Source organism: Euzebyella saccharophila (assembly GCF_014855495.1).
Taxonomy (GTDB): Bacteria; Bacteroidota; Bacteroidia; order Flavobacteriales; family Flavobacteriaceae; genus Euzebyella; species Euzebyella saccharophila.
Window position 1 is genome coordinate 1,211,097 of sequence record NZ_JACYFJ010000001.1, and the last position, 115,343, is coordinate 1,326,439.

The window sequence follows — 115,343 nt, forward strand, 5'->3', positions numbered from 1 at the left end:
CGGCCATAATTGAATAGTTATCAAATAATCCGATATATTTACCCCTCTTAATCAACTCTTACTACTTTAATGATTGGAATTCTCTCTTTTTTAGGTTTTACAATTTTGGTTGCCGTTATAGCATATGTGGCAACCCGTTCTACGGACGAAAAATCATCTGACGGTTATTTTTTAGGCGGAAGAAGTTTAACGGCGGGTGTGATCGCGGGATCGTTACTTTTGACCAATCTCTCTACAGAGCAAATAGTAGGTCTGAATGGTAGTGCCTACAAGGATGGCCTATCGGTCATGGCTTGGGAAACCTTGGCGGCAATGGCCATGGTGGTTACGGCCATTTATTTATTGCCGAGATATCTAAAAGGAGGATTGACCACCGTGCCCCAGTTTTTGGCATCGAGGTTTGATACTTCTACTAAAACCATTACTTCCGTACTGTTTTTAACAGGTTATGTGGTAGTGCTTTTACCTGTAATTCTATATTCTGGGTCGGTGGCAATAAGCGGTATGTTCAATGTGCCAGGCCTTTTGAATGTTTCAGATGGTACTGCATTGGTCATTTGTATTTGGGGTATTGGTATTATCGGTTCCATATATGCTGTTTTTGGTGGACTAAAGGCGGTGGCGGTATCGGACAGTATCAATGCCGTAGGATTGATTATCGGGGGGATTTTAATCCCAGTATTCGGTTTGATGGCTATTGGCGATGGAAGTGTATTTAATGGGTTGGATATTTTAATGGAGGCCAATCCTGAGCGATTTGATTCTACCGGGGAACCCGGTCAGGAGGTACCTTTTTCTACCATTTTTACGGGAATGATGCTGGTGCAGTTGTTCTATTGGGGTACCAATCAGCAGATTATTCAAAGGGCATTGGGTGCCAAGAATTTGGCAGAGGGCCAAAAAGGACTTTTGCTTGCTGCATTTTTAAAAATATTAGGGCCCTTAATTTTAGTGTTGCCAGGGATGATTGCCTATCATTATTTTAATGGAGGGTTGGAATCCAGTGATTTGGCATATCCAGAACTGGTTAGGGCAGTTTTGCCAAAACCTATGGTTGGATTCTTTGCCGCCGTTTTGTTCGGAGCAATTTTGAGTTCTTTTAATAGTGTGCTCAATAGTTCTGTAACCTTATTTGGTATTGATATTTATAAACAACACATTAATCCCAGTGCACCTGAACAAACCATTGTAAAATACGGGAAAATTTTTGGAGTCTGTTTGGCATTGGCAGCAATGTTCATAGCCCCTTTAATTGCAGATGCCGGAAGTTTGTTCAATTACCTTCAAAAAATCAATGGCATATACAGCATTCCCATATTTACGATTATTGCAATAGGGTATTTAACTAAAAGAGTGCCTGCTATTGCCGCTAAAATAGGAATTGTTTCCGGTTCTGTTCTGTATATAATCAGTGAGTTTTTGGTTAGTCCGAATCTAAGGGAGAAGGCGGTAGAGACTGCCAAGGCTTCCGGTGTTACCGATCCGGATGCCCTTAGGCTCATTGAGGCAGATGCCTACCCTCACTATTTGCATGTTATGGCCATTCTATTTGTTGCCAATATGATTATAATGTTGATTATCGGGAGGTTTTTCCCAAGGGAGAAACCATTTGAACTTGAATATACCAAGCAGGTATCCATTGAGCCCTTTAAATATGTAAAACAAGTAGGCTTACTTATTAGTTTGATTGTTATTGGTATCTACATTTATTTTGCGAAATAGAGGAAAAAGGAAATTATCGATATAAGAAAGCCCCGCAATTGCGGGGCTTTTCTATATAGTTAAAGTGAAAACTAGATGTTCTGGCTTATAATGTTCTCGAACAACTCTTGTTTACCACTCTGTAATTCCAATTCGCCATTTTCAAGGGCAATATCGTATAAGTCCTTGAAGGAAAGTTTACCTTCTTCAAAGTCTTTGCCTTTACCGGAATCAAAGGAGCTGTATCTTTTGGTTCTCATTTCATCGTAGGGAGAGGATGTGATAATTTTATCGGCCGTAACTAAAGCTCTTGCAAAAATATCCATTCCCCCAATATGGGCATGGAACACGTCTTCCAAATCCGTTGAGTTCCTTCTGATTTTAGCATCAAAATTGATACCGCCGCCCTGTAGACCACCAGCTTTTAAGAAAGTGATCATAGCTTCGGTAACTTCGGTAATGTTATTTGGGAATTGGTCTGTATCCCATCCGTTTTGATAATCGCCCCGGTTGGCATCCAAACTACCTAACATACCGTGAGCTGCGGCTACTTCCATTTCATGCTGCATGGTGTGATTGGCCAAGGTAGCGTGATTGAATTCCAGATTTAGTTTAAAATCATCTTGTAGGCCGTGTTCATTCAGAAAACCAACTACGGTAGCTGAATCAAAATCATACTGATGTTTCATAGGCTCCATAGGCTTGGGTTCGATAAAGAAATTACCTTTGAACCCTTGACTTCTTGCATAATCACGTGCCATACCCAAAAATCTGCCCATATGGTCCAATTCTCTTTTGATATCGGTATTCAATAAGGACATGTAGCCTTCACGACCACCCCAGAATACATAATTTTCACCACCAAGTTCTATCGTAGCGTCCAACGCCAACTTTATTTGTCCCCCGGCTCTTGCCAAAACGTTGAAATCAGGATTGGTAGAGGCTCCGTTCATGTATCTTGGATTGGAAAAACAGTTGGCCGTACCCCAAAGCAATTTTACACCCGAGTCTTTTTGCTTTTCTTTAAGGTAGTCTACAATGGTAGCTAATCTTTTTTCTGATTCGGCGAAGGTGTCGGCCTCTTGAATTAAATCGAAATCATGAAAACAGAAGTAATCCACTCCCATTTTGGTGATAAATTCAAAAGCGGCATCCGCTTTAGCTTTTGCAGCTTCTACAGGGTCGCTAGGTGTGTCCCAAGGAAAATTTTGGGTTCCAGGTCCAAATGGGTCAGAGCCCTGCCCACAGAAAGTGTGCCAATAGGCTATGGCGAATTTAAAATGCTCGCTCATAGTTTTACCGGCAACCACTTGGTCTGGGTTATACCATTTATAGGCAAGCGGATTGTCCGATTCCTTGCCTTCAAATTTAATTTCTCCTATTCCTTTAAAGTATTCCTTATCTCCTAATAATGCCATTTTTTAATGTTTAAAAGTTGAAGTTGTTCTTCTTAGAGTTTATAATTGATTTTAGTTTTAAATTTTTGGGGCTGGAAGCCTAACTGTTTTGCAACATAGTTTCCAGTTCTTTTTTCCATTTTTGATACGCTTCTTTATAAGCGGATGCATCGTCTGAAGGTCTGAATTTCATGACGAAATCGTTATCGATAATGCGTTTGCCAAAAGTCTCAAAATCGCCTTTATGGAGTTCACAAGCACGGGCAGCACCAATGGCCCCGGTGGTGTTGTAAATTTCTATTTCTTGCCCAATGAGGGTAGAAATAGTGTTCGAAAAAATATCGGCACGGAACAAATTGTCATTACCGGCTCTTACCACCTGAGGCTCAATGCCATCAGATTTCATGATTTCCATTCCGTATACGAATGAAAATGCAATACCTTCCAAAGCGGCCCTGCATAAATGGGCCTTGGTGTGATTGTTAAGATTGATATTGGCCATTTTGGTACCCAAGGTTTTGTTGTTGAGTACACGTTCCGCACCATTGCCAAATGGGTGAATGGTTACGCCGTCTGAACCAATTGGAACACTTTCCGCCAGTTCATTCATCTCTTGGTAAGATTCCACATCAAGATTGTTCATTAACCAACGGTACATGATTCCCGCACCGTTGATACAGGCCATTTTTCCAATTCTGGTATTATCGGTCGTATAATTTACGTGGGCAAAATTGTTGACCCTGGCACTTTCTTTAACGGAAAGGCTATCCGTAATAGCATACATGACTCCCGAAGTACCACCGGTAGCGGCTACTTCACCTGGGTTAAACACATTTAAAGACAGCGCATTGTTGGGCTGGTCTCCCGCTCTATACAAAATGGGCGTACCTTCTGCCAAACCGGATTCTTGGCTCCCTTGAGCGGATACCTTACCCTGATTGGTAAAGGTGCCTACCAATTCCGGTACCAAATCTTTCGCAAAGCCGTAGTGTTCCATCAACCAATCTGCCGTGCCGTTGTTTTTGAAATCCCAAAAAATTCCTTCTGAGAGTCCAGAAATTGTGGTTTTTACATCATTACTTAATTTGTAAGCAATATAATCGCCCGGAAGCATGAACTTATCGATTTTGGCGTATAGTTCCGGTTCATTCTCCTTTACCCATTTTAATTTAGAGGCCGTAAAATTGGCAGGGGAGTTCAAAAGATTTTCGGCACATTTATCATTGCCCAATTCGTCAAAAGCTTTTTGACCAATAGAAACGGCCCTACTGTCACACCAAATAATGGAATTTCTAAGAGGTTCCCCTTCTTTATCTATGACTACCAACCCGTGCATTTGGTAAGAAATACCTATTCCCGAAATATCTTTAGGGTCAATGGCATTCTCGTTAATAAGCCTTTTTGTGGCCGTGCACACATGCTGCCACCAGTCATTGGGGTGTTGTTCCGCCCATCCGTTTTTAAGGGCGATCATTCCCATTTCAACGGAGGGTTCGTTAATTACTGAAACAGATTTCCCCGTTGCAGTTTCAATCAAAGCAGCCTTTATGGAAGAGCTGCCAATATCATATCCTATGGAATACATGGTTAAATTTTAGCAGGTGGTAAGATATTGCTTTAGCTACTTTGTTACAAGAAAGAGATGTGTTAAATGCTGTAAAATATGTTGCAAAAATGTATCAATTTTGTGCTAGTCTTGGAGCATCATACAAGATCTTGTCCAAAAGTGAACCAAATGTGGTTTGTGTCTTTAAAAAACGCTATTGAATAAGATAGGCTTTGTCATTATTGGAAATCACTAAAAACTGCCCGTTATCAAGTTTAATAATTCTCCGTGAATTTAAATCATGTGGCAAGTTTAGCTTTTGATGATCTACAAATTTTCCGTTTTCAAGTTTTAAAGAACCACCAGAATTGGCAGTGCTTTGTCCCATTTCATTTGTATAATCTTTAAAATTACCAACGTAACGAATCATTTTGTCATCAATCTGGATGTCTTCTATACTGCTCATTTGAGCAGGCACTGGAAGTGCTTGACCTAAAAAGCCTTCTTCTTTGTTCCAATAAACCATGGATCTGAGTTCACTAATTTTTTTAATTTCTAGAATATCCTCTTCTTTTTTTTCAAATAAATCTGTAATACCGGTTGTTCTGGAGAAGTCTGAGTAACTTAAGAATTTCTTTTTCAAGGTGGGCAGTTGTCCTGTAAGTTGGTCTTTGGAGGCAAATGGAACATACTTACCAAAAAAATCATAGTAGATAATAGGGTCTGCTTGTCCGTTATCATCAAAATCATCTAAATAGAGTTTTACCGGACGGTCTTTGGAAGCTTTCCATTTAAAGTTCATGCCTGCATTCCCAGCTACAATATCCACTCTGCCATCTGAATCTAAATCAGTTAGAGCAACCGAATTCCACATGCCTTGAGTGTCTTCTAAACCAAATTCCTTTGTTTTATTTAAAAAACTTGAATCTCCTTGGTTAATAAGTACGGTAATAGGCATATAGTCGCCAACAATAACTAAATCTACATGTCCGTCATCGTTTATATCCGCCCATTTACTATCGGTGACCATCCCTAATCTACCTTTTTGAGCCATCATAAATTCTCCCTTACCGTTGTTAGTGAGCATATAGCTAAAAGGGGAAAGGCCATAACCACCTGGAATTGAACGGTTGCCAATAAACAGATCGTCATATCCATCACCATTAAAATCAATGGAAGATACACTACCCCCATTGGTTCTGATCAATGTAGTTTCTAACCGTGTAAAATTGGCTTTACCATCATTGACGTAAATTCGATCCTCCAATTGAGGGTCTTCTTCAAATTTATCATTACCCCCGCTCATGACATACAAATCTAGGTCGCCATCATTTTCAAGGTCAAAGGCGGTGGCGGATACATCTTCATAGATAATATCCTTACTCAAAACACTTTCTTTTCGTGTTAGATATTCGCCATCTTTTTGTTGTATGAAGAGCTGTGAGGATTGGTATTTGGCACCGCCAATAAAAATATCGTTTAGACCGTCTCCATTAAAATCTGCTTGAACCACCGCTGGTCCTTCAGAGGATAGTTTTTCAGGCATTAAAGGCTCCCGTTCATAATCAAGAAAGTTGTTCTCTATATGTACATATGGGAAAGTAGTGTATTGATGTTCGGTTTCTATTGGATAGCTATATTCTTCCAAATCCTTTTTACGAACAATTTTAGTCAAGGTGTTGGCTTTTATAGATTTTTCAACCTGTAATTTGCCATCGGGCCAGCGAATACTTAGGGAATCTACTTGCTCCATATCACCTAATCCAAAATGTAATTTGTGGGTTGAGGAGGATTGAAAACCCTTGGTTGTCGTTAACTCTTTGTAGAAAGTTTTCTCACCAACATGGACATAAATTTTTGAGCCAGTTTTTGGTTCGTGTATTTCATTGCCCTCTAAGGATACGGTCAAATAGTTATGGTCATGTTCTATAATATTCTCAAGTATAAAGGCCTCTTCATTGATATTGTTGATAATTAGGTCTAAGTCGCCATCGTTATCAAGGTCACTATAAGCGGCTCCATTTGAATATGAAGCATTTGGCGTTGCACCTTCTAGTCTATCATACGTTAAATTTCCTTGATTCAAGAAAAACACATTTTTAAGTTGTACTGTGGGCATCTCTTCAATGAGTTTTCTTTTTGCTTCGTTCTGTTGATTTTGGTTAAAATTGGCGAAATCTGTACTGCTGAGGTAATTGATATAATCCAAGTCATTAGGGCGTTTATAAATGCCGTTGGTTATATAAATGTCATTTCGGCTATCATTATTAAAATCCTGTAAAAGTACACTCCAACTCCAATCTGTAGCGTAAGTGTTTGTTTGCAACGAGATATCTTTGAAGTGGTCTGAGTTATTAAGTTGAAAAGTGTTTCTAGCGTACTGGGGCCCGTACCCAAAATTGTCCTTAATTTTTTTCACTTTGTCTGAATCCTCGCCGCCTGATTTCATAAAAATTTCAGAATCAAAGGGCATCATGTCCAAAGTAAAAATATCCGGTAGTCTATCCCCGTTCATATCTGCTATATCAACACCCATGGTGAACCTAGCGGTATGGTCCAATAATATTTCTCCTTTTTCCTTGAATGTTTTATCTCCTTGGTTGATATAAACATAATCGTTCTCGTGAAAATCGTTCCCCACGTAAATATCAACAAGTCCATCTAAATTGATATCCGAAGTAATTAAAGCCAATCCGTACCCCAAAGCGCTGCTATAGATACCAGATTGATCGGTAACATCAACGAAATTTAGACTTCCGGAATCTAGTTGATTTTCAAATAAACGGTCTCCGGAAATGGAATCTTTAGAAGCCCTTTGTGTAATGTTCCCATAACTTCTAGGGGTGTGAATGGAGTGGTTCATGAGATACACATCCATATCTCCATCATTGTCATAATCAAAAAAGGAGGCTTGTGTTGAAAGACCGGAAAAACCCAGCCCTAAATCTCTTGCCTTTTCAGTAAAGGTATTATCCCCATTATTTATGTACAAAAGGTTTTGCGCCCTAAGGTTTTTGTACTTTCCTACTTTACAAACATAAATATCCAAGTAACCATCATTATTTATATCTTCCATCGTAACCCCGGTAGACCAAGTTGAGTCCATCATAAGGCCGGCAGATTGAGTAATGTCCTTGAACTTTAAATTTCCCTGGTTTAAATATAATTTATCTATGGATTGGTTGGCACCAAAATATATGTCGTCCAATCCATCATTGTTAATGTCGCCAACAGCTACGCCACCTCCGTTATAGTAATATAAATATTCTATAATATTTAGGTCATCTGAATAGTGGAGGTCATTTGAAAATTTAATTCCACTACTATCTGAGTCTATCTGCTTAAAGAACTCTGACATTTCCCTAACTTCCTGCGTATTTTGCTGTGAACAGGAGACCAGGGCCCAAATCAATAAAACAGGAAGAAAACGTTTATATCCCATCTTTAAAACTTAAATATGCCCAGTGAGTCATTATTTCTGGTGGCAATTATTGTATTTTGAGTGATAAATAAATCCCTAATTTCACCGTTTAGATGGAAACCATTTCCATCAGGGTGGGCTTTGAAGTTCATAGTTCCCATATTTTCTAAATAAGTACCATAGCTGGCATCATACCTGCCCATTTCAGGCTTCACCCCAAAAAGGTTACCTCCAAGAATTAAATCCATATCACCATCTGAATCAAAATCATGGGCTGAAATAGCATAGGTAGTACTGTATTGAGCTTCAATTGGTAATTCTTGAACCTTAAATTTATTTTTACCTTCATTTATAATTATGATGGATGCGAAGGTGTTGGCTTGAACAATAGTTGTGCCCGCTAATTCTTCTGGAGAAAAAATAGTGGTAATATCGGCATTTTTAAATGATTCATAGCTTGGAAATTTTTTGGTAAGCTTTTTTATTTGTGCGGTTAAATCATGCCGTAAGGCGTAGGGGTAATCTTTACCATTATCTGCCTTAAAGGCTAGAATTGGGTCTGTAAAGCCATTACCATCAAAATCATTGGAATATAGTGTGACCGGTTTTTCTGATGTAGCCTTAAATCTACTATTGAGACCTAAATTACCCACAATAAAATCTTGGTCACCATCTCCATCTAAATCTGCTTTTTCAATAGTATTCCACCAGCCACGAAGTTTTTTTAAGTCAGGGTTGTCTAAGGGAGTGAATTTTCCATTATTGTTTTCAAGTATTTCAATAGGCATAAACTCTCCAACAACTATCAAATCCTGGTCTCCATCCTGATCAAAATCCTCAAAAACGGCATCTGTAATCATGCCAATGTTTTGAAGGTAGGGGGCAATTTCAGCGGTGATATCCGTAAACTGCCCGTTACCGTCATTTTTTAAGATGAATCCGGAACAAGCGGTCCCATATTTAAGAGGAACAACCCGCTCGCCTACAAATAAATCCAAGTCACCATCAGCATCTATATCTGCGGCCTCAACCGTAGAAGTGCTATGGACACCGATCTTTGTAGGTAGTCTTTGATCAGAAAGAGTAAAATTACCCTGACCATCATTAAAATATAATCTATCCATAAAAGAAGGGGAGCTTTGTGAGAATTCAATTCCTCCGCTACAGACGTATAAATCCAAGTCCCCATCGTTATCCGCATCAAAGAAAATGCTACCTGCATCTTCTGAGCCCTTATTTTTTTCAAAGCCTGGTTGATTTTTGTTTTCAAAACCCTCTTTTGTGCCCATTAGAATTGTAGGTAAGTATCCCTTTGAGCCCCCGATAAAAAGGTCTTTAATACCATCACTATTTACATCGCCCATGCTTCCTTTGGGACCCTCGGTACTGCACATATGTGAAAGCAATCGTTCCCTGTCAAAATCACTGAATCTATTCTCTTCATGGAGATAGTCAATAGTGTTGTTTTGTATTGCGAAAATTTTCTTTTGATTTCCAGAAATACGGTCCTCAAGGGTGGCATTCTTTTCGAATAAAGTGTATGTGGAGTCTACGGCAATGTTAGATAAGTTGGTAATTTTACCTGAAGGCCAAGTTATTTTTGCATCAATTAGATCATTGTTCTTCAAACCAATGTTCGGTCGTATATCTATGCTTGATTGAAAGCCTCTTACTGGTTGGTTTTCAACAATGATTTTTAGGTTTTTAATTTCTATTTTAGAACCGATTGCAAAAGTATTTTTTCCTTCTCCTTTCAAATCAAATTTAATATAGTGCCCTGCTTGTTGTTCATGGGTATTATTGCGGTAAACGAATGATTCCATATTGAGATTGTTGACCACTAAATCCAAGTCACCATCATTATCAAGGTCGCCATATGCAGCACCATTGGAAAAACTTTCGGTCTGAAGCCCCGATGCCTTATAATCCTCAAAACTTAGATTTCCCTTATTTCTATAAGCATGGTTTTTAAGGGGATTGCTAGGAATGATTTCAATGAGTTTGGAATAATTGACTGTATCATTTGCTATCATGGACCTAAGAATTTCTTCACTTGAAATATATTGTAAATAGTCCTGGTCTGTAAGATCTTTATAAGCTCCATTGGCTATAAATAGATCTTTGAGACCATCGTTATCCATATCAAAGATAAGGGCTCCCCAACTCCAATCCGAAGCCTCTACACCACTAAGGCGGCCAACTTCACTAAAGGAATTATTGGAGTTGTTAAGTTGAAGGGTATTTCTAGTAAACTGATGGTAATATCCCGTGCTCAACTTAAGTTGATATTTGTTCCAATCTTCAAAGGTAGTAACGCTTTTAAGTCTTTGGTAGTCAGATGGAAGCATTTCTGTGATAAAAATATCATTGAATCCGTCATTGTTGATATCTGCCATATCTGCCCCCATTGAAGCTCCACTAGTAGCCGTAATCTGCTCTTCTAGTGATTCTTTAAAAGTTCCGTTCTGCTGGTTGATATATAGATAATCTCGCTCAAAAAAGTCATTTGAGACATAAATATCCTCCCAACCATCGTTATTTACATCTCCTACAGTCACTCCCAGGCCAAACCCTATGACGCTTCCATAAATTCCTGCTTTTTCACTAACGTCATAGAATTTACCATCTTGGTTTTCCATAAGTTTGTCCCCTCCCAGTTTATCTCTTTTATTTCTTTCATTGAGTTTGAGGTCAAAGCCACCAATAGCTTTGTATGAATTGTTTAATATATAGGCGTCTAAGTCACCATCCTTATCGTAATCAAAAAAAGAAGCATGGGTAGAAAAGCCTTTGTCATCTAGGTTGTATTCCGCAGCAGCTTCCGTAAAGGTTAAGTCTCCATTATTGATGAAAAGCTCATTTTGTTTGTTTTCCCCTTTTAAATCTCCGGAATTACAAACATAAATATCAAGCAAGCCATCTGCGTTAATATCTACCATCGCCACCCCAGTAGACCACGGTTTATTACCCATAGTGCCACTAGATTCGCTAATATCCTTAAAATTAAAATTCCCTTGGTTAAGGTAAAGTCTATTACCTTCTTGATTTGCGGTAAAATAGATATCCTGAAGTCCATCATTGTTGATGTCTCCTATAGCAACACCCCCGCCATTGTAATAGTTGCGATAGGTGTATACATTGAAAGCATTGTCATAAGATAGGGTGTTGGTAAAATCAATTCCTGTTTCGTTAGCTTTTAAAAGGCTAAAAACCAATCCTTTTTCTTGATTGGTTTCTGTCTTTGTTTCATGACAAGAGCCTGTTATAAGGCAAATAAAGAGGATTATTAAAAATCTGTGCATATTTTTATTCTCTATAATGTCTTAAATCATCAATTCTGGCCTTTACAATTCTTGGGTCGTCTAGGGGTTTGATGATAATACGTCTATTTCCATCAATCTTAATCAATGATTCAACGGTGTCCTTTGGAAGGGTGATCGCCCTAAAATCATTGCCGGGATACCATTTAGTCAATGAGTCTTTTACAGAATGAACCAACTGATCTGATTGTAAGTCTTTGTTCCACAATGACCATGCGGTATGATAAAATTGAAAGTTCATTCCGGTCATTAAATTTCCATTATCAAAAATACCATAGAACAACATGTTAACAGCATCTTTTAAGTTCTGATTATTCTTTAATGGTAATTTGTACTCTACAAATTTGTTATTGGGGCCTTGTTTAATGATTCCTTTTTTATTGAGTTTCCAGCAAGTTTCAAAAAACTCCTTTTTAGTTTGGCCCAATTTAAGATTAAAAACCAACGAGTCATGAATCACACCACTTGCAAGTTCTTGTTCAGCCCATTCCTTATATTCTGATTTAGGTGAGGAACAACAAAATGAAGTTAAGATTAAAACGACTAATAAAAATCTAGTAATCTTTGTTAAATCGATAGAATTTGGTACTGTCATTGTTTATGGTTGCAATTAGGATGTTTTCATTGTTTTTTTTAGTGAAATCCAAAGATCGTATTTGACCTGGGATGTATAAGGGAATAACTTTCCTTTTTTCAATCGGAATATTTTTATTTCCTATTATGCCCCAGCCGGATGAAGCATCGTATCTGCCAAATTGTGGCTTCACAATGTATTGGTTTCCACCAAAGAAAAGTTCATCTATTCCATCTTCATTGACGTCTTTTGAAATGATGGAGTAAATAGGGGAATACTGTAATTCAGCAGGTAATATTTTAACTGAAAATTTTCCATTTTCATTAATAAGAACTACACTTTCAATGATGTCAAGATTCAACTGAAAGCTTTCAGATATTATGTTTTCATCAAAAAGGGTTGTCATATCGGCCGTGGCGTAATCTTTATAATATAAAAGCTTTTTTTTCAAAGATGGAATTTGGGCAATTAATTCGTCCTTGTCAACAATGGGATAATAGTTGCCATTTTTGGAATTGCAAACTATTTGTTCTTTAAATCCATTTTGGTCAAAATCATTTATATACATTCTCATACCGGGTTGCATATAGGTATTCAATCCTAAATTACCCGCTATAATGTCTTTATCACCATCTCCATCTACATCAGTAGTAAAAATAGAAGTCCACAAGCCACTCAAATCCTTGAGGCCTAATTTTTCAGAAGCATCTAAAAGTTTTCCATCATTATTGGCAAAGGCTTTGATGGGCATCCATTCCCCAATAACTATCAGTTCTTCTTTTTGGTCGTTGTCAATATCTACCCATGTAGCACTGGTAATCATGCCTAGGTCTTTCAATTCTTGCCGCAAAGCGAAATTTCCGGAGCCATCATTTTCAAAAATAAAACCGGAACCTGGCAATCCATAGGTGTTGGTTTGGTATCGTTCACCTATGAAAAGATCTAAATCACCATCTAAATCAATATCATTTGAAATTACGACTGAGGAGCTAATACTTTTAGGAAAGTTTAGGGCCTTATTTACCTTTTCAAAAGAGCCATTTACATTTTTGTAAAAAGTGTCATGCAAGTCTGGGGAGTAGGGGGAGAATGCTCTTCCGCCATGCGCTACATACAAATCTAAATCACCATCATTATCAGCATCAAAGAAGATGGCATCGGAGTCTTCAGAATTAGTTTCATTTACAAAAGGTTCGATTACTTCTTTATGGCCGCTTTGTGAAGAGATATACAAACGCCCATTTTGACCTTTTGCTCCTCCAACAAAATAATCATCTATTCCATCTTGGTTGATATCTTGCTTGGCAAAGGCTGGTCCCTCATTGCTATAGGCTTGAGTTAAAAGCCTTTCATTATTGAAATCTGTATATCTATTTTCTTGATGTCTAAAATGAAAAAGATGCTCTGAGGGGGTTAAAAATCTTGATTTTTTTCCGATGTTTTCTGCCTGGGGTTCTGCTGTGTCCTCCGGATGGTTGATGGTATGGGTTTTATTGGTTTCTAAATGACTAAGTTTTTGAAGGGTGCCATCTGGCCATTCAATAATAAGGGTATCCACCGTTTTAGCCTTTCCAATTCCAAAATGGATTTTAGAGGAAACACTGCTCTGAAATCCTCTGGATACAAAATTCTCTGCCATGGCTTTTGTGCCATTATTTTGCAACAGCTTTATTTTTGCACCAATGGCATTTCTGTTCCCTTTTTTTTGGAGAAGTTGAAGTTGCAAGCTTCTGTTTTTTGTAGTGTCCGTTTGGTTTTCATACACAAATGATGGCATATTTACATTGTTCAAAACCAGGTCTAAATCTCCATCATTATCTAAATCTGCATAGGCACTACCATTGCTAAAGGAAGGAGAATCAAGGCCCCAGTCTTTGGCCTTGTTCTCAAATTTAAAACTCCCTACGTTTTTAAACGTACCATTTGCCACTGCTTGTGAGGGCATGCCGTCAATAAGTTTTGTGATTACGTTTTTCTCTTTTTGGTTTAATTTATTTCGGATGGTTTCGTCATTTGCCTCAAAATTGAGGTAGTCTCGGTCCAAAAGATCCTTGTAGATTCCATTACTTATAAAAATGTCACGTAGACCATCATTATCCATATCAAATAAAAGAGCGGCCCAACTCCATTCCGTTGCTGAAATTTGAGCTTGCCGCCCAATTTCCGAAAATGATGAACCTCCCAGGTTTCTTTGAAGTACATTTCTTGGGTATTGATAAAAATATCCCTTGCTTACGGCCATTTCATGTTTGTCCCAAGATTCAAAAACTGTTTTGGTTTTCTTTCGTTCATCTGTTTCGGGTAGCATTTCCGTTACGATCAAGTCCGGAAGTAAATCATTATTAAGGTCTGCAAGGTCCGCGCCCATAGAGCCCATGGAAATGGAGCTAAAATAGCTTTCAAGGTCTTCTTTAAATTTTCCGTTTCCAAGATTAATATAGAGGTAGTCTCTCTCAAAAAAATCATTGGAAATAAAAACATCTGTCCAGCTGTCGTCATTAAAATCCCCGAGGGTTATCCCAAGGCCAAAACCAATTGCACTTGAAAAAATACCAACATCCTGCGTGGCGTCTACAAATGTTCCTCCCTCGTTTTTAAGAAATTTATTTCCATTACCCTGCTCATCAGGGATTAATCTCTGATCTTTAATGAGATCAAAACCACCAATAGATTTTAATGAATTGTTGAGAATATAAGCGTCCAGGTCGCCGTCTTTGTCGTAATCAAAAAAAGCGGCGTGGACCGAAAGTCCCATTATGTCCAATCCGTACTTCTTTGACTCTTCAGTAAAAGTTAGGTCTCCATTATTAATAAATAACTCATTATGTCTATTGCTTCCTTCTGGTTTTCCGGATTTACAAACATATAAATCTAAAAAACCATCGTTATTAATATCTGCAAAGGTGGCACCAGTGGACCAAACATTAGGGCAGCTTACGCCTGCCGAAAGAGCGATTTCCTCAAATTTCCAATTTCCTTTGTTTAAATAGAGTTTATTGTCCACCATATTCCCAGTAAAGTAGATGTCTTCTAAGCCATCATTATTTACATCCCCAATGGCAATACCTCCGCCGTTATAAAAATTTCTATATAAGTAAGGGTTAAAAGTTTCAGTGTATGTTAGATTGTTTTCAAAATTTATTCCGGTTTCGGAAGGTTTTTTAAGTGTAAAAAGTGAGGTTGCTTTGGAGTTTTCGGAAACCTCTGGAGTACAGGAAAAAGCGAGAATCCCAAAAATTAAAAAGTAAAACCTCATCATATTTTGTTTTTGCATAAAAAAAGGGTTGTTCCTTGGAACAACCCTTGCAATTTATAAAACCATTGGATTTAATAGCCTGGGTTTTGTGTTAAAGAACCGTTAGAAGCATCAATTTGAGCTTGTGGAATTGGGAAGATTCTTTTATTTGGATCAGAGTCTGTTTTCTCCCACCATGTATCTTCATATTTCCCGAATCTTATCAGGTCGATTCTTCTGCTTGATTCTTGGAACATTTCTTTTCCTCTTTCAGCCAAGAAACTGTCTGCGGTCAAAGAAGCCAATGGGTCCAAACCGGCACGATCTCTTAGCGCATTCACATCGGGTAAAGCCATGTTCCAATCTGCTTGCGCCCTGGCCATTGCTTCCGCTCTAATTAAATGAACATCTCCCAGACGAACAATGGGGTAATCATTGTTCATATCCTGTCTTTGGAAAAGAGCAAAACTGAATTTTTTCATTCTTACACCACCATCTCTCCAAGCATTAGGTTCCAATTCGTTAATATTTGGCTTATAGTCTATCACCAAATCACCATCATCTGCAGCATAATCCAATAATGGGTCTCCGTTAAAGTCGGTTTGAGGTCCTTGAAGGAAGTTAGCTTCTTTTCTAAGGTCATCGTCCTCAAAACTATTATAGAATTCTTCCAGAACAACAAAACCGTTCCAAGGCTGTACATCTAACCCCCAAGTTAATTGACTGGGCCCGTGTAAAGTCATCATGTTAAAGTTCATACCTCCGGCACCTGTTTGGTCATATTCAGCAGCCCAAATAATTTCAGGGTTGTTTTCGTTATTTGGAGCAAAAACCGCTGCATAACCCTCCAATGTTTCCGGATCACTAGCAACGCTAGGTCTTTTTGCCTGGTTAGGTACGGAGCAACCGTCTGCACATAGTTGATATGGACTGTTATCTAGAACGTATTCTGCTGCCCATTGAGCTTCTTCCCATCTAGGTGTACCGGTATAAACTTCGGCATTTAGATAAAGTTTAGCCAATATTCCTAAAGCGGCATATTGATTGATTCTGTAATTGCTTATCTCCGTATTCAAATCACTTCCAGAAAGATTCATGCTAGCTGTTACGGCTGAAATTCCTAATACATCTAACAATTCACTTTCAATAAAATCAAAAACTTCTTGACGACTGGACTGAGGCGCATCAGCACCCGGAGATGTAATTATTTTAACCCTTCCAAATCCATCCATCAGCCTCCAGTAAAAATAGGCCCGAAGAGCCCTTACTTGAGCCGTTTGATTGGCATTTAGTGAATTGGATAATGAGGTGTTACATTCCCCTATACCAGCATAGGCATCGTTCCAAAGTTCATTGACACGGTCATGAGTAGAACCGTAGGTGTGTCTATGTAATTGTATCCAGATTCCACCGTCAAACCAGTCACCACCTTTTTGGGTAACTGCAACGTCATCACCAGTTACGGTATTAGTTGCGAAGAAACCAGTGTTTCCAGCGGTTCCTGCCCTAAGTCTAGCAAAAGGTGCCAGAAGGGCTCCACCACCACCGTCACCGCCACCAACGGAAACTCCATTATTGGAGAACTGCTGGTCTTCTGTGAAGGAATCTTCCAATTCATCTTCCAAATCAGTACATGAAAATGCTATGAGCATGGTACTGAGACATGTTATTTTAAATAATTGTTTCATAGTATTTTTTTAAAAGTTAATGTTAAGCCCTAAGGTAAAAGTTCTTTGGGTGAAGTAGCTATTTCTTCTATCAATACCTGGAGCTAAAGGGTTGGCCGTACCTGTATCAACTGCACCATCTGTAATAACGATTTCACCATTCGCGGAATTGTTATCACCAAAATCTTGTAGTACTGGTTCAGGATCTGTACCGGAATAGCCTGTTATTGTGAACAAGTTTTGACCACTCAAGGAAAGACGTATGTCTTTAACATGGTCGCTATCAATGTTCCAATTGTAACCCACAGATAGGTTGTCCAATCTAAAAAAGTCTGCTTTTTCAACATAGTACGAGCTAAACTGAGCCGTTTTAATGTCTGAGCGTGCATATTTGGTGTTCATGAAATTATAGGAAGACTGAGATCCTATAATGGGTTCGTAAAATGCCCTAAAGGTGTTTACCAAACTATGTCCAAAGGCTCCTCTAAAGAAGGCATTAACATCCCAATTACCAAACGTTATTTGGTTAGTCCACCCCAATTCAAAATCAGGAAGACCTTTACCTAGAACGGCAAAATCTACATCATCATCCAAGGCTTTACCTTGGTCCGTTACCACAGTACCATCTCCATTTACATCTTCTAATTGAGGAGTACCGGCTTCATTAACCTCTCCAGTAAATACAGGACCCCAAATTTGACCAACCTCTTCGCCTTCCCTTACCAAAATAACACTGGTGTTGTTCTGTCCAGGAGCTCCTAAGTTGGCAATAACTTGATCACCTTGAGGGTTTTTCTCTAATGTTGTTTTATATGTGGAGAAAATAAGTCCTGTGTTATAGCTGAACTTGTCATTTTTAACGGCATCATAGTTAGCAGTGAACTCAAGACCGTTGGTTTTCAATTGTCCGGCATTTTCATATCGTTGGCTAATACCTCCAAATAAAGCGGCATCTACGTTTACCAAGCTAATGAAATCATCAATATTTCTGGTGTACAAATCTAAAGTTGCAGAAAGTCTCTCAGTGGCAAATTCAATACCGAAGTTAAGCTCTGCTTTTTCTTCCCATTTTAAATCTGCATTGGGAGCACGATTTCCTTGACCTGTACTTGAACCGTCTTGTCCGCTTGTTCCGGGGTTTAATGCATAGGTTGTGGCAAAAAGTCCCACCTCTGGCGGTATAGCACCTGTAACACCGTAACCCAATCTAGCTTTCAAAAGGTTTACATTATTTAAATCCAAATACTTATTTAAATCTGCACCGACCGCTACTGCAGGGAAAAGACCCCATTGGTTTTCAGAACCAAAGCGACTGGAACCTTCACGCCTTAAGGAAGCGTTTAGATAAATGGCATCGTCAAAAGTAGCATTTAATCTACCAAAGAAAGCCACAATTCTATCTCCATCTCTTCGGTCACTGTTTGCAACAATACGACCCGCTTCGGTCAAGTCTTGAGAACTTTCTATGTTGTTTCTGAAATCAAATTGAATCCCTGGGGGGAAGTCACCTAACTGAAAGAAAACATTGTTAAAATCAGTCTCTTGAAAGGAGTAACCACCTGTTAATGTAAAGGATATATTGTCTCCAATTGTATTGTTATAGGTTGCGAATCCTTCAAAAAGATCAAATTTAGTCTCTTGGGTCAGGAAATTAGCCAAACCTCGTGTTGTAGGGCTCACCGCATTTCCTAAGTAGAGAGCTGTGGTAGGATAGTACTGAGACCTGTTGTTCTTAATGTTTTGAGTCGCAAAATTAACATTGGCCGCCAAATTGTCCGTCAATCTATAGTTAAAGTTCATACTATAATTGATGGTATTGGTGGTTCCATCATTTTCACTTTGTCTTGCAATAGAGGCAGGGTTAAAACTGTCAAATAAACCTAAGGTTTCAAAGAAACCTCCATATTGTCCGGAAGAGAAAGGAAAAGGTGCATCCTTTCCAAAGACTGGAGCAGTTGGATTATAAGTAATAGCATATCTTAAGGCTTCATTAAGACCGTATTTACTATCTCTTCTAGTCAAAGCAGAATTGAAATCAATTTTCAATTTGTCATCAAAAAGTCTGGCAGTAAGATTGGTTCTGGCATTAAGTTGCTTGAATCCTGTATTGTAAAGTATACCGTCTAATTTTCTAAAGTTACCAGAAACACGATAAGAAACATCATTGGTACCCCCAACAGCTGCAATATTATGTACATGGGAATAACCGGTTTGGGTAACTTCGTCAATCCAATCAGTGTCACTACCCAAATCATTACCTCCTGCAGCTAAAAACTCATCGGCATTCATAATGTCTATTTGATTCGCTATCGATGAAGTCGCAAATTGACCATTATAAGTCAACTGCATAGGCTGGCCTACTTTACCTGATTTGGTAGTTATCAAAATAACACCAGCAGAACCTCGTGTACCATAGATAGCTGCCGCAGAACCGTCCTTTAGAACGGTTATGTTTTCAATATCATTAGGGTCCACGTTATTTAAGGACCCGCCAAGTACCCCATCAATTACTACCAATGGCTCTTGGTTACCTCCAATCGTAGATATACCTCTTAAGCGTACAGTACCGTTGGTGTTTGGGTCGCCACCTTTATTCACAATGGTCAAACCAGCTACTTTACCTTGTAAAAGTTGAGTAGGGTCATTTACGGTACCTTGGTTAAAGTCTTCAGAGCTAACACTAGTTACCGCGGTTGTAATTTCCTTTTTCTGTTGACTACCATATCCTACGATTACAACTTCTTCCAATGCTTGGGCATCTTCCTCAAGTACCACATCAATAGTACTTTGACCGGAAACTGTTACATCTTGACCTTTATAGCCAATGTAACTAAAGGAAAGGATATCACCGTCCTGAACATCAGATAATGTATAATTACCGTCAAAATCTGTTTGGGTACCATTCGTAGTTCCTTTTATGACAACACTGGCTCCTGGTAGGGGGCCACTGGCATCGGAAACTGTTCCTGATACCTCTTGTGCCTGTATAATACCAAAGCATAGGAATGCTCCAAGCATTAAGAGGTTCTTTAAAAATGTAATTTTCATAAAGAATGATTTAAGTTGAGTTATAATTTCAGTTCAAAAGTTAAAAATATGTAAAAAGCTAGTTAAAAAAGGGGGCTGGGTAAAATAGTTAGTATCGAAAACGGTTTCGTGTTAATAACTTTTTCAAATTTACGATGAAATCAAAGAAATTCAATGTTTTTAAGGGATTTCATGTTTTCGTCTTTGAAAAATAGGTATTTCGGATTATAAAACAAATATAAAAATTTTCTTTTTTGTAGGAAAAATACGTTTAAATCTATTTGTGTCCATTTTTTGTTAAAAATCAAACGTTTTCGGGCATTTTGGCTTTTTAACATTATTTTCACTGACACAAAACTAGGTAATGAAACAAAAGATAACTCTCAAGCATATTGCTCGTGAATTGGAAGTTTCCATTTCTACAGTCTCAAAAGCACTAAAGAATAGTGATGAGATCAGCGAGGATACCAAGGAAAAGATTCAGGCGTTTGCCAAGCTATATAATTACAAGCCTAACAATATTGCAGTAAGCCTTAAAAATAAGCGTACCAAAAATATTGGGGTGGTCATTCCGGATATTGTGCACCATTTTTTTACAACGGTATTTCGTGGTATTGAAAAATATGCTAACGAACAGGGATATAATGTAATTATATGTGTTTCTGACGAGACTTTTGATAAGGAGGTTATCAATATGGAAATGTTGAATAATGGTAGTATTGATGGCTTTATTATGTCACTTTCCGCTGAAACGCAACAAAAAAATGATATTACTCACCTTAAACAAGTTTTAGATCAAGGTACGCCTTTAGTCCTTTTTGATCGAGTTACGGATGATTTAGATTGCGATAAGGTTATTTTAAACGATGAGGAAATTGCCTTTGAGGCTACTAAAAAACTTTTAAAAGAAGGCCGTAAAAGAATTGCGCTAGCTACAACTGAAAGTTATTTTAATGTTAGTGAAAAACGTGCAGAAGGTTATAAACGAGCGCTCAATGAATATGGTATAGAGGTAGATAATGATCTGGTTTTAGTGATACCTTATGATGATATTCAAGAAAGTATGATAGACGCTTTTTTTGATACTACCGATGTTGACGCCGTACTTAGCGTTAATGAAATTTTTGCTATACAATGTATGGGCGTAGCCAAAAAACGAGGAATGAAAATACCCAAGGATATTTCTTTCATTGGTTTTACAGATGGTTTACTTTCAAGATATTCCAACCCAACCCTTACCGTTGTTGCCCAACATGGTATTCAAATGGGTGAAATGGCAGCAAAATTGCTCATTGATCGAGTAGAGCGGGAAGATGAAGGGGAGGAAGAAGAAAGTTTTAAGACCGAAATCGTTAAAGCAAGTATTATCAATAGAGAATCTACCTTAAATTAACTTTCAGTTTTATTTCTTGTTATAACTTACAGGCTTTAATTTAAAATTCTATGTATGGGAATTAAGGCCTTTATCTTTGATTTGGATGGCGTCATAGTTGATACCGCTAAATATCACTACCTCGCTTGGAAAAAGTTGGCCAATGAACTTGGCTTTGAATTTACCTTGGAACAAAATGAATTGTTCAAGGGGGTGAGCAGAAAAAGATGTCTTGAGATTTTGTTGGATATTGGCAACGTGACCGCTACGCAAGAGCAGTTTGATACTTGGATGGTAGAGAAAAATGAGGATTACCTAGCCTACATCGACGAAATGGATAGCTCTGAAATTCTACCAGATGTGCCGCGGGTGCTTAATTACCTAAAAGGAAAAAATATTCCCATGGCATTAGGGTCTGCCAGTAAGAACGCAAGGGCAATTCTTGAAAAAGTAGGTCTTATCTCCTATTTTGAGTATTTGGTAGATGGAACCAACGTTACCAAGGCCAAACCGGACCCGGAGGTTTTTCTTATTGGAGCCAACAAGTTGGGTGTGTCTCCTGAAGCCTGTGTGGTCTTTGAAGATGCAGTAGCAGGTATACAAGCAGCAAACAATGCCGGTATGACCAGTATTGGAATTGGGGATGAAAGTATTCTTTCAGAAGCGCAATATAACTTTAAAGATTTTACGGAAATCAGCAATGATTTTCTGGGTCAATTAATTTCCTAGAAGCATAATTTTTTTATTGTTTTTAATCCCAACTTTACGGTTAGGGCTACTTATATATTTCTAATTTTGAATTGCAAGTAATTAAGTTGTTATGAATCAAGAATATTTAAAAGCTACTCCTTGGTCCATTATTGAGGAAGGTTTTGATAAGGAGTTAGTTCAATCTTCGGAAAGTATCTTCAGTTTAGGTAATGGTGCCATGGGGCAGCGAGCCAATTTTGAGGAAACCTATACCGGAGAAACTTTTCAGGGAAGTTACATCGCTGGGGTTTATTATCCGGATAAGACCAGAGTAGGTTGGTGGAAGAATGGGTATCCTGAATATTTTGCCAAGGTACTCAACGCTCCGAATTGGATAGGTATCAATATTTGGGTCAATGGGGAAGCTCTAGATTTAAATACCTGTAAGGAAGTAAATGGGTACTCCCGCGAACTTAATATGAAAGAAGGTTGGTATAGGCGTACGTTTGAAGCGGTTCTGCCAAACGATAGAAAAATTCAGGTGGAAGCAATTCGTTTTCTCAGTCTACATTTAGATGAAGTTGGGGCTATTCAGTATAATGTAACCGCCATTGATTCCGATTTAGAGGTGAAATTTCAGCCGTACTTGGATAGTGGTATCACCAATGAAGATTCTAACTGGGACGATAAATTCTGGAATACTACCAATATCGATGTTCATGGTAATCAAGGTTTCATTGAAGCCTATACCATGAAGACCCAATTCAAGACTTGTACGTTCATGCAATCGCAATTGTTGTTGAATGGGGAAATACTGAAGAAAGAACCCAAATCAACTTCGAAAGACTTGTGGGTGGGGCATGAATATTCCCAAAAGATAAGCAAGGGAGATACACTGTCGCTTCAAAAATTTGGGGGATATACCGTTGAAAGAAACCACCAAGGAAAGAATTTGGTGGATATTTCTAAAGAGGTGTTGAAAAAGGCTGAAGATTTGGGATTTGAGACACTTTTAGATAAACAAAAGCAATCATGGGCAGAGATTTGGGAAATGAGCGATATAACCATTGAGGGCGATGTAAAAGCACAACAAGGTATCCGCTTTAATATTTTTCAGTTGAACCAGACCTACTTAGGAAGGGATTCCAGATTGAATATCGGCCCAAAGGGATTTACTGGTGAGAAATACGGGGGAAGTACCTATTGGGATACCGAAGCCTATTGCATTCCGTTCTATATGGCTACCAAAAATCAACAGGTTGCCAGAAATTTATTGAAATACCGCTACAATCACCTTCAAAAAGCTATTGAGAACGCCCAAAAGTTAGGTTTTACAAACGGGGCGGCACTATACCCCATGGTCACCATGAACGGTGAAGAATGTCACAATGAGTGGGAAATTACCTTTGAGGAAATTCATCGAAACGGCGCTATAGCATTTGCTATTTACAATTATTACCGATTTACGGGAGACTATTCCTATATTCCAGAAATGGGTCTGGAAGTGCTTATTGGTATTGCCCGTTTTTGGCATCAAAGAGCCAGTTTTTCAGAACAGAAACAGAAATATGTCATTCTTGGAGTAACCGGGCCCAATGAGTATGAAAATAACGTAAATAATAACTGGTACACCAACTATTTGGCCCAATGGTGCATCAATTTTACTGTGGAGCAATTGCAAAGGGTTCACGATGGTTTTGAAGATGATTATAGAAGAATTGTAGGGAAGACCAAGCTGACCGATGGAGAGGTTGCCCATTGGAAAAAAGTGGCGGACAAAATGTACTTTCCGTATTCCGAGGAAAAACAGGTGTTCCTGCAGCAAGATGGATTTTTGGATAAAGAATTGATCACCGTAAAAGATTTACCATCGGCACAGAGACCGATCAATCAAAAATGGAGTTGGGACCGTATTTTACGCTCGCCTTATATCAAGCAGGCAGATGTACTTCAGGGTTTTTACTTCTTTGAAGATCACTTTTCTAAAGAAGAACTCAAGAGACACTTTGATTTCTATGAGCCCTTTACGGTTCATGAATCATCGCTTTCACCCTGTGTTCATAGTATTCAGGCGGCGAAACTTAACCAAATGGAGCAGGCTTATAAATTTTACCTAAGAACCTCTCGCTTGGATTTGGATGATTACAATAAAGAGGTGGAAGAAGGTTTGCACATCACCTCAATGGCGGGTACGTGGATGAGTATCGTTGAAGGTTTTGGGGGCATGCGTGTGGCTGACGACCAATTGTTGTTCAACCCTAGGATTCCTGAAAAATGGGATTCCTATTCGTTTAAAATTAATTTTAGGGGAAGTGTGGTGAAAGTATCCGTGAAACAGAAAGAAACGGAGTTTTCAATTTCCGGGGATGATTCCATTACTATAAGGTGCAATCAGAAAGAAGTAGAATTGAAGCCCGGTAGGGATATTTCGGTACCTCATTAAAGTTGAGGTCTCTGAGGTATATAAGTAATTGGAGATAATGGCAAAGCAAAAGGAGGTAGTTTATCAGGTTTTTACAAGGCTATTCGGTAATTCCAATACCAACAACAAGCCATGGGGTACTGTAGAGGAAAACGGTGTGGGCAAATTTGCTGATTTTACCCCCAAGGCGCTTAGGGAAATTAAAGATTTGGGCTGTACTTATATTTGGTACACAGGAGTCGTACACCACGCCCTGATCAATGATTATTCTGCCTTCGGAATTTCAAATGATTCACCGGAAGTAGTAAAGGGAAGGGCCGGTTCACCTTATGCTGTAAAGGATTATTACAATGTGAATCCGGATTTGGCCAAAAATCCGGAAAAGCGACTTCAAGAGTTTGTAAGCCTCATTAAAAGAACGCATAAAGCAGGTTTAAAGGTCATTATCGATATTGTGCCCAATCACGTAGCACGTAGCTATGAAGGGGCTTCCACCCCCAAGGGTTCTCGGCCTTTTGGGGCTGATGATGATACTTCGGTGGAATATACCCGGGACAATGATTTTTACTACATTCCTCAACATGAATTTCAAGTACCTAATTGGCGAGAAGGTTATCAGCCTTTAGGAGGAGAAGATTTAGCGCCATATCCTGATTTTGAGGAAAACCCTGCGAAATGGACAGGTAACGGTAGCCGTTCTGCCCAACCTGATTTTAATGATTGGTATGAAACCGTTAAAATCAACTACGGGGTCAAACCCGATGGTTCGTACGATTTTGATATACTTCCTGATGAGTTTGCACATAAATCTTTTGAGGAACATTTTCATTTTTGGAATGACCGATCTGTTCCTGGGGCGTGGGTAAAGTTTAAGGATATTGCCTTGTATTGGTTAAAAAAGGGAGTGGACGGTTTCCGGTATGATATGGCGGAAATGGTTCCAGTAGAATTTTGGAGCTATATGAACTCGCATATAAAAATGCAGAACCCCAATGCATTTTTAATGGCCGAAGTGTACAATCCCCATGAATACCGAAATTTCATTTTTAAAGGAAAAATGGACTATCTGTACGATAAGGTGGAAATGTATGATTCCCTTAAACATATCATGCAAGGCCATGGGTGGACGGACCATATTTCGGTGGTGAAAAAAGGAACCCAAGATATTGAACATCATTTATTACATTTTCTTGAAAATCACGACGAGCAACGAATTGCTTCCCCAGATTTTGCTGGTGATGCGTTAAAGGGAAAACCGGCCATGGTGGTGTCCGCAACCATGACTACCGCTTCAATAATGATTTATTTCGGTCAGGAAGTAGGGGAGCCTGCTGCGGAACACGCTGGTTTTGGCAGCCCTACCAGAACCTCAATTTTTGACTATATCGGGGTGCCACATCACCAGAGATGGGTGAACGATAAAAAATTTGATGGGGGCCAATTGTCAGATGAAGAAACTGCTCTACGGGAATTCTACAAAAGGTTGCTCAATTTTACCATTAACAGCAATGCTTTGACCGGGCAGTACCAAGACATCCATTTTTATAATAGAGATCATACGGAGTATTACAATCACCATGTGCTATCTTATGTGCGTTGGTCAGATGATGAAAAACTGGTAGTAGTGAGCAATTTTCACGCCTATGATTGGTTTGGTTTTCACTTGCAGCTTCCGCCTGATATCATTGAAAAATGGAATTTGATGGATGGGGAGTACCTTTTGGAGGATATGCTGTACGGTCATAAAGAAACTTTATTTGTTAACGAGGGGAGCGCCAAGGTGCGGGTAGATGTACATCCTTTGGAATCCTTTATTTTTAAACTACATACCAAATGAAAGGTAGAAGCCCATTCATAGTACTTTTTCTAATTCTAACATTCTCTTCTTGTATGAGTGTAAATAAACCAATTGTCATAGGCCATAGAGGTGCCATGGGTCACGAAACTGAAAATACATTGGCTTCAATTCAGAAGGCTATTGAACTGAAGGTTGATATGATCGAGATTGATATTTTTAAAATTAGAACAGGGGAGATTATGGTCTTCCATGATGATGAGGTGGACCGGTTGACCAACGGAAGCGGCTTTATTGAAGACTATTCTTTTGATCAATTGCGGGCATTGGTCGTTGAGGGCGGTCATAAAGTTCCCACCTTGCAAGAAGTTTTGGATGAAATGGCTGCTAAAGTTGATTTAAATATCGAATTAAAAGGAGCGGACACGGCAGAGGAGGTGAACAGGATTGTTGAGGAGAATATTGAAAATGGACCATGGAAATTGAATAATTTCATTATTTCCAGTTTTAAGTGGGAAGAGTTAAGAGATATGCGTGCCTCCAATTCTGAAATACCGATTGCTGTTTTAACGGGTAAGGATCCACTAAATGCAATTGAAATAGCGAAGGAATTAAATGCCGAAGCTGTAAATCCCCATTTTGAGCAACTTAATGCGGAAAACAATGTGGCCTTAAAGGAAGCGGGATTAAAAATTTACCCTTGGACGGTTAATGATGAGCAGGATATCATGGGAATGAAAAGATTGGGGGTAGACGGTATCATTACCAATTATCCTGAAAGAGTCAAGTAATGTTTGATGTTATTATTGTTGGAGGAGGTGCTGCCGGTTTTTTTACGGCCATTCAACTGGCAAAGACGAAACCAACTCTTAAAATAGCAATTCTCGAAAGGGGGAAAGAAGTGCTGGGAAAAGTAAAAATTTCCGGCGGAGGAAGGTGTAATGTTACCCATGCAGAATTTGACCCTAACATGTTGGTTAAGAATTATCCCCGAGGGGAAAAAGAACTCCTTGGGCCTTATCACACCTTTGCTAGCGGAGATACCATGGCATTTTTTGAAGAACATGGGGTTTCTTTAAAGATAGAGGAGGACGGACGTATTTTTCCGGTATCGGATTCTTCACAGACCATAATCGATTGTTTTTTGAATCTTACCCAAAAATTAGGTGTAAAGGTATTAAAACATAGTGCAGTAACCCATTTTGAAAATACAGCAAAGGGGTGGCAAATCAAAACCATCAAGCACTCCTATGAATGTAAAAAACTTGTGCTGGCAACGGGTAGCAATCCTAAAATTTGGAATATACTAAAGCAACTGGGCCATACTATTGAGACTGCTGTACCGTCCTTATTCACCTTTAATTGTAAGGATACGCGAATAGCCGGAATTCCAGGGGTGGCTACCAATGCCAGTGTTGAGATTTTTGAGAACAATTTGCTTGAAAGTAAGATTACCGTAAGACTTAAAAGTAAAAAGACTAGAACACCAATTTTGTATGCTGATGGTCCCGTACTCATTACGCATTGGGGACTCAGCGGTCCCGCCATCTTAAAATTGTCGGCTTGGGGTGCTCGTTTATTACACGACTATAAGTACAACTTTAAAGTTGTGGTCAATTGGATGCCGGACTATAATTATGAGGGGCTCTTGGGCTATTTACGGGAAGTGAAAGAAGTGGAAGGAAGAAAAACTGTTTTGCGGACCAAAGCTATTGAGGTTCCTAGAAGGTTATGGACCAATTTGGTAAAGGCATCCGGAATAAATAAAGCCGATAAGTGGGCGGATATCAACAAACAACAATTGGAAAATTTGGCAGCGCAATTAACAGAGTGTGAACTCAAGATTGAGGGTAAATCTACTTTTAAGGAAGAGTTTGTTACCGCTGGAGGTGTAGATTTAAAGGAAGTTGACTTCAGGACTTATAAAAGCAAACTTTTACCTGATTTATATTTTGCCGGAGAGATCTTAAATGTGGATGCTATAACAGGAGGATTCAATTTTCAGAATGCTTGGACCGGCGGTTATATGGTAGCCAAAGCAATTACTAATACCTTGTAAATGACTGTATATATTGCGTTTTTGCGGGGTATCAACGTAAGCGGAACCAAAAAAGTTCCTATGGCACAATTGCGTTCGTTGTTGGAGGAAAATGGCTTGGATAAGGTTACTACCTACATACAAAGTGGAAACGTGGTATTCTCTTCGCTTGAAGAGGACAAAAGTGTTTTGGAAAATAAAATACAGGAAACAATTGAGAAAGAGTTTGGTTTTCAGGTGCCTGTTTTGGTCATTACAAAGACTGGTTTGGATACGATTCTTACAAGTAATCCATTTGAAAAAAACCTCGAGAAGGATAACGGTAAAATTTACTATGTTCTGTTAAAAAATAAGCCAGATTCCATGTTGGTAAAACATTTAGAGGAAGAAGTCTATGAAAATGAAGAATTTTACGTGACGGATACTTGTGTTTATCTACAATGTAATACTGGATATGGGAAAGCCAAACTTAACAACAATCTCATAGAACGAAAATTAAAAGTGGAAGCTACGACCCGAAACCATAGAACCATGGAAAAGTTGGGCCAAATGGCAGCCAATCTTAATTGAGCTCCCAAATTCTATAGGTGAGAACGGTAGCAAAACAAACCCAAATAAAGTAGGGAACAAGTAACCAAGCCGCGATTTTGCTTACCACCTTGAACCATCTGATAGTAAAAATTAAAAGTATCAACAAGGATACAATGACTATCAAGGCCCAAAAAAGCTCCTTAAGCCCAAAAAATACAATGCTCCATGAAGCGTTCAACAAAAGTTGAAACACAAAATGGTAAAGAGCCGTTTTTACCCATAAATGGTAAAACCCTTTGGTCCATACAATGCCGGCAGCGATTCCCATCATAATGTAAAGCATGGTCCATACAGGAGCAAAAATCCAAGCGGGAGGCGTAAAACTAGGTTTGTTTAGGGTAAGGTACCAGTCGTTAACCGAAGTTTGGGTTACAAAGCTTCCCAATAACCCAATAATCAGGCAAATGCCCACGGCATAGCTTATATGAAGTATTTTGCTTTTCAAGTGGGTGGTTTTCAAGCCTAAGTTAACAAATTATTTCTTTGAGCTTAGATGAGCGGGTTAAAAAGTATATTTGCACAAAATTGTGCTTATGACCGAGTCCCGTTTTATACCCAATTCATATAAGAATTTGCCAGCATCAGGCAAATCATCTTGGAGGTCGCCCAGTAATATTGCATTGGTTAAGTATTGGGGCAAAAGGGAAAACCAAATTCCGGCTAATCCATCCATTAGTTTTACATTGAATTCTTGCTTTACTACAACTACGGTCAGTTACGAAAAATTGAAGGAAAAGCAGCATCAGTTTTCTTTCGATTTCCTGTTTGAGGGAAGCCCCAAAGAAGAATTTAAACCCAAAATCCAGACCTTTTTAACCAGGATACAGGCATATCTACCCTTTCTAACGGAATATCATTTGGTAATTGAGAGTTCCAACTCCTTTCCCCATAGCAGTGGAATTGCATCTTCGGCAAGTGGAATGTCTGCTTTGGCCTTGTGTCTAATGGATATGGAAAAAGAACTGAACCCTACCATTCATCTTGATTTTTTTAATCAAAAAGCCTCTTTTCTGGCGCGCTTAGGTTCTGGAAGTGCATGTAGAAGTGTTGAAGGACCTTTGGTTCAATGGGGAAGTTATAGGGGAATTGAAAATAGTAGTGATTTGTACGGAGTTCCGTATCCATATATAACGCATGCAGTGTTCCAAGATTTTTGTGATACCGTACTTTTGGTCGATAAGGGGGAAAAAACAGTTAGTAGTACCGTGGGTCATGGACTTATGCACCATCATCCTTTTGCAGAACAACGTTTTCAACAAGCACATTCTAATTTGGATAAGTTAAAAACCATTTTCGAAACGGGTGATTTGGAGGGCTTTATACAGGTGGTAGAAAGTGAGGCGCTCACGTTACATGCCATGATGTTGACCAGTAGCCCTTATTTTATTTTAATGAAACCCAATACCTTAACGATTATCAATAAAATATGGGCTTTTAGGGGGGAATCAAATAGCCATCTTTGCTTCACTTTGGATGCAGGTGCCAATGTACACGTATTATACCCTGCGGAGGAGAAAACAGTGGTGCTCAAGTTCATAAAAGAAGAGCTGGCCCCACTTTGCCAAAACGGGCAATTTATTGAGGATCAAGTAGGAACTGGTGCCATTAAATTGATTTAAAGTCCTTTCAGCTATTTTTTTACGTATAATAAAATACTAAAAGCAAGTAATTTGGGTTGTAAAAAGCGGAAATGCGCTCGAACGAAGATTTTGATAGCGTATTCAAGTTGTTTAGCACCAATTGAATAGAACACAATAGTTTATTTCTTATTTTTGCAGTATCCTTATCGACCATACAATGAAGGGACCATTATTTTATTCTAAGATTCTTCTTTTTGGAGAGTACGGTATCATAAAAGATTCCAAAGGGTTGTCCATACCCTACAACTTCTTTAAAGGCGCTCTGAAATCAGATGATAATCTGTCTGATACCGCTAAAAGTTCCAATAGAAGTTTAAGGGAGTTTGCCGGTTACTTGGAAATGATACACAAAAACGATCCAAAATTAGTTTCCTTTGATTTTGAATCGCTAAAGGCAGATGTTGCCGGCGGAATGTATTTTGATAGTTCCATTCCTCAGGGTTATGGAGTAGGGAGCAGCGGAGCGCTTGTTGCCGCTATTTATGATAAGTATGCCTTGGATAAGATAACTATTCTTGAAAATCTTACGCGAGAAAAGTTACTTAGGTTAAAACAGATTTTTGGTAAGATGGAATCCTTCTTTCACGGAAAATCTTCCGGTCTTGATCCATTGAACAGTTATTTAAGTTTGCCTATACTCATCAATTCCCAAGATAATATAGAGTCCACCAGCATTCCCGCTCAGAATTTGGAAGGTAAAGGAGCTGTATTTTTATTGGATAGTGGTTCTACAGGAGAAACAGCCCCTATGGTCCAAATCTTTATGGAAAAAATGAAACAAGAAGGATTTAGGAGCATGCTAAAGAACCAATTCATAAAACATACCGATGCTTGTGTAGAAGACTTTGTAAAAGGCGATGTAAAATCGCTCTTTGGAAATTTAAAGCAACTTTCTCACGTAGTGCTTGATAACTTTAAGCCCATGATTCCGGCAAAATTTCATGAACTGTGGCAAAAAGGAATCGAAACCAATGAATACTATCTTAAACTTTGTGGTTCTGGAGGTGGAGGCTACATTTTAGGTTTTACCCAAGATATTGACAAGGCCAAAAAGTCCTTGCAGGGTTACAATTTGGAGGTAGTCTATAACTTCTAAGTCGCTACTTTTCGAGCTTTTTAGAAACCAATCAAAATACATATAGATGTTCAGTCGAAAAAACAAGCTCCTGCTTTTAAAGTTGTTGAGCTTATTTTCGGTTGTAAGGGGTTACAATGTATTCGTAATAGCCTTGGCTCAGTACTTGGCCTCCATTTACATTCTTGCCCCAGAGCTTCCGCTTAGGGAGGTGCTTTTTGATTTTAATTTATTCGTGATTGTTTTATCCTCTACTTTGGTCATTGCTGGGGGTTATATCATCAACAATTTTTACGATGCTGAAAAGGATTTGATCAATAAGCCCAGAAAGAGTATGTTGGATAAACTGGTGAGTCAGCAGTTTAAGTTGATAACTTATTTTGTACTTAACTTTTTGGCAACCTTTGCCGCAAGCTACGTCTCGTTTAAAGCTGTTCTATTTTTTTCGGCATATATTTTTGGAATCTGGTTCTATTCCCACAAGCTTAAAAAAATACCGTTCATAGGTAATTTTGTTTCTGCCACCTTGGCGATCACCCCGTTTTTTGCAGTGTTCGTTTACTACAAAAATTTTGATACCGTCATCTTTGTACACGCCTTGTTCCTATTTACTCTAATTTTGAGTAGGGAAATGATAAAGGATTTGGAGAATATCGCAGGTGATATGGCACAGAATTATAAAACGGTACCTATACTCTATGGTCAAAAGTTTTCTAAGATTTGTATTAGTCTATTACTGTTGTTGGCTTTGCTCCCTGCCTTTTTGCTTACAGAATATTTTGATGTAGGGCATATGCATTTCTACTTTTTGGGTTGCATAGTCATGCTAGTAGTCGTGACGGTCATGATGTGGAAAGCCCGCACGAAGCTTCATTACGTAGGGCTTCATAATATGATCAAACTTATTATAGTTGCCGGGGTTTTTAGTATTCTATTGATTGATATTGATTTAGTACTCAACCGAATACTCTAAAGGTATCTTGATCAATTGATTTGTAGGAGTTTGTTGGAGTTTAAAGATTAAACTTACCTTTGCAGAAAATAAGAAGGCTATGAGCAGATCGGAATCTAATGATGGAAGAAGGGCGTCCGGAAGACAGGGTGGCAAATTTAGAAAGAAAAGTTTTTCTAGGGGAAATGCACCTATAAAGAAACAAAATAGTGGTACTCCGGCACCCATTTCCAATTTGGTAAGGCTCAATAAGTATGTTGCCAATTCCGGTGTATGCTCCAGAAGGGAAGCAGATGTATTAATTGCGGCGGGGAATGTTACTGTCAATGGAAAGCCTATTACCGAAATGGGTTATAAGGTTAAATTGGAAGATGAGGTTCGTTTTGACGGAAAATTGCTTAATCCAGTTAAGAGGGAATATGTGCTTTTGAACAAGCCCAAAGGATTTACCGCTACAGGGAGGTCTAACATTAGTCAGCGCAGTGCGCAAAGTTTGGTCGCCAAGGCTTCCAAATCTGAATTAAAACCGGTAGGTAAGATAGGAAAGGAAGCAACAGGTCTGGTTCTCTTTACCAATGATGGTGAAATGAGCAAACGACTTAACAGTCCCAAAAATGGACTTAGGAAGATATTTCATATAGAATTGGAGAAACCGCTTCGTAGCGCTGATCTAAAGCGGATTCAAGAAGGTTTGGCCGTAGATAGCAAAGTGGTTAAGGTACAAGACGTGAGTTTTGTAGATAATGCGCCCAAGAACCAAGTGGGTATGGAAATTTATAGCAGCCGCAACAATATAGTTCAGCGAATTTTTGATACCCTAGGTTATGAGGTAGTGAAAATGGACCGTGTGGTGTACGCCGGTCTTACCAAGAAAGATTTGCCCCGTGGCCACTGGCGTTACCTCACGGAGCAGGAAATTGCCAACCTTAGAATGATTAATTAGACATCATCATCAATCTATCTGGTACCCATCCCCAAAGAGGTAACTTAGAGCTAGCCCATGGGTGTTCCCAAAAGGGGATTCTTTAAGGGCAATATTATAGTTATAAATAAAACGCAGGTTTTTTAAAAAATAAACTCCGGCCAAAAGGTTAATTGAAGAACTGGTCCTGTAACCAGCTCCTACCTCTATTTTATTTTTGAAACTTGCCGCGATATTCAGGTCAGCTTGTAATGGTGCACCATCTTCATACTTAAGAAGTACGTTGGGCTTGATCATAATCTCTTCAAACATGCTAGTAAAAAAACGGTAACCAAAATAACCATAAACGGGATTCGATAAGTTGAGGTCATCTCTTGAGGCCAATTTGTCTCCAAGTACATTTGGTGCCGAAATGCCTGCGAAGAACTGCGCATGGTTGAAAAGAAAACTAATACCTACCGTTGGAATAGTAGCATTGATATTCTCAGAGAAATTGGGGTCATCCATAATTCCCAGTGACAAAAGATCTTCTTTGAATTGCTGTAATCCTGCAGTAATTCCAAAGGAAAGAACTCCAGGTTGATAGAGTTGCCAATAGGGTCTGTTGGATTCAAAATCAAAAAAAATCTTATAGGAGTAAGCCGCAAAAAAAGTACTGTTTTTGCTAACACCTACCTCGTCTTGCAGAAAGCCCGCTCCCAGACCAACCTTTCCATCCCTAAGGGGAGAATTTACGGTTAATGAAAGGGTTCTTGGACTTCCAGTTACCTCACTAATAAATCCGGAATGGGTAGCACTAAGCTCGGTGCTTGAAAGCATTCCCGCGTATGCGGAATTGATCAAAAATGGATTGTAGTTGTATTCGGAGAAAACAGCGGTCTGTTGGGCTCTTAGGTTTCCTACTACGCAAACAACAAAAGTCAAAATTAAATAGGTTAGTTTTTTGGTCATGGGTATTTATCTTTTAATAACTACAAATCCTTGGGTAGCTTTTAAATTGTGGTTTTCCGGTAAAGTGATGTTAAAGAAATAGGTGCCTGCTGGTAGTTCACCGGCCCCGATTTTCGTTTTCTGGTTGGCCTCTCCTTTAAAAACATTGGTATTATTGTCATAGCCGGAAATAAAGAATACCAAATCTCCCCATCTGTTAAAAATGCTCACCGTATTTTCCGGGTAGTTTTCAATTCCGTTTATGGACCAAACATCATTTATGAGATCTCCATTTGGAGAAAAACCATAAAGTGTCTCCAGCTTTTCATCCTCGGGTTCTTCCTGTGTGGTAAAGCTACTTTGCGTACATCCAACGGCACTTCCTTGGGCGTTATATGCTACAATAGAAACAAAAATTTCTTGATTAAAAGGTAATGGCTGACCTAGGGTATATGATGTTAAAATACCCACGTCTTCCCTATCTAAAATGTCATTGCTTCCGGCACTGGAGCCCAAACTAAGGTAGTAGCCATCGGCATTTGATACGGAGTCCCAAACAAACTCAGTGTCAACAGGTAAATTAATCTGGTCGCTTTCAGGAACGATAATAGATGTACAACCGGGAATAGTCTCAACAATTTCTGTAGTGAAAGATTCCTCAAGACATCCTAATGCACTGCCCCTACCATTAAAAGGAACGATGGATACAAATATCTCAATACCTTCAGGTAAATCATCGGTTAATGTAAGGGTATTTGTGGTTACAGATTCATTGTTCAATATATCCGTGCTACCGGCAGAAGTACCCACATTAACATAATATCCATCAGCATTAGTCACTGAAGACCATGTTAAATCGGTCAAAATTGAAACGCTGCTTTCCCCATTTGCGGGACTGGTTAACGTTGTACAGGAAGGTGTGGCTGCCATGACCTCGGTAGTAAACGATTCTTCAGTACAACCTCTTGCATTACCTACACCGTTATAAGGTACAATCGCCACGAATATTTCGGTATTCTCCGGTAAATCGGCTGCTAGGTCAAAAGTAGTCCCAGACACGTCCTCATTATCCAAAATATCATTACCACCAGAGGTGGTACCCACGGTTAAGTAGTACCCATCCGCATTTGCAATGGTATTCCAACTAAGGTCGGTTGAAATGGAAGTTTCCGTCGCCCCGTTTAAGGGATTACTCAATTGGGTACATGCAGGTACGGTAGGTAAAGTTTCCGTTGTAAAGAATTCTTCGGTACATCCTGTAGCATCTCCTACAGCATTGTACGGAACTAGGGTCACGAATATCCGTGTGTTTTCAGGTAAATCGTTGGGTAGGTCAAAAGTAGAGCCTGTCACATCTTCATTATCTAAAATGTCATTTCCTCCAGAGGTGGTGCCTACAGTTACGTAATAGCCGTCAGCATTGCCCACAACATTCCAACTTAAATCGGTAGCAATTGAAACGTCGGTCGCTGCATTGGCAGGCGTGCTTAAATTTGTGCAACTAGGTACTGTTGGCAGGGTTTCGGTGGTAAAGGATTCCTCGGTGCATCCGGTAGTGCTTCCGAAGGAATTATATGGTACTATTGTCACGAATATTTCAGTATTCTCCGGCAAATCGTTGGGCAGGTCAAAAGTAGTGCCGGTGACATCTTCGTTACCCAAAATATCATTACCTCCAGAAGTAGTGCCTACAGTAAGGTAGTAGCCATCTGCATTGGCTGCAGCATTCCAACTGATATTGGTACCTATAGCTACGTCTGTGGCAGCGTTTAATGGCTCGCTCAATGACGTACAGTTTGGTGGGTCAGATAAAGTTCCGGCTCCTGTAGTAAATGATTCTTCCGAACACCCTGTGGCATCTCCTACAGCATTGTATGGGATAATACGAACGTAATGCATTCTGTTTGCTTGCAGGTCTGAACCAAAGGCGTATGTGGTGGTATTGCCAACATCTATATTATTTACTACTTCTATACCTCCGGCGGTGGTGCCTACACTAACTAAATATCCGGTAGCGTTTGTAACTGCATTCCAGCTTAAATCTGTATCAATAGGTACATTTAAAGCCCCGTTGCTTGGACTGGAAATTGTAGTACATGATGGGGGAACTGGAATAAATTCCGTTCTAAAAGACTCTTCGGTACAACCAATAGCTGGCCCAACGTCATTGTAAGGGGTAATGGTTACATAAATTAAAGTGTCTTCTGGTAAATTCGCAGAAAAATCATATTCGGTTACATTACCTACATCTTCATTGTTAACTAAATCCGTGCCTCCAGAGGTCGTACCTACATTGATTCTATATCCATCTGCATTGCTTACAATAGTCCAATTTAAATCGCTATCAAAAGAAACATCGGTAGCGTTATTCAGTGGTAAGGTCAGGTTGGTGCAATCTGGTGCAGTTGGTGGATTGTTCGTAACGGTAAAACTCTCCTCTGTACAAGGTCCAACCGCATCGTCATTTTCATTGGATGGGATTATGGTGACATAAACCGTAACACCTGGGTTAAAATCCGTGGCAAATTCAAAGGAGGTGTTATTCACCACCACTTCGTTATTTAAGATATCTGTTCCTCCTGGTGAGGTGCCAACAAATAATTTGTATTCCCGAGCAAATTGAACCGCTTCCCAGGTGATGTTCGTATTAACAGGAACATCTGTGGCGCCATTCAAAGGTGCAACCAGTTGGGTACAATCGGGAATAGGACAATCGAGAACATCACCAGAAAAAGTCCATCCAAAATTGTCTATCATAGATTGGCGTTCTTCAACTGCATCACAATAGGGTAGCGTATTGGCTCCAAGGTTAATACCAGGGGTAGGGTTTTGTTCAGACCAAGAGATTAAGGTGTTGTCATAATTTTCTCTTGATAGGGCCGTATCATCCAACATGCCTTGCATGTTTGTTACATTTTCTATATTCCAATCGCCTAAATATTGATTAAACGAAGTGGCATCGTGAAACATTTCTCTCATAGAAACGGTGCCAATTAACCATTGGTCAAAAGATTGATCAAGAGCCGTTGCATTTCTGAACATCCTCTCCATATTGGTTACTCCGTTTACCCGCCAGTTGTTTAAACTCTGGTTGTAACTACTGGCGCCATTGAACATATCTTGCATGGTAGTTACTGCCCTAACATTCCAATCGTTTATGGAGTTATTAAAGGAAGTTGCTTCTTGGAACATGCCACGCATAGTAGTTACAGATGCCACGTTCCATGCGTTTAAAGATTGGTTATAAGCACTAGCTTCTCTAAACATTTCTTGCATAGTAGTTACAAAGGAAGTATTCCAACTAGCAATATCTTGGTCAAAAACAATGGCACCATAGAACATTTCTGCCATATTTTGAGCCTCACCGGTATCCCAAGTATTAAGGGGTTGGTTAAAAGCCTCTGCCTCTTTGAACATGGAATCGAAATTGGTTACTACTCCTACGTTCCAATTGTTCAAGGGTTGGTTAAATGCTAAAGCTGATTCGAACATGGATGGCATTAGGGTTACCGAACTTACATTCCACGTGTTGATTGGTTGATTAAATACTTCGGCATGCTCAAACATAGCGCTCATATTGGCAACAGCACTTACATCCCAATTATCTAAGGGTTGGTTAAATACTTGGGCGCCCCTGAACATACCGCTCATGTTTACAACAGAGTTCACATCCCAATTGTTCATTGGTTGGTTGTAAGAGATGGCATAGTTAAACATGTTGCTCATGTTGGTTACGTTAGTTACGTTCCAGCTATCAATATTTTGATTAAAAGCCTCTGCTCTAGAAAACATGGAGTTCATGGTGGTAACAGCACCAACATTCCAATTATTCAGTGGTTGGTCAAATGCTGTTGCGTCGTAGAACATTTGGCTCATATCTGTAACAGACGATACATCCCAACTATTGATGTTCTGGTTAAACAATTCTGCATCATAGAACATGGCAGACATGTCTATGACGTTCCCAGTATTCCAGTTATTTAAAGGTTGATTAAATACTTCTGCTCTTTGGAACATTTCTGACATATCTGTTACCTGACTTACATTCCAACTGTTTATAGGTTGGTCAAAAGCCTGTGAGCTTTGAAACATACGTCCCATATTTGTAACACTACCAGTATCCCAACTACTTAAATCTTGGTTAAAATCCTGTGTTTGGGCGAACATAAAATTCATGTTGGTCACTTGGCTAACATCCCAATTGTCCAAAGGTTGGTTAAATAATTGAGCAGCCCCAAACATTCCATACATATTGGTAACATTGCTTGTATCCCAACTGTTTAATGGCTGATTAAAAATTCGTGCAGAAATAAACATGCTCTGCATGTTGGTAATATTGCTTACATCCCAATTGTCTATTGCACCATCAAATAGGTAACAACCGGAAAACATGTTGGAGGCTATCTCTACTTGCGAAAGGTTGGGGACATCTGTAGCGTTGTATTCCATATTTTCGCAACCATAAAATGCATAATTCATAGATTGCCAAACTTGGGTGCCCCATTGATCAATAGAAATAAGTTTAATATGATCAGAATTACTTACATAATGATAAGGAGCCGGAAAATCTCCAATAATAGCTACTGTATAAACACCTGGTGTTAAGTATGTATGTGTAATTTCACCGGTAACATTATTATTATATTGCCCATCTCCCCAATCAATAGAATAGTTATAGGTTAGATAATCTGGATACCCGGTGTTTGCTTCAATTTTTAACTGATTGGCAGGTGTTGAGCCAGATTCTGTTATGCTAGTATCATAAGTTAATTTAAAGGCATCTGGGCTATTTACCCAACTTTCAACCACGGTAAACGAAAGTTCTTGGCAGCCCGTTGCAGGACCATCAGCATTATAAGGAACCACTGTTACGTAAACCGTATCACCGGCTTGAAATTCATTGGAAAAACTCAAACCAACGACATTACCTACATCATAGTTATTTAATGTATTTCCGTTTAAAGAAGCGTAATTTCTATTACCACCACGCTCAATTTCTAAGGTAATTCTGTACCCATCCGCATTCGGAGCTGGGTTCCATCTAATATCACTATTGGCAGGTGTCATAGTATCTCCAGCGGCCGGCATTGTAATTTCCGTGCAGAGCACATAAGAGCAGTTTACACTGTCTCCAGTAATGGTCCAACCGTTGGTGTCTATTAATCCTTGTCTTTGAGTCAATGCATCACAGTATTGAAGTCCAGTTGCTCCTAGGCTAACTCCGTTCTGAATAGCTTGTCCTGCCCAGCCAATTAAGGTGTTATCATAATTTTCTTGTGATAGGCCACTGTTGGAAAGCATATTACTCATTTGAGTGGCGTTGGCAATATTCCAATTGGCTAGATTTTGATTAAAGGAACTCGCATTTAAAAACATAGCGGTAAATCGTGTTACATTGGAAACGTTCCACGAACTAATGTCCTGATTAAAATCTGTTGCTAAGCGGAACATATCCCTAAGGCTTGTAATACTGGATATATTCCAATTGTTTAAAGGTTGGTTAAAAACCGTTGCACCAAAGAACATACCTTCAATTTCTGTAACACCACTTATATTCCATGAGTTTAAAGGTTGATTAAAGGCGGTAGCTTCATTAAACATATGACTCATGTTTGTAACATTGCTTACGTCCCAATTGTCAATGTTTTGATTAAAAGCAGGGTTTTCTTCGAACATACCTCGCATGTTGGTTACCCCACTAACGTTCCACATACTTATGTCTTGATTAAATGCAGAATTATCCCTAAACATGTATTCCATGTCTGTTACGTTACTCACATCCCAATTATCTAAGGGGTGGTTGAAGACTGCTCCCCATATCCAACCATCAAACATCTCGGACATGTCCGTAACGTTGCTTACGTTCCAATTGTTTATGGGTTGGTCAAATGTTCGGTTTCTATGAAACATTTGAGACATATTGGTTACAGTACTCACATCCCATAGGTTTAAAGGCTGGTTGAATTGTGATTCCCTAAAAGTAGCTTCCATAGTAACCACATTACTTACGTTCCAGTTGTTTATTGGTCTATTGAATGCAGAGCCTTGAAATGTACCCGTAAGGTCGGTAATATTACTTACGTCCCAATTGTCTAAGGGCTGATTAAAATTGCCTGTATATCTAAACGTTCCAATTAAATTGGTGAGATTTGAGATGTTCCAATTGTTGATATTTTGGTTAAAGGAAGATGCTTCCGATAAGAAAAACTCCATATCAGTGACAGCTGCAACATTCCAATTATCCAGAGGTTCATTAAAAGCCCTTGCTCTGTGAAAGGTGTAAGACATATCGGTAATGTTAGCCGTGTTCCACAGATCCAATGGCCTATTAAAAATGGTACATTCCTGAAACATTCCTGATATATTGGTTATAGTGCTAACATCCCAATTGTTAACAATACCATTGAAGGCCTCGCAGCCATTAAACATATTTTGTAGTGTGGTAACCTGAGAGAGGTCAGGTGAATCAATAGCATCAAAATTTAAGTTTTCGCAGCCAAAAAAGGCATTTTCCATAGTTTGCCATTGTAGGGTACCCCATGCCAATATTTCTATGATTTTTAGTTTGTCGCTTGCGTTTTCATCGTTAAAATAGATAGATGAAAAGGTGCCGCTAATTGCTATAGTATACGTGCCAGCAGTTGCATAGGTGTGGGTTATGTTTCCGGTAACACCCGTATCTATGTTGCCGTCTCCCCAATCAACATCATAGTTATAGGTAGTGTAGGCTGGGTTAGTAGGTATGGTAACTTGGTTATTTGCAGAAGACCCTGATTCTATATTGTTTGTATTCCATATGGATTCAAAAGACTGGGATTGCCCAATAAATGAAACCAAAAGCGTTAGTAGGAGTATACTAATTGTAAAACTTGAAGTTAAAGAGCTTTTTCTTGATAGAGGATTAATCTGCTCTTGTGAAAAAGGAAGACCTTTAGTGGGATGCGACATTTTTTCCATTTTTTTGGAAAGATTTGGTTAAAAAGAAGAGGTGGTTATAAATTTGGATGAAAGAGAAAATCTATTGCTCGTTTACAATGATATCGGCCAATACGGCTTCTGCTTCCGTTTCAGTTAGACCTTCCTGAAGTCTATCATGGTATGCATAACGAATAATACTTAATTCTTCTGGCAGAAAATCATTATCCGTACTTATTTGCGAACAAAGGAAACTATTTTCATTTTGGCATTTGTTTGAGTGGCCAAAGCCTAGAGCATGACCAAGTTCGTGTTTAAACAAGACGGCAGCTGGGTTTGAGATCCAAATTCTAGAATTGCTCAATTGATGGGCATTGGATGGTGTTATGGCATAACCACTATACCCACCATCTTTCACAATTTCATACATATCTGGCCAAACATTTTCCAACTCAGCTTCACTACCATAGAAAACGGTGGCATTGGACTCACTTTCATTCTCCTCGGTTACTATATTGAAACCATCCTTGAAAATTTCATTGTATTCTGTCATAACATCCTCCACGGTTGCGGCAAATTCGTTTGAAATGGTCCCTTGTAAATAAATTTTCATAGTAGTTGCCCACTTTTGATTTCTTTCTACCGGGGTGTTGGCATGACCTTTCCAGTATACAAGGTGCTGAAAATAGCTTATAAGGTCTGTTTCTTCGGGGGTGAGTAGTGCTGTTTCATCAATATCCTCTACAATTAATTCAAAATTTTCTTCGGTAATGGTCGCTCCATCAAACACTGATACCATGAACTCTATGCTGGGCATGGTTTCAAAATCAAGTTGTAAATCAGGACCTACCGAAAGCTCTCCTGTGGTTTCATTGATTTCTATGTCCACTTCTGAGGATATGCTATAAGTTATTTCATCTCCCTCAGCATCATTCGCTTGTATAAAACCTATAGAGGTGGCCGGAGATGCATGTTCGTTAATAAGATATGTTTCTAAGTTAAGAACAGGTGCCGTATTCTGATCTTGAGGTTCGGTTTCTGGATTCTCTTCTGTTTCTTCAGGAGTCAACTCAGAATCGGTATTTTCAAGAACGGTGTCATTGAACGAATTAGTAGAATCTGTACTACAAGATGCAATAAAGAATAGAAGTAGGGGGTAAAAAATTTTTTTCATGCGTAGGTAGGTGAATTGTAATGAATTAGAATTACACCTTAAAAATATGGGCGTGTCCTACGCTGTTAAAATTTTTGTTGTGAACTACATGGAAATCATGGTGTGTTAAGATAAAGATGAAGATAAATGTTAACGTCTTAGGTATTTTGTCTTTCAAAAATGGCTCTTTGACGATAATCCTTTAAACCTCAATTACTGTGACCACCGGAAAGTGATCAGATCCTTTTTTAAGTGCATCTTTTAATTCTTGGCTCAAATTGGATTTGTGAGGTTCGGAATATGGGTTGAGTACCGTGCCAGATTCAATTTTAATATCTTGGCTAACCAAAATATGGTCTATGAGTACTGTGAACCAATTTTTGGTAATGGTATCCGTAAAAGAACTAGAACTGGGCGACCACCCGTATTTTCCTAATTTAGGTTTACCCAAGGCACTTTTTAAGATAAGTTCAGGCTCATAAACACTTCCTAATAATATTTCGATTGCACTTTTGCCAAATCGGTTTTCGTAGAAGTCGCTTCCCATTCCATCATTGATATCTCCGGTTACCAGAACCTTATCACCTTCGTTTATCCATTGGTCAATGCGCTCACGCATGTGCATGCATTCTGCATACAATTTTCTTCGGTTGAGGTTGGATAAATACTCGTATCTGGCATAATCTACATGGTCAAAAATACCTTTCGATTTGGCGTGGGCAATAATCATTTTAAAGAGTTTGCCCGGGCTTGCCTTATCTTTCACGGTGAGTTCTACAGGAGGCCTAAAGTGCTCATATTGTTCTTTAATACTTTGTTCCAACGTATCGGCCAAAAAAGGTTCGTCGAAACTATTTTTACCTTCCGGGGTATGCTCCAGAATAAGTTTGTCAGCATCGTAAATGGCACATAGTTCTTGCTGGCCGCGAGAAGTATGGCCCTGAACTACTTTGTAATTTCTTTGGGTAAGGCCAAAGGTGGTCATCCAAAGTTCAAGTTGTGCCTTGGCTGTTTTGGTTCCATTGGCAAGGGTATCCGGTCCTTCGACAACGGCAATTATATCGGCGTCTAAATGGGAGAGAACGGAAATCAATCGCTGACTTTTCATGGTCAATCGTTCTTGCTCGTTCCAATCGCTTTCCGGTTTTCCTGCAGGAGGAGGAACGTTAACAGGAGTTCCGTTAACGAACAGATTTTTCATCCATTCCATATTGTATTCTGCGACCTTCAGTTTCATATTGATGCTGTTTTGAAAGGGAACACTTTGGACTAAAAATAGGGAATAATTCTTACAAAAAGTTTAACCCATTGTAAAATCAAATTAAACTGCTGGATAGAAAAATTACTTGCTCTTATCTTCGAATAGTAACCAAGTATCAGGATCAAGAACAACGGAATCGGGCTTCGCATCGGTTTTGATGGAAAAATTCGCCTTCGAATCCGTTACTTCAACAGTGTGGATGGTGGTCTTGCCATTTACTGTTATACCAATTTCAAGCGGGAAAGAATAGGTATGATGTTTTTGGAGCTGGTCAATGGATAAACTTAATTTTTTTCCTTTATAGTTCCATTTCCATTTGAGTTCGGGATATCCTTTGGTGAAAATCCATTGTTCGAAAAAAGCATTCAAGTCTTTGCCGGAAACCGATTCCATAACTTCCCTGAAATCTTCGGTCATGGCATTGCTGTTTCTGTATTTTTCGTAGTAGGTTTTAATCCCTTTCCAGAAAACTTCATCCCCCAATTTGTTGCGTAACATATTGAGTACCCAGCCCGCTTTCTGATACGTGTTTACGCTTAAAACCTTTAAGGGGTCTTTGATACTAGGGTCAACTATGGGTGAAGGGTTTTTTTGATAGTAATCGATAATTTGTTGACGGTCAAGTTGCAATTCTTCTTTTCTCTTTTCGTTTCCGTAAACGTTTTCCTGGTATAGAATAGCAAAATAGGTAGCGAAGCCTTCACTAAGCCATACATGGTTCCAATCATTTTCTGAGGCGGAATTTCCGAACCACTGGTGGGCAATTTCATGGGCAATCAAGCCCTCCACCTCATTTTTTCCGGTGACCGAATTTTCAAAATAGGCAATAGTACCTGCATTTTCAAGTCCGCCCCACTGCGTTTTTGCCTGCATGTTGGCCAGTTTTGCGTAGGAATACGGACCAATTTGGTCGATGAAGTATTTCAAGACCTTGCTGGCCACATGGTAATCTGAAAAACCATCCAACCTATTTTCTGGATACACCCAGGCAGACACGGGAATGTCATACACCTCACCCAAAAGTGTACTGGCGAATTTAGTTACCCCAATAGTCACCACTTTCATGGCAACGGGTGCTGGTTCTTTATAGGTTGTTAATTTTATACCGTTACCTAGATTGCTCTCTTCTATTTTTTCTCCAGTGGCGACCACATCGTAATGAGCGGGTGCGGTAATTCTAAATTCTATGCTTGCCTTGTCATAAGGGTGATCTACAGATGGAAGCCAGTGCCTAGCCAAATTAGGCCAGTTGTCACCAAAAAAAGAACGCTGCCCAAATTTGGTAGTGTCGATTACAAGTCCTCTTTCAGGAAAACCCTCATAAATAACTTTGTAGGTTCTGTTTTTTTCTTCGGAAGTGCCCGGAGTTATTTCAATTTTATGATTATTGTAGGTGTATTTGGCAGGGGTTTCATCTTCAAGGACTTGGCTAATGGTCATACCATATTCACCATTTTTTTCAATCAAGTCCAATGAAAACGGACCAACTTCTCGGGTGAAGTCGATGTTGATTTCGGTTTCTCCTTTAATAAGGTTCGATTCGTCGGAAAGAGTTAACCCGAAAATATAGCTTTGAACATCGGCAGAGTTATTGCGCTGGTAGATGTCCTGGGAGTACAGCAGGCTTAATGAGAAAAACAAAAGGAAAGCAAAAAAATAGGATTTGGTAATAATGTTCATTTACGGAGTTTTTTTAATCCGCAGCTAATTTAAGAAAGCTTGTCTTTTATTTTTCCTTCGTTTGCGAATAAGGTAGTTAGCAGTATATAATTTAGTAAGTTTTCACTTCAATCCCGTTGGCCTCTGCGTAAGGTAGCGCGACTTCCCATAATTCTTCTCGAAGAACTAAAAACCTTGTAAGTGTTACACTGTTCATTAGTGACAGAGCTTCATTAATTTCATCTACCTCTTTACCATTGTCCATCATATTTGCAATGGTTAAATACTCTGTTTCATAAATGTTCTTGACATAATTGAAAAGGCGTAGACTTTTGACAATCATTTCTTCGGTTTCTTCCGTAGACTTTAATTCTTTAATCTGTTCAATGTTTTTTTCAATATCTGGAATGATGTAGGTGGTGATATGTTCCGAAATTTTATCGGTCTTTTCCATTTCACCATTGGTAAGTTTAAAAAGTTGACCTGTTTCTTGAAGCTGTGTGTATCTATCGAAGTCAACACTGCCAAAACCTACAAGTTTATTACTGTTTAAGGTGGTTCGGTCAAAATAGTTTTCGGCAGATGGTTGGTTGCAAGACACCAATAAAAAGAGAATACCTAAGGATACAAAAATAGATTTCATGTGATCGATTTATTATGATGAGACAAACATACTTCCCTCAACCTATTCTCGTATCCCTGATTCTAGGGAAACTGAAATTATTAGAATAATAACTCCATTTTTTTCTTGATCTCATCCAAGCATAAATTGCCCAAACTGCCCTCATGGGTATGGTGAATATCCCTTTTGGGTTCAAAAGTACCTTCTTGAATTTCCATTCCCATTTTTTTATAGGCATCCCTGAAAGGCATTCCGTTTTGTACCAGTTCGTTCAAGGTATCAACGCTAAAGAGATAATCGTATTTAGGATCGCTTAGAATGTCATCGTTCACTTTCGCCTCTTTCAAACTAAAGGTCAAAATTTCTAAACAGGCCTTCATATCTTGAATCGCGGGAACAATAATTTCTTTCACCAATTGTAAATCACGATGGTATCCACTAGGTAAATTGTTGATGACCAAGGTCAATTGATTCGGTATGCTTTGTAGCTTATTACATTTACCACGAACCAATTCAAAAACATCGGGGTTTTTCTTGTGCGGCATGATGCTGCTGCCCGTTGTTAATTCATCCGGAAATGAGATAAAATTGAAGTTTTGGCTCATATAGAGGCAAACGTCCATAGAGAGTTTGGATAAAGTGGCTGCAATATTGGCCATGCCGAAAGCGGTAGCCTTTTCTACTTTTCCACGTCCCATTTGGGCTGCCACCACATTGTATTTAAGGGTTTCAAAACCCATTTCTTGGGTGGTGAAGCTTCGGTCTATTGGAAAGGAGCTTCCGTAACCAGCAGCGCTCCCTAACGGATTTTGGTCGGCAACCTTGTAAGCGGCATCAATGAAAAAGAGGTCATCAATCAAACTTTCGGCATAAGCGGAAAACCATAGCCCAAAAGAGGATGGCATGGCAATCTGCAAGTGGGTATAGCCTGGGAGAAGCACGTTTTTAAATTTCTCGGCCAATTGCAGTAACAGGTCAAAGAGCTCTTTTGTCTGACTTTTTATTTCCGATAGTTCATGTTTTAAATACAGGTGCATGGCCACCAGAACTTGATCGTTTCTTGATCGTGCTGTATGGATTTTTTTACCGGTGTCGCCCAATTTTTCAGTGAGTACGTATTCAATTTTGGAATGCATATCCTCAAAAGAATTTTCAATAGTAAACTCTCCCTTTTCAATGGTTTCCGCAATGGCATCCAATTCCGTGATAAGGGATTGTGTTTCTTCTTGGGTCAACAAGCCTATTTTTCCTAGCATTTTAGCATGCGCTTTAGAGGCGATCACATCATATTTGGCAAGCAATAAGTCGAGCTCGCGGTCATTGCCCACGGTAAAATGGTCTATTTTTTTATCAGTACTGAATCCTTTATCCCAGAGTTTCATGTTTAGTCAGTTTACAATTATCAGTTAGCAATGAACAATGCTTATTGGTAATTGGTTATTGTTAATTGTTATTTAAAAGAAATCCCTTCAACAATTTAATATACAAATCTACCCCGTCTTCAATTTCTTTAACGTAGATGTATTCATCTGCCGAATGTGAACGCGTGCTGTCCCCAGGGCCTAATTTTAATGATTGGCAAGTTAATGCCGCCTGGTCGGATAGGGTGGGGGAGCCATAGGTTTTTCTGCCCAAGGCAATACCTGATTTCACCAAGGGGTGGTCTTTGTCAATGGCCGAAGAATTAAGTTTTAGCGAACGTTCTTGAAGTTCACAAGGAGCTTCTTTCTTCAGAATTTCCGCTATTTCGGCATTGGTATATTTATCGTTGACTCGAACGTCAACTACCAACTCTACCTCCGCCGGCACCACATTGTGTTGTGAACCTCCATTGATTTGGGTAACCGTCAATTTTACGGGGCCTAGCACTTCTGATACTTTTGGAAACGAGAAATTCTTGAACCACTCCAACACTTCAATGGTGTTGTAAATAGAATTATTATCGTTAGGATGAGCCGCATGCGAAGGAGTGCCTTTCACTTTGGCGTCAAAAACTACCAAACCTTTTTCGGCTATGGCCAAATCCAATAAAGTAGGTTCGCCCACAATGGCCACATCAATATGGGGAAGTCTGGGTAAAAGTCCTCGTAGGCTATTGGGTCCTGAACTTTCCTCTTCCATCGACGCTACCATTAAAATATTATGGTTCAGGTTTTCCTCTGCATAGTAATGCGTGAACGTAGCAATTAGTGAAACTAGCGCTCCGCCGGCATCATTACTTCCCAAACCATATAATTTTCCATCTTCAATATGCGGATGAAAAGGGTCTTTGGTATAGGCCGAATTGGGTTTTACGGTATCGTGATGCGAGTTTAAAAGCAAGGTAGGCTTACTTTCGACAAAATGCTTGTTCACTGCCCACACATTGTTCAAATGACGTTGAAACGGAATGTTGAACGACTTGAACCAATTTTCAATGGCATCAGCGGTCTTATCTTCTTCCGAAGAAAAAGATTGTATAGAAATAAGTTCTTTTAAGAGCTCGATAGCTTTTTCGGTCAGTTCTTTTTGCTGCATTGTTAAAGGGTAAGAGTGGTGAATAAATTTGCATTGGGGTGTAGCATTTCTATATCGCCTATGCGTACCTGATGAACATTTTTTTTCAGGGCATGAAAGCAGTTGTGCATTTTGGGCAACATGCCATCTGCTATTACTTTTTTCTCTAAAAGGGTTTGGTATGACAAACTGTCGATATGTTTTATAACCGATTGGTCATCATTGACATCCATCAAAACACCTTTCTTTTCGAAGCAATAATACAAAGTGGTCTCGTAGACTCCGCTCATGCCAATCGCCAATTCCGAGGCGATAGTATCTGCGTTGGTGTTGAGCAGCTGCCCCTTTCCATCATGTGTCATCGCGCAAAAAACAGGGGTTAAATCAGCCTCCAATAGTTTTTTGATGGTGGTTGAACTCACGCCGTCCACGTCACCGGCAAAACCATAATCAATGTCTTTCACGGGACGTTTATGCGCTTGTATAGTATCACCATCGGCACCGCTAAACCCAATAGCATTGCAGTTGAGCGATTGCAGTTCGGCTACAATATTTTTGTTGACTAGTCCGCCATAGACCATGGTAATGAGCTCAAGACTTTTATCATCGGTAATACGGCGACCTCCGATCATTTTAGATTCGATTCCTAGTTTTTTGCCCAATTGAGTGGCCAACTTTCCGCCTCCATGAACCAGAATTTTAGGTCCTTTTAATAGCGCAAAATTATTCAGGAATTTAGTAAGCTCGGCTTTATTTTCGATGACGTTGCCGCCAATTTTAACTATGGATAGTTTTTTCATGTTATGCGTTTAATATTCCACCATCAATGGTCATGGCCGTTCCGGTAATCCAAGAGGCTTCTTGGGAAACCAAAAATAAGGCTAGGTTGGCGATATCTGTCGGTTGCCCCAATCTTTTTAGCAAAGTTGTTTTTTCTGCATCGGCTACGGCCTCTTTCGGGTTTTCGAAAGCTTCTGCTGAATTCCACAAAAGTGGGGTGTCCACCGGTCCCGGACAAATGGCGTTGATTCTAATATCCGGGGCATATTCTACCGCCAGTTGTTTCATCAATGCTACAGCCCCTGCTTTGGATGCGCAGTAAGCGGGGTGGTTGGGGAAACTTTTAAAAGCTGCTATAGAGGCATTAATTAAAATAGTACCCTTCATTTTTTTCAAATGGGGAATGGCAAATTTAGCAAGCAGATAAATACTGCTCAAATTGGTTGAGAGGGTTCTGTTCCACAAATCTTCTGAAAGTTCGATTACATTTCCCAGACCTAAAATTCCGGCATTAAGTGATACAATATCCAATCTGCCAAAATTTTGAATAGCTTTCTCTACCAATTCTCTATTGTATTCGGCTTTGCCTACATCACCAGCCAAAAAGATGGAATGGGGCAGACTTTGTGCCAAGGCGTTGCCTTTGGCTTCATTTCTACCCGATAAAACCAGATAGGCTCCCTCAGAAGCAAATTTTTGCGCAATAGCTTGCCCCATGCCACTGGTGGCACCGGTTACAATACACACTTTGTTTTCTAATTTGCCGATTTCAAAAGTCTTAGTTGTTCTCCAATATTTTTTTTAAAACTATCTGAGCACTGTAGGTTCGGTTGTTGGCCTGTTCTATTACCAAGCTTTGGTCACTATCTAAAACTTCATCTGCCACTATCATATTTCTTCTTACCGGTAGACAATGCATGAATTTGGCTTTTCCGAGTTTTTCTTTGGTCATGGTCCAATTTTTATCTTGGTTCAGAACTTGACCATAGGTATTATAGCTGCTCCAGTTTTTTACATAGATAAAATCGGCATCTTCGCAGGCTTTCTTTTGATCATGCTCAATAATCGCGTCTTTGCTGATTTCAGGATTCAATTCATAACCCTCAGGGTGGGTAATGACAAAATCAGCCTCCTGTAATTGCATCATCTGTACAAAAGAATTTGCCACGGCATGCGGTAACGCCTTTGGGTGCGGGGCCCACGAAAGGACTACCTTAGGCCTTTTTTTAGTGTTTTGTTCAGCTAAGGTTATGGCGTCTGCCAAGGCCTGTAATGGGTGGCCTACAGAACTTTCCATATTCACCACCGGAACGGAAGCATATTTTTTAAACCCATTGAGAACAATTTCCGCTTCATCTTCCTCTTTGTTGGTAAGTCCGGCAAAAGCCCTTATAGCTACAATATCGCAATATTGAGAAATTACTTGGGCAGCTTCCTTTATATGTTCCGATGTGCCTTGATCCATTACCGTACCATCGACATATTCCAAGGCCCATCCCTCACTGCCAAAATTCATGACAATCACGTCCAAGCCTAAGTTTATGGCGGCTTTTTGGGTGCTTAAGCGGGTACGAAGACTGTTATTAAAAAATAGGAGGCCAATGGTCTTGCCTTCGCCCAGAGTTTTTAATTTTTTAGGTTCTTTTTTCAGTTCTCTTGCTTCGTTGACCCAATCGTTTAAGGAGTCGATGTCATTTACGGAAAGGTAGTGTTTCATATCTTTATTTTCGTATGATTTGTGCTGCCTGAAAAGGCGTCGGTAATAAAATTATCGTTGAGACCGTTCACGATCCATGTTTCAATGCTCGCTTTTTGGGCAATGGTGGCCGCTTGTACTTTTGAAGCCATGCCGCCCGTACCGTGGGTGGATTTTGAACTGCCTATTTCTTTTTTGATTCCAGCGAGACCAGAAACTTCGTTGATGGTCACCGGACTTCCATTTTCCATGGATTGCTTGGTGTAAATTCCATTGGTGTTGGTAGCAATGATCAATAGGTCAACTTTTAAAAGTGATGCGGTTAAAGCAGCCAATTTATCGTTGTCGCCAAATTGAATCTCGTCCGCAGCTACTGTATCGTTTTCATTGATAATCGGTATGATATTGTTCTCTACCAGAATATCGATGGTATTCTTGATGTTCGCTTTGGACTTCGGATTCTCAAAATCGGAATACGATAAAAGGCATTGCGCCGCCGATAGCCCCAATTCTCTAAAACTCTCTTGAAACATGCGCATTAGATGGGGCTGCCCAATGGCCGCTAAGGCCTGCTTTACCAAAATATCTTTACCGTTATGCTCCAGTTTTACAAACTGCTTGGCCGCAGCAATCGCCCCAGAACTAACAACCACAAATTCGTAGTCGTTTTTCAATTGTGATATTTGCCTTCCAATATCTTCTAGCTTACCTCGGGAAATCTGGTTGGTTTCCTTCGTAAGCGTATTGGAGCCTATTTTTAGTAAAATGCGTTTTTTTCCCATTTTTTGGTTGCTGGTTGTTCGTTGATGGTTCATCTCCACTGCGCTCGATGTGACAGTTGGTTGATGGTAAGAAAAAAAATTCTCAATTCTCACATCTAGTAACTTTTAACTACAAACTCATCACTCTTACCTCTTACCTTCTAAGTCCTACGTCATTTTTATCTGGTTGTTGGTTGTTGGTTGATGGTTCATCGTTGAAGGTTAAATGATAAGTAATCTGTCTTATGTCCTACGTCTTAAGTCCCTATTCATAATTTTCCTAACTCCTAACTCCTAACTCCTAACTCCTAACTCCTAACTCCTAACTCCTAACTCCTAACTCCTAACTCCTAACTCCTAACTCCTAACTCACCTAACTTGCCCACTACCTTTTACATACCATTTGTTTGTTACCAAATGTTGTAATCCGATTGGTCCACGTTGATGGAGTTTGTCCGTACTAATGGCCAATTCTCCGCCCAAACCAAGCTGACCTCCATCTGTAAATCTAGTGGAAGCATTGTGATAAACCGCTGCACAGTCAATTCGGGTCATAAAATAATCGGCTTTTTCCTCATTAGAGGTAATTATGGAAGCGGAATGCCCTCCGCTGTATTTGTTAATTCGTTCAATCGCATCATCTAAGTCTACGGCTAGACCGAGAACAATCTTATAATCCAAGAACTCCTCATACCATACTTTTGGGTCTATAATGGGAGTAGTTCCTTCAAATTCGGAAATCGCTTGATCGGCAATAATTTCCACTTCGTGTTCCTTCAGCTTGGCTATCAATTCGGAAATAAACTCCTGCTTGTTCGGTAATCCCGAGGCTATCAATACCTTGTCCAAAGCGTTGCAAGCTGAAATCTTGGCGGTTTTTGCATTGAGAATGACCTTTAAAGCAACTTCCGTATCAGCATCGGAATCTACATATACAAAATTGTTTCCCCTTCCGCTTACGATAACGGGGCAGGTGGCGTGTTGCTTAACGAAAGCAATGAGTTTTTCACCACCACGGGGCACAATCAAATCGACCTTTTCCGTAGGATTCTCCAAAAATTCTTGGGTTTGGGTTCGGTTAAATTCCAAATACCCAACCCATTCTCTAGTGGTATCATTTGCTTCCAAGGCTTTATGCCAAAGTTGTACCAATAATAAATTGCTGTTGAGTGATTCTTTACCGCCTTTCAGTAAAATTTTGTTTCCCGATTTAAAAGCGATTCCGGCTGCTTCGATAGTCACATCCGGTCTTGATTCATAAATAATCAATATGGTGCCAAAGGGAGCGGTTTTGTTGCTTACGCGCATGCCATTTTCATGGGTAAAGTTAAAACGCTCAATACCTAAGGGGTCGTTGGCATTTGCCAGTTGATTCAACGAAAGAATCATTCCGTCAATCCTGGCAATGTCTACCTTTAATCGGTCGTGCATTGCCAAATCGCCTCCGGTATAACCATCCATATCTTTTTTATTGGCCAAAAGGATGGCTTCCCTTTCTTCATCAAGCAGTTTCGCCATATTCAAAAGCACGGCATTTCGCTGTTTTAAACTTAACAATAGGTTCATGCCAATTCTTTTTTAAGGGCGTTAAATAGGGTGTCTATATGCCCCTCGGTAATATTTAGGGCAGGTAATATTCTTAAAACATGTTTGTCTTTTGCGCCACCTGTGAATAGGTGCTGATTGTGAATAAGTCTTTTTCTCAGATCTGCCACTTCAAAATCGAACTCCAAACCAAGCATTAAACCTCTTCCCTTCACTTTTTTTACCTGCGGAATTTCAGCAGCGTTGGCCCGGAAATAGTTTTCCAATTTGGCCGCATTGGCAGGAAGGCTTTCATTCTCCAAAACCTCTAGAACAGCCAAAGTCGCTGCACAAGCCAAATGGTTGCCGCCAAAAGTGGTACCTAATAGTCCGTAGGATGCTTCAATTTTTACGTGAATAAGAATACCACCTACAGGGAAACCGTTGGCCATGCCCTTCGCAATGGAAATAATATCCGGTTCAATATTGTGATGTTGAAAGGCGAAAAATTTTCCGCTTCTTCCAAAGCCACATTGTACTTCATCGGCAATCAAAACCACATCATTGTTTTTACAGGCTTCCGCAATTTTCTGATAGAAATCGGTTGTAGGTTCGTCCAGACCACCAACGCCTTGTATGGCCTCCAAAATTACCGCGCATACGTCGCCTTTTGAAAGTTCAGCCTCTAGGGCATTCAAATCCCCAAAATCCAAGAAGGTAACTTTCTGTTGTTGGTTGATGGGAGCATTGATTTTTGGATTGTCCGTAGCGGCAACCGCAGCGGAGGTCCTTCCGTGAAAACTATTTTTAAAGGAGACCACACGTGATTTTCCGGTGTGGAAAGATGCCAATTTCAAAGCATTCTCGTTCGCCTCTGCTCCAGAGTTACACAAGAACAAATTATAATTTTCACAACCCGAAAGTCTCCCGAGCTTTGCAGCCAATTCTTCCTGCAGCGGATTTTGAACCGAGTTGCTGTAAAAACCAATACGGTCCAATTGGTCTTTGATTCGCTTTACATAATGTGGATGCGAATGACCAATGGAGATAACTGCGTGACCTCCATAAAAATCGAGGTAGGATTGGCCTTTGTCATCGGTTACTACAATGCCCTCAGCCTTTACCGGAGTAACATCATAAAGAGGATAAACATCAAATAATTTCATTTTCTATCTTAATTTGGGCTAAAGCTGATTTTCTTTAATTCTACTGATTTTGTTGTACGAGGCCACTATTCCCTGAATGAGCGATGAGCTCAATCCTTGGTGCTCCATTTCGTTTAACCCTTGTATGGTACAACCTTTTGGGGTCGTTACTTTGTCAATTTCTTCCTCTGGGTGACTACTGGACTCAATGAGTAAATTGGCGGCACCGCTGCAGGTATGCATGGCCAGTTCTTGTGCTTCCTTGGCGTCAAAACCTAATTGAATCGCGCCTTGAGTGGTGGCACGGATCAAGCGCATCCAAAATGCGATTCCGCTGGCACAGATAACCGTGGCGGCTTGCATTTGGTTTTCAGGGATGACCATGGAGTGTCCCATCTGATTGAAAATTGACTTTGCCAATTCTAATTTTGCTTCTCCCTTTTTGTTGCTGCAAATACAGGTCATGGACTGGCCCACGGAAATAGCAGTGTTGGGCATACTCCTGATGATGTTGTGATTACTGCCCAAAATTTCTTCCATATTTTCAATGCTATAGCCTGTAATGGTAGAAATAATCACGTGGTCTTCGGTCAACAAATCCTTAAAATTGTTCAATAACTCTTCTAGTTGACTGGGCTGAACTGCCAAAATAAGAATATCCGAATTTTTCACCGCTTCGCGATTATCGGTAGTTAGGGTTACAATCTCGTGCGTATCGTATTCCCTAATTTCCTCAAGATTGCGCTTGGTCAAATATAAACTGGTAGTTCCGTTGGAATTCAGAATTCCCTTGGCTATGGATAGCCCCAAATTACCTACCCCTATTATGGCTATTTTCATGGCTGCTCTTTCTTCGTTAATGGTTAATGGTTAATGGTTGATGGTTGTTCGTTAAATGACAAGTAATTTGTCTTATGTCCTAAGTCTTATGTCTTAAATACCTGTTTAAATATTTCCTAACTCCTAACTCAATACTTACTACTCAAATCTCTGTACTCAAATCAAACAACTCCTAAAACACTCCCGCCTTTAAATTCAATCCTGAACCCTCTTCTAGTCCAAACATCAGGTTCATATTCTGTACCGCTTGCCCAGAGGCTCCTTTTAACAAGTTGTCAATGGCCGAAGTTATCAATAGCGTATCATCGTACTTGTGCAAATGAATGTGGCACTGATTTGTGTTCACCACTTGCTTTAGATTAAGGGGCTCTTCAGCAATTTGAGTAAAAAGGGCATCCGAATAAAACTCTTTAAACAAGTTGTTGGCTTCCTCTAGGCTACCCTCAAACTTAGTATAGGCGGTAGCTAAAATTCCCCTGGTGAAATTTCCCCTGTTGGGAAGAAAAAAGAGTTCGCCGCTATCTTTTTGCAAAGAATGAAGGCTCTCGTTAATTTCTCCCAAATGCTGATGCGTAAAAGGCTTGTACCAGCTTACGTTGTTATTTCTCCAGCTAAAATGGGAAGTAGCCGAAGGACTTACTCCTGCACCGGTACTTCCGGTCACTGCATTTACATGCACCTCGCTGTTAAGTTTGCTTGCTTTTGCCAAAGGAAGCAAGGCCAATTGAATGGCCGTTGCAAAGCAACCGGGATTGGCAATGTAATTTGCCTTTTCTATTTCTATTTTTCTTAACTCCGGAAGTCCATAAACATACTGCTTACCTTGAAAAACCGAATCGTTTTCCAAACGGAACTCATTGCTCAAATCAACAATCTTGGTATTACCTGAAAATTGATGATCTTCTAAAAATCGCCCAGAATTGCCATGTCCCAGACAAAGAAAAACTACATCCACCTCAGGATTTACTTTTCCTGTAAATTCCATATCGGTAGTTCCCAATAAATCTGGGTGTGCAGTGGTCAGTTTTTTACCTGCCCTTGTCGTGCTGAAAATAAAATCAATTTCCGCTTGCGGATGGTTCAAAAGAATTCTGATCAATTCACCACCCGTATACCCCGAACCACCAATTATACCTGCCTTAATCATCACTTGGGTTTACGTGGTTATAAATTTTGCCCGAGTTGGAAAGGATTTTAATGAAGCCCTTGGCATCATCTGCAGACCAGCCTTTGTTCATTTCTCCGTAGCTGCCAAAAGAAGCGTTCATCAGGTCGTGTTTAGAAGAAATTCCGTTTAATCTAAATTGGAAAGGGTAGAGCCCTACGAATACATCTCCTGAAACGGTCTTTTGGGTATCGGTCAAGAAAACTTCGATGTTTCTCATAACAGCGTCTAGGTAGTTGCCCTCATGCAGAAGCATGCCATAGAAATTGCCCTGCTGTTCTTTCTGAAACTGTTGCCATTTGGTCAAGGTGTGCTTTTCCAACAAATGGTGCGCCTTGATAATGATGAGCGATGCAGGAGCTTCAAAACCTACTCTACCTTTAATACCGATGATGGTATCGCCCACGTGAATATCGCGCCCTATGGCATATTTGCTGGCCAAGGCGTCTAATTTTATGATATTGTTGACGGGAGCATCTTTTTCTCCGTCTATAGCTACCAACTCCCCTTTTTCAAAGGTCAACTTTACTTCTTGGGGCTCCTTCTCCTGTAATTGACTAGGATAAGCTGAGTCCGGTAAGGGCTTTTCTGAAGTTAGGGTTTCTTCGCCACCAACAGATGTCCCCCAAAGTCCCCTATTGATAGAGTATTTGGCTTTTTCCCAAGAATAATCAACACCGTTTTCTTGAAGGTATTTGATTTCTTCTTCCCTTGCTAACTTATTGTCTCTAATGGGAGTGATAATTTCAATATCCGGAGCAATGATTTGAAAAATCATATCAAATCGTACTTGGTCATTACCGGCACCTGTACTACCGTGGGCAATATAATTGGCGCCTATTTTTTTTGCGTAGTGAACGATTTCAATAGCCTGTACGATTCTCTCTGCACTAACAGAAAGTGGGTAAGTGTTGTTTTTTAGTACGTTACCAAAGATGAGGTATTTTACCACTTTGTTATAAAAGGTCTCCACCGCATCAATAGAAAGGTACGAGCTCGCCCCTAACTCTAACGCTTTTTTCTCGATTTCTGCAATCTCTTCTTTGGAGAATCCTCCTGTGTTTACGCTTACGGCATGTACATCAAAACCTTTTTCTTTGGAGAGGTATTTGGCACAATAAGAGGTATCTAATCCGCCGCTGTAGGCTAAAACTAATTTCTTCATTTTATAATCGCTTTCTAACTTAAATTTTTATTTTTCTGGTTGTTCAATATTTTGTTGAACTGATGAATTTTCTTTTCAAAATGGGGATTTACGTAGTACCTATATTTTACTTCGTCCCTTAATTTTCCTAGTTTTTCCAGTGCTTCTATCAATACAGGGGATAGTTCTGACAAAGGAATTCTTTTCATGCCCAAAAGTTCATTGTTGTGGTGTACCCTTGGTTCCTGCGCAATGGAAATAACAAAGTCAGAGGTGTATTTAGAAGTAAGGTTATGCATTAGTAAAAAACCTAAATTATGGGTCCTGTAGTCTGGATGCACCCATAAAGAGGACCGTTCAAAAACAGCATATTTGTCCACCACGTGCTTGTGTGCAAAAATGTGCCCCAGTATTTGTTCGTCTTTCATCAATAGAAAGCATCCGTTCTTGAGTCTGTTTTCCAAAGTTTGTAAACTGGCGTTGTACATGTTTGGATATTTCTCCGTTCTTTTTGAAATCTCTTCCATTTGTTCCGTAGACATTTCGTGGGTAAAAACGACCTCTATGCCGTTTTCCTCACAAAACGTTGAGGCACGCTCTTCTACAGTTTCTATTTTGTCTTTCAAATCGATTTCCATTTTAGAGTACTATTTGTCGCCATCTGTTTTTTATTTAATTGGTTAGGGTTACAGGCTTATTTCTGGGGGAAAATAAATAGGCTTACAACCAAATGTTATATCTGGCAGTTAAATTGAAATAAAATATTTTTTGAAGTTGCGGGAATGGACTCACCTAATCCCATAGATAGAAATGCACCCTTACGGGCGACGACGGATGCGAAACGGACGTACCGGAGCACTGCTGCTCATTTGAATAAATATGTATTGTGGTACTTTCATCGTGATTCAAATGTACATGTTTACATTTAAAACACAACAATTCTGTATTAATTATTACGAAAAATTAATTTGAGCTTACCTAATTTAACAATCTCATAAAGCATAAATCCAAATACGCAAGAATATTCAAGGGTCAACAACCACGCATTTTCCTGAAAATCAGCCCTGGAATAAGCAAAATAACTAAGCGTTGCAGCTGCTGACCAAATTATGGGGAACCGGTATTCGGTAAACAAACTTAGTACTACCAGAAAAATAACGTACCAAGGGTGCACCGTGGGGGTCATAAAATAGTAAAAGCTTAATGCCCATAGCATTGAACTGGCCAATACCGGAAGTTTTTCGTTTTTACGCAGAAATGCTAAGGCTAGAATCACCAGAACAGTAAGAACTTGCGTAATGGTGCCGTAGGTTTTTATAAGTTCCCATGGTTTGGCGTCAAATTGAACGGCGGTATACTTGACAAGATTATAAATACCAGCGTTAAATTCAAAGTTAGAAAACCATAAGCCTACGGTTTCACTATAGTTGCTGATGAATTCGCTTGAATAAAATGGAATGAACAGAAGGGTACATGCTAAAACCACCAAAGCATAGAAAAATACACTTTTCTTTATGCTGAAATATTTCAGGAAAAGTGGCAGAAAAAGTAAGGGAACCAATTTTACACATATGGAAAAGGCGTAAGGTAGTGCGGCTACAATCCACTTTTTTATAGAAATTAGATACAAGGCCCATACAAAGAAAAAGATCATGACGCCTTCAAAATGTAAATTTCCCGTGAGTTCAATGATGACCAAAGGATTTAAAAAGTACCAAAATATCAAGTGAGGTGACTGGTTGAGGTTCTTCAATAATTTTCTTCCGAAGTAGAGAATACCCAAATCGGCCAAAATGATACTAAAGCGCATGACCAAAATGGAATTAAAAATACTCTGTCCGCCAAAAAGTGCAGCCAAGGCAAAAAACAATTGATTCACCGGTGGGTAATTGCTGTAATGTTTGGCACTCAAACTTCCCATACTTTGGTGGAGTAGTTCTGCATTGGGTATAAGTTTTGAACCTTGTTCCATTAGGGCGTCCGGTGATAACAAGTACGGGTTTTGAAATTGTGAAACGAGATGGCCATCCCAAATAAAACGAAAATAGTCTTGCGAAAGATTGGGTTCTGCCATTAAAAAAATCAAGCGGAAAATAACCCCACAGACGGCCAAAAACTTAAGGTTCCATTTTTCAAACCGAACCAATCGTAGGCATATAAAGAATAAAGCTGCAAAAAGAGTAATGAGCTTTACAAAATCCGTTCGAATTAATTGATAGGCAAATACATAATAGAAAATACAGCTTAGCAAAGCGAGCAAGATGGGTATCTTATGTAGTTTCCAGTATCGTATTATAGGGTTGGACATCAAAAGCTGAGTTTGGTTGCAACCGAAAAAATACTAAAAATAGATGGAATTGGTTACCTAATTTTTCAGCACCCTAAATGTTTTCTATTTAAGCTCTGGCAGTCAAAGACTTGGTAAAAACAAAACCGAAACCAAGGAACAACATGAAGTGAAATGGAAACAAACCAAAATCATTTAACGGAATAGCACTGTACATGCCAAATAGGAAATAGCACATTAACAAGGCCTCAAAAATCATGTTGGGAGAAAGTTTTTTGGTCAGGTATTTATTGCCTTTCCATGAGTCCGTTAGGTTGTTTAAATTGAATTTTGGGGTGCGCACAAATTCGCTTCGCTTTCCAATATGACCTTCTAAAACAGCAATGGAATTATGCAATGAAAAGCCCAATGCAACGGAGAAGAAGGTAAAGAATAGCTTAATGTAGTCTACAAAATTATCAAAGCTACTGCCCTGTATACTTTTATAGGTAAACCAATAACAAATAAATAAGATTATAGTACTAAGTACGAAAAAGCTTAACAGGTTAAAAACAATATCGAATTGCGGATACAAGGCTTTGATGTACATCGCAGGGATACTCAATATGGAAACCAAGAACACGCACAAGAACATAGAACTGTTCAATAAGTGCATGACACCATGAAATTTGGTCTTGAACGAAATGTTTTTGGCACTGATAACGCTCATAACGGATTTTCTGAAGTTTTCCGCGCCACCTTTGTTCCATCGGAACTGTTGGGAACGGGCCGCACTGATCACCACAGGAAGTTCTGCAGGTGTCTCTACATCCTCTAAATACTTGAACTTCCAATTTTTCAATTGGGCACGGTAGCTCAAATCAAGGTCTTCGGTCAAGGTATCACCTTCCCAGTTACCGGCATCAAGAATACATTCCTTTCTCCAGATACCTGCTGTTCCATTAAAGTTGATAAAATGGCCCTTTGCATTTCTGCCTACTTGCTCTAAAGTAAAGTGGGCGTCCAAGGCAAAAGCTTGAATTCTTGTTAGGGTGGAGTACTCACGGTTGATATGGCCCCAACGAGTTTGGACCACGCCAATTTCGGGATCTTTAAAATAAATGACCGTTTTCTTGAGCCAGTCGCCAGAAGGCATAAAATCGGCATCAAAAATGGCAATATATTCTCCTTTGGCAATTTCCAGTCCTTCTTTTAAAGCACCTGCTTTGAAGCCCTTTCTGTTGGTTCTTCTAATATGCTTTATATCAAGTCCCGATTTTTTAAGCTCCTCTACCTTGGCAGCGGTTTCTACCACCGATTCGTCTGTAGAATCATCGAGGACTTGAATTTCAAGTTTACTTTTTGGATATTCAATTTTTGAAATATTTTCCAAAAGTCTACCCATTACATACTCTTCGTTATACACGGGAAGTTGTATGGTAACATGCGGAATTTCCTTTGCATCTAAGAGATTGAATTTTGGAGCCGTCTGGTTTTGTCTCTTATGGCCCAAATAGTTGACCAGTAGATTCAATTGTGCCAAGCTGTAGAAAAATATCAATAAAAGCGCAACGCTATAGATGGCTAAGATGATATAAGAGATGACTAATCCCATAGACTTATTTTATGCTGTATTTGAAAATCCAACCTAATATTTTTATGCCCGCAAATATACTACCTTTTACGGTTCCTGATACTTTAGAGACACCAATTCTTTTTTTGTAACGTACTGGTACTTCGGTATATGCCAATTTCTTTTTAAGTGCCTTTAGCTGCATTTCCACTGTCCAACCATAAGTTTTGTCTTCCATGTTCAAAGACAATAACTTAGGGTAAGTTATAGCCCTAAACGGACCTAAATCGGTAAATGTTGCCCCAAAAAGCAATTTCATTAAAAATGTAGCCAGCCAATTACCAAAAATTTGCTGTGGAGTCATGCTTCCTTCTTCCCTGAGCCGTTTAACTCGTGCTCCAATTACAAAGTCTAAATTTTGTAATAATATGGGTTCCACCAATTTAGTCAATTCCTCTGGGTAGTCTGAATAGTCTCCGTCGAGAAATACGATAATATCGGGTGTTTTGGATTGCGACGCCACATAATCCATTCCCTTTAAACAAGCATAACCATACCCCTTTCTTTTTTCCGATAATACGGTAGCGCCTGCGGCTTTAGCCCGAGCTTCGGTTTCGTCCGATGAATTATTATTTACCACAATGGTCTCAGAAACGATATCAGGTATTTCATCAATGACCTTGGCAATGGAATCCGCTTCGTTAAAAGCGGGAATGATAACTTTAATATCTGCTTGCGTCATTAATCCATTTTATATATGTGAAGGCCTGGTTTTAACGGAACGGTAGTACCGTTCCAAACTAAGTTGCCTTTCATTTCTTTTGGTATGTTCAGTTCGGCCTGCAGGTTGTTTTTTGATTTTTTTAAACGAAAGCCAATTGAACCTTTTGCAGTTGGCAGTTCTCCCTCCATTATTTTTAATTCTCCGAATGCCGGTTTTATAATTATTTCTTCAAAATTGTTCTTTACCGATTGTATTCCAGCCAAAAAGTCGAAGTAAAAGTAGGCAGGGGAAGCGCTCCAAGGGTGTACCTCTGAGCGTGTCGGTTTTTCTTGGCTTTCAAACCTTTCTAACACGGTGGTCATATGATCTTTGACCATATTCGACCAAGGTTCTTGAGCGATGGCGAAGAGTTCTGGTGCCCTTACTTTTTGAATGGCCTTAAAAAGATAATATCGGTAGTAATAGGTGGCCTGTAACAAAGCATTCTCCTCAAGAATTTTTGATAGTAATTCTTTTTGTTGCTCTTTAGGAAGGGCATTAGTCAATACAGCCATGATATTGGTATGTTGATCAAAAACCGTTTTGTCAGGTCGTTCGGCAAAAATTTGCCTTGTTTGATCATAACAAAGCTGATAGACAGATGATTTAATTTCATTGGCCCGAGTTTGAAAAAGGCCGGCCTGATGGTTGTCATCAATGGCAGCGAACATCTTAGCCGCGTTTTCGAGGGCATGAACATAGTGTAGGCTAACAACGGCGGAATTCTCGCCATCGTTTTTAGTAGCCGTGCCACCTCCATTATTTGGTCCTGTATACCAATCTACGAAATATCTATATTTTGTCTTTTTGACTAGATTTAAGTCATTCATGTTTTTCTCGAATCCCCCGAGGGTATGTATTATTCCGTTTTTATATTTTTCAATAAATTCGATTTCCCCTGTAAGCTCGAAGTAGTCATACACCATATCTACCCAAATCAAAGAATAAGTGGGATAGATAAAGGTTGACCTTAATGGATAGGCTCCTAAAATATTGCCTTCGGAATCTCGAGATTGGTGAAATTGTTCGATGGCATTTTTTGTATGTTCCAAGTTACCGCTCATAGCCTGCCAAAGAAGGGCATGCACTTTCGTGTCGCCTACATACTGCATGGTTTCATAATAAGCATCACTCAAAAAATAGTCTTGCGTACATATATCAATCGTTCGTTTGCAGATATCAAAGATTTTATTGTAAAGCTCATTGTCTGTTTCAAATCGGGCTATTGAGGGTATTTGTGTTCTCGAACGATAGTTGACAAAACTTTCTAGGTTCAATTCTTGGTCTTTGGTCTCTATCTCGAACTCTATGAAGCGAAAAGTACGCATCCAGTTGGGTGTGAACTTTTGATGTTTTGACCCGTTTGAAACGATACTGTCGTAATAGCCCAGTAGGGTTTTACCTTTAATCTCATTACGGTCACCTTTTTCATTGTTTTTTCCGAATAAATTTTCGGCATACTTTATTTTGATACTGGCATTCTTACCATCGTTCCAAACCAATTGGGGAAAACCACTGGTCACATATTTTTGATCTATAAGAAAGGTCATTTTGGTATTTACCGGAATATTCAAAGCTCCTTTTTCAGGGAACATGGAATTTATGTTTTCAGTATGTCTAACAATTTTTCCGATAGGTTCTTCTTCCCATGTTAGTAATGGAAGGTTTCTAGGTTCGAGCAAATAGGCCATAGAGCCACCCATACTACTGGCACCCTCAAAAAAAGAGGTAGCTGACCAATCTGCTGCATCAAAATCTGGTTTTTTCCAGTTTGTAGGGTGCAAATTCATATTTACATAATCAGTAGGGTTGTTGGCATAAAAACCGCCAACGATAGAGGTGGGGCCCCCACCTCGCCAATTTACCTCAATGGCTTCATATGATTGGTCAATAGTACATTTCCAAGAATCCCCTTTTCCAGTAGTAGTCAAAATTCGGGCATTTTCAGTGACGCCGTTCACCATCAAGCTCGTAAAAATCGATTGTAGGCCGTAGAACCTTCTTTTACCATAGTTAAGTACTTTTACGGCAACTACATTTTCACCTTTTTTTAAATAAGGTTTTAAGTTTAGGGTTTCGTACTTCCAATGCTTAATGTCGCTAAGCTGGGGTCCGTGGGTAACAATTTTGTCGTTTACGTAAAGAAAGTAGTGATTGTCTGCCGAGATATTAATGATAAAATCATTCTCTGTATTTTCAAGAGTAAATTCATTTCTGAATAGAATTGTAACATCTTCGCCTCCTTTAACTTCTGGGTGACTTACCCAATTCGCTTTAATATCATCAGGGGGATATTGTATCTCTGGAAAATTGAGCTCTTTTTGGGCGCACAAATTTTGGCAAAGTAAAAACAGGAAGAGGGAAAGCGCAGATTGTAATTTCATTATTTTAACTTGGCGAGGTTATTATCTCTTTTAAAACTACCAAAACTAAACCATTCATTTATTTTTTTGCCATTTTCGTATTTTTCTGCCGATGTTAGTTTCTGGTTCTTATACTTTAGGCAATAGCCGTTCTTTACATTGTTTTTCAACTGACATTTGTGGTTGACAAATCCATTTTTATCATAGAATAACCACCAGTTGTTCTTTTTTCCGTAGGCATAGTGACCTTCTTGAACCAATTGCCCCTGTTCATTAAAATAGTGCCAGTATTTAGATTTTCGGTTGTTCTTAAAATGACCCTCAGAAGCTACCTTTCCGTTTTTATGATACATCTTCCAAAAAGCGGTTTTTATTCCATTTTTCAACCAACCTTCCGATTTTATTTTTCCCGAATCAAAAAAGGTTCTGGTGTAGATGGCGTTGGTGGTGCTTTGAAATGAACAAAGCAAGAAAAACGATATCCCTAATAAAACCTTTTTAAACATGATTATTTATTTTCATTTACCAATTGCATTAAATCTACATCATTGCCTAAAAGAACATCTTGGCTGTTGATTCTACCTTTTGTAGGGCCATTCTCCAATTTAAGCACACCTCGAGGGCACACCGCAGAACAGATACCGCAACCCACACAACTTGAGCGCACAATATTTTGACCTTTTTGGGCGTAAGCTCTAACGTCGATACCCATTTCGCAGTAGGTAGAACAATTGCCGCATGAAATACACTGTCCGCCATTGGTGGTTATTCTGAATTTTGAAAAAAGGCGTTGTTGAAAACCTAGGATGGCGGCCATGGGGCAACCGAAGCGGCACCATACCCTATTTCCGAAAATAGGATAGAATCCAGTTCCGATCACACCCGAAAAAATGCTTCCTATTAAAAAGGAATAGGTTTTTCTTAAGGTTTCAGATTTAAATAGAAACACATTGCCATCTCCACTGAAAAAATGTATACCAATCAAGGCAATTATGATTACAAAATAACCAACGGCCCCATAGATGGCATCTTTTTTCAGTTGCTCTCTTTTGTATATCATCACCCAAGCGAAAATGGCCGTTAAAATAGTGGCGACACCTATTAAGAAAGTTGTTTTTGTTAGCCAGTATTTGCTGGTGTCGTTACCTAGGTAGGAATAAATTACAGCCGTGGTCATAAGGGTTACAAACACCACTACGCTATGTACGACCCACCTTTCGACGCGCCAAGCAAACAGACTTTTGTCACTAAGTTGTCTAAAAGAGTCTCCTGCCGTTTCTGCTAATCCGCCGCAGCCACAAACCCATGAGCAATACCAACGTTTCCCGTACTTATAGGTGAGAATGGGGGTGATGACAAAGATGGAAAGAATTCCAAAAATCAATAGTGCCAAGCCAATATCGCCGGCATCGATAAAGCTATTCACACGATAGCGCTCAAAATTATAATAATTGAGAGGCCAAATGTTCTTTAGATCGTAATAGGGTAGGGAAAAGCCTTCTCCATTTAGCCTTGCCATTAATTCAGGAATCAAAAAAGCAAAAGCGGTTTGAAAAAACATAACGCTAATGGTGCGCAGCCTTTCATAGGCGTTATGGCGATATTTGTACAAAAACTTGATTCCGAATGCAAGAATGGCCACAGTATAAAGCGTGCCATAAACGAACCATTGGCTGGCGGGGTTGCCACTCAATAATTTGCTCAAAGGGTCAAATAGAGCAATTAAGCCGGTATTGTCTCCGTCTTTGGTAAGACCTAGATACTGCGGGTAAAAATAAAGTACAATGTAAAAACCTGTGAGCGCAATACCTGCAATCCAGCCCCAAAACCCACGACTTGAAATGGATTTGAACATAACCCCATCGTTTTTAATACCTGGTTGTTTATGGATGTAAGAAGCAAAGGTGAACCAGATAATGCCGCCACTAATGGCCAAAAGGGAAAGGGTAAGCCAAAGACCACGGTTTTGGAAATTGATATTAAATAGTGCCAAAATTAAGATACCCATTCCGCCCATCCCAAATAGGGTGGCAAGTTTCTGGTTTAAGTTCAGGGCCTTTGGAGGTTCGCCTGTTAGGGCCATGCTTCTATCTATTGTATTGCTCATAGTATTTTTTCTTAGGGTTGGTATTAGGCGCCCAGACTTAAAATTCTTTTCCAGCTCTTTTTCTTGGTTTGGATGCGACTTCCCGTATCGGAGTTGTATTTAGCTACGATAGGATTTTCGTAAGCTTTGTAAAATTCAGGGTCAAAATTGGCATCCTCTAGGTGCTCTAATACATAGTCTGCACTACGTTCTTCGGTCAGCCACCGATCAAAGACTTCGTGGCGCATTCTTATGCCAAAGGTGTTTAAGCCCAGAAACTTATCTGTGTCGGCGTGGTAGGCCATGGTAATGCAAACTTTTTCTTCTGGATGCCGCCAATGAAAGTGCTTTTCATACTCTTTTTTATTACGTTCGCTAAATACCCAACCATAGGTTTGGTATTCTATATCTAAAAACTTGGCGGAATTGAACCAGTGACCGGGATTGTATTTGGTTTTGTTGCCACAAATGGTTTGGGCAACGGTCTCGCCCATCATTCTACCGGTATACCAAACTGCCTCTATAGGTCTGCGGTTTCCGATAGCTTCGTGCTGTTCGGCACAGTCTCCAATCGCATAAATGTTGGGGAAGTTGGTCTCTAAATAGCGGTTCACTTTGATGCCCCTGCCCAATTCAATTCCAGAATCTTCAAGAAAATCGATATTTGGGGTAACACCTGCCGTAAGACCTACCATTTGGCATTCGATAACCTCGCCGGTTTCCTTAATGGTAATGGCTTTCACCCTGCCGCTTTCATCTCCATGAATTTCACCTAAATTCATGCCTAATCGTAAGTCGATATGGTGCTCTTTAATATGTTCATTGATCAGTTGCGATTCGCCGTTAGGTAAAACACCGTTCCAAAAGCTGTCTTCCCTAACGATAAAGGTAACAGGTATTTCTCTTGAACGTAGCATTTCGCATAGTTCAATGCCTATAAGGCCTCCCCCGACAACCACCGCTCTTTTGCAAACTTTATTATTGGGGGCGTTTTCTTCGAGAGCATCTAAATCTTGCTTGGATACCAATCCTTGGACACCCTTTAAATCCTGCCCTGGCCACCCGAATTTATTGGGTTTTGATCCCGTTGCCAAAATCAGTTGGTCATAGGGTATTTGTTGACCATTTTGTAGTTGTAAGGATTGTTCTTTTGGATTCACTTTTTCCACATATCCATTTATAAGGTCGATTCTGTTTTTCTTCCAAAACCAATTTTCATAAGGTTGGGTATGCTCAAATTTCATGTGCCCCATATAAACGTACATCAAAGCCGTTCTAGAAAAGAAATAATCTGTCTCGGCAGAAATAATCGTAATTTCTTTGTCCGATAATTTTCGTATGTGTCTGGCTGCCGTAACCCCGGCAATACCATTTCCTATAATGATTATTTTCTCCATCTCTATTTGATGTATTTTATTTGGTTTGAGTCGGAAACAATTCAAAATCTTACCACAGAAATCTAATTTGTAGATGTTTTAAATAAGGATATAATTGTGTGTTTTCTGTTATAGAATTGTGATAAGTTACGTTTTTATTTGCTGTGAAAATGAAAATTTAGTGTTGTAGATGCTATGGCATAGAAGAGTACTTTTTTTAAGAATTACGTACCTATTTGAAACGATAGGTAAACTTTTTTAAATCTTAATACCTCACTAAGAATCATTTTCAAAACTTAATTCTAACCCCTTAAATCTTGACGATGAAAAAACAGAAAGCAAATTTTTTACTAGGTTTTGTACCTATTATAGCTATGGCGCTTTTGGCTCCATCTCTAAATGCCCAGGGCCTTATTGACGGATTCTACAGCCCAAAGGGAGATATGTCCATTACGGCCTCATATACCGGAACCTCCTATGACGAATTTTATGTGGGCGAAGAAAAAACAGGACCTGTTCCAGCTCATGAGAAAATAACCCAAAACATTTTGGGATTGTATGCCAAATATGGGTTGAGCGATTCCTTTACTTTGATTGTTAATGCTCTATACATTTCAGCTAAGGGTGAGGGTGCTCCCGACCCAATAAGTGGAAACACAGAGGAATCTGGCTTTCAGGATTTTTCCATAGCGGCAAAATACAGGCCTTTTAGTACTTCTTTTGCAGGAGGTAGATTGGATGGGATAACCGCCCTTGGTTTTGATATTCCTATCGGATATAAATCGAACAGCATACTTGCTATTGGTAATGGGGCCTTTAAAACCAATTTACACCTTGGTGGACATTTATTTTTAAATCAAGGATTTTTTACGACCGTTGTTCTCGGTTATAGTCTTAGAGGAAAGACCAATGATGATTTTAATGTGAATAATGGAGAAGATTATGATGTGCCCAACGCCTTTTTGGGAAGCCTTAAATTAGGATATGCATCCGCTAAATTTTATGGAGAAGCCTGGTTGGACCACCAGTCTACTTCTTCTGACGGAGTGGATATCATGGGCCCAGGTTTTGCCGGTAATTTTCCGGAAACAAAGGTAGACTATACACGTTTTGGGGTTTCTGCCTATGTTCCTGTGGTCTCGGGATTAGGATTGAGTGCAGGCTACGGCACAGTTGTAAATGGTAGAAATATTGGGGACACCAACTTTTTTAATGTAGGGGTAACATACTCTTTTAGTACGCTTTCCTCCATGAAAACGGCTCAATAGTGTTAGTTGGTGCTGTGCCCTTGTATTTGTTTGTGATACAAGGGCTTTTTCTCTCCTTTGGTCGAATTGGGTCTTTTCAAAGTAAGATTGCCAGAAATGTTACGACCCATTGAAAACTAAACCAATACATATGAAAAATGTTATTCTTTTTCTTGTGATAAGTATTTCCTTCTCCAATTATGGTCAAGGAACGCTAGATCAATTTTTTCATAAGTCCAATGCCTTTTTTCAAGCTCATGTAAAAGAGGGCAGGGTAGATTATAAAAATATTAAAGGCGATACCTCAGAATTAGATGAGATTTTAAATCTAGCCAAGGAGGTTAGGGTAGGATTTGAAAACCCAAAGGAATATCAATCCTTTTGGATCAATACATATAATTTATTGGTGATAGCGGGTATTGTGAAAAACTATCCCGTTAAGTCCCCCTTGGATATTAATGGGTTTTTTGATAAGACTATACATGAGGTGGGAGGCGAAAAACGTACCTTAAATGAGATTGAGAATGTTTTGTTACGTGCCAAATTTCCCAACGAGCCCAGGTTCCATTTTGTTTTGGTCTGTGCCGGTTTAGGATGTCCGCCCATAATTGCAAATGCCTATACCCCCCAAAACTTGGAGCAGCTACTGCAAAAGCAAACCGAGAGGGCCTTAAACAATGAAGACTTTATCCGAGTCAATAAAAACAAGGTCAAAATTTCCCAAATATTTGAATGGTATACAGAAGATTTTACCAGAGATGGGCAAACCCTGCAAGGGTTTATAGATGTCTATAGAATGGAAAAATTGCCTGAAAATGCCAAAGTGTCCTATTATCCGTATGACTGGACGCTGAATGAAACAAATTAAATAATACAAATTAACCGAATTAGTATGAAAATCTATCTTGACAAGATCTTGGTGCCCATTATGTTGTTGGGGTGTCTTATTGCCTATTCGCAGAAAGATGAGGATGGTAACAGCCAGCAAAAAAGTAATATTCAAACCTACACACCCTCCAAACTTTTAAAAAAAGGACAATGGGATATTAAGTTTTTCAATGGTCTATATACGCAGACAAAGCAAACTTTAGAGGGTAGTGAAAAAGTAGATATACCAAGGCAAACCTTTTTTACGAATACCACTGAAATTTATACCGGGGTAAGCAATAGTTCAAGAATTAATGTTGGTTTTGTCTTTCAGGTAAGGGCCAATACCTACAATGGAGCCAAAACCTTGGAGGCTTTTAAATTTGAGGACAATGAAACGGATGCTCGTAGCGGTCTAACCACTATTGCCCCTTCCATTAGGGTACAACCATTTGCCAATATTGGAAATTTCTCCTTTACAAGTTCTTTTTTGATTCCGGTTTTTAAAGATGTGGCCACTGCTCCTTATTTGGATAAGCGCAGTTATTTTTGGGAAACCAAGTTCTTTTATGATAAAACGTTCGGCAATAATAAATGGCAATTGTTTACAGAAGCCGATTTGGGCTTCAATTTTGGAGAAAAAAGGGCATCTGCCAATGCATCTGAAGATAATATTGGAGAACGTTTTGCCAACAATAGTATGGTGGTTCCCCTAAGTGTTTTTCTAAGTTATTTTCCTTCGGATAAATCTACTGTTTTTGTCAATGCCCAGCAGTCTTTCTTTATAGGTTATGATAATCCGGATGCTAATGGTAATAATTTTTCTCAGAATTATACGGCCCTCGGGTTTGGAGGAAAATATCAATTGACCAAGGCTCTTAATGTTGAGGTTTCCTATAACAATTTTGTGAGAGGGCATAGTTTTCAAGGCTTGGGAGAGACTTATAGTTTGGGCTTAAGGGCGTTATTTTAAACAAGTAACTAGAAATACTGTATTTTAGGGGGCTTGATTTATGGTTTATGAGACTATTTGGCCTATTATTTCTATGCTTTTTGCAGTTTTCGTGTTCCAGTCAAAGTTCTGAAAAAATCAACGGGATTAGTTTTGTGGCCTCTAGAGAAGAGGTAGCACAATCCCATGTGCAAGAAGTGCTTAATATCCATGCCAACCATGCCGCCATTATGCCCTTTGGATTTATAAGGAATGCGGAGGAGCCTGAAATTATTTTTGATACCGATCGGCAGTGGCATGGCGAAACCCGTAAAGGTGCCAAGCAGTATATTGAAATGCTGCATAAAAGTGGGGTCAAAGTAATGTTGAAGCCTCAAATTTGGATTTGGAGAGGATTGTTTACTGGTTCTTTTGAATTGGAATCGGAGAAAGACTGGCAGGTTTTTGAGGAATCCTATGAACGGTTTATCCTTAATTATGCGGAATTAGCGGCCGAAGCAGAAGTTGATATCTTTTGCATAGGAACGGAGCTGGAAAAGTTTGTGACCATCAGGTCGGATTTTTGGTCCAAGCTAATTCCAAAAATCAAGAAAGTATACAAGGGTAAACTCACTTACGCAGCCAATTGGGATGAATATAAGAGAACCCCTTTTTGGCAGGAATTGGATTTTATTGGAATAGACGCCTATTTTCCTTTATGTGAACATGAAACCCCAACCGTTGCACAATGTAGGGAAGGTTGGCAAAGACACAAACCTGACATTAAAGCGTTATCCGAAGAAATGGAACGCCCTGTACTTTTTACGGAATTTGGTTATAGGAGCACTCATCAAACGGCTTGGAAACCGTGGTTGGTAGACCGTCACGAAAACCCCGTTAATATGGAGGGGCAAGCCAATGCTACCACCGCTATTTTTGAGGAGTTTTGGCCAGAAGAATGGTTCGCTGGCGGGTATGTATGGAAATGGTTCATAAATCATAAAGAATCTGGAGGTTCCAATGACAATAGATTTACGCCACAAAACAAGCCGGCACAAAATGTAATCAAATCATTTTATGAGGAATACCAACAGAAATAGTCTGGTCTATATCCTTTTAGGTCTCGTTTTAGTTTCCTGTTCAACGGATATGGACAATGGCGAGTCCAATTTACAAGAATCCTTAAATGGAGATTCCGTGGTTCTGGACAACGTTATTGCCTGTGCTGCCAGCAATGAAAATGATGACATGGTGAGTGTATTTTTTTATCCGCGGGCGGGCGCAACCAATTTTAGGTATTTTGAAACAGAAAATGCCACGGCAGACAAGAATGATTTTAGTAATTATTACGAATTACATTTAGCTGTTGCCGATGTTTTTAATAGGTATTTGGCCAAGTTTGAAGTGGCTTTTATGGAAGAAAAATGGGTGGTGGTCACTTTTGACGAAGCGGGGAAGACCCATGTCTCCAACCCAATACGTATAAAGCATGAAACGAAACCAACGGAGTATCTTCCGGAAAATATCCGTATTGAATCCGAAATGCCTCAAATGCCTCAATTCACTTGGGGAGATGGTGCCTACACAGATTCGGCCATATACTTTCAGGTCATTTCAAATGCCGATAGAGATTTTATTTCCGGAACTTATACGTACGAGAAATTGTTTCAGTTTTATGAACTGGAAAATGTGGTGCTTAATATTGCCAAGGGAACACCATCGGCATTGAAGGAGAACTCCTCCTATAATTTCACGTTATTAGCAGTAAGTGAAGACAATTGGGTAAATCAATTTTCTGAAGTTTCCTTCATCGTAAATTAATAGATTCTACAATAGGGGTTTTTTACTGGTATGCCCTATCTTAGTTGAAAGGGAATATGGTTTTAAGATTTGTGCCTTTTTTAATTCTGTGTAGTTTCTGTTCTGGCCTTTGGGCCCAAGAACATGTTGTTGACACCGTTAAGATTGAAGGCAATAAAAGTACTAAAGCCTCCTTTTTGAGAAACCTTGTAAAAGTTGGTTCTGGAACTCCCTTAGACTCCCTTCTAATTCAGGAAGACGTAACACGACTGATCAGGCTTCCGTCTATATCCAATGCCACTTTTAAGGTGGAACAAACAAGTGAGGAAGGTTATAATGTTATTTACAGTGTAGAGGAGAACTTTACGTTAATTCCCTTCGCCAATCTTTTTGCTTCCTCCAATGATAAATTTGCCTTTAGAATAGGTATTCAGGAATTCAACACTTTAGGAAGAAATATTACGGTAGGGGCCTTCTATCAACATGATATATTCAATTCTTACGGACTGTCCTTACGAGCACCTCACCTTTTTGGTCCTAAATGGGGCGTTGCTGTGGCTTATAACAACTTTTCAACCCAAGAACCGGTTTTCTTTGATAATGCTACTGCAAACTATAAGTATGGAAATAGAGGAGTGGAGGTAATGGGCCTGCATGAGTTCAACTTTAAGAACAGAATAGAATTTGGGGGGAGTTTCTTTACAGAGGATTACCAATATTTATCCGGAGCCACCAATCCTAATGTGCCGCAGGAACTAAACGTAGACAAGCATTTGCTAAAACTAATTTATCACTATGATAATATTAGATACCATTACCAATACTTAGCGGGCTTTAAAAGCAGCCTTAACTTTCAATATGTAGGTAGTACGGATAATAACCTGCCGGAATTTTTAATTGGCTTTAATGACTTTGTCTATTATGAAAGATGGGGAGACAGGGGAAATTGGGCCAGTAGAGTCCGATTGGGTCTGGCGAGCAATATTGAAACCCCGTTTGCGCCCTTTACCGTAGACAATAATCTCAACATGAGAGGGGTAGGAAACCGAATTGACCGGGGTACGGCGGCCATTGTCCTAAATACGGAATATAGGCATACCCTAATTGATGTAAATTGGTTTGTACTACAGGGGAACTTTTTTGTGGATGCAGGTACTTGGAGAAACCCTGGTGGCGATTTTGGCGATTTTACGGATTCCGAAAATTTACGTGTCTATCCCGGGGTAGGCCTTCGATTTATGCATAAGCGTATTTTTAATGCAATCTTTAGATTTGATTATGGCTATGGTATAACTAAAGATGCTTCTAATGGAATTGTTTTTGGGATTGGTCAATATTTCTGATGACTACTTGTTCCAGAATTGATCAAATTCCGCTTCAAAGGTTAAGGTCTTTAAATCGGTCATTCGGTCAATAAATAAAATACCGTTAAGATGATCCATTTCATGTTGTGCTACAATGGCCGGAAAACCTGTTAGCTGTTCCCTGTAAAGATTTCCATGAGAATCCAAGCCACTAAGCTCAATATGTTCTGCCCGCTTTAATTGCCCACGTATTCCCGGAATGGAAAGGCATCCTTCCCAACAGTCCAAAGTGTCATTGGAAAGAATTCTAATTTCTGGATTAATGATGATAACCAAAGGAAATGAATCCCTTCCAGGATATCTGGGGTTATTTGCCACCTCCATTGCAAAAACTCTTTTTAACACCCCTACTTGTGGAGCTGCTATGCCTACTCCGTTCTTCTCACGCATGGTGTTTACCATTTCCTTAAGGAACGTTTGAAATTCATCTGAACCAAAGTCTGTCTCAGTTACCTTTTCGCAAACTGTCCTTAGGTCAGGATTGCCCATTTTAAGAACTTCTAGTGTGTTCATTTTTTTCTTATTAGGAACCTAAATTTACTACTTCCTCGGTTTCTATTTTTGAGAGTTCCGTCAGTTGCCCTTTTTCATATATGGAAGGAAGTTCCTTTAGGGGTGTTTTTAAGGGGGCCTTATAATTGATATAGTCCTGAAAAATAATTCCGTCTACATCCCTGGTATTGTATGCGCTTCTAAAACGTACACCGCCATCATTCGTGTGATATTCGTACGCCAAGTAATCCATGGTTTTCTTTTTGGAGTGTATCCAATAAAGAAAAACATCTTCAAAATCAACCCCGCCTCCCTGCTGCTCAAAAGTTACTTGAACCATTTCATAAGGTTCATTTTTAATGGTGGTCGCTCCCAAGTAAGTGCTTTTTACTGCAGAATCTTTTAGTTTAGATGGTAATGTGGCAAAATAAATGACTGAATTAAGGGCTTCGGTGTATTTGAAAATGTCCTTGTCGCTTAACTGCGTTTTTCGGGAACCGATATATCGCACCAATCCATTGTTGGTCAGGGAGTCGGTTGTAGTGTTTCCGTCTTTCTCTTCTTCCATGGTGTAGATAAACCGCGGACCATCATTTTTAAAGGTATATTTCTTTTTTCTAAAAGTAAATCCGTAATACGCTTGATCGTACTTTTTGCCACCGTGTTTGTCTATGGTAGCTGCTATCAATTCATCTGCCTTACTTTTTATGGTTTTGCCATCCGTTTTGGAAATATTCGTATCCTCTTTATTAGGGGTGTTTTTACTATCGGTTTTACATGAAAGAAGTAAAAAACCGAGCAATAGAGTGAATTGAATTGTTCTGAAAGCCATGAGTCCGTTTTTGGTAAAGATATAGTCGTTCATACCTTCTTTTTCATACATATTAGAATGCCGAAAAACTAAAGTGCAATCCCATTCTATTGTAACAAGGCCCTAAAGTTTTCTAAAAAATACCTGTTGATGAAATAGTTAACTAAATTTTAGGGAAGCTTTTAGATTTATCGGCGGGATGTATAATTTTGTATTGTAGTACACTTTAGGCATTGTTTTTGATCTAGAAATCACGGTAAACGCTGAAAATGAATCGATTTCTCTCCATAACCTTATTTTATAGGCCACTATTTCTTATCCCATTTATGATGGTGAACATGATGGCGGCTCAAGATACCCTTACAACCGTTGTGGCCAAAAAAGGGGATGGTATTCTATCATTGTTGCGTAAACAAGGGGTAGACCCTTATGATCATTATGATGATTTTATCGCTATGAACGTTGATAATCTAAGGGACAGTGTACATCTATATGCGGGCAGAAAATATCTTATACCTACCCCAGGAGCTGAAGTTGTTGAGGTGGTTGAGGAATTAGAGGATACCTCCAAAAAAGTAAAAAAGGTAGAGGGAACTGAATATGCAATTTTTGGTAAGAAGCACTCCTTAGTGGTCAATAAGAGCAACCGACTCAATAATACAGTTTACTATTTAGTTTCAGGGCATGGAGGGCCAGACCCCGGAGCTATGGCCAATTACGGAGGTAAAATGATTGCTGAGGATGAATATGCCTACGATATTACCTTGAGGTTAGCAAAGGAATTGATTTCACATGGAGCAATGGTATACATCATTATAAGGGATGAAAATGATGGTATACGTGATGAACGTGTATTGGAAATTGATCGTGACGAGGTGGCTTATCCCAATAAAATAATTCCGCTAAACCAACTTAATAGATTAAAACAACGGGTAGATATAGTGAATAACCTTTATAAAGAACACAAAGGAAAGTATCAACGCCTTATCGTGACCCATGTGGACAGTAGAAGTATAGGTCAAAACATTGATGTTTTTTTCTATCATCATGAAAAGAGCAAGAATGGTAGGAAGCTATCTGAAAGTATACACACTACCTTTCAAAAAAAGTACGAGAAGTTTCAGCCAAACAGGGTGTATTCTGGAACCTTTGAGGACCGTTCATCGTTATATATGGTGAAAAAAACACATCCGGCCATGACATTTATCGAGATTGGGAATATTAGAAATAAGAAGGACCAACGCCGAATTTTAGACCCTGATAATAGACAGGCATTGGCCAAATGGATTTCTGAAGGAGTTTTACTTGACTACGAGAAATAGGCCTAAAGAGCGATTTTTTGTTGGTAATACTGATATAGTTCCTCTGGTGTAGCTCCCAACAACCTCTTCAAATGTATAATGCCAAAATGGTATTGTAATTTTCCAATACCTATATGTTGATATTTTCTCGCTGAGGTAATGGCATACGCGTTCAGTACTTGAAACTTACCGCTTTTGTATAGTCTGGAAATAAATTCGGTGTCCTCATAAATAAGAAACGCTTCATTAAACCCACCCAGCTGTTCAAAAAGCCCCTTAGTTACAAACAGGGTTTGGTCCCCTCCACGGCAGATCAGAAAGTTCAATTTGGTGAACCATGCAAAGAATGAAAGAATAGGGCTACTTTGGTCAAATTTCATTCGAAAACAACCGCAATCGGTTTTTGCGCAAACTGCTTCCTTGATTCTAGTGTGAAAATCTGGTGGAGGAAGGGTGTCTGCATGTAAGAAGTATAAAATAGCTCCGGAAGCGTTTTGGGCTCCCAAGTTCATTTGTTTGGCCCTACCTTTTTCTGAGTCCAGAATTTTCACCTCATATTGGGAAGCAACATTTTTGGTCAGGTCCGTACTTCCACCATCAACAACTATAATTTCCTTGACATAAGATTGTCCGGTATACTCTTTTAGATGGTTTAAAAGAATACCGAGGTATTTTTCCTCGTTTAAAACAGGAATGATGATAGATATTTCCAACTAGTTGCCAAGAGTTTATATAAATGAAACGGCTTTCAATAGATAGCTATATTTCTTCAATAAGTCTTCGGAACAATTTTACCATTTTGGGCTCTGCCTTGCCGGCCACCTCAATTATTTCCTGAACATTCACAGGCGCTAAATTTTCCGGGTCGCATTCATCCGTTAGTACGGAAACTGCCACCACAGGTAGTTGTAGATGGTTGGCTACGATCACTTCAGGTACGGTGCTCATTCCAACGGCATCGGCACCTATAATCTTAAGCATTCGGTATTCTGCTTTTGTTTCCAGTTGCGGACCTACCACGGATGCATAGACCCCAGATCTTAGAATGATACCCTCAGATTTTGCAATCTTCTGAAGTTTTTCCTTCATGTCCACATCATAAGGTTCCGCCATGTCAACAAAGCGATCTCCATATTTACTAACCCCTTTAAAGGCGAGTGGTGAACCTCCTTGAAGGTTTATATGGTCATCTATAAGCATAAGTTCCCCCTTACTGTAATCTAGGTTAATGGCGCCAGCTGCATTGGAAATAAACAATTTCTTGATGCCAAGTTGATGCATTACCCTAATGGGGTAGGTGATATCCAAAAAATCATAGCCTTCATAAAGGTGGAATCTACCCTGCATGACCACTACTTTTTTATTTTGCAGGGTACCGTATATAAGTTTACCAGAATGGAATTCAACGGTTGCCAAAGGAAAAAATGGAATATGGTTGTAATGGGCCTCAATGGCATCATCTATCTCGTTAGCCAATTTACCTAGACCTGTACCGAGAACGATTCCTATTTCCGGTGCTTCAAATCCTTTGGATTGTAAGTATGCGGTAGATTCATCCAGTTGTTTTTGTGTCATTCCTTATGATTTTTTAAAAATGGTTGAAAGGCATCTATATCCTTAATGTCGTCATACAAATCTATATCATTCCGTTCTTCTAGAAGTACGCAACTGTCATTGGTTATATCTTTTAGGGTACTCTGTAAAACGCTATCGGTTCCCCATTGCTTGTTCTTAAAAATATCTTCATTGTAGGTGTTCATCCCTAACAAGTAATACCCACCATCCTCCGCGGGACCTATAACAAAGTCGTTTTCGAGAAGCTTGTGAAAAGCACCCTCAATGTCCCTGTCCGAAAGATCGAACATATCACTCCCAATAATGACAATGCGATGAAAACCTGCCGCAAACCCTTTCTTGAAAGCTAAGGCCATTCTATCTCCCAACGTTTCACCTTTCTGTAATTTTTTTTCAAAGAAGGTGGCATCCCAAATATCATTTTCCCAAATATCCTCAGAATACCAAACTTGCTTATGGCAGGCGAGCTTGTGGGTAATGCTATAGGTATGCTCCAATAAAAAATTATAAATATTAAGAGCGGCTTTGTCTCCTATGGTAGCGGCCAAGCGGGTTTTGCATTTTCCTAATTCTGGATTTCGGGTAAATATGAGCAGTAAGTTATTGGTGTTCAAATCTGGAGTTTAACTATTCAACTTTACTATGTTTGTAGGGATATATTGTCTTTGACAAATGTATGTTTTGTATTAGTAGTAGCAATGGTCAATTACTTACGGTTGCGGCATTGTAGACTTTTTCGCCCTTTTTTAAAAGTTTGCCCCATTGTTTATTGAATGCATGCACCTTTTGGGTTTCCATTCCATTTTTATCAAAAACCGGAAGTCCGTTATTTTTCCATTGAAAGATACCTCCATAAAGATTTCGCACATTGGTGTAACCGGCCTTCATTAACTTCTCGCCAATATTTTCCGATCGCACACCAATGGAGCAATACACTACAATTTCTTGGTCTTTGTTCGCGATTTTTTCTGTAACCTGGTCCATTTGAAAGTCGTTGTGCCCCACCCAAATGGCATCCTTAAAATGGCTCACTTCAAATTCCTCACGTTTTCTTGCATCCAACAGTACAGCAGAAGTATTATTCTTCAATTCTTCAACTTCAATATAGGGTACAGATTCCTTATTCCATCTTTTTAAGGCCTTGTCAATTTTAGATTGACCGTATAAGTTGAGGCAAACTAAAATGAAAATAGGAAAAAGTAAATATCGCTTCATTAGTTCCATTTAAAAAGTAAAGATAGTATTTTAGAAGGGCAATCTTTTTTACGGAACATTTGACAAACAAAACTATGGGTGCTAGAATTTTAATTTTTTCGGTCTTTCTTTTTTGTATTTGCGTTTCCTCTTGTAAGAAGGAAAAAAAGGAATTAGTTGATAAGCCTAAAAATGAAAGTTCTTATTATATGGAGAAACATAGGCCTCAATTTCATTTCTCACCTGAAAAGATGTGGATGAACGACCCCAACGGAATGGTGTATCATAAGGGCGATTATCACCTCTTTTATCAGTATTACCCGGATAGTACGGTTTGGGGCCCAATGCATTGGGGGCATGCAATTAGTAAAGACTTGATAAAGTGGGAACATCAACCTATTGGTTTGTGCCCTGATGACTTGGGGTACATTTTTTCCGGGAGTGCCGTGGTTGATAAGGATAATACCTCTGGCTTTGGGGAGGAAGGAGAAGCCCCACTGGTGGCCATTTTTACGTATCATGACCCCGTTGGTGAAAAAGAAGGGAAAAATACATTTCAAACCCAAGGCATTGCCTATAGTACGGATGATGGAAAGACTTGGGTGAAATATGATGGCAATCCGGTAATTCCTAATGAAGGCATCAGGGATTTTAGAGATCCAAAAGTGATGTGGCATGAGGAAACAGGGCAATGGATTATGACTTTAGTTGCAGGCGATCATGCACAGTTTTTTAGTTCATCTAATTTAAAGGAGTGGAAGCTCAACGGAACTTTTGGAAAGGATAAAGGGGCACATGGCGGAGTTTGGGAATGCCCTGATTTATTTAAAATGAAGGTGGAAGGGAGTGAAGAGGAAAAATGGGTGCTACTTATTAGTATTAATCCAGGGGCACCCAACCAAGGAAGTGGTACGCAGTATTTTGTTGGGGAATTTGATGGGAAAACTTTTACTACAGAGCAAAAAGAACACTTATGGGTAGATTGGGGTACGGATAATTATGCAGGAGTAACCTATAGCAACGCTCCTAACGATGACAAAATTTTTATTGGATGGATGAGTAACTGGATGTATGCCCAAGTAACCCCTACCAAAACGTGGAGAAGTGCCATGACGTTGCCTAGAAAATTGAATTTACAGAGGGATACAAAGGGCCACTATTTATTATATAGCTACCCGGTAAAATCTTTTAGTACCTACGTTGAAAATAAAGAAGAATTATCTCTGGAGGTTGCCCCCAATGGAAGAGAAATAATCAAAAACAAGAATTTAGGGCAGTCTGAAATAAGTTTTATCGCCACTTCAAAGGATTTTCAGCTGGAGCTTGGAAATGATAAAGGGGAAGTGGTTGAATTTGGTTTCGATGCCGAGGGCAATTTTATGATTGATCGTTCTAAGTCTGGAAAAGTTGATTTTCAAGAGGGTTTCGGTACAATCATTCAAAAAATGCCAGTTGTTGATTTACCAAAAGGTCCTTTTGAAGTAAAAATAGTGGTGGATTGGTCTTCCGCTGAGGTTTTTTTAAACAAAGGACAATACGTGATGACCGCGCAGGTATTTCCCAATGATCTATATAATCAGCTGGTTATTAAAAATGAATCCAATGTAGTCTTGGAAATCAATAACTTGGAAATAAGCGCTGTTGAGAGAGTATGGTAAATTATTTAGTTCATAATGCGCTGGCCGGCCAGTTTTTGTGCCAATTGCTGTAAATCTATACCCATGTTTTCTTGATTCACTTTAAGTACTTCGGTTCGTAAGTGGGCAGGTAGATTGGAATAGCCTTTTTGTGCTCCCAAAATCATACCTGCAACGGCGGCAACCGTATCATTGTCCCTGCCGTAGTTGACTATAAATTGCATGGTTTTTTCAAAATCACCACTTCCAAATTGTAGTCCGGTAATTAATATCTCCCAGATTTCACCTGCATGAAAAGGAATGGCCTTTTGGTTTTCTTCCAAAAAGCTGTACGCCATTTCCTGTTTTAGCCAGTTCTCTTGAGAACCAATGTAGCCCTTAGGCACTCTAGAAGTGTTGATCAAGCGATCCTGAAGCTCTAATTGATCAATAGTCAATATGTTTTCGACGGAGGCGTCTGCAATGGAATAAGAAATTCTACCCACGAGCCTACTATCTTGAAAACCGTTTGGGTCTACAAATGTAGCGGTATTGATTATGGAGTCTATACTCTGTGTACGCATGGCAACAAATGTCATGGCCGAAACCATTGCCGAGATATCCTTGGCGTAACCAATATCAAACAAGGCATGGTCAAAAGCTAATTGATAGGCTTCTTCCGCGTTTTGCGAAATTAACCCGAACATAGGAGTATAGAGTTGCCCTGCACAAGACATTTCGCCTCCGTAAAATCTACTAAGTGCTTGGCTGTAATTTTTATAGCTTTCTTTGTATGCCATTGAGACCCGTGCCCATTCCTTGATCCAATCCAATTTTTCAATTTGTTCATCAAGAAAATCGGTTTTTGGTATTTCATTTGACGTCTGAAGCGTTTGGGTCAAGCTATGGTAGTAGTCAATTATATAATCCGTAAAGCGGTCTGGGCTTAACTCCCCTTTGTTTTGGACAAAGTACTGAACCATGGCCATTTTCCAACGTGTGTCATCCGTTGTGGCTCCGGGAAGAAGATTGTTGTCCCAAGTGCCTTCTGGAGATTGTGGTCTTACGGCAGGTGTAAGGCCAGTTATATAACCATATTTAAGTTGAATGTCTTTTCTGTGCCACATTTCTGTGGAAGCGCCCATGGCATCACCTATGGCAGAACCAACCAAAGCACCAAGAATTTTGTCATAATACTCCTCAGGGGAAAGTTGTTTTTGTGTCGTTTGATAGGTTTGCTTTACTGGTGCGGGAATCTCCAATTCAGTAGTACCGGTTTCTTTACAGGAAAGGAAGAAAAATAGGGGGAGTAATACTGCGTAGACCCTACTCATACAGTCAATATTAATTTTCGTGCTTTTTTTAGGAGTTTTGTTTTCTCTTTAATGGTGCGCTCCATTGGTAATTGCGCTAGACCTATAATGCGCCTTGCAATTTCAATGCCGGCCACTTGGGCCATCAGCTTTTTGTCTGCGGTACCTTGATAGCTTGCATGAATTCTGTTGAGGTAACTTTTCTTTCCTGTGGCCATAATTATATGAGCGGCCATAACTCCAAGGTCAAATTCTGGAAATCCAACAAAACCAAATTCTGGGTCAATAATATATAGGTCGCCACCTTCTGTCATCCAACTGCCAGGATAGTAGTCGCCATGTATAAGTGTATTGCCTTGTGAAAGGTATTTTTGGCCTACCTGTTCAACCACGGTCTTAATGGTCTTACTCGTCCTAAAAGGTATTGATAGGTCCTGTAAGCCTTCCTGTATGTCATTTAGGTCAAGGTCGCTATCTTCTTCAAAGGGAAGTACAAAAATATGCTTATGATTGAGGAAACGCATTTGAAGGTTTTCAGGAAAGCCTCCATCAACCTCGGTCCTATGTATCAATCCAAGAATAAATACCAATCTATCCAGATGTTTGGCTAGAATATCACGATTTTGGTAGATGATACTCATGTCCTCGCAATTGCCCAAATCCTGAAGGAGCAATAATTTTTCGGCGCCGTCGTACCCAATAATTTGTGGAATATGTGCGCTAACGGCGTTTTGAAGTAAGGCTTGGTAAAAGTTTTTTTCAACAGCAATGCGCTCAACAGGGGCTGAAATTTGCTGGTATTTTTGAACGTAAGGCCTTGATTGTTTTATAATAAAGGACCTTTCATTGGTACTTACGCGAATGACCACATTCATGTTTCCTTCGCCCGGCTCTTCAATGGATTTGATCTTTTCTCCAGGATTTAGCCAAGAATTGGCAGAAAGAAAGCTTTCTAGTTCTGGGATAGGGGTAGAAATATCTATTGCTTTCAAAACAAGAGTTTTACGCAATATAGGCGTAAAAACAAAAAAATCCTCACATTTCTATGAGGATTTTTTGTGGTACCTCCAGGAATCGAACCAGGGACACACGGATTTTCAGTCCGTTGCTCTACCAACTGAGCTAAGGTACCAATACACTGCCTTTGCTTAGGCGGGTGCAAATATAATTTCTATTTTTCGATATGCAAACAAAATCTCAAAAAAAAGGACATTGGTTTAAATCCTTTTTTTGACCTTTGTAGTATGAACCTAGTGATAGATGCTGGAAATACGTCAGTTAAACTTGCTGTTTTTGATAGGGAGAATTTAATTTTTTATCAAAATATAAAGGCCGATGAACTGGCAAGGCAAGTAAAAGAGGTGTGCGACCATTACCCAAAAATTAAGGATGGGATCATTTCTTCAGTTGGTAAAATGGATAGAAAGGTGTTTGGGGTGCTCGCGGTCTTTTGTAATGTTCATGAATTGACTTCCAATTCCAGAACGCCCTATAAGAATTCCTATGCTACTAGACAGACTTTAGGTGTGGATAGAATGGCTTTGGCAACAGCGGCTTTTTATCAAAATCCAAAAGGCAACACCTTGGTCATTGATTCCGGTACCTGTATAACCTATGAGATGGTAAATGATTATGGGGAGTATTTGGGCGGGGCCATAGGTCCGGGGCTTCAGATGAGATATAATGCACTTCATGAACATACTGCCAAACTACCTCTTCTAATGCCCGAAGAACCATTGGATTTTATTGGCAATTCAACTGAAAATAGCATTCATAGCGGAGTGGTCAATGGTATGGTACAGGAAATAGAAGGTGTTATTAATCAGTATAAAAGGCGGTTTACAGATTTAACAGTTATTTTAACAGGAGGCGATGCGCCATTTTTGTCAAAACGGCTAAAAAATACCATATTTGCGGATTCCAAATTTCTCCTAAGGGGTTTAAACTATCTGTTGGAATACAACAAGCATTAAATGATCAGAAAAATATTCTACGTTTTAGTGTGCCTAGTCGCATCCGGCGCATATGGGCAAGACGGAACCATTTCGCCATATTCTTATTTTGGCTTGGGTGAGCTTAGTCCGGCCACTACCATAGAAAATCAGATGATGGGAGGTATTGCCATGTATGCCGATAGTATACATGTGAACCTTCAAAACCCAGCAGCCTATAGTAAATTAGGGGTGCGTTATGGTGAGGATTTTGGTATTACTACCTATACCGCTGGTATTTCGCATAAGCGAACTACTTTGGAGAGCTTTACGGCACAGGAAAGTAGTGCCGTTACAAGTTTAGACTATCTCTCCCTAGGTTTCAGCTTAAAAAAAGGTTTGGGAGTTGGTTTTGGGGTAATGCCTTACAGCTCCGTGGGATACAATTTTGTTGATCAAAGGGGATCGGAAGGTTCAAGGGTCATCAATGAATATTCTGGGGAAGGCGGATTGAATAAAATATACTTTTCCGTTGGCTATGAGCTTTTGAAAAACCTTAGTATTGGGGTTTCAGCAAACTATAATTTTGGAACTATAGAGAGCACCAGAATTCAGAGTACGGAAAATGTTCAATATGGAGTGAGGGATGAAAGAAGTTCTAGAATAGGTGGGTTTGATTTGAACTACGCGGTCAACTATACTCCGGAGGTGACTGATAAGCATACGTTATATACATCTTTACGCATAAATACACAGGCCAATCTATCCGCAAGAAATACGAAGAGAATTGGTTCTTTTTCCCTTTTGACCCAAGCAGATGTGGAGGCGGTAGATGTTAATTTAGAAGCACAGGGATTAAAGGAAACCGGTGTTAAAATACCTACAAGGGCAACAGTAGGTTTGGGCTATGGCCAAAACATGAAATGGTTTTTAGGCGTTGAATACAGTTATCAAAAGCTTAGCGACTTCTCCAATGTTTTCTTGGAAATAGACAATCTTGTCTATGATAATGCCTCTACTTTAGCTCTAGGTGGATATTACATACCTAACCGAAGCTCTTTTGAAGGGTATTTAAAAAGAGTTACTTACAGGGCCGGAGTACGTTTGGATAAAACCGGAATGTACATCAATGACAAAGAAGTAAATGACTTTGGCATAACTTTTGGATTAGGTCTCCCGCTTGGCAATAGCTTTTCAAATTTAAACCTTGGATTTGAATTGGGGAGAAGAGGAACAACAGCAGCAGATTTAATTGAAGAGAGTTATTTTAAAGTGAATGTTGGGTTGTCCTTGAATGATGTTTGGTTTAGCAAGCGCAAGATCAATTAGACCGAAAGTTTTTTTGATTTTTTGTTAAAAAAACGCAATGAATTTTTAGAATGCTGAAAAACAGGTGTGAAAACCACACATTGTATCTTAATTTACAGGAAACACAGGGTAAGCTTGCTAAAAAATTAGTACATTGAGACCCTCAAAAATTGAAAAACCTAGAACGCAAGACGTCAGATAAATGTAACAAGAGCAACGGCGACGAGTGTTTGACTTTTTGAAAAACAAATAAAATTGAACAAATGAAAACTAAAATTTACTTTACTGCAATCATGCTTTTTGGGTTCATTGTGTCTAGCAATGCCCAGGCGCAAAATCCTGAATGTTTGACCAATCTTTCAATTTATGCGGAACATGCCAAAGTAAAGAATTATGAGGCGGCATATACTCCTTGGAAGATGGTATATGAAACTTGCCCGGACATTAACAAAGCAAACTTTTCCTTAGGTGAAAAAATCTTACAGGACAAAATCGATAAGTCTTCTGGCGCAGAAAAAGATGGCTACATCAAAGACTTGATGGCCCTTTATGACAATAGTGCCAAATACTTCCCCAAAAGGTATACTCCTGCAGTAGTTGCCATTGATAAGGCTTTATTGATGTATGAAAATAAAATGGGTTCAGATGAGGAAATCTATGCAACATTGGACGGAGCTTTCCAAAATGACGCCAAGAACTTTAAGAATCCTAAAGCCCTATATCTCTATTTTTCCAGTTTGGTAGATTTGCACAAAGGTGGTAGCAAAGAGTTACAAGAGGTTTTTGATGTTTATGACAATGTAACCGGAAAGATTGATGAAGAAATTCAGAAACTTACTCAAGTGGTTACCACATTATTGCCAAAGGATTCTACAGGAACCATAACTTCTAAGGAGAAAAGAAAATTAAAAATAGCTACAACCAACTCTGAATCTTACGGTAAAATAGCAGGAAGTGTTGATTCTAAATTGGGAGCATTGGCAGATTGTGAAAACTTGATTCCTTTGTATGAGAAAAGCTTTGAGGAGAAAAAGGGAGATGTAACCTGGGTTAAGAGAGCTGTAGGTAGAATGTTCAACAAAGAATGTACTGATGACCCTTTGTTCCAAAAATTGTTTGAAGCCCAATTGGCTTTGGATCCTTCTGCAAGTGCTTATGTTTATGGTGGTACCTTAAAAATGAAAAATGGAGATTCTTCTGGCGCCTTGGAAGATTTTGACAAGGCAATGAGCTTGGAGACCGATCCCTATAAAAAGTCGGATATCGCTTACAAGGTTGCTGTGATCAACAAAAGAAAAGGTAGTAAGTCTACCGCTAGAAAGTATGCTCAAATGGCCATTAACTCCAATAAAGCAAATGGTAAGGCATATTTATTGATTGCTAATCTTTACGCCACTAGTGCCAATGATTGTGGTAGCTCCACTTTTGAGAAGAGAGCTATGTATTGGAAAGCGGCTGATATGGCCCGTCAAGCGGGACGTGTAGATCCATCTTTGAGTTCTCAGGCCAATCAGGCAGCAGCAAGTTATGCAGCCAAGGCTCCTTCCAAGACGGATATCTTCAACTCAGGGATGGCAGGTAAATCTGTTAGCTTTAGTTGCTGGGTAGGAGGTAGCGTAAAGGTGCCTAGCCTTTAAGATGACTCAAAGGATAAAAAATAAATTATCGAATATTGCCATGGTTTGTACCATGGCAATACTTTTTTGGAGCTGTAAGGACACTTACAAAAGGTCTGGCCAAGAAAAGGTTCCGTTGGTGTATCCCGTAGGTATTGCAGAAGATTTTGATCTTACCTACACAGAGGCAAGGGAGCAACTTGGTTCCGAAGATAGTGCCACCTCAAGGGTAATTGCCGTTCTCAATAGTCCGTTAAACAATAATTATGAAAATCTGGTGTTCCCTTACCAAACTTTTCCCAAAGGCTTGGTGATTGATTTTTTTAATGAATCTGGAGAGAAGAGTATTATCAAGGCCGATTTTGGAATTATATATGCAGCTACAAATGTTATAGATTTGCAGGGTAATGTGGTTATTGAAAGTCATGACGGTAAAAAATTGGAAACAACGCAACTTTATTGGGATCAAGACCAAGATTGGATTTTTACCCAAGAAAAATTTAAGTTTACCAATCCTGAAGACGGAACTATTATGGATGGTGAAGGAATGGATTTCAATAAGGATATTAGCTTTTTTAATGCCCACAAGACTTTTGGGTTAATGACATTAAAGGAACAACCAAATGATTAAGATTTTAAGATATACGGAGTATCTTTATTTGGCGGTATGCTTCTTCTCGCTTTACCGCATTTTTACCGATTGGAATACCGATCGGCAGAGTGCTTATTTATTTATATTTTTTGCTGTGGTTTCTATAGGTATGTTCTTTTTTAGAAGAAACTACCGGAAGAAATTTGAACAACGTAGTAGAGATAACCAGTAGTAGTTTTGGAAACTGCCATCATTATTGTTGTAACTTCCCTTTTGTTTTCTGCCTTTTTCTCAGGCATGGAGATAGCTTTTATCTCTGCCAACAAAATTCATATAGAAATAGAGAAAAAGCAAGAAGGGTTTTTGGCAAAAGTTCTTACACGCCTTACTAAAAAACCATCCAAATTTATAGCCACTATGCTTATTGGTAACAATATAGCACTTGTGGTATATGGCTTTTTTATGGGGGATATACTCATGACCTGGTTTCAGGGAATGCTTCCTGCCAATAGTGAGTTTTTACACGTGGTCCTGGTAGACTTTAGTCTCTTGACCCAGACCATAATTTCTACCCTCATCATATTGTTTACTGCAGAATTCCTGCCCAAGGTCCTTTTTCAGATATATGCCAATAACTTATTGAAGTTTTTGGCTATCCCGGCCTATTTGTTCTATCTGTTGTTTTCTTTGATTTCGGACTTTGTGATTTGGGTGTCCGATTTTATTCTTAAAACTTTTTTTAAGACCGATGGGGATGAAGTACAACTTTCCTTTACCAAATTGGAATTGGGAGATTATATAAATGAACAGATGGAAACGGTAAATGAAGAAGATGAAGTAGATTCTGAAATCCAGATTTTTCAAAACGCACTTGAGTTTGCCGAAGTAAAGGCAAGGGAGGTTATGGTGCCTCGAACAGAAATAACGGCGGTAGAGCAAAATGAAACTCCTAAAAATTTGGCGAAACTTTTTACGGAGACCGGGTACTCAAAAATTTTGGTCTATAAGGAAACCATTGATGATATCATAGGTTATGTTCATTCCTATGAACTGTTTAAGAAACCAAAGACCATTAAAAGTATTTTATTGCCCGTAGAGTATGTTCCGGAAACAATGCTCATTCAGGATATATTGAACGTTCTCACCAAAAAAAGAAAAAGTATTGCAGTGGTATTGGATGAATATGGTGGTACCTCCGGTATTATGACGGTGGAAGATATTGTGGAAGAATTGTTTGGGGAGATTGAAGATGAGCATGATACTACTGATTTGATTGAGGAAGTTCTGGAGGATAACAGTTTTAAATTCTCTGCAAGATTGGAGGTAGATTACCTCAATGAAACCTATAAATTGGAGCTGCCCAAAAGTGATGAATATGAAACGCTGGGCGGTTTCATAGTAAATCAAAAAGGGGAAATACCAGAAAAAGATTCAGAGATTCAGTTAGGTAATTTTTCCTTTAAAATATTGGAAGTATCCAATACCAAAATTGATTTGGTAGCCCTTGAACTCGTGGAAAAAGATTGAAAATGATTTGTTTTTCATTTTAATTTCGGCCTTTACCTTATAAAAAACCTATCAGAATGCTGTTGGTGTGGCCTTTATAATCTTTAATATTCCAAAAAAAATACTAATTTCGCACACTGATTTTAAAACTCCTTAAATGGCAATTTTAGAGAACATAAGAAAACGTACCACCGTACTAATTCTTATCATTGGTTTGGCGTTGTTCGCCTTTGTAATTTCCGGCGTATTTACCAACAGCGACTTTAGTGGTGGCAAAGTAGGCTCAAGCATAGCTGAAATTAATGGTGAAGAAGTATCCATAGACGATTTTCGTCAGAAAGTGGATTTGGCATCTAGACGTTCAGGGCCTAATACAACTACCATGCAAACCGTGAACCAAGTGTATGACCAAGAGGTTCGTAATACAATTTTAGGTCAGCAATTGGAAGATTTGGGTATTGATATCGAGCAAGATCAAATCTTAAATTATATAGGAACCATTCCCGGTTATTCCCAAAGTCCTCAGTTTTTAAATGAAAACGGGGTTTTTGACCAAAATAAGTTCAGGGAGTTTATTGCGGATTTAAAGGCGAATAACCCTGCACAATATGACCTGTGGTTACAAGATGAAAAGGCAATAATAGAGAGTGCCAAACAACAAGCGTATTTTAATCTGATCAAGGCTGGGGTAGGAGCGACCTTAAAAGAAGGCGAGCTGGATTATAAATTGGCAAACGACAAAATAGACATCAAATATGTGAGAGTTCCTTTTACCTCCATTGCAGATAGTACTATAAATGTTTCCAAGAGCGAAATCCAATCGTATATAAACGAGCATAAGGAGGATTATAAGCAAGAGCCTGCAAGGGATATTCAGTTTGTCTATTTTGAGGAAAAAGCTTCTGCCGCGGATGAAAAAGAAGTGGAAGATGCCATTACCAAGTTAATGGATGATACGGTTGAGTACAACTCCCAAACAGACCGTAATGATACTATTCAAGGTTTCAGGACAACCAATGACATGATGGCTTTCTTGGATCGCCATTCAGATATTAAATTTGATACTATTTATAAGGCTAAAAATCAATTACCTGCGAGGTTTGCAGATACGTTGATGACCCTTCAGGTAGGGGAAGTTTTTGGCCCGTATAGGGACGGTGATTATTTTAAGGTGTCTAAAATGATGAACCGCAAAGCTAATGGCTCCGTAAAGGCAAGTCATATTTTAATTGCCTTTGAAGGTGCGGAAAGAGCCAATCCTGAAGTAACAAGAACTAAGGAAGAGGCGGAGGCCGAGGCTAAAAGGTTATTGAGAGAGGCCAGAAAAGCGGATGCCAAGTTTGTAGAATTGGCAAGGGACAATTCAGATGGTCCTTCCGCTCCCAATGGTGGAGATTTAGGATATTTTGTAGAAGGCACCATGGTTCCATCTTTCAATGATTTTGCATTTGGCAATAATGTTGGTTCCATAGGTATGGTGGAAACGGATTTTGGATTTCATGTCATTAAAATTGATGATAAAAGAGACCTGTTCCAAATAGCTACTTTGGCAAGGGAAATTGAGCCTTCTGAAGAAACCATTAATACTTTGTTTACCGATGCTACCAAGTTTGAAATGAATTCAATTTCTTCGGATTCTGCATTTCCAGACTTGGCTAAAGAAGCGGGCTACACCGTTCGTCCTGTGAATAAAATTAATGCGACCGATGAGAATTTACCTGGTCTATCTGCTCAAAGAGCAATTGTACAGTGGGCGTTCAACAGCGAGACAGGCGTGGGTGATATCAAACGATTTGATTTGCCTAGTGGTTATGCAGTAGTGCAATTGACCAAAAAGTATGATGAAGGTTTAATGAGTGTTGAGGATGCTTCCCCTACGGTACTTCCTATAATTAGAAAGGAACGTAAGGCTGCGCAGATTATCGCTGCTAACCAAGGAAAATCCCTTGAGGATTTGGCAAAGGATAACAATGTAAATGTCTCCACTGCAACTGCACTGAATGTAAAGTCACCAACCATTCCTGGTGCTGGGTCAGAACCCGCGGTAGTAGGTACTGCTTACGCTTTAAGTGAAGGAGAAACTTCAGAACTTATAGAAGGAAATACAGGTATCTTTAAATTGAGCGTTACCAAGAAGACAGTAGGTCCAGAATTGGATAACTACAGTACATACGCCAATACTCTAAGGTCAACTAGGGAGTCTAGGGTTAGTACCTCTGTATACAACGCGTTAAAAGATGCTTCTGAAATTGAAGACAATAGATCTACATTTTATTAGTAAACGGATAATACTAGAATGATTAAGCCCTTCAATTGAAGGGCTTTTTTTATAGAATCATTTGTTGATAGGGGATAATGGTGGTATACCCTTTTTCTTTAAAATATGTTGGACTTTCCTCATTTCCTGTAACGAGCACAAAATCGCCACCCCATGCGCCCAAGCTCTTTACACTACCAGAATAGTTCTTAAAAAGTTCTGATTTTACCATAGGTAGTTGAATGGTCTTTGAAATCAATTCCTCGTGATGGTTCAACAAAGCTTCAAAATCGGCCAAGCTTTGTGTTTTAAGAAGTGCTCTGGTAATTTCATTTACAGCGCTTAAGAGTTGGTCTTTTTGGTCGATGACGGACCGGTATCGGGCTATACCTTCTCGGCTATTTTGTTTTTTGTCCAGATATACAAAAAAGAGGTTCTTATAAAAAGGAGGATGAAAAGCAATCTTCTCTATGACGGGTTGCTTCTGAAGGACCTGATAAATTAAAGGACCATTGTTTTGCGCACAGGCAATATCGTAACCACTGCCCGAAAAGCCGTTCCATAGCAATTGAAAGGCATCAACTTGGGCCCATTGAGCTAAATTATTTATAAGGGTAGAAGAGGAGCCTAAGCCCCAATTTCTTGGAAATTCCAATTCGGTTTCAACTTCAAATCCTTGTTCATTTTGTAGGAATTCAGGATTTAATTTTCTCGCTGCCCTTAGGAGCTTGACTAATGTCTGTTCAACTTCCCCACAATCTCGAAATTGTTCCGACGGTTTTTTTAAGGCTTCCAGCTGAAACGTGGTTTCAAACCAAACAGCGCCATCCACATCTAGGCTTCTCCAATGAATCATAGGCGCTTCAATAGTGGTAACCTTCAATTTCTGTCCGTAACGGGTGGGCAACGCTAAACTTTTTGCACCATCCAATACGGCATATTCTCCGGTTATCAATAGCTTTCCGTGGCTGTAAAATTCTTTGATCATTTCCTTAGCTTTTGAAAAGCCTCCACTACGGCACTGTGCGTAGCGGTGTTTTTCTTGAAATGGTCTATCAAGGTGTTTTTTTCCGCTTCATTGGCACCCAATTGGTTAAGGATGTTCAGTAGGTGCATTTTCATATGTCCTTCCTGAATTCCGGTAGTGACCAAAGAGCGAACCGCCGCGAAATTCTGTGCCAACCCTGCTACCGCTACAATTTGCATCAGTTCCTTGGCGCTGGGTTTGCCTAAAATTTCCATGGCCAGTTTTACCAATGGATGAAGACTGGTGAGACCACCTACGGTGCCAAGGGCCAATGGAATTTCAATCCAAAAGTAAAAGGTGTCGTTTTCAATTTTGGCATGGGTAAGACTTGAATAGGTGCCATCTTTAGCGGCATAGGCATGGGCTGCCGCTTCAATGGCCCTAAAATCGTTACCTGTGGCCAATACTACGGCATCAATGCCATTCATGATGCCTTTGTTGTGTGTGACCGCCCTATAAGGTTCTACTTTGGCAATGTTGACCGCTCGCACCATTTTCTCGGCAAATTGACGGGAAGACATTTGCTCGCTTACTTTAAATTCGTCCACAGGGCAACTTACTTCTGCTTTTACCACACAATTAGGAACATAGTTGGATAGGATGCTCATCACCACTTCAATGTTTCGCTCTTCCTCGGTAAAAGCTGTAAAGGTTTGGGCTTCTTCTTTTAAAGTTTTTGCAAAACTCTCCAAACAGGAGTTGATGAAATTGGCGCCCATGGCATCAAGGGTCTCAAATGTGCAATGAAGCTGATAGTAATTGGTCAATTTTTGAGTTTGGTCCCGCAATTCAATATGGGAAATGCCACCGCCACGTTTTTCCATATTTTGGGTGATGGATGATGCCTCCTTGATTAATTTCGGTTTCACCGATTCAAAGAAACTTGTAAGTTTTTCGGTGTCTCCGGAATACATAAAATGAACCTGACCAATTTTTTCGGTACCCAAAATGGTCGTTTTGAATCCGCCTCTAGAAAGCCAAAATTTAGCGGCCTTACTGGCTGCCGCCACAACAGAACTCTCTTCAATGGCCATAGGAATGGCATACAGTTTGTCATTGATTAAAAAGTTGGGAGCAATGCCAAAGGGCAAATAGTAATTGGTGATGGTATTTTCAATGAATTCATCGTGCAGTTGCTGAATTTTAGCATCTGTATTCCAGTACCGATGAAGTACGGCCTTGGCATTTTCAGGGTCCTGGGTGTAATTGGCTGTAAGCCAGTCTATTTTTTGGTCTTTGGTCAGTTTAGAGAAACCCTCTACCGGTTTGTTCATAATCTAAAGTATCAAGGGGCAAAGATAGCGAATAAGCTTTAGTGGTCAATTGCCCTGAAAATAGGCCTCTACAGCCGTTTTTTTAGGCTTGAAAGTTTAATTAATTGTAAAATTATCACTAAACTTGGAGCTTTTATTGTCATTTATAACAAGTTATGAAAAAGTACGTTTCTACGTTGTTCTCCCTTTTTGCATTTGTAGCCGTTTTATCGGCTCAAAATCAGCAAATAACCGTTGAAAAAGTCTACAGTGGTGAATTCATGACCGAAGGCCTGGATGCGCTACGGTCCATGAAAAACGGTAAACAATATACCGTTCTCAATACCGATTATGCCACTGGTTCCAGTTCTTTGGACAAGTACGATTATACCACTTTGAAAAAGGTGGAAACCCTATTGGATTCCAAAAGTTTACCGGCCATTGACCGTTTTTCTGATTATGAATTTAGTGCCAATGAATCCCAACTATTGCTGGCAACGGAATTGGAGTCCATTTACCGCCACTCCACTCTTGGAATTTATTATGTGTATGATTTGAAATCAAAGAATCTGGTCAAAATTTCAGAGGAAAAGATTCAAGAACCTGCCCTTTCTCCTGATGGTAAAAAAGTGGCCTATGTGAAAGAGAACAATCTTTACATTTTTGAAATTGCCTCTAAAAAGACGGAACAAATCACCACCGATGGTGAGAAAAATAAAATAATCAATGGTATTACAGACTGGGTGTATGAAGAGGAATTTGCCTTTGTAAGGGCGTTTGCTTGGAATGCCAATGGAGAAAAAATTGCTTTTTTAAAATTTGATGAAAGCAATGTACCCGAGTTTTCAATGGATATGTACGGGCAGGGGCTGTATCCTACCCAAGAGGTATTTAAGTACCCAAAGGCCGGTGAAGACAATGCTGTGGTTAGCTTACACATGTTGGATGTGAGTTCAAAGGAAATATCAAAAGTAGATTTGGGCGATGCCTATTATATTCCGCGTATAAAGTGGATGAACAGCCCTAATTATTTGAGCGTACAGACTTTGAACAGACACCAGAACGATTTAAAATTGCATTCGGTGAATGCAAAAAACAATCAAGTTTCTTTGTTGTTAGAAGATAAGGATGACGCCTATGTAGATGTAACCAATAATTTGACCTTTTTGGCCGATGATAGTTTTATTTGGACTAGCGAGAAAGATGGATACAATCATATCTACCTGTACGATCAAGATGGAAAATTGATGAACCAAATTACCAAGGGCCCTTGGGAAGTTACCCGCTACTACGGTTATGACCAGAACGAAGATAGAATCTACTATCAGTCTACAGAGAATGGATCTATCAACCGTGGGGTGTATAGTGTAGATAGTAGTGGAGGGAATAAAAAAGCCCTGGCAACCGAAGAGGGAACCAATTCTGCTGCATTTAGTGCCGATTTCACCTACTTTATCAATACCTACTCAAATTCTACCACGCCACCGGTATACACCTTGCACAAGGCCATTAACGGGAAAAAAATTAAGGAAATTAAGAACAATAAAGCCCTATTGGAGAAATTAAAATCTTATGAGTTAAGTCCCAGAGAGTACTCGACCATTTCTATCAATGGCAATGACTTGAACATGTATATGATCAAGCCGAAAGATTTTGACCCATCAAAAAAATATCCGCTATTGATGTACCAGTACAGCGGTCCCGGGTCGCAATCGGTATCTAACAGTTGGTTGGGCTACAGAGATTTCTGGCACCAACAATTAGCTTCCGAAGGTTATATCATTGCCTGTGTTGACGGTAGGGGAACCGGGTTTAAAGGTGCTGATTTCAAGAAAACGACCTATTTGAACTTGGTCAAATACGAGACCGAAGACCAAATAGCTGCCGCTAAAGAATTAAGCAAATTGCCTTACATTGATGAAAGCCGTACCGGAATTTGGGGCTGGAGCTTTGGAGGGCATATGGCTACAAATAGTCTGTTGAAAGGTAATGATGTTTTCGAAACGGCCATTGCAGTGGCGCCGGTAACAACTTGGAGGTTTTATGACACGGTCTACACAGAGCGGTTTATGAGAACACCACAAGAAAACCCTGCTGGATATGATGAAAACTCACCACTTAATTATCCTGAGTTGCTAAAAGGTAATTTTCTTCTCATTCATGGTTCTGGAGATGATAACGTGCACGCCCAACATTCCATGCGCATGGCGGAAGCTTTAATCCAAGCCAACAAGCAATTCGATTGGGCTATTTATCCTGATAAAAATCACGGGATATACGGCGGTAATACGCGAATTCATCTTTTCAATAAGATGACCAATTATCTAAATGAGAACTTACGGGATTTAAAAGGTGCTTCCTATGAAAGCGAAGAACAACCGGAAATGCAAAAACAGATAAAGGGGTAATTATAGTTCTTATCAATTCATAACTAAACAAAGTGTAAATGGAGACCAAAAGCGAGTTTATGGAGCAACAACAAATGTTCGGACATCCAAAAGGATTGTTTTATTTGTTTTTTGCAGAATTATGGGAACGTTTCAGTTTCTATGGGATGAGGGCCTTGCTAACCCTTTACATGGTAGATGTAATTTTTGCTGCACTCGCTGAAAGGGATTTTGCTACTGCAGCGGTATATTCAAGTTATGGCTCCTTAGTATACGCATCAACGGTGATTGGTGGACGAATTTCGGATACCATTTTAGGTATGAGAAACTCCATATTTCTTGGTGGAATTTTAATGTCGATCGGTCATTTTGTTTTGGCCATTGAACATAATATAGCCTTCTTTTTGGCCCTATCGCTAATTATTGTAGGTAACGGCTTTTTTAAGCCCAATATCTCCACTTTTGTGGGTACACTTTATCCTCCCGGTAGTGCTAAAAAGGATTCTGGGTTTACCATCTTTTACATGGGAATTAATATTGGAGGGTGGATAGCTCCTTTATTGTGTGGTTGGTTAGCCGTAGAGTATGGTTGGCATTATGGATTTGGACTGGCTGGCATAGGAATGCTTACTGGTCTCATATTTTTTTGGAGTGGAATAAAGAAGAATGTTTTTGGAAATCGAGGATTGCCCCCAAATAATCAAGTCCTAAACAAAAAGGTAATAGGTGTCAAGCAGGGTATATTGGTGCCAATTCTGGCATTTATTGCCGCACCTGTAATCGCATTTTTACTATCGTCGTATCAGCCTCTGGGTTCGGAAGGAAGTTTTTTTGAAGATCAAAATATAGTAAATATTATATTTAAACTGATTGGAATTGCAATTTTGGCTTACCTCGGTTACATTATGTATCAAGCGAATGCAGATGAGAGAAAGAAACTCTTTGTTGCAGTGCTTATCACCTTCTTCATGACCATATTTTGGGGATTCCATGAACTTTCAGGAAGTGTTATAACCTTGTTTGCTGCCAGAAATGTGGATTTGGACGGTATTATGACGGCTGCGCAGACCAATTCGTTAAATTCTATGTTCATCATAATTTTGGCTATTCCTATTTCGTTAATGTGGACCTATTTAAGTAAGAAAAATTTAAATCCAAGAACTCCATATAAATTTGGGCTTGGATTGGTCTTTGCCGGTATCAGTTTTTATGCCTTGGCAATTAGTGCCTCTAGTGCCAATGAGAGTGGATTTGTACCTTTTTACTATTTACTGTTAATGTACTTTTTGCTGTCCGTAGGGGAATTATTTATGTCCCCAGTTGGATTGTCTAAAATAACGGACTTGTCACCAAAGAGAATTGTAGCTTTCATGATGGGGGTTTGGTTTTTGTCTTCGGCATTCGCCTTTCAGGTAGTAGGGTTCATAGGTAAGCAATTAGCGATTAAAAGTACGGACAAAAATGTTGGAGGTTTTGAGACCCTTTCAGTATATACTGGAGGATTTGAACTAATTGCTAAATATGCTCTCGGCGCGGGAATTATTGTATTATTGGCATCACCTCTAATTAAAAAATTGATGGGTCGCGTACATTAATTTTTTATTCAAAATAATAAGCTCCCTTTTCGCCCGTGTAGTGGAAAGGGAGTTTTCTTTGTTGGCACGTACGTGCCCAGCGCTTCACATAACTCTTGTAATTACTGCCATCAGCTATAATTTTTTGAGGCTGAATGGAATCAATAAGTCGGTTCAAGTTCAATTTTGGCGATTGTGTTAAGACCAGATAGTCTATTTTTTCTTTGGATGAGGTATAAACAGCGGCACTGTCCACAATCAAAATGTTTTTCCCCTTCCATTGATAGCTGTTTGCCAGGGAGTCATGGGTAATCATTTGAATTCTTTCGGCTACTTGATAGTCAGCAATAATTCTTTCCGGAGCTTGGGTCGTTGAAAACGTATTCAAGGCCGTTCCTTCATGGTGTAGGAGTAAGGTGTTTGCGGTTTCATGGGCTATTAAGAGCGCTTCGCTGGTTTTGGTGTTATAGGAAGCAAAAATTGAATATGCCTGCATACCTATGATAACAATCGCTAACCATAGGAACTTTTTAAAACTGGCACGTGACAGGAAAAGGACAAGTAGAAAGAGAATAGCGTAACTTAGGATGAGTTGGAAAGCATCAAAAGAAATATTCTTAAAAATAAAGGACTCCTGTTGTGCTACCCAGGCTACTACCTTGTTCATGTAACCAATGATGGCATTGTAGAGTGATGTAAGTTCCGAAGGCAATAGGTTAATAGCGGCCAGAAATAGAACTAGAAGCCCCATTCCCAGAATAATTCCCAAAGCGGGAATAATCAATAGATTGCTGATAAAAAATAGACCCGGAAATTGATGGAAATAAAATAAGCTAATAGGAAGTACCCCTGCTTGCGCAGCAATACTTACCGATAAAAGTTGCCAAAGATATTTTAGAACTTTATTCTTCGGATACCACATGTTCTGCAGTAGCGGATACAACCAAACAATAGCCGCTACGGCAGCATAACTCATTTGAAACCCCACTTGAAATAACAATCTAGGATTAATGACCAAAAGGATAAAAAACATTGACAACGCCAATATGTTAAAAGTGTTATTGGGGCGGTTAATGTGCATGGCGTAGGCAAAGAATGAAAACATGGTAACGGCCCTAACTACAGAAGCGGAAAAACCGGCTAAAAGGGCAAATCCCCATAAGAGCAACAAAGTGCAAAGCAGCTTAATGGTCTTCGCTCTCGGAAAAGCTTCTAGGGGCTTTAAGATAAATTGAATAATAAGCAAAAGAATACCCACATGTAGTCCGGAAACGGCCAAAATATGAACAGCGCCTGCATTTTTATAATTCTCATAGGTGTCTTTTAGAATATCGTCCCTTTGCCCAAGAAGCAATGCTTGTATAACCCCCAATTGCTCATCGCCGAAATTTTCTAATTTTAGTTTTTCTATGAGGTAAGAGCGGAAGGCTGCAACTCTGCCAAGAAAAGTAGGGTCAGGATTTTTGATAGTGACATGGTTGTCCTTATCAAGCCTTATTTGATGGTGAATTCCCAAATGGGACATGTATTTTTGATAATTGAATTGATGGGGATTGAGTGGGGCATTTATAGGAGTTAGTTTGCCCGAATAAAGAAATTCGGCATCCACCTTAAAATTTCTTAGGTTAGAATCTAATGGTGTACTTAGTAATAACCTTCCTTTTGTCTGTTCTTTATCTACACTCTCTACTTCTACGACATAGCGATTAGAAAACGAGGTGGGCTTCAATACTTCTCGTACTTTCAAGTGTAAGATTTGAGCATCGCCTTTAGAAAAATGGGTATAATGGTTGGGTTGGTTTATAGGATGAGCCATAGAAATGGCCAATATCCCTATCCCGCAAGCGGTAAGGCAAGCTAAAATGCCAAAGGATACACTTGCAGTTTTATGAATTCGAAACAGTATCCAAAGTACTACTAAAGAAATGGCTACAATAAGAATTGTCGGAATAATGGCGGGTTGTATGATATCCCCCAATAGAATTCCAATTATCAGAAAAAAAGTAAGTTTTATGGGTATGGACTTGAGAAGCCTCATATTATAGCACTCTTGTGGCCTTCACAAAAGCACTGTTCCAATAGCCTTCCCTTAAAGAAGATACAATTACGCCTCTTGAAGTAGAGGCGTGTACAAACTTAACTTCGTTGTTTTCTACGGCCACGACCATACCTACATGGTTGATTCTTTTGGCTCGTCTACTGGTTCTAAAAAATAGAAGGTCTCCCTTTTCTACATCCTTAATTTTAATATTTTTCCCTTCTTCGGCCATGTGATAAGAGGTTCGGGGAAGGTCTACATCATTCTCGCCGAAAGCGACGTACAGTAAACCTGAGCAATCCATTCCTTTTTTGGTCGTTCCCCCAAACTTGTACCGCACCCCCGAGTATTGCAAGGCGGATTTGATAATGTCATCTGCCTTAGTACGTTTTATTGTTTTGGGTTTTCTGGGAGATGGAAGCTTAGATGAGTCATCTTTGGTGCTGGCTGAAACCGATACGGTTCTAGGCTGCCTTGTTTGCGATTTCCTTTTTTTGGAAGCACCGCAACTGGCCAGTAAAAAAATGGAAAATAAGATGAGAATTTTACGCATACCCAAATGATGTGGTCGTCACTTGGATATCAAAATTAAGCATTTTCTACAATAAGTGATGCTGCCTTGGTGCTAGCGCCCTTGCCCCCAAGTTTGCTTTCCAAGGCCGAGTAGGCTTCCAATTGCTGGTCTCTAAAGGGACCGTCTAGAATTTTACTAAGTTCATTTTTAACATTTTTCGATGTTAAATCGTTTTGGATAAGTTCCGTGACCACCTCTTTATCCATTATCAAATTGACCAAAGAAATATATTTAAGGGTAATTATTCTTTTGGCTATTTGGTATGAAAACCAGTTGGCTTTATAGCAGACTACTTGGGGCACCTTGAAGAGGGCGGTTTCAAGAGTGGCCGTTCCGCTGGTTACTAAGGCCGCATGTGAAATTGTCAGTAAGTTGTAAGTCTGATTACTTACAAAATTCACTTGCGGATTTTTCAAAAACGGAAGATAGAATTCATCATCCAAGCTTGGAGCACCGGCAATGACAAATTGATAATCGGTAAAATCGGGTACAACGCTAAGCATCACGGTCAACATTTTTTGTACCTCCTGTTTTCTACTTCCGGGTAGCAGGGCGATGATGGGTTTTGTTGGGTGGAGTCCGGATTGCTTTTTAAATTCCGTCGCGTCAATTTCCTCCCTATTGTCGATGGCATCGATTAGGGGGTGGCCCACAAAATTAACAGGGTAGCCATGTTTCTTTTCATAGAAATCCTTTTCAAAGGGGAGGATTACATACATGTGATCTATGTCCCGCTTAATATCTTTAATTCGGCCTTCCCTAGAAGCCCAAATCTGCGGTGAAATATAATAGTTGGTGTGAAAACCGGCCTGTTTGGCCCACTTGGCTATTCTAAGGTTAAATCCTGAATAATCTATAAAAATGAGTTGATCTGGGTCAAAAGTTTTTATATCCTCTTTGCAGTACTTGATTGCCTTTGATATGGTGCCCAGGTTCATGATGACTTCCAAGAACCCCATAAAGGCCATTTCTTTATAGTGCTTGGCCAATTGCCCGCCCGCTTTTTGCATCAAGTCACCTCCCCAGCAACGAATATGGGCATTTGGATCCTTTATTTTTAAGGCTTTTATAAGGTTGGAGCCGTGTAGGTCTCCTGAAGCTTCACCGGCAATTATGTAGTACTTCATCGAGGGGTGCTATTAAAATACTTTGTAATACAAAATGACCATAGCTGTTAAAATAGTGGCGATAAGTACACCTTTGGCCCGTTGGTCTCTTCGTATTTTCAAAAATCCGAAAAATGCTATCAGGTTTAAAATGGCTCCTAAGGCAAGTAGGCTTCCTAAGTGTTCTTGTTCAATTGCGGCTTGAAAAGTTTCCATAATTCCGAGGTCTGAAAAAAGGAGGATGTATAGCAGTGTGCCAATAGAATTGGCAATAATGCCCACTAGAAATCCTATCATCAGTTCTTTTTTTGTGTTCATTTGGTTGGTTTTTAGATCAGTTAAATCCCCATTCGTTTAAACCCTGAATGGCATGGTGGGCCGTAAGGTCAAATTGGGTCGGTACTACCGAAATATAATTGTTTGCCAAGGCCCACTCGTCCGTGTCCTCACCTTTGTCCAGAAGTTCAAATTCTCCGGTTAGCCAATAATAGTCGCGGCCTGCCGGACTAGTTCTTTTGTCGAATTTTTCTTTCCAATTGGCTCTGGCCTGTCTGCATACTTTAATGCCTTTTAATTCTTCTTTTGAAGCCTTAGGAATATTTACGTTGAGTACCACTCCCTTTGGAATGCCATTTTTAAGTGCTTTTTTTACAATGGTTTTGATAGCTTTTTCAGCAGGATCAAAGTTGGCCTCCCAGCTATAATCACACAGGGAAAATCCAATGGCCGGGATACCTTCTATACCTGCCTCGATAGCAGCACTCATTGTGCCGGAGTAGATGACATTGATAGAGGAATTGGACCCATGGTTGATTCCGCTAACGCAAATATCCGGTTTGCGGTCAAGAAGTTCCTGTAGCGCTAATTTTACACAGTCAGCCGGAGTGCCGCTACAGCTATATTCCAAAGAAGCGTCCTTTTTTTTATTTACGTTCAATTTCGTGGAAAACAAGGTGTTGTCAATGGTAATGGCATGCCCTTTACCAGATTGTGGGCTATCTGGTGCAACCACTACTACATCTCCAATTTCCTTCATATAGCTTATAAGGGCGCGCAAGCCCGGTGCCGTAATTCCATCATCATTGGTAACCAATATCAAAGGTTTTTTCATACAGGATAATTTCTGGCACAAAAATACGTTTTACAAAAGATATCGGCCTTCGTTCGTTTAACAAAATATTAATGGCACTCGCAAAGAGGTGGCATGGTTTTTTCTGTATCTTAGGGAATTCATTAGTTTTAACTAAGAAATCCCGATCGTTTTGCGAACGGTTTTTTAGAAAAATCGAAATAAAGTTTGTATGAAAAGAAATCTTGCCTATATACTTGGGGTAATGCTTATTTCAGTGGCCTCCTGCGGTTTCACCAATAAGTCTTTTGAAAATGATGATAAGGATAAGTTACTTCTCGATTTAATAACGTACGTACTACAAAAAGGCCATTATGAGCCAAAGGATATCAACGATGATTTTTCAGTAAGTATTTTTAATGATTTTCTGGATGTTATAGATCCTACCAAAAGATATTTTCTCGAAAGTGATATTAAGGAGTTTGAGCAGTATAAGTTTCAATTAGATGATCAAATAAAGAGCACTGATATAAGTTTCTTCAATTTGGTGTATGATAGGCTTATGATGCGAATGGAATCTGCCAAGATACTGTATCAAGAAGTATTGGATACGCCTTTCGATTATTCAAAAAATGAAAATATCGATATAGATTACGAAAAAATGGCATTTGCCAAGGATAAGGATGAGCTGCACGAGCGATGGAGATTACAACTTAAATATGCCACGTTAGGTACCTATGATTCTAAATTGCGCCAATTGAAAAATGGAGATGATGAGGAAAGTACTGAAGAAGGTTCTCCAAAAATAACCTCTCCAAAAGAGGCCGAAGCTTCTGCGAGGGCATCAACAAAAAAAACGTTGGATGAGTTCTTTGATTTTGTTGGTGATTTAGAGCGCAAGGATTGGTTTGTACAATATATCAATACGATTGTGGATGAGTTTGACCCCCATACCTTTTACTTTGCTCCAGATGACAAAGAGAAATTTGATATGAGCATGTCGGGTAAGTTTGAAGGAATCGGGGCCCGTTTACAGAAAAAGCCCGAAGGTGCCAAGATTGTAGATATCATTTCTGGGGGGCCTGTCTGGAGAGACGGTCAATTAGAGGTTGGAGATCAGATATTAAAAGTGGGCCAAGAAGGTGAAGAGCCCATTAATATAGTTGGTATGCGCCTAGATGATGCCATTAAGTTGATAAAGGGGCCTAAGGGGACCATTGTTAAACTTACAGTCAGGAAGATTGATGGGTCAATGGAGGAGGTTTCCTTAACGCGAGACGTAGTTGAATTGGAGGAGTCCTTTGCAAAATCGGCAAATATCATTAAAGGAAATCAGAAATTCGGCCTAATAGATTTGCCTAAGTTCTATGTTGATTTTGATGATTACACGGAAAGGAATGCAGCTACAGATGTGGCCAAAGAAGTGGAGCGTTTAAAGCAAGAAGGAGCAGAAGGCTTGATTTTGGACTTACGCGACAATGGTGGAGGTTCTTTAAAGACGGTAGTAGAAATGGCCGGACTTTTCATAAAGGATGGGCCTATTGTGCAAGTACGCTCTTCTGGGAAAGGAAAAGATGTATACGATGATAAGGATGAACGCATTCAGTGGGATGGTCCGTTGGTAATTTTGGTGAACGAGCTTTCTGCCTCTGCATCGGAAATTTTGGCCGCAGCCATGCAAGATTATAAAAGAGCCATTGTAATTGGAAGTAAGCAGACGTTTGGTAAGGGTACCGTACAAAATGTGATACCCTTGGACAATATTGTAAGGAGCAATGAACATGGTCAACTTGGGGCTATTAAGTTAACAACTCAAAAATTCTATAGAATCAATGGTGGTTCCACCCAATTGGAAGGGGTTAAAAGTGATGTGGTGGTGCCGGATAAATATAGTTACATAGACCTTGGAGAGAGAGATCAAAGTAATCCTTTAAAATGGGATAAAATTTCCCCTGCGGATTACAAGCCTTGGGAGGGTTACATCGATTATGAGCAAACGGTGGCCAATAGCACTCGTAGAATGAAAGATAACCCACAGATCAAGTTGATAGAAGAGAATGCTAAGTGGTTAAAATCACAGCAAGATGAAATGGTAATTTCCTTAAATTATGACGCCTATAAAAAGGAGGAAGAAAAGGATAAAGTAAAGTCAGATTATTTTAAAACTATCAATGACTATGATAGTAAGTTATCATTTGAGTCCTTGAAATATGAAGAAGAGTTATTTACCCAAGATTCGGTTTTAAGGGAAAAAAGAGATAGGTGGCATAAAAGTCTGGCCAAAGACGTCTACGTTGAAGAGGCCGTTAATGTTCTTCAGGATTTGAAGGTTAACAACATTAAACATGGAAAATTAGCCGTTAAAGGATAATTAAAATAATAGCAAACAATTTATTAAAGCTTCAGTTTTTTCTGAAGCTTTTTTTCGTTTAAAGGAGTTTGGTAATGCTCTTTATGGTTTGCTTTGATATGTTCAAGTTTTGGGGCTATGTAGGTCTTGCAAAATGGTTTTTCCGGACCTTTTTGATAATAGTTCCTAAACTCTTCTTTAGATGCTTTAAATGCAGAGAACAATAGGGATTGGGTTATAATCTTTTGATTGTAATTGTTTTGGAATTCACTTAAAATTTCGTCAACTTGTTCCTTTTGTTCTTGGTCAAAACAATAGATGGCAGAACGGTATTTATCTCTCATTGAATGATTGCTAGAACTTTTATGGGTTTCTAAGTGGATTTTAATGAGTTTCTTTAGTGTAATTTGCGAACCTGAAAAATGTACAATAATTGCTTCTGAAAAGGCATTGTTTCTTCCGTAGGAGGCAATAAAACCTTGGTCCACTTTTAAAACCCCTTTTATGGATTGAAAAACAGCCTCTGTACACCAATGGCATCCACCACCTAGACCAATCTTTTTCATAAATAGGATTTTGCTATTACAAAATAAAAAGGCCTACTATTATAAGTAGGCCTTAAGAATCGAAATTTACAAACGTATTCTTTAAGCAATTGACCTTAAAGCATTATTAGTTTCTGTTATAGCCTCTTGTTCAAGACCTTTTTGTTCGTGCATTCTTTTACCTTGTACGTAAGTTAACCAAAGTAATATTATACAAAGTACCGCAGCTGCACCATTACCTTCCTTAGCCATTAAATGGGCGATTATACCGAAAATAAAATTCATAAAGAATCCGGCGTACGCCCACTCGGTCATCCAATTGTTCTTGTTAAGAATAAGGACGGCCAACCCAATTAGTTGCGCTGCTCCATTTACAAATATAAGATATGGGGGATATCCTAATTTATCAAATGTTCCAACAACGGTTTCATAATTTACAAAAGAATTGACAACTGCGTATACCATAGCGATGGCGAATGAACTCAGTGCCAATAAGTAGCTTATTTTAGTAGTTTTCATAGATATGGGATTTTTAAATCTATTCTAAAATTACCACTAAGCTATTCATTTTGCTGCCTCAGCGTCGGTGGTTGACTAATTACTATAGACAAGTGGCAATTTTCTTAAGGGTAGTTGGGCTATGCTAAATTTTCAGCATGCATTTTTCTAAATTTTGCCAGTTTAGGAGTGATCACCGCACTACAATAGCCTTGTTCCGTATTATTTCTATAATAATCTTGATGGTAATCTTCTGCTTCATAAAATATCTGAGCTTCTGATATTTCCGTTACAATGGGGTCATTATAATAAGGCTGCATCTCTTTAAGTACCTCCTCTGCAATTTGTTTTTGATCTTTATCATGATAAAAAATGACCGATCTATACTGTGTACCCACATCTCCTCCTTGTCTGTTCAAGGTTGTAGGGTCATGGCTGGTCATGAAAATTGATAATAAATCTTTATAGGCAATAATACTTGGGTCAAAACTTACCTGTACTACTTCTGCATGTCCCGTTAAACCGGAACAGACCTCTCTGTAAGTGGGTTTGCCAGGGGCATTTCCTCCGCTGTATCCAGATATAACTTTCTCTACGCCTTTTAAATTCTGCAAAAGTGCTTCTACGCACCAAAAACAACCACCACCTATAGTGGCGATTTCGGTATTTGATTTACTCATGTGTTGATTCTTCTTTTTGTAATTCTAATGATTCTGAGTTTACGCAATATCTGAGGCCGCTAGGTTCTGGTCCATCAGGGAAAACATGTCCTAAATGGGCATCACAGGTATTGCACATTACTTCAACGCGTACCATTCCAAAGGCGGTATCCTTTTCGTATTTAATGGCGTTCTCCTTAATAGGCTGTGTAAAACTTGGCCAGCCTGTACCGGATTCAAACTTTATGGTAGAATTAAAAAGGGGGGTGTCACAACAAATACAATTGTACTTTCCGGCCTCGTGGGCGCTACAAAGTGCTCCGGTATGCGCTCTTTCTGTTCCCTTTTTTCGGGTGATGTAAAACTGCTCTGGTGTTAAAAGTTCCTGCCACTCTTTTTCGGTCTTCTCTACACGTTTGTCAGGTGTGGGATTTCCCTTTACACTAAAATTAATAACTTCCTTCCATGTAATCATACTCAATTATTTTTATAAAACAATATAGAAAAGGTTCCTAAACCAACCTATCCCTTTAGCGAAAATTTAGGCTGTTAATACAGGTTATTGGTCGGATTTTGGTTAACATCCTTTCAAGTTTAAAATTAAATTCTGATCGACTAGATCTTTGCATAGCTGTGTAATTATCTATTTTTGCCCAGTATGAAAAAGAGAACTATTTATTCTGTTTTGGTGATATGTTGTGTAGTAGGATTCTGGATATTTGAGAACTTCTACACACCGGCTACTTACTCGGATGAAGCCATACCGGCGTTTAGAACTGATATATCTCGAGATTTTATGCCGCAGTCTACTACAGGTGACATTGTTGAACATAATTACTACACTCTTTCCTATAACGAACCCTATGAACAGGCAGAATGGGTGGCTTACACATTAAAAAAAGAACATCTCACCAGTGACCAACGAAAGAGGCCATTTTTTATAGAAGACCCTAAAGTAAAAACAAAATCTGCTGATTGGCGTAACTATAGAGGTTCTGGATACGATAGAGGACATCTTTGCCCCGCAGGGGATAGGCGCTTTTCTAAGCAAGCCTACGATGAAACTTTTTACACCAGCAATATAAGTCCTCAAAACCGTGCTTTTAATTCCGGAATTTGGAATCGCCTTGAAATTGAAGTAAGAAATATGGCCCGAAGATATGGTGAAATATTTGTGGTAACAGCGGGTGTTTTGGAAGACGGACTGGAAGAGATAGGAGAGGAAGATGTTGATGTACCTACATATTACTACAAGATATTGGCCAGGCGGGATTCTGACGGACCTAAAATGTTGGGTTTTCTATTTTTAGGGCGTGAAAGTAAAAGGCCACTACAAGAGTTTGCGGTGCCTGTAGATGAAATTGAAAAGAGAACGGGCATCGATTTTTTTGAAAACCTACCGGAGGAGCTGGAAAAAAAGTTGGAAGCAAAAAATAATGTTGCCGATTGGAAATTCTAAATTCCCTCTTTCAATCGGTTGGCATCGAGCTTTAGAAAAACAAAGAGCAGTGCCGTAAAGAATAAAAGTCCTGAACCGCCATAACTGAAAAACGGCAGTGGTATCCCAATGGTTGGCAAGATTCCAATTACCATCCCAATATTTATAAAATAATGGATAAGCAAAATAGAAACAACTCCATACCCATACATTCTACTAAAATCTGTTTTTTGCCTTTCGGCCAAATAGACCAATCGTAATAGAAGCAGGGTGAAGAGTAGGACAACGGTTGCGGTTCCAATAAATCCCCATTCTTCACCTACGGTCGTAAAAATATAATCTGAATGTTGCTCTGGTACAAAATCTCCCTTGGTACGGGTGCCTTCTAAAAAACCTTTTCCAAAAAAACCTCCAGATTCTATCGCCTTTTCGGACTGGTAGGTATTATAGCCTATGGTTTTTCTTATTTGCTCCAATTTATTTGGGTCTTTTTCCAATCGTAGCCAAAGGCTAAAACGGTCTCTGTGGCGCTGTTCAAAAACATTATTGAAAACAAAATTTACGCTAAGAGAAAATAAAATGGTTACAATGACGGCAAGGGACAAGGGTATAACTGGTACCCTGAATTTTTTATTTTTCAAAAGAAAAAACAGAATCAAAATAAGAGCGATGAATATGACGACCCAAATAGTACCAAACATCAAGGTGCTAATAAAGGTTAAAATAGCCAACATGGCAATACCAAGATAGTAGAGGGGCAGACCTTCCCTAAAAATGACAAAGGTCAATGAGAAGAATACCAGTGCACTACCTGGGTCTGGCTGGGGTATGATGAGAATTGCGGGAATTAGTATAATGGCAAAGGCATATATTTGGTCCTTACGCCTTTTGATATCCGTTTGGATATCACTAAGATATTTGGCCAAGGCCAAGGCCGTTGCTACCTTGGCAAGTTCAGAAGGCTGGAAATTGAAAAAACCTAAATTGTACCAAGAAGTGGCCCCAGATATTGTTTTGCCAAAGACAAAAAGGCCTAGTAGCAATACTAGACAGATAATATAAAGCAAACTGGAAAAACGTTCGTAAAAACTGGCTTCCAATGCTAATAAAATAACGATGGAAGCAAAGCTTGCCAAAATAAAAAATAACTGTTTGCCATGCAGCGCACCAAAATCGAAGATGGAAGAATCGGCTTCAGAGAAAGTACTGGAATAGATGTTTACCCATCCAATGGTTACCAATAATAAATAAAAAAGAACGGTTAACCAATCAACCCTTTTAAGTACACTTTTGCCTGCCATAGTTGCGGTTATTCTCTAGAAATAAGTTCTTCCAAGGGTTTTGAATGCTGGCTCCAATCGTATTCGTTAATTTTGAACTCCCTTCCTAAATATGGTTTGGCATATTCATATTCAAGGGTTCTTTCTAGCATACGCTTTTCCAAATCGGTACGAGATATTTCACCTTTAAGATATTTTTCTATTAATAGGGAAGCTATGTGACCTGCATACCTAGAGCCATAATAACCATTTTCAATATAAACTGCCAAGGCAATTTCCGGTTTTTCTACAGGAGCAAAGGCCACAAAAACGGAGTGATCCGTAAGCTGAACACGAACGCTATCGATCTTTGTAAAGTTTTCTACGGTTCCTGTCTTTCCGGCAATTCTAATATCCGGAATTTGCACATATCTGGCTGTTCCCTTTTCGTACACCTCGGCCATTCCTTGTACCACAGGCTCAAAATGCTGTTTGTCAATAGTGGTATGTTTTGGCTCTACGTAATCTGGAATACTTATGTTCTTGCCATCTATTTTTTTAAGGATATGCGGAGTAAAATAATGCCCTCTGTTGGCAATGGCCGCAGTCATATTGGCCAATTGAATAGGCGTAACGGCCACTTCTCCTTGCCCAATAGAATTGGAGATAATGTAAGAGGGGGCCCATCTGTTGTCTCCATACCACTTATCATAGTATTCTTTACTAGGTATCCTCCCCTTTTTTCCGGTAGGAAGATCATACCCCAAATATTGACCAAGACCAAAGCTTTTCATATGTTTTTCCCATACATCCATACCTTCGTCCGTAGTTTCAAACTTTTCATATATCTTTCTGAAGGTTGCGGCGAAATAGGCATTACAGGATTTATAGATTCCATCGTTCAATCTACGGAGCCCTCCACCGCAATGGCAACCCCTTTTCTTTCGGCCTACATAAAAACCGTTATAGCATTGTACGGTAGTATTGGGGTTAATGACCCCTTCCTGCAAAGCAACTAGGGCATTTAAGGTTTTAAATGGTGATCCGGGCGAACCTTCGGCCAATATGGAACGATCAAACAAGGGTTTGGCAATAGAGTCGTAATGTAATTTGCTGTAGTTTTTTGATCGCTCGCGACCTACCAAAAGAGCGGGATCATAGGTAGGCCCAGAAATCATTGCCAAAATTTCGCCCGTAGCCGGTTCCAAAGCAACGATACCCCCTCTTTTGCCATGCATCAATTTTTCCCCATACTCCTGTAAGGTCTTATCAATGGTAATATTAATTTCCATGCCTTGTTCTGGCAAGGTGTCCATCATACCATCTTTATATTTTCCAATATCCCTATTAAAGCGGTCTTTTTGAATATATTGTACGCCCTTTCTTCCTCTTAGGATATCCTCATATTGTTTTTCTACACCGGTTCGCCCAGTAAGTTCTCCTTGGACGTAATAGGGGTTTTTGGCCAAATCACGTTCATTTACCTCACTAATATAGCCTAAGACGTTAGCCGCACTTTTGGTGTCATAATATCTAAGGGAACGTTTTTGAATGTAAAAACCTTTGTAGTGCCTCATCTTCTCCTGAAGTTTGGCATAATCCTCCTTGGATAGTTGGGGTACAAATACCGATGGTAGCCGGGGTGAATAAATGCGCGCCTTTCTAAGCTCCTTTTTGAACTTTTCCTTGTCTATTCCCAATAACTTACAAAATTCCAAGGTATCCAATTGCCTAACTTCCCTTGGTATGACCATGACATCGTAAGCAGGGTCATTACCCACCAACAACTTTCCATTCCGGTCATAAATGTAGCCTCTTTCCGGATAGTCATATACCCTTTTAATGGCAGGGTCTTCCAATACCTGATCAGGAGAAAAGGTGAAAATTTGCAAATAGGATAACCTCCCCAAAAAGGTAATGGCGATGATTACTATGATAGAAGATAAAAGTAGCTTTTTCATCTATGATGAAATTTGGGTATTATCGCATTAATTAGAAATTGTATATCGGGTTTTTTTATTCCTTGCGAACACTAAACAGCGAGCCGAATAGCAAGCAAAGTATAAGAGTGGCCGCCCCCGTAGCCAGAACTTTTTTCAAAACTAATAGGAAATTGGCCAAACTGAAAATTTCCAACGTAAAGAAAACCAAGTGATGTACTAATATCAATAACGTTAAAAATGTAATTTGTTGTACCTGAGTGGTGTTACTTAATTTAAAACTTTGAAATTCAAAATTTACACCAAAAACAAACCTCATAATAGCCGGTCTTATGTACGCAATGGTTATGGTTGATGCCGTGTGAATGGCCATGGTATCCGAAAAGAAATCTATGGCCAGTCCAAGTAAAAATCCTAGCCCTATAAACGCGGCCCTATTCTCCTTTATAGGGTACCAGTATAGAAACAAAATATATACCATGGGATTGATGAAACCAAAAAAATTCAGCCGGTTAAATACCAATACCTGCACCAATACCAACAGGATAAACCTCAAAACATTTAAGATGTAGTAATTACTTATCATCTGCTTCCGTCTGGTTTTGAAGTTCCAAAATCTCTTCCCTAAATCTATTGTTTACAATATAAACGTTCTTAATGTTCGTCATATCGTTGAAAAGAGTAACATCAATGCTATAAAAGCTTTGTGAGCTATTCAAATCAAATTTCCGGATGGTTCCGATGGGAATACCTTCGGGAAAAATACTGCTCATGCCTCCTGTAACAATGGTATCCCCAATAGTTAAGGGCACCAATCTAGGGATATCTACCAATTGTACGACATCAAAACGTTTCATGTCCCAAACCAAAGACCCAAAGTGGTCCGTGTTTTTTATTTTGGCATTTATGTTGGATTTTTCATTGAGGATGCTCTGTACCGTGGCAAAATTGTTGGAGACGTTCTCTACGATTCCTAAAATTCCTTTGCTGGTAATCACCCCCATATCAGGTTTTACACTATCTTTTTCTCCTTGATTGATGGTGATATAATTCCTTGGATGTGCATAACTGTTTTTAATTACCTTTCCTGTGGTCACTGTATAGGTTTGCTGCACAGAATCAAGGGCAAGCGTATCTAAGGAGCTTCTGTTGAACAAAAGGTAACGCAGCCGTTCATTTTCTTCCATGAGCCTCTGGTTCTCTAGATCAAGGCCAAAATAGGTAGTAACATTATTGGAAGTGCGTAAAATATTACCCGTTACCCAGTTAGAGGAATTAAAGAATCTTGATTGATGGTATGAATGGGATTGGATGGTAAAACCCAATGAGATGATCATCAACAGGATATATAGAAGGAAATTCTTATACCTTATGATAAAATTGATGATCTGCTGCATTCGCTATAGATTTTTTTGAATCCTGCGAAGCCATTCCGATTGGAAATAGAAATAGAAAACCTTCGAAATCGCCCCGAATTCTTTTAAGGTTTATTTGATAAGGATGCTCTTGTAGCGCTCAAGGTTTTTTAAAGCAATACCCGTTCCTCGTACAACGGCCCTTAAAGGATCTTCCGCAATGTATACAGGTAAATCTGTCTTCTGGGATAATCTTCTATCCAAACCGCGTAACATGGATCCCCCACCGGCCAAATAGATACCGGTGTTGTAGATATCCGCAGCTAATTCCGGCGGAGTTTGGGATAAAGTCTCCATAACCGCATCTTCCACCCTTAGAATGGATTTGTCCAATGCCTTGGCAATTTCACGATAGGAAATCTGAACTTGCTTGGGTTTACCTGTTAACAAATCACGTCCTTGTACCGATTTTTCATCTGGAGGAGTCTGTAAATCCTCGGTTGCGGAACCAATTTCAATTTTAATATTTTCTGCAGTAGCTTCACCAACATACAAGTTGTGCTGTGTACGCATGTAGTAAATAATATCATTGGTGAAAACGTCACCCGCAATTTTAACGGACTTGTCACAAACAATACCTCCCAAAGCGATTACGGCAATTTCTGTAGTACCTCCACCTATATCCACGATCATGTTCCCTTTGGGTTGCATGATGTCAAGTCCAATACCAATAGCAGCAGCCATTGGTTCATGGATAAGATAAACTTCCTTACCGTTTACCCTTTCGGCGGATTCTTTTACCGCTCGCATTTCCACTTCGGTAATACCCGATGGAATACATATAACCATGCGCAATGCAGGTGGAAACCACTTTTTCTTTAAAGCCGGAATGTTCTTAATGAACATATTGATCATCTTTTCAGATGCATCAAAGTCCGCAATAACCCCGTCCTTAAGAGGTCTAATGGTCTTGATATTTTCGTGAGTCTTCCCCTGCATCATATTGGCTTCCTTACCAACGGCAATGATTTTGCCGGAAATACGGTCGCGTGCAACAATAGATGGACTGTCTACGACAACTTTGTCCATATGAATGATGAGGGTGTTCGCAGTACCTAAGTCGATAGCGATTTCCTCAGTCAAGAAATCAAAAAATCCCATTTGTAATTTACTTTGGTTATGTTACTAAGCTCGATTGGGGTGTGCTTGTTATCGACAAATGTAGTGAAATTAGTGCTTGAAATGACGGGTGCCCGTCATCACCATAGACACATTATTTTCATTACAATAATCGATGCTTAATTGATCCTTAATAGATCCGCCCGGCTGTATAACGCTAGAAATACCATTTTTATGCGAAATTTCTACACAATCTGGAAATGGAAAGAACGCATCACTTGCCATTACGGCCCCGTTAAGGTCAAAATTAAAGTGATTTGCTTTGTGAATTGCCTGATTTAGAGCGTCTACGCGAGATGTTTGCCCTGTTCCGCTGGCACACAGTTGCTTGTTTTTAGCAAGTACAATGGTATTGGATTTGGTGTGTTTGCAGAGCTTACTGGCAAAGATCAAGTCTTCAATTTCTTCTTGTGTAGGCTTTTTGTCCGTTACATATTGCAAATCTTCAACAGCATCCGTTCTATTATCCTTGTCCTGTACCAAAACACCGTTCAGGCAAGTGCGAACCTGTGTACTTGGCAATGCAATATCATTCTGAACCAAAATTATACGGTTCTTTTTGCCTTTGAGAATTTCCAAAGCTTCCTCTGAATAACTAGGGGCAATGACAACTTCACAGAACAATTGGTGAATTTCTTCCGCTGTAGGTTTATCTATTTCCACGTTGCTGATCAAGATTCCGCCAAAAGCCGAAACAGGGTCTCCCGCTAAGGCATCAACATAGGCTTGGTGAATCGTGTCGCGTTGGGCAAGGCCACAGGCGTTGTTATGCTTAAGAATGGCAAAAGTGGGAGCGTCATCCCTAAACTCTTGCATAAGGTTCACGGCTGCATCTACATCTAATAAGTTGTTATACGATAACTCTTTGCCGTGCAACTTGTTGAACATCGCATCAAAATCACCATAGAAATACCCTTTTTGATGTGGATTTTCCCCGTATCTAAGGGTTTTTCCGTTGGTTTCACTCATTTTAAGGGCAGGAATTTCTCCTTGGTTAAAATAATTGAAAATGGCCGTATCATAATGGGAAGAGACATTAAAGGATTTAGTTGCGAACCTTTTTCTTTCCTCAAGAGTGGTGCTGCCATTTCCATTGGTGATGATTTCAAGCACTTCTGCATAATCTTCCATGGAAGAAACACAAAGTACATCCTTGAAATTTTTTGCTGCAGCACGGATCAGGGAAATTCCGCCAATGTCAATCTTTTCAATAATATCTTGTTCCGATGCGCCACTGGCAACGGTTTTTTCAAAAGGATATAAATCCACAATAACAATGTCTATCTGCGGAATTTCGAACTCCTCTAATTGAGCAACATCCGTTTCGTTATCCTGGCGGTTAAGAATACCTCCAAAAACCTTAGGGTGCAATGTTTTGACCCTGCCACCTAAAATGGACGGGTAACTGGTGACATCCTCAACAGGTACAACATCAATGCCTAGGTCCTTGATAAATTTTTCGGTTCCT

General features: G+C 39.4%; 90 protein-coding genes and 1 tRNA gene (1 of these 91 only partly in view). 31 read left to right on the forward strand and 60 right to left on the reverse strand.

The annotated features are described in order from the left end of the window. Positions 1–69: 69 nt before the first annotated feature. Positions 70–1,722 carry a solute:sodium symporter family transporter gene (locus IL355_RS05075; protein ID WP_192461073.1) on the forward strand — a complete coding sequence of 551 codons (1,653 nt, stop codon included), beginning with the start codon at positions 70–72 and terminating at the stop codon, positions 1,720–1,722. 71 nt (positions 1,723–1,793) lie between these two features. Here the strand turns inward: IL355_RS05075 and xylA are convergent, their stop codons facing one another. From xylA to IL355_RS05115, 8 genes are all read right to left on the reverse strand, one after another. Next, entirely contained in the window at positions 1,794–3,119 is a 1,326-nt protein-coding gene (xylA, locus tag IL355_RS05080; protein ID WP_192461074.1) for a xylose isomerase, read from the reverse strand. Between the two features lie 79 nt (positions 3,120–3,198). Next, on the reverse strand, positions 3,199–4,683 hold the full coding sequence (locus tag IL355_RS05085; RefSeq protein ID WP_192461075.1) for a xylulokinase: 1,485 nt from the start codon (positions 4,681–4,683) through the stop codon (positions 3,199–3,201). A 175-nt stretch (positions 4,684–4,858) separates the two neighbouring features. Beyond that, positions 4,859–8,086, reverse strand: a complete 3,228-nt coding sequence (locus IL355_RS05090; protein ID WP_192461076.1) for a VCBS repeat-containing protein — start codon at positions 8,084–8,086, stop codon at positions 4,859–4,861. 2 nt (positions 8,087–8,088) lie between these two features. Continuing rightward, positions 8,089–11,367: a VCBS repeat-containing protein gene (locus IL355_RS05095; RefSeq protein ID WP_192461077.1), complete on the reverse strand. Its 3,279-nt coding sequence runs from the start codon at positions 11,365–11,367 to the stop codon at positions 8,089–8,091. 4 nt (positions 11,368–11,371) lie between these two features. After that, entirely contained in the window at positions 11,372–11,980 is a 609-nt protein-coding gene (locus tag IL355_RS05100) for a hypothetical protein (protein ID WP_192461078.1), read from the reverse strand. Beyond that, a complete protein-coding gene (locus IL355_RS05105) occupies positions 11,940–15,233 on the reverse strand; it encodes a VCBS repeat-containing protein (RefSeq protein ID WP_225621114.1) in 3,294 nt (1,097 codons plus the stop codon). The genes IL355_RS05100 and IL355_RS05105 overlap by 41 nt, the downstream gene beginning before the upstream one ends. Before the next feature lie 53 nt (positions 15,234–15,286). Beyond that, positions 15,287–16,882, reverse strand: a complete 1,596-nt coding sequence (locus tag IL355_RS05110; RefSeq protein WP_192461079.1) for a RagB/SusD family nutrient uptake outer membrane protein — start codon at positions 16,880–16,882, stop codon at positions 15,287–15,289. Positions 16,883–16,891: 9 nt separating this feature from the next. Then, complete coding sequence (locus IL355_RS05115; protein WP_192461080.1) at positions 16,892–19,909, reverse strand: SusC/RagA family TonB-linked outer membrane protein; 3,018 nt, start codon at positions 19,907–19,909, stop codon at positions 16,892–16,894. Positions 19,910–20,252: 343 nt separating this feature from the next. Between IL355_RS05115 and IL355_RS05120 the strand changes: the two genes are divergently transcribed. The 7 genes from IL355_RS05120 to IL355_RS05150 all read left to right on the forward strand — a co-directional run bounded on the left by IL355_RS05120 (position 20,253) and on the right by IL355_RS05150 (position 28,775). Beyond that, positions 20,253–21,281 carry a LacI family DNA-binding transcriptional regulator gene (locus IL355_RS05120; RefSeq protein ID WP_192461081.1) on the forward strand — a complete coding sequence of 343 codons (1,029 nt, stop codon included), beginning with the start codon at positions 20,253–20,255 and terminating at the stop codon, positions 21,279–21,281. Between the two features lie 54 nt (positions 21,282–21,335). After that, a complete protein-coding gene (gene pgmB / locus IL355_RS05125; protein ID WP_192461082.1) occupies positions 21,336–21,989 on the forward strand; it encodes a beta-phosphoglucomutase in 654 nt (217 codons plus the stop codon). A gap of 91 nt (positions 21,990–22,080) precedes the next feature. Then, entirely contained in the window at positions 22,081–24,393 is a 2,313-nt protein-coding gene (locus tag IL355_RS05130; RefSeq protein WP_192461083.1) for a glycoside hydrolase family 65 protein, read from the forward strand. Between the two features lie 37 nt (positions 24,394–24,430). Continuing rightward, positions 24,431–26,209, forward strand: coding sequence for an alpha-amylase family glycosyl hydrolase (locus IL355_RS05135; protein ID WP_192461084.1), 1,779 nt, complete (start codon positions 24,431–24,433; stop codon positions 26,207–26,209). Positions 26,210–26,262: 53 nt separating this feature from the next. After that, positions 26,263–26,958 carry a glycerophosphodiester phosphodiesterase gene (locus tag IL355_RS05140; protein WP_225621115.1) on the forward strand — a complete coding sequence of 232 codons (696 nt, stop codon included), beginning with the start codon at positions 26,263–26,265 and terminating at the stop codon, positions 26,956–26,958. Further along, on the forward strand, positions 26,958–28,226 hold the full coding sequence (locus IL355_RS05145) for a BaiN/RdsA family NAD(P)/FAD-dependent oxidoreductase (protein ID WP_192461086.1): 1,269 nt from the start codon (positions 26,958–26,960) through the stop codon (positions 28,224–28,226). The genes IL355_RS05140 and IL355_RS05145 overlap by 1 nt, the downstream gene beginning before the upstream one ends. Then, entirely contained in the window at positions 28,227–28,775 is a 549-nt protein-coding gene (locus tag IL355_RS05150; protein WP_192461087.1) for a DUF1697 domain-containing protein, read from the forward strand. Here IL355_RS05150 and IL355_RS05155 read toward each other — a convergent pair. Beyond that, the gene (locus IL355_RS05155) at positions 28,768–29,241 is read right to left on the reverse strand and encodes a TspO/MBR family protein (RefSeq protein WP_192461088.1); all 474 of its coding nucleotides are present in this window, start codon (positions 29,239–29,241) and stop codon (positions 28,768–28,770) included. The two genes, IL355_RS05150 and IL355_RS05155, sit on opposite strands and share 8 nt — an antisense overlap. Before the next feature lie 88 nt (positions 29,242–29,329). Here IL355_RS05155 and IL355_RS05160 point away from each other — a divergent pair, with 88 nt between their 5' ends. The 4 genes from IL355_RS05160 (at position 29,330) to IL355_RS05175 (ending at position 33,406) form a co-directional block, all read left to right on the forward strand. Further along, positions 29,330–30,415, forward strand: a complete 1,086-nt coding sequence (locus IL355_RS05160) for a diphosphomevalonate/mevalonate 3,5-bisphosphate decarboxylase family protein (RefSeq protein WP_192461089.1) — start codon at positions 29,330–29,332, stop codon at positions 30,413–30,415. A 178-nt stretch (positions 30,416–30,593) separates the two neighbouring features. After that, positions 30,594–31,532, forward strand: coding sequence for a mevalonate kinase family protein (locus tag IL355_RS05165; protein ID WP_192461090.1), 939 nt, complete (start codon positions 30,594–30,596; stop codon positions 31,530–31,532). A gap of 46 nt (positions 31,533–31,578) precedes the next feature. Beyond that, positions 31,579–32,484, forward strand: coding sequence for a geranylgeranylglycerol-phosphate geranylgeranyltransferase (locus IL355_RS05170; protein WP_192461091.1), 906 nt, complete (start codon positions 31,579–31,581; stop codon positions 32,482–32,484). A gap of 79 nt (positions 32,485–32,563) precedes the next feature. After that, positions 32,564–33,406, forward strand: a complete 843-nt coding sequence (locus IL355_RS05175) for a pseudouridine synthase (RefSeq protein ID WP_192461092.1) — start codon at positions 32,564–32,566, stop codon at positions 33,404–33,406. 9 nt (positions 33,407–33,415) lie between these two features. On the opposite strand, the gene IL355_RS05180 is transcribed toward IL355_RS05175, so the two are convergent. The 25 genes from IL355_RS05180 to IL355_RS05300 all read right to left on the reverse strand — a co-directional run bounded on the left by IL355_RS05180 (position 33,416) and on the right by IL355_RS05300 (position 67,924). Further along, a complete protein-coding gene (locus IL355_RS05180; RefSeq protein ID WP_192461093.1) occupies positions 33,416–34,336 on the reverse strand; it encodes a PorP/SprF family type IX secretion system membrane protein in 921 nt (306 codons plus the stop codon). A gap of 6 nt (positions 34,337–34,342) precedes the next feature. Beyond that, positions 34,343–41,263, reverse strand: a complete 6,921-nt coding sequence (locus tag IL355_RS05185) for a BspA family leucine-rich repeat surface protein (RefSeq protein WP_192461094.1) — start codon at positions 41,261–41,263, stop codon at positions 34,343–34,345. Between the two features lie 70 nt (positions 41,264–41,333). After that, the gene (locus IL355_RS05190) at positions 41,334–42,404 is read right to left on the reverse strand and encodes a zinc metalloprotease (RefSeq protein WP_192461095.1); all 1,071 of its coding nucleotides are present in this window, start codon (positions 42,402–42,404) and stop codon (positions 41,334–41,336) included. A 181-nt stretch (positions 42,405–42,585) separates the two neighbouring features. After that, positions 42,586–43,620, reverse strand: a complete 1,035-nt coding sequence (locus IL355_RS05195) for an endonuclease/exonuclease/phosphatase family protein (protein WP_192461096.1) — start codon at positions 43,618–43,620, stop codon at positions 42,586–42,588. Between the two features lie 105 nt (positions 43,621–43,725). Continuing rightward, positions 43,726–45,324: a M1 family metallopeptidase gene (locus IL355_RS05200; RefSeq protein WP_192461097.1), complete on the reverse strand. Its 1,599-nt coding sequence runs from the start codon at positions 45,322–45,324 to the stop codon at positions 43,726–43,728. Between the two features lie 91 nt (positions 45,325–45,415). Beyond that, positions 45,416–45,946, reverse strand: coding sequence for a hypothetical protein (locus IL355_RS05205; protein WP_192461098.1), 531 nt, complete (start codon positions 45,944–45,946; stop codon positions 45,416–45,418). 80 nt (positions 45,947–46,026) lie between these two features. Next, positions 46,027–47,307 carry an argininosuccinate lyase gene (gene argH, locus IL355_RS05210; protein WP_192461099.1) on the reverse strand — a complete coding sequence of 427 codons (1,281 nt, stop codon included), beginning with the start codon at positions 47,305–47,307 and terminating at the stop codon, positions 46,027–46,029. A 61-nt stretch (positions 47,308–47,368) separates the two neighbouring features. Further along, on the reverse strand, positions 47,369–48,442 hold the full coding sequence (locus IL355_RS05215) for a M20 family metallo-hydrolase (protein ID WP_192461100.1): 1,074 nt from the start codon (positions 48,440–48,442) through the stop codon (positions 47,369–47,371). Positions 48,443–48,444: 2 nt separating this feature from the next. Next, on the reverse strand, positions 48,445–49,221 hold the full coding sequence (argB, locus tag IL355_RS05220; RefSeq protein WP_192461101.1) for an acetylglutamate kinase: 777 nt from the start codon (positions 49,219–49,221) through the stop codon (positions 48,445–48,447). 1 nt (position 49,222) lies between these two features. Then, positions 49,223–49,969 (reverse strand): SDR family NAD(P)-dependent oxidoreductase, encoded by a 747-nt coding sequence (locus IL355_RS05225; protein ID WP_449401709.1) that lies wholly within the window; start codon positions 49,967–49,969, stop codon positions 49,223–49,225. Between the two features lie 10 nt (positions 49,970–49,979). After that, the gene (locus IL355_RS05230) at positions 49,980–50,918 is read right to left on the reverse strand and encodes a Rossmann-fold NAD(P)-binding domain-containing protein (protein WP_192461102.1); all 939 of its coding nucleotides are present in this window, start codon (positions 50,916–50,918) and stop codon (positions 49,980–49,982) included. Then, positions 50,915–51,679: a glutamate 5-kinase gene (gene proB, locus IL355_RS05235; protein ID WP_192461103.1), complete on the reverse strand. Its 765-nt coding sequence runs from the start codon at positions 51,677–51,679 to the stop codon at positions 50,915–50,917. Before proB ends, IL355_RS05230 begins: the two co-directional genes overlap by 4 nt. Positions 51,680–52,027: 348 nt before the next feature. Continuing rightward, positions 52,028–53,224 carry a glutamate-5-semialdehyde dehydrogenase gene (locus IL355_RS05240; protein WP_192461104.1) on the reverse strand — a complete coding sequence of 399 codons (1,197 nt, stop codon included), beginning with the start codon at positions 53,222–53,224 and terminating at the stop codon, positions 52,028–52,030. Continuing rightward, a complete protein-coding gene (locus IL355_RS05245; RefSeq protein ID WP_192461105.1) occupies positions 53,221–54,348 on the reverse strand; it encodes an aspartate aminotransferase family protein in 1,128 nt (375 codons plus the stop codon). Before IL355_RS05245 ends, IL355_RS05240 begins: the two co-directional genes overlap by 4 nt. A gap of 18 nt (positions 54,349–54,366) precedes the next feature. Then, complete coding sequence (gene proC, locus IL355_RS05250; RefSeq protein ID WP_192461106.1) at positions 54,367–55,167, reverse strand: pyrroline-5-carboxylate reductase; 801 nt, start codon at positions 55,165–55,167, stop codon at positions 54,367–54,369. A gap of 172 nt (positions 55,168–55,339) precedes the next feature. Then, positions 55,340–56,314 carry an N-acetyl-gamma-glutamyl-phosphate reductase gene (gene argC / locus IL355_RS05255; RefSeq protein ID WP_192461107.1) on the reverse strand — a complete coding sequence of 325 codons (975 nt, stop codon included), beginning with the start codon at positions 56,312–56,314 and terminating at the stop codon, positions 55,340–55,342. Beyond that, positions 56,307–57,497: an argininosuccinate synthase gene (gene argG, locus IL355_RS05260; RefSeq protein ID WP_192461108.1), complete on the reverse strand. Its 1,191-nt coding sequence runs from the start codon at positions 57,495–57,497 to the stop codon at positions 56,307–56,309. Before argG ends, argC begins: the two co-directional genes overlap by 8 nt. Positions 57,498–57,511: 14 nt before the next feature. Further along, entirely contained in the window at positions 57,512–58,114 is a 603-nt protein-coding gene (locus IL355_RS05265) for a GNAT family N-acetyltransferase (protein WP_192461109.1), read from the reverse strand. Positions 58,115–58,422: 308 nt separating this feature from the next. After that, positions 58,423–59,784, reverse strand: a complete 1,362-nt coding sequence (locus tag IL355_RS05270; RefSeq protein ID WP_192461110.1) for a mannosyltransferase — start codon at positions 59,782–59,784, stop codon at positions 58,423–58,425. Between the two features lie 88 nt (positions 59,785–59,872). After that, complete coding sequence (locus tag IL355_RS05275; protein WP_192461111.1) at positions 59,873–61,357, reverse strand: cellulose synthase family protein; 1,485 nt, start codon at positions 61,355–61,357, stop codon at positions 59,873–59,875. Between the two features lie 4 nt (positions 61,358–61,361). Beyond that, on the reverse strand, positions 61,362–62,057 hold the full coding sequence (locus tag IL355_RS05280) for a glycosyltransferase family 2 protein (protein WP_192461112.1): 696 nt from the start codon (positions 62,055–62,057) through the stop codon (positions 61,362–61,364). Next, complete coding sequence (locus IL355_RS05285; RefSeq protein ID WP_192461113.1) at positions 62,057–64,462, reverse strand: alpha-L-rhamnosidase-related protein; 2,406 nt, start codon at positions 64,460–64,462, stop codon at positions 62,057–62,059. The genes IL355_RS05280 and IL355_RS05285 overlap by 1 nt, the downstream gene beginning before the upstream one ends. Continuing rightward, positions 64,462–64,947, reverse strand: a complete 486-nt coding sequence (locus tag IL355_RS05290) for a toxin-antitoxin system YwqK family antitoxin (protein WP_192461114.1) — start codon at positions 64,945–64,947, stop codon at positions 64,462–64,464. Before IL355_RS05290 ends, IL355_RS05285 begins: the two co-directional genes overlap by 1 nt. A 2-nt stretch (positions 64,948–64,949) precedes the next feature. Next, a complete protein-coding gene (locus tag IL355_RS05295; RefSeq protein WP_192461115.1) occupies positions 64,950–66,548 on the reverse strand; it encodes a 4Fe-4S binding protein in 1,599 nt (532 codons plus the stop codon). Positions 66,549–66,571: 23 nt separating this feature from the next. Next, positions 66,572–67,924 carry an NAD(P)/FAD-dependent oxidoreductase gene (locus IL355_RS05300; protein ID WP_192461116.1) on the reverse strand — a complete coding sequence of 451 codons (1,353 nt, stop codon included), beginning with the start codon at positions 67,922–67,924 and terminating at the stop codon, positions 66,572–66,574. Positions 67,925–68,226: 302 nt separating this feature from the next. Between IL355_RS05300 and IL355_RS05305 the strand changes: the two genes are divergently transcribed. The 6 genes from IL355_RS05305 to IL355_RS05330 all read left to right on the forward strand — a co-directional run bounded on the left by IL355_RS05305 (position 68,227) and on the right by IL355_RS05330 (position 74,091). After that, positions 68,227–69,171: a transporter family protein gene (locus IL355_RS05305; RefSeq protein ID WP_192461117.1), complete on the forward strand. Its 945-nt coding sequence runs from the start codon at positions 68,227–68,229 to the stop codon at positions 69,169–69,171. 130 nt (positions 69,172–69,301) lie between these two features. Next, the gene (locus tag IL355_RS05310) at positions 69,302–70,018 is read left to right on the forward strand and encodes a DUF547 domain-containing protein (RefSeq protein WP_192461118.1); all 717 of its coding nucleotides are present in this window, start codon (positions 69,302–69,304) and stop codon (positions 70,016–70,018) included. A 24-nt stretch (positions 70,019–70,042) separates the two neighbouring features. Continuing rightward, the gene (locus tag IL355_RS05315) at positions 70,043–70,990 is read left to right on the forward strand and encodes a hypothetical protein (protein ID WP_192461119.1); all 948 of its coding nucleotides are present in this window, start codon (positions 70,043–70,045) and stop codon (positions 70,988–70,990) included. A 47-nt stretch (positions 70,991–71,037) separates the two neighbouring features. Beyond that, positions 71,038–72,048: a glycoside hydrolase family 113 gene (locus IL355_RS05320; protein ID WP_192461120.1), complete on the forward strand. Its 1,011-nt coding sequence runs from the start codon at positions 71,038–71,040 to the stop codon at positions 72,046–72,048. After that, positions 72,026–72,769 (forward strand): hypothetical protein, encoded by a 744-nt coding sequence (locus IL355_RS05325; RefSeq protein ID WP_192461121.1) that lies wholly within the window; start codon positions 72,026–72,028, stop codon positions 72,767–72,769. The genes IL355_RS05320 and IL355_RS05325 overlap by 23 nt, the downstream gene beginning before the upstream one ends. Before the next feature lie 56 nt (positions 72,770–72,825). Beyond that, a complete protein-coding gene (locus IL355_RS05330) occupies positions 72,826–74,091 on the forward strand; it encodes a POTRA domain-containing protein (RefSeq protein WP_192461122.1) in 1,266 nt (421 codons plus the stop codon). Positions 74,092–74,094: 3 nt separating this feature from the next. Here IL355_RS05330 and def read toward each other — a convergent pair whose 3' ends face one another. Both def and IL355_RS05340 read right to left on the reverse strand, forming a co-directional pair. Continuing rightward, a complete protein-coding gene (def, locus tag IL355_RS05335) occupies positions 74,095–74,625 on the reverse strand; it encodes a peptide deformylase (protein ID WP_192461123.1) in 531 nt (176 codons plus the stop codon). 10 nt (positions 74,626–74,635) lie between these two features. Continuing rightward, positions 74,636–75,469, reverse strand: a complete 834-nt coding sequence (locus tag IL355_RS05340) for a DUF6503 family protein (protein ID WP_225621116.1) — start codon at positions 75,467–75,469, stop codon at positions 74,636–74,638. A gap of 215 nt (positions 75,470–75,684) precedes the next feature. Between IL355_RS05340 and IL355_RS05345 the strand changes: the two genes are divergently transcribed. Beyond that, on the forward strand, positions 75,685–76,737 hold the full coding sequence (locus tag IL355_RS05345) for an N-acetylmuramoyl-L-alanine amidase family protein (protein WP_192461124.1): 1,053 nt from the start codon (positions 75,685–75,687) through the stop codon (positions 76,735–76,737). Between the two features lie 2 nt (positions 76,738–76,739). Here IL355_RS05345 and IL355_RS05350 read toward each other — a convergent pair whose 3' ends face one another. The 4 genes from IL355_RS05350 to IL355_RS05365 form a co-directional block, all read right to left on the reverse strand. After that, positions 76,740–77,429 carry a TIGR04283 family arsenosugar biosynthesis glycosyltransferase gene (locus tag IL355_RS05350; RefSeq protein ID WP_192461125.1) on the reverse strand — a complete coding sequence of 230 codons (690 nt, stop codon included), beginning with the start codon at positions 77,427–77,429 and terminating at the stop codon, positions 76,740–76,742. Positions 77,430–77,475: 46 nt separating this feature from the next. Further along, entirely contained in the window at positions 77,476–78,291 is an 816-nt protein-coding gene (locus IL355_RS05355) for a purine-nucleoside phosphorylase (RefSeq protein ID WP_192461126.1), read from the reverse strand. Beyond that, entirely contained in the window at positions 78,288–78,905 is a 618-nt protein-coding gene (locus IL355_RS05360) for a TIGR04282 family arsenosugar biosynthesis glycosyltransferase (RefSeq protein WP_192461127.1), read from the reverse strand. The genes IL355_RS05355 and IL355_RS05360 overlap by 4 nt, the downstream gene beginning before the upstream one ends. An 88-nt stretch (positions 78,906–78,993) precedes the next feature. Beyond that, positions 78,994–79,506, reverse strand: coding sequence for a rhodanese-like domain-containing protein (locus IL355_RS05365; protein ID WP_192461128.1), 513 nt, complete (start codon positions 79,504–79,506; stop codon positions 78,994–78,996). A 188-nt stretch (positions 79,507–79,694) separates the two neighbouring features. On the opposite strand from IL355_RS05365, the gene IL355_RS05370 reads away from it, so the two are divergent. Beyond that, a complete protein-coding gene (locus IL355_RS05370) occupies positions 79,695–81,143 on the forward strand; it encodes a glycoside hydrolase family 32 protein (RefSeq protein WP_225621117.1) in 1,449 nt (482 codons plus the stop codon). A gap of 5 nt (positions 81,144–81,148) precedes the next feature. Here the strand turns inward: IL355_RS05370 and IL355_RS05375 are convergent, their stop codons facing one another. The 3 genes from IL355_RS05375 to IL355_RS05385 form a co-directional block, all read right to left on the reverse strand. Continuing rightward, positions 81,149–82,435: an ADP-ribosylglycohydrolase family protein gene (locus IL355_RS05375; RefSeq protein ID WP_192461130.1), complete on the reverse strand. Its 1,287-nt coding sequence runs from the start codon at positions 82,433–82,435 to the stop codon at positions 81,149–81,151. After that, on the reverse strand, positions 82,432–83,406 hold the full coding sequence (locus IL355_RS05380; protein ID WP_192461131.1) for a phosphotransferase: 975 nt from the start codon (positions 83,404–83,406) through the stop codon (positions 82,432–82,434). Before IL355_RS05380 ends, IL355_RS05375 begins: the two co-directional genes overlap by 4 nt. A 67-nt stretch (positions 83,407–83,473) precedes the next feature. Further along, a tRNA-Phe gene (locus IL355_RS05385) sits at positions 83,474–83,546 on the reverse strand. Between the two features lie 112 nt (positions 83,547–83,658). Between IL355_RS05385 and IL355_RS05390 the strand changes: the two genes are divergently transcribed. The 7 genes from IL355_RS05390 (at position 83,659) to IL355_RS05420 (ending at position 91,645) form a co-directional block, all read left to right on the forward strand. Continuing rightward, entirely contained in the window at positions 83,659–84,387 is a 729-nt protein-coding gene (locus tag IL355_RS05390; RefSeq protein WP_192461132.1) for a type III pantothenate kinase, read from the forward strand. Next, positions 84,388–85,674: a hypothetical protein gene (locus IL355_RS05395; RefSeq protein ID WP_192461133.1), complete on the forward strand. Its 1,287-nt coding sequence runs from the start codon at positions 84,388–84,390 to the stop codon at positions 85,672–85,674. It begins immediately after the preceding gene. 242 nt (positions 85,675–85,916) lie between these two features. Beyond that, complete coding sequence (locus tag IL355_RS05400; protein ID WP_225621118.1) at positions 85,917–87,290, forward strand: hypothetical protein; 1,374 nt, start codon at positions 85,917–85,919, stop codon at positions 87,288–87,290. 52 nt (positions 87,291–87,342) lie between these two features. Beyond that, positions 87,343–87,900 (forward strand): LPS export ABC transporter periplasmic protein LptC, encoded by a 558-nt coding sequence (gene lptC, locus IL355_RS05405; RefSeq protein WP_225621119.1) that lies wholly within the window; start codon positions 87,343–87,345, stop codon positions 87,898–87,900. After that, positions 87,893–88,093 carry a hypothetical protein gene (locus IL355_RS05410; RefSeq protein WP_192461135.1) on the forward strand — a complete coding sequence of 67 codons (201 nt, stop codon included), beginning with the start codon at positions 87,893–87,895 and terminating at the stop codon, positions 88,091–88,093. Before lptC ends, IL355_RS05410 begins: the two co-directional genes overlap by 8 nt. 5 nt (positions 88,094–88,098) lie before the next feature. Then, complete coding sequence (locus IL355_RS05415; protein ID WP_192461136.1) at positions 88,099–89,388, forward strand: hemolysin family protein; 1,290 nt, start codon at positions 88,099–88,101, stop codon at positions 89,386–89,388. A gap of 136 nt (positions 89,389–89,524) precedes the next feature. Beyond that, positions 89,525–91,645 (forward strand): peptidylprolyl isomerase, encoded by a 2,121-nt coding sequence (locus tag IL355_RS05420; protein WP_192461137.1) that lies wholly within the window; start codon positions 89,525–89,527, stop codon positions 91,643–91,645. Positions 91,646–91,694: 49 nt separating this feature from the next. Here IL355_RS05420 and IL355_RS05425 read toward each other — a convergent pair whose 3' ends face one another. Next, the gene (locus IL355_RS05425) at positions 91,695–92,612 is read right to left on the reverse strand and encodes a GYDIA family GHMP kinase (RefSeq protein WP_192461138.1); all 918 of its coding nucleotides are present in this window, start codon (positions 92,610–92,612) and stop codon (positions 91,695–91,697) included. Next, the gene (locus IL355_RS05430; RefSeq protein ID WP_192461139.1) at positions 92,609–93,925 is read right to left on the reverse strand and encodes a hydroxymethylglutaryl-CoA reductase, degradative; all 1,317 of its coding nucleotides are present in this window, start codon (positions 93,923–93,925) and stop codon (positions 92,609–92,611) included. Before IL355_RS05430 ends, IL355_RS05425 begins: the two co-directional genes overlap by 4 nt. 155 nt (positions 93,926–94,080) lie before the next feature. On the opposite strand from IL355_RS05430, the gene IL355_RS05435 reads away from it, so the two are divergent. Next, entirely contained in the window at positions 94,081–96,312 is a 2,232-nt protein-coding gene (locus tag IL355_RS05435; protein WP_192461140.1) for a S9 family peptidase, read from the forward strand. 38 nt (positions 96,313–96,350) lie between these two features. Beyond that, positions 96,351–97,886, forward strand: coding sequence for a peptide MFS transporter (locus tag IL355_RS05440; RefSeq protein WP_192461141.1), 1,536 nt, complete (start codon positions 96,351–96,353; stop codon positions 97,884–97,886). A 4-nt stretch (positions 97,887–97,890) separates the two neighbouring features. On the opposite strand, the gene IL355_RS05445 is transcribed toward IL355_RS05440, so the two are convergent. From IL355_RS05445 to surE, 5 genes are read right to left on the reverse strand one after another with little or no spacing between them, the layout of a single operon-like run. Next, positions 97,891–99,903: a ComEC/Rec2 family competence protein gene (locus IL355_RS05445; RefSeq protein WP_192461142.1), complete on the reverse strand. Its 2,013-nt coding sequence runs from the start codon at positions 99,901–99,903 to the stop codon at positions 97,891–97,893. 1 nt (position 99,904) lies between these two features. Then, positions 99,905–100,456: a C40 family peptidase gene (locus IL355_RS05450; RefSeq protein ID WP_192461143.1), complete on the reverse strand. Its 552-nt coding sequence runs from the start codon at positions 100,454–100,456 to the stop codon at positions 99,905–99,907. Positions 100,457–100,491: 35 nt separating this feature from the next. Next, the gene (gene lpxB / locus IL355_RS05455; protein ID WP_192461144.1) at positions 100,492–101,604 is read right to left on the reverse strand and encodes a lipid-A-disaccharide synthase; all 1,113 of its coding nucleotides are present in this window, start codon (positions 101,602–101,604) and stop codon (positions 100,492–100,494) included. 12 nt (positions 101,605–101,616) lie between these two features. Next, positions 101,617–101,901: a hypothetical protein gene (locus IL355_RS05460; RefSeq protein WP_187457891.1), complete on the reverse strand. Its 285-nt coding sequence runs from the start codon at positions 101,899–101,901 to the stop codon at positions 101,617–101,619. A 16-nt stretch (positions 101,902–101,917) separates the two neighbouring features. Next, on the reverse strand, positions 101,918–102,694 hold the full coding sequence (surE, locus tag IL355_RS05465; protein WP_192461145.1) for a 5'/3'-nucleotidase SurE: 777 nt from the start codon (positions 102,692–102,694) through the stop codon (positions 101,918–101,920). 190 nt (positions 102,695–102,884) lie between these two features. On the opposite strand from surE, the gene IL355_RS05470 reads away from it, so the two are divergent. After that, positions 102,885–105,023, forward strand: a complete 2,139-nt coding sequence (locus IL355_RS05470) for a carboxy terminal-processing peptidase (RefSeq protein ID WP_192461146.1) — start codon at positions 102,885–102,887, stop codon at positions 105,021–105,023. A 23-nt stretch (positions 105,024–105,046) separates the two neighbouring features. Here the strand turns inward: IL355_RS05470 and IL355_RS05475 are convergent, their stop codons facing one another. From IL355_RS05475 to msrB, 4 genes are all read right to left on the reverse strand, one after another. After that, a complete protein-coding gene (locus IL355_RS05475; protein ID WP_192461147.1) occupies positions 105,047–105,568 on the reverse strand; it encodes a peptide-methionine (S)-S-oxide reductase in 522 nt (173 codons plus the stop codon). An 81-nt stretch (positions 105,569–105,649) separates the two neighbouring features. Further along, a complete protein-coding gene (locus IL355_RS05480) occupies positions 105,650–106,066 on the reverse strand; it encodes a DoxX family protein (RefSeq protein ID WP_192461148.1) in 417 nt (138 codons plus the stop codon). A gap of 119 nt (positions 106,067–106,185) precedes the next feature. Further along, on the reverse strand, positions 106,186–106,725 hold the full coding sequence (msrA, locus tag IL355_RS05485) for a peptide-methionine (S)-S-oxide reductase MsrA (RefSeq protein WP_192461149.1): 540 nt from the start codon (positions 106,723–106,725) through the stop codon (positions 106,186–106,188). Further along, positions 106,718–107,179 (reverse strand): peptide-methionine (R)-S-oxide reductase MsrB, encoded by a 462-nt coding sequence (gene msrB / locus IL355_RS05490; RefSeq protein WP_192461150.1) that lies wholly within the window; start codon positions 107,177–107,179, stop codon positions 106,718–106,720. Before msrB ends, msrA begins: the two co-directional genes overlap by 8 nt. 183 nt (positions 107,180–107,362) lie before the next feature. On the opposite strand from msrB, the gene IL355_RS05495 reads away from it, so the two are divergent. After that, positions 107,363–108,163 carry a DNA/RNA non-specific endonuclease gene (locus tag IL355_RS05495; protein WP_192461151.1) on the forward strand — a complete coding sequence of 267 codons (801 nt, stop codon included), beginning with the start codon at positions 107,363–107,365 and terminating at the stop codon, positions 108,161–108,163. Here IL355_RS05495 and rodA read toward each other — a convergent pair. The 6 genes from rodA to purH form a co-directional block, all read right to left on the reverse strand. Next, positions 108,160–109,443 carry a rod shape-determining protein RodA gene (gene rodA / locus IL355_RS05500; RefSeq protein WP_192461152.1) on the reverse strand — a complete coding sequence of 428 codons (1,284 nt, stop codon included), beginning with the start codon at positions 109,441–109,443 and terminating at the stop codon, positions 108,160–108,162. The genes IL355_RS05495 and rodA overlap by 4 nt on opposite strands. An 8-nt stretch (positions 109,444–109,451) precedes the next feature. Further along, entirely contained in the window at positions 109,452–111,362 is a 1,911-nt protein-coding gene (mrdA, locus tag IL355_RS05505) for a penicillin-binding protein 2 (RefSeq protein WP_192461153.1), read from the reverse strand. A 55-nt stretch (positions 111,363–111,417) separates the two neighbouring features. Continuing rightward, positions 111,418–111,927, reverse strand: a complete 510-nt coding sequence (gene mreD, locus IL355_RS05510) for a rod shape-determining protein MreD (RefSeq protein ID WP_187457881.1) — start codon at positions 111,925–111,927, stop codon at positions 111,418–111,420. Continuing rightward, positions 111,917–112,738 carry a rod shape-determining protein MreC gene (gene mreC / locus IL355_RS05515; RefSeq protein ID WP_192461154.1) on the reverse strand — a complete coding sequence of 274 codons (822 nt, stop codon included), beginning with the start codon at positions 112,736–112,738 and terminating at the stop codon, positions 111,917–111,919. The genes mreD and mreC overlap by 11 nt, the downstream gene beginning before the upstream one ends. Positions 112,739–112,828: 90 nt before the next feature. Beyond that, positions 112,829–113,857, reverse strand: coding sequence for a rod shape-determining protein (locus tag IL355_RS05520; RefSeq protein ID WP_013992538.1), 1,029 nt, complete (start codon positions 113,855–113,857; stop codon positions 112,829–112,831). Positions 113,858–113,926: 69 nt separating this feature from the next. Continuing rightward, positions 113,927–115,343 carry the 3' portion of a bifunctional phosphoribosylaminoimidazolecarboxamide formyltransferase/IMP cyclohydrolase gene (purH, locus tag IL355_RS05525; protein WP_192461155.1) on the reverse strand. Its footprint extends 110 nt past the window's final position, so only the last 1,417 of its 1,527 coding nucleotides appear in the window; its start codon lies off the right edge, out of view; it ends in the stop codon at positions 113,927–113,929.

Bases quoted from the DNA above. Each gene is read 5' to 3' on its own strand.
- IL355_RS05205 (WP_192461098.1), bottom strand. From the start codon at position 45,946: ATGAAATCTATTTTTGTATCCTTAGGTATTCTCTTTTTATTGGTGTCT.
- IL355_RS05135 (WP_192461084.1), top strand. From the start codon at position 24,431: ATGGCAAAGCAAAAGGAGGTAGTTTATCAGGTTTTTACAAGGCTATTC.
- IL355_RS05390 (WP_192461132.1), top strand. From the start codon at position 83,659: ATGAACCTAGTGATAGATGCTGGAAATACGTCAGTTAAACTTGCTGTT.
- IL355_RS05315 (WP_192461119.1), top strand. From the start codon at position 70,043: ATGAAAATCTATCTTGACAAGATCTTGGTGCCCATTATGTTGTTGGGG.
- IL355_RS05160 (WP_192461089.1), top strand. From the start codon at position 29,330: ATGACCGAGTCCCGTTTTATACCCAATTCATATAAGAATTTGCCAGCA.
- IL355_RS05090 (WP_192461076.1), bottom strand. From the start codon at position 8,086: ATGGGATATAAACGTTTTCTTCCTGTTTTATTGATTTGGGCCCTGGTC.
- IL355_RS05100 (WP_192461078.1), bottom strand. From the start codon at position 11,980: ATGACAGTACCAAATTCTATCGATTTAACAAAGATTACTAGATTTTTA.
- IL355_RS05470 (WP_192461146.1), top strand. From the start codon at position 102,885: ATGAAAAGAAATCTTGCCTATATACTTGGGGTAATGCTTATTTCAGTG.
- IL355_RS05185 (WP_192461094.1), bottom strand. From the start codon at position 41,263: ATGTCGCATCCCACTAAAGGTCTTCCTTTTTCACAAGAGCAGATTAAT.
- IL355_RS05140 (WP_225621115.1), top strand. From the start codon at position 26,263: ATGAGTGTAAATAAACCAATTGTCATAGGCCATAGAGGTGCCATGGGT.
- lptC (WP_225621119.1), top strand. From the start codon at position 87,343: ATGGCAATACTTTTTTGGAGCTGTAAGGACACTTACAAAAGGTCTGGC.
- IL355_RS05245 (WP_192461105.1), bottom strand. From the start codon at position 54,348: ATGAAATTATTTGATGTTTATCCTCTTTATGATGTTACTCCGGTAAAG.
- IL355_RS05085 (WP_192461075.1), bottom strand. From the start codon at position 4,683: ATGTATTCCATAGGATATGATATTGGCAGCTCTTCCATAAAGGCTGCT.
- mreD (WP_187457881.1), bottom strand. From the start codon at position 111,927: ATGATAAGTAATTACTACATCTTAAATGTTTTGAGGTTTATCCTGTTG.
- IL355_RS05450 (WP_192461143.1), bottom strand. From the start codon at position 100,456: ATGCGTAAAATTCTCATCTTATTTTCCATTTTTTTACTGGCCAGTTGC.
- IL355_RS05175 (WP_192461092.1), top strand. From the start codon at position 32,564: ATGAGCAGATCGGAATCTAATGATGGAAGAAGGGCGTCCGGAAGACAG.
- IL355_RS05300 (WP_192461116.1), bottom strand. From the start codon at position 67,924: ATGGAGAAAATAATCATTATAGGAAATGGTATTGCCGGGGTTACGGCA.
- IL355_RS05420 (WP_192461137.1), top strand. From the start codon at position 89,525: ATGGCAATTTTAGAGAACATAAGAAAACGTACCACCGTACTAATTCTT.
- IL355_RS05375 (WP_192461130.1), bottom strand. From the start codon at position 82,435: ATGAGTAGGGTCTACGCAGTATTACTCCCCCTATTTTTCTTCCTTTCC.
- IL355_RS05320 (WP_192461120.1), top strand. From the start codon at position 71,038: ATGAGACTATTTGGCCTATTATTTCTATGCTTTTTGCAGTTTTCGTGT.
- IL355_RS05410 (WP_192461135.1), top strand. From the start codon at position 87,893: ATGATTAAGATTTTAAGATATACGGAGTATCTTTATTTGGCGGTATGC.
- IL355_RS05290 (WP_192461114.1), bottom strand. From the start codon at position 64,947: ATGTTTAAAAAGGTTTTATTAGGGATATCGTTTTTCTTGCTTTGTTCA.
- xylA (WP_192461074.1), bottom strand. From the start codon at position 3,119: ATGGCATTATTAGGAGATAAGGAATACTTTAAAGGAATAGGAGAAATT.
- IL355_RS05295 (WP_192461115.1), bottom strand. From the start codon at position 66,548: ATGAGCAATACAATAGATAGAAGCATGGCCCTAACAGGCGAACCTCCA.
- IL355_RS05120 (WP_192461081.1), top strand. From the start codon at position 20,253: ATGAAACAAAAGATAACTCTCAAGCATATTGCTCGTGAATTGGAAGTT.
- IL355_RS05365 (WP_192461128.1), bottom strand. From the start codon at position 79,506: ATGAAGCGATATTTACTTTTTCCTATTTTCATTTTAGTTTGCCTCAAC.
- argG (WP_192461108.1), bottom strand. From the start codon at position 57,497: ATGAAGAAATTAGTTTTAGCCTACAGCGGCGGATTAGATACCTCTTAT.
- IL355_RS05275 (WP_192461111.1), bottom strand. From the start codon at position 61,357: ATGGGATTAGTCATCTCTTATATCATCTTAGCCATCTATAGCGTTGCG.
- argB (WP_192461101.1), bottom strand. From the start codon at position 49,221: ATGAAAAAACTATCCATAGTTAAAATTGGCGGCAACGTCATCGAAAAT.
- IL355_RS05310 (WP_192461118.1), top strand. From the start codon at position 69,302: ATGAAAAATGTTATTCTTTTTCTTGTGATAAGTATTTCCTTCTCCAAT.
- IL355_RS05400 (WP_225621118.1), top strand. From the start codon at position 85,917: ATGAAAACTAAAATTTACTTTACTGCAATCATGCTTTTTGGGTTCATT.
- mreC (WP_192461154.1), bottom strand. From the start codon at position 112,738: ATGCAGCAGATCATCAATTTTATCATAAGGTATAAGAATTTCCTTCTA.
- IL355_RS05445 (WP_192461142.1), bottom strand. From the start codon at position 99,903: ATGAGGCTTCTCAAGTCCATACCCATAAAACTTACTTTTTTTCTGATA.
- IL355_RS05340 (WP_225621116.1), bottom strand. From the start codon at position 75,469: ATGAACGACTATATCTTTACCAAAAACGGACTCATGGCTTTCAGAACA.
- IL355_RS05460 (WP_187457891.1), bottom strand. From the start codon at position 101,901: ATGAACACAAAAAAAGAACTGATGATAGGATTTCTAGTGGGCATTATT.
- IL355_RS05495 (WP_192461151.1), top strand. From the start codon at position 107,363: ATGAAAAAGAGAACTATTTATTCTGTTTTGGTGATATGTTGTGTAGTA.
- IL355_RS05130 (WP_192461083.1), top strand. From the start codon at position 22,081: ATGAATCAAGAATATTTAAAAGCTACTCCTTGGTCCATTATTGAGGAA.
- IL355_RS05165 (WP_192461090.1), top strand. From the start codon at position 30,594: ATGAAGGGACCATTATTTTATTCTAAGATTCTTCTTTTTGGAGAGTAC.
- IL355_RS05280 (WP_192461112.1), bottom strand. From the start codon at position 62,057: ATGACGCAAGCAGATATTAAAGTTATCATTCCCGCTTTTAACGAAGCG.
- IL355_RS05425 (WP_192461138.1), bottom strand. From the start codon at position 92,612: ATGATCAAAGAATTTTACAGCCACGGAAAGCTATTGATAACCGGAGAA.
- msrA (WP_192461149.1), bottom strand. From the start codon at position 106,725: ATGAGTAAATCAAATACCGAAATCGCCACTATAGGTGGTGGTTGTTTT.
- IL355_RS05240 (WP_192461104.1), bottom strand. From the start codon at position 53,224: ATGAACCTATTGTTAAGTTTAAAACAGCGAAATGCCGTGCTTTTGAAT.
- argC (WP_192461107.1), bottom strand. From the start codon at position 56,314: ATGATTAAGGCAGGTATAATTGGTGGTTCGGGGTATACGGGTGGTGAA.
- IL355_RS05170 (WP_192461091.1), top strand. From the start codon at position 31,579: ATGTTCAGTCGAAAAAACAAGCTCCTGCTTTTAAAGTTGTTGAGCTTA.
- IL355_RS05520 (WP_013992538.1), bottom strand. From the start codon at position 113,857: ATGGGATTTTTTGATTTCTTGACTGAGGAAATCGCTATCGACTTAGGT.
- IL355_RS05475 (WP_192461147.1), bottom strand. From the start codon at position 105,568: ATGAAAAAGATTGGTCTAGGTGGTGGATGCCATTGGTGTACAGAGGCT.
- IL355_RS05200 (WP_192461097.1), bottom strand. From the start codon at position 45,324: ATGAACATTATTACCAAATCCTATTTTTTTGCTTTCCTTTTGTTTTTC.
- surE (WP_192461145.1), bottom strand. From the start codon at position 102,694: ATGAAAAAACCTTTGATATTGGTTACCAATGATGATGGAATTACGGCA.
- IL355_RS05215 (WP_192461100.1), bottom strand. From the start codon at position 48,442: ATGCAGCAAAAAGAACTGACCGAAAAAGCTATCGAGCTCTTAAAAGAA.
- def (WP_192461123.1), bottom strand. From the start codon at position 74,625: ATGAACACACTAGAAGTTCTTAAAATGGGCAATCCTGACCTAAGGACA.
- rodA (WP_192461152.1), bottom strand. From the start codon at position 109,443: ATGGCAGGCAAAAGTGTACTTAAAAGGGTTGATTGGTTAACCGTTCTT.
- IL355_RS05435 (WP_192461140.1), top strand. From the start codon at position 94,081: ATGAAAAAGTACGTTTCTACGTTGTTCTCCCTTTTTGCATTTGTAGCC.
- lpxB (WP_192461144.1), bottom strand. From the start codon at position 101,604: ATGAAGTACTACATAATTGCCGGTGAAGCTTCAGGAGACCTACACGGC.
- IL355_RS05325 (WP_192461121.1), top strand. From the start codon at position 72,026: ATGAGGAATACCAACAGAAATAGTCTGGTCTATATCCTTTTAGGTCTC.
- IL355_RS05355 (WP_192461126.1), bottom strand. From the start codon at position 78,291: ATGACACAAAAACAACTGGATGAATCTACCGCATACTTACAATCCAAA.
- IL355_RS05285 (WP_192461113.1), bottom strand. From the start codon at position 64,462: ATGAAATTACAATCTGCGCTTTCCCTCTTCCTGTTTTTACTTTGCCAA.
- IL355_RS05180 (WP_192461093.1), bottom strand. From the start codon at position 34,336: ATGACCAAAAAACTAACCTATTTAATTTTGACTTTTGTTGTTTGCGTA.
- IL355_RS05115 (WP_192461080.1), bottom strand. From the start codon at position 19,909: ATGAAAATTACATTTTTAAAGAACCTCTTAATGCTTGGAGCATTCCTA.
- IL355_RS05190 (WP_192461095.1), bottom strand. From the start codon at position 42,404: ATGAAAAAAATTTTTTACCCCCTACTTCTATTCTTTATTGCATCTTGT.
- IL355_RS05105 (WP_225621114.1), bottom strand. From the start codon at position 15,233: ATGCAAAAACAAAATATGATGAGGTTTTACTTTTTAATTTTTGGGATT.
- IL355_RS05195 (WP_192461096.1), bottom strand. From the start codon at position 43,620: ATGAAACTGAAGGTCGCAGAATACAATATGGAATGGATGAAAAATCTG.
- IL355_RS05270 (WP_192461110.1), bottom strand. From the start codon at position 59,784: ATGTCCAACCCTATAATACGATACTGGAAACTACATAAGATACCCATC.
- IL355_RS05440 (WP_192461141.1), top strand. From the start codon at position 96,351: ATGGAGACCAAAAGCGAGTTTATGGAGCAACAACAAATGTTCGGACAT.
- IL355_RS05345 (WP_192461124.1), top strand. From the start codon at position 75,685: ATGAATCGATTTCTCTCCATAACCTTATTTTATAGGCCACTATTTCTT.
- IL355_RS05480 (WP_192461148.1), bottom strand. From the start codon at position 106,066: ATGAAAACTACTAAAATAAGCTACTTATTGGCACTGAGTTCATTCGCC.
- proB (WP_192461103.1), bottom strand. From the start codon at position 51,679: ATGGGAAAAAAACGCATTTTACTAAAAATAGGCTCCAATACGCTTACG.
- proC (WP_192461106.1), bottom strand. From the start codon at position 55,167: ATGAAAATAGCCATAATAGGGGTAGGTAATTTGGGGCTATCCATAGCC.
- IL355_RS05305 (WP_192461117.1), top strand. From the start codon at position 68,227: ATGAAAAAACAGAAAGCAAATTTTTTACTAGGTTTTGTACCTATTATA.
- IL355_RS05430 (WP_192461139.1), bottom strand. From the start codon at position 93,925: ATGAACAAACCGGTAGAGGGTTTCTCTAAACTGACCAAAGACCAAAAA.
- IL355_RS05150 (WP_192461087.1), top strand. From the start codon at position 28,227: ATGACTGTATATATTGCGTTTTTGCGGGGTATCAACGTAAGCGGAACC.
- IL355_RS05145 (WP_192461086.1), top strand. From the start codon at position 26,958: ATGTTTGATGTTATTATTGTTGGAGGAGGTGCTGCCGGTTTTTTTACG.
- msrB (WP_192461150.1), bottom strand. From the start codon at position 107,179: ATGATTACATGGAAGGAAGTTATTAATTTTAGTGTAAAGGGAAATCCC.
- IL355_RS05230 (WP_192461102.1), bottom strand. From the start codon at position 50,918: ATGAAACACTACCTTTCCGTAAATGACATCGACTCCTTAAACGATTGG.
- IL355_RS05330 (WP_192461122.1), top strand. From the start codon at position 72,826: ATGGTTTTAAGATTTGTGCCTTTTTTAATTCTGTGTAGTTTCTGTTCT.
- IL355_RS05095 (WP_192461077.1), bottom strand. From the start codon at position 11,367: ATGCACAGATTTTTAATAATCCTCTTTATTTGCCTTATAACAGGCTCT.
- IL355_RS05075 (WP_192461073.1), top strand. From the start codon at position 70: ATGATTGGAATTCTCTCTTTTTTAGGTTTTACAATTTTGGTTGCCGTT.
- IL355_RS05395 (WP_192461133.1), top strand. From the start codon at position 84,388: ATGATCAGAAAAATATTCTACGTTTTAGTGTGCCTAGTCGCATCCGGC.
- argH (WP_192461099.1), bottom strand. From the start codon at position 47,307: ATGAAACTCTGGGATAAAGGATTCAGTACTGATAAAAAAATAGACCAT.
- IL355_RS05110 (WP_192461079.1), bottom strand. From the start codon at position 16,882: ATGAAACAATTATTTAAAATAACATGTCTCAGTACCATGCTCATAGCA.
- mrdA (WP_192461153.1), bottom strand. From the start codon at position 111,362: ATGAAAAAGCTACTTTTATCTTCTATCATAGTAATCATCGCCATTACC.
- IL355_RS05370 (WP_225621117.1), top strand. From the start codon at position 79,695: ATGGAGAAACATAGGCCTCAATTTCATTTCTCACCTGAAAAGATGTGG.
- IL355_RS05265 (WP_192461109.1), bottom strand. From the start codon at position 58,114: ATGGAAATCGATTTGAAAGACAAAATAGAAACTGTAGAAGAGCGTGCC.
- pgmB (WP_192461082.1), top strand. From the start codon at position 21,336: ATGGGAATTAAGGCCTTTATCTTTGATTTGGATGGCGTCATAGTTGAT.